Genomic DNA, 115,008 nt, shown 5'->3' on the forward strand with positions numbered 1-115,008 from the left:
GCAGTGGGACATGAGCGCGATCATCTGCTCGGCATCCAGACGGTGATGTTGCCGGCATCCCGACAACCGGGTGTCCCGCTCCCGGTTGACAACATTCAGCTCCATGTCAGGGTGGGACTGGCGCAGCCTGCTCACCAGCCCGGGAGTCAGATCGCGCACGTCGGTTCCCCCCATGATGATCAAGATGCGTTCGACACGGTCGGCAAACCTGGTTCGGGTGGGGACCGACCAAAATGGGGGGCGCAAAGGTTGCCAGCCCGGCCCCCACCGCCAGATGGCGGCGCCGGACTTGTCACCATGGGGACCGGGGCTGGCATGGACCACCATCCCCTGTGGATAGTCCAGACGTTCGGTGTCATCGAGGTACATCACTCGCACAAATCCCGCTGCCATGCTCTGCAGCGTCTCCAGACTGGCCGAGTAGGAGTCGACGATGGCGACCGCCTGTTGCGGGGGGATGGATTGCTGCTGCCAGCGACCCCAGCTGACGGACTCCCCTTCGAGCAGGGTGCTGGCAAGCGCATCACCGTCCACCACCCAGTGGACGACGCCTCCCTGTTGTCGCCAGGCCTGCGCATAGGCGCTGCAACGGCTGAGGTGCCCCAGGCCCCGGACCCTGTCCCCTTCACTGAAGATCCAGAGTGGCAGCACTCAACGCACCTTGAACACCGGCTGGATGGGTTCGCCATCCAGGGCCTGATGAATGGCCTTGTCCGCATCCAGCCGGATAAGCGCCGGCAGGATATCGGCATAGACGGCCAGCAGGGTTTGGACGTCCTCTTCGCTGTGGGCAAGGTTCAGGTTGTGGCTGCCGAGACTGAGGATGCCCCGTTTGCACAGCTCCTGGATGAAGTAGCTCTTGAGCAGCCAGCTGGAATGGTTGGGGGAGTCGCCGATAAGCAGGAAGCTCCAGCTCGGATGACCCGCGCTTTGCAGCCAGCGTGGGGCGTTCACTTGTTCCAGCAGTGCGTTGAGCCCATCCAGCAGTTGTTGGCCTCGCTCGGCCAGCCTAGCTGGTACGTCGAGCCGACGCATCTTGCCGATCACGGCGTTCGCCGCCGCCAGGGCGATGGCATCGCCGCCGAAGGTACCGGAGAAGAAGATGTCCTCCATGCGGCGCATGTACTGGCGGCGCCCCACCACGGCGGAGATGGGAAAACCGTTTGCCATGCCCTTGCCGAAAGCGGCCAGATCCGGGGTGACGCCAAACAGGGTCTGCGCACCGCCGAGGTGGAAACGAAAGCCGGTGATAGTCTCATCAAAGACCAGCAGGGCGCCGTGTTCATCGCACAGCTGGCGCAGACCGGGCAGAAAGTCCGGGGCGGGCCAGGCGACGTTCATGGGCTCCAGGATCACGGCGGCAAACTCACCGGGGTGGGCTTCCAGCTGGGCCTTGAGGGAGTCCAGATCGTTGTAGTCGAAGCGGTGGGTGAGCTCGCGCACGCACTCCGGGACCCCCAGGTGGCGGGTGGTGGAGCCGATGTACCAGTCCTGCCAGCCGTGATAGCCGCAGACCGCGACACGCTCTCGCCCTGTGACGGCGCGGGAGAGGCGGATGCAGGCGGAGGTGGCGTCGGTGCCGTTCTTGCCAAAGCGAACCATCTCGGCGCAAGGGATGAGCGCGATCAGCTGTTCGGCGACCTCGGTCTCAAGGCGGTGGGGCAGGGAGAAGATGGAGCCCAGGTTGAGTTGCTCCATCACGGTCTGGTTCACATCCGGATCGCAATAGCCCAGGCTGATGGCGAGCAGGCCGCTGGCAAAATCCAGGTACTCGTTGCCATCCACGTCCCACACCCTGGCGCCCTGGCCGCGCTCGATAAAGAGCGGGGCTGCGCCATAGGGAAAGCAGAGCCGGCTCTTGGAGAAGGTCTGGGACCCTAAGGGAATGCTCTGCTCGGCCCGGGCCGACAAGGTCAGTGAATGCTGGTAACGTGAACTCATGAGTGGTTCTCCTTGGCCAGCGAGCTTGCCAGCCCCTCATTGCGTTGATGTTGAGTGTTCAGGGTTGCCAACTGCGGCTCACGAGCCAGCAGGGCGAGAATGTCGTCGGTGGCAAAGGCTGGGTTTGACGGGTAGAGACGCTGATATATCTGCTCGATCAGGGCGAAGTCGGCGGGTTCGTCCACCGTCCAGCGCAGGTGGGCGAGGCTGGGGGTGCGACTCAATGTGCCAATCTTGAACGCATCCGCATGCTGGCGGATGTAGTAGGTCACATGCTCACGCTCGGTCAGGGTGTGCGCACGTTCGGCGAGCAAATCGAGGGTGGCGGCACTCAAGATCTCGGCATCCAGCCCATCCGGGTAGCTGGGCTCCCAACAGTTGCAGCTGTAGTCGTAGCCACCGTCCAGATGAAGCGCGATAAGCTCGTCGATAAGGGCCGGATCCGCGAGGGGGCAATCCCCGGTGAGCCTGACAATCTGGCTGGGCCCAAAGGGCTGGGCCGCGAGATGAAAACGCAGCAGCACATCGTCCAATGGGCCACGGAAACAGGGCACGTCCAGCTTGGCGCAAAGCGCCGCGATGGTCTCATCCTCGCGCTGATCGCTGGTGGCGACCACCAGTTGATCCAGCCTGGCGGAACGTTTGAGCCGCTCTATCTGGCGGGCGAGCATGGGCTCGCCGAGCAGAGGCTTGAGCACCTTGCCAGGCAGTCGGCTGGAGTTGGCTCTGGCCTGCAGGATCCCGAGGATCATGATGTTCTCCACATGGCAGGGTTGATGAGGGCCGGCTCGTCGCAGGCGAGGGTTGCCAGTTCGGCGTCCTGAGCAGGATGCAGATGGGCATAGGCAGATGCAATCGCTGCCAGCTCGTGTGCGTGGCAGACGCCGACCACGAAGCGGCTCACCTGGGGCAGGGCCGGGATCAGGGCAAGTGCCTTGTGGAGGAGGGAGAGGTGGGGCTGCCACCCATCCAGTCGCGAGAGCGGTTCGCTGAAGGCGTCGAAATAAGGGGGACGAAGGGTTGGCTGCATCAATAACAGGCCTTGCAGGAAGAGGGAGCGCACATGGATTTCACACCCCATGGCCTGCAACCGATCGAACCAGCCTGCGCGCAAAAAACGCTGATCGAGCAGATTGGCGGGGAGCTGTACCAGCTCCAGGGGATAACCCTGCTCGAGCCAACGCGTCAGCTCCTCGGGGGTGTAGACAGAGACGCCCACCTTGCCCACCTTGCCCTGATGCTGAAGGTCTGCCAGCCGCTCGAACAGGGCCGGGCTGGCGTCCTGGCTGCGGTGCAGCAGCAAGCCCTCGACACGGGGACGAGCCAGTCGTTGCAGGCTGGCCTCCAAAGAGGGGGTCAGCTCCGCGGCATCGATATTGGGTGAGAGCTTGGTGATGACCTGAAAGTCGGCGGTGTTGTACATCCCGAGCCTCGCCTCGGCCTTGCCGTAGGCCTGGGCCGTGTCCAGGGTATCCACCCCCAGCTTGCGGGCCAGGGCCAGAATGGCGTCGAGCTCCTGATCCTGCACTTCGCCTGTGCGGTTGCTGATGCCGTAATCGAGCCCGAACTGGACCGTACCCAGTGCTAGGCGCATAGCACCGACTCCAGGGTCTGAACGACCTGATCCTGCTCGGCCAGGGAGAGGCCGGGGAACAGGGGGAGGCTGATGGCTTGTCGATAATAGGCCTGGGCACCGGGATAGTTGGCGGGGTCGTGGCCGAGCTCACGGTAATAGGGTTGGGCCGGAATGGGCATGTAGTGCACGTTGACGCCGATACCGGCGTCTCTCAGGCGGGCAAACACCTCATCCCGGTCTTGCACCCGGATCACATAGAGGTGGTAGCCACTGAGTCTGTCATGCCCCTGGTGCAAGGGCTCGACCGGCAGTCGGGTCAGTAGCTCGTCGTAGCGGGCAGCCAACAACCGGCGCCTGTCAATGAACTGCGGCAGGCGGGCGAGCTGGCTGCTTCCCAGCGCCGCCTGGATGTCGGTCAGGCGATAGTTGAAGCCGAGTACCTGCTGCTCGTAGTACCAGCCCCCCGGAGTGTCGACGGTCAACTGCGCCGGATCCCGGGTGATGCCATGGCTGCGATAGAGACGAAGCCTCGCGGCCAGCTCGGCACTGCGAGTCGTGACGGCGCCCCCTTCCCCGGTCGTGATGGGCTTGACCGGATGGAAGCTGAAGACGGTCATGTCGCTGTGGGCACAACTGCCGATGGGCTCTCCCTGATAACGGGCTCCCAGGGCATGGCAGGCATCTTCGATGAGGGACACGCCATATTCTCGGCACAGGGCGCCTATCTCGGCGAGATCGCAGGGCTGGCCCGCGAGATGCACGGCGACCAGGGCCTTCGGCTGACGAGCGCTGCCCTGAACCCGTTGCAGCTTCTCGCGCAGCGCCGTCACGCAGAGGTTGCCGGTTGCGGAGTCCACGTCGACGAAATCCACCTGGGCGCCGCAATAGCGGGCACAGTTGGCGGAGGCGACGAAACTGATGGCGGATACCCAGACCCAATCCTGTTCGCCAAGCGCCAGCGCGGCGCAGGCAAGGTGCAGGGCCGTGGTGCCGTTGCTGCAGGCGATCACGTGGGGAGCCTGGCAGTAGTCGGCCAATCCCTGTTCGAAGGCGGGGACCGCCTCACCCTGGGTGAGGTAGTCCGACTTCAGCACGGCGACGACGGCTTCGATATCTTCATCTGTGATGGATTGGCGTCCATAGGGGATCATTCGGCGAGCACCTGCTGATTCATGAATTTCAATTCCTCTATCGACAGGAAGTGGCGATTATTGAGGGAATTGTATTCAAAGCCGTGCTCGACCCGCACCGCGGTGTCACCCAGGGCATTGACGGCGAAGTCATTATTTCGACTGGTGAAGGTGATGCTGGGAGCGATGACGTAATAGTCGTCAAATTCATAGGTGTGGTAGGAGTCGTCAGCCGGACACATCACCTCGTGCAACTTCTCGCCCGGACGGATACCGATGATCTCTTGGGGCAAGTCCGGCGCCATGGCGCTGGCGAGATCCGTGATGCGTACCGACGGGATCTTCGGAACGAACACTTCCCCCCCTTTCATGCGGGCAAAGTTGGTCAGCACGAACTCGACCCCCTGTTGCAGGGTGAGCCAGAAACGGGTCATCTCGGCATGGGTAATGGGGAGGCTGCTGGCCCCTTCCTTGATCAGGCGATCGAAGAAGGGCACCACAGAGCCCCGGGAGCCGACCACGTTGCCATAACGTACCACGGAAAAAATGGTGGGGTGCTTGCCCGCCATATTATTGGCGGCGACGAACAGCTTGTCGGAGCAGAGTTTGGTGGCGCCATACAGGTTGACCGGATTGGCCGCCTTGTCGGTGGAGAGGGCGATCACCTTTTCGACCCCGTTGTTGAGGGCCGCCTTGATGACGTTTTCCGCACCATGGATGTTGGTCTTGATGCACTCCATGGGGTTGTATTCGGCGGCAGGCACCTGCTTGAGGGCGGCGGCATGCACCACGAAGTCCACGCCGTGCATGGCCATGTCCAGGCGCTCGGCATCCCGTACGTCACCGATGAAATAGCGCATGCAGGGGTGATTGAAACGCTGCTGCATCTCGAACTGCTTGAGTTCATCACGGGAGTAGACGATCAACCGGCTTGGCGTGTAGAGGGAGAGGACAGCCTCGATGAACTTCTTGCCAAAGGAGCCGGTTCCCCCGGTGATCAGGATCGTTTTGCCGTTGAACATGTCATGGTCCCGTTATGAAGTGAGTGTCTGTTAGATTCAAAAGCATATTTTATGCCATAACCCACGATATGGGAGAGAGCATCGCCGTGACGCAGGCGCCATCAAGGAGTTGGCGTGCTAGTCCCGGCGATCGCCTCGCATATCTGCTCCACCGCGTTGAGGGCGCGGGGGGTGAAGCGGTGCAGTTCATCGGCGTTGATGAGGGCGAGCCGCTGGTGTTTGACGGCGTCCAGCATGGGCCACTGCCGCCAGTGATCCAGCACGGAAGGATCCCGGCCGCCAGCCAGGATGAGCCCGGGATTGGCCTTGATCACCTGCTCCAGCCCGACCTGGGGGTAGGCTGCTCCCGTCGTCGCCATGATGTTGCGTCCGCCGCAGAGGGTGATGGCCTGCCCCGGCCAGGTCGAATTATTGACGCTGGTGAGCGGCGGGTACCAGAGCTGATAGAAGACAGACAGGGGCTTGGGCTCGCCGTAGCGCGCAGCCAGGGCGTCGAGCCGGGTCAGATAGGCGCGGGCTTGCTCGTCGGCCCTGGACGTGAGCCCGAGAAGGTGCCCCAGGCTGCGCATCTCGGTAGCCAGGGAGGCAAAGTCGGTGGGCTCCGAGTAGAAGACGGGAATTCCGAGGCGCTCGACCGGGCCCAGCATGCGGGCCTGGGCGGAGCGCCAGGCCACTACCAGATCCGGCTTCTGGGCCAGCAGCGCCTCGAGGTTGATGCTGCGATAGTTGGCCACCCTGGGGAGGTTGGCCACGTCGACGGGGTAATCGGAGGCATCGTCGGTGGCGACCACGCGATCCCCGGCGCCGATATCGAACAGCAGTTCCGTCAGATGGGGAGTGAGGCTCACGATGCGCTGCGGCGGGGTGGCCATGGCGCACAGTGAGGTGCCCAGCAGGCAGACAAACAGGCCCAGGGCACGAAGGGAAACGCGATCAGCCATGATTGAGCTCCATCCATGTCAGGAGTAGCGAGAGCCCGAGCCAGCCCCAGCCGGTCAGTTGCAGACGCTGCAGCAGGCGCAGGGGCAGGTTGGCATCGGGTTCGCTCCCCTCATCAAATACCGGAAAGCGCACCAGCTGGCCCTGATAGTAGCGGGGGCCGCCGAGTCGGCTGCCTGTCGCCCGGGCCAGCAGCGCGAGCAGGACCCCCATGGCGGGATGGGGCCAATGCAACGCAGGTCGCACTCTGTTGCCCAGCCCGCGCACCTGGGTCAGGCACAGGGGGAGCGCCAGCAGCAGGATGGCAGGGGCGCAGAAACCCTGATAGAGCGCCGCAGCAGGGCGGCCGAAGTGGACGAACGCGTTCTGCTTGGGGTTCCACGCCAGATGGGTCAACTGGGCGAGCCGCACCAGCAGGGCACCCTGTACCCCGGCCAGGGCGAAGCCCAGCAGGGGGGCGGCCCACTGGCCGACGAGGCGCAGTACGCAGGTCTCGCTCACCGCCTTGTTCAACCCCATCACCGAGAGCTTGCCGGTTTCCCGCTTGAGCCAGGGGGCGACCTGCAGCCTCGCCACGACCAGCGTCTCCTGGGTCGCCAGGGCGCAGCTACCTCGGGCGAGTTCCCGCAAGGGGCGGGATTCGAGCATCAGCAGCAGGAACAGGAGGTCGAACAGGGGCTCGGACAGGGAGAGATTGCGCACCGCCCAGAGACCGGCAGCGCAGGGCACCCAGACCACCAGCAGGGCAAGGAGCCCGGCCTGGCTCTGCTGGCGCGGTGTGCCGTCGGGGCGATAGACCTTCTGGCCGAGGCGGGTGAGCAGAGGCACGGCTGCGCCGGGTCGAAAGCGTACGGGCCAGGGCAGCAGGGCCTCCAGCAGGGCGGCCCCCACCATGATGCCCGCCGTCGTGGAGGCGAGGGCGGTCATCAGGACATCCCAGGAGGGGGCGTCGATCACAGCTTGCCGAGCAGCGCGATGATCACTTCGGCGGAGTGTTGACCCGCCACCTCGATGAAGGCATCGAAGGATTCCACCTGCTCCTTGCCGGCGATGTCCGACATGGCCCGTACCACCAGATAGGGCACCTTGAACATGTGGCACACCTGGCCGATGGCGGCCCCTTCCATCTCCACCGCCAGCATCTGCGGGAAGTCGGCACGGGCTTTCGCGATGGCGTCCGGCTTGCACATGAACTGATCGCCGGTGCAGATGAGCCCGACCTTGGTCTGGTGCTTGCCTTGCTCGGCAATGCAGGCCTGTGCCAGGGCGATGAGTTTTTCGTCGCAGGGGAAGGCGGCGGGCTGCTGGGCCATCTGGCCCATTTCGTAACCGAAGGCGGTCACGTCCACGTCGTGGAAGCGCATCTCGCTCGCGATGACCACGTCACCGATGTGCAGATCCTGGGCGAAGCCGCCGGCAGAACCGGTGTTGATGACGCAATCGGGAGCGAACTTCTCCAGCAGCAGGCTGGTGGCGACGCTGGCGGCGACCTTGCCGATGCCGGAGCGGGTCAGGATCACCTCTTTACCGGCCAGCTTGCCCTGATAGAACTCGCAGCCGCCCAGTTGCAGGGTGGTGGGCTCGCTCAGCTGGCTGCGCAGGAGGGCTACTTCCTGCTCCATGGCGCCGATAATACCTACTTTCATCATCTACCTCGTCTCGATGGCCGCTGGGCCGAAAAAGTTGGCGTGGATGATAGCAAAACTTGGCGGTGGCGCCGAGCATTGCGATGGCGCGGATGGGGGGTCAGGGGTAGCGTCTGGCCAGGGCGGCCAGTTCACCACTGTCTGCGAGCCGTTGCAGGGTGTTGGCGAACAGGGTCAGGCGCTCGGGGGCACTGTGGCGATGGAACAGGATGTAGAAGGGAGTCTCTTCCATCACGGTGGGGAGGATGCGGATCTTGTCGGCCAGCCCCTGTTCGCGCAAGTCGGACTCAAACCCCGGGGAGCGGTAGTAGACGAAACGGCCGCGCTTCATCAACAACTTCTCGTAGTTGGCCTAGTTGCTGATCCCGCCGCTGTCGATGATGAGGCCGCCGATGTCCTGGAGCCGGGCGATAGCACCGCTGCCATGGTTGATGAGGATGATGCCCCCCTGGCCGAGGGCCCTGACATCCTGCCAGCTGCGTATCTCGACGGGATCGTCACGGCGCACCGCCAGGTGGTAGCGCACCGTGAAGATGGCGGGGGTCAGGACGATGAAGTGATCCCGCCTGGCCGGGTTCTCCCCCACGCCGCAGATGAAGTCCAGCTGGCCGTGCTGCACCTTTTTTTCCAGCCGTCGCAGCGGCAGGAAGCGCTGATCTCCCTCAATGCGAAGGGCAGGCTCCCTCGCTTCCATGAGCCGGAAGAGATCGACGCAGATCCCGCCGACATGCCCGTCGGGGAGCGTCACGTACTTGGGGGACGACGCCTGTTGTGCGGCCGTATGAAAGACCTCGGTGGCGCCAATGGCCCTGGCGGTGAGGACAAGCAGACACAGCAGCAGGATTATCCTGAGGGTCATCCGGGCAGGCTTCCGATGGGATTCAGGCGCCGTACATCAACCAGTCAAAGGGCGCCGGGGGCTCAACATTAGGCGATTTCCCCCTCTTATTTCAAGGGGTTCGCGCTGTCGTCACCGGGCGTACGGGGCTTGAGGGGGGTGATCAGCCGAGCGCGGTGTCGAGGGTCATCATCAGGGCAAAGCCGACCATGAGGCCCAGGGTGGCGTGGGTCTGGTGGCCGTTGCGGTGGGTCTCGGGGATCACCTCGTGGGAGACCACGAACAGCATGGCGCCGGCCGCGAGCCCCAGACCAATGGGGTAGGCGATGGCCATGCCGCTGGCAAGCCCCACCCCGAGCAGGGCCCCGAGCGGTTCCAGCAGGCCGCTGGCGATGGCCACCAGCACGGCCAGCGGGGGACGAAAACCGGCGGCGCACATGGCGAGCGCCACCGCCAGCCCCTCGGGAATGTCCTGCAGGGCAATGGCGGTCGTGAGCGGCAGACCGACGGCCATGTCACCCTGGGAGAAGCTGACCCCGATGGCCATGCCCTCCGGCAGGTTGTGCAGGGCGATGGCGAACACGAACAGCCAGACCCGGGAGCAGCTCTCGTGGCCGGGACCGCAGGGCCCCGTCTTGTCGTGCTCATGGGGGGTGAACTGATCCAGCCCCAGCATCAGCAGGACGCCGAGAGCCATGCCCGTCACCACCACGGCGGCGGCGAGGAAGCCGTCGCCTGTGATCCCCTCCGCGGCCTCGAGGCCCGGCAGCAACAGGGAGAAGGCGCTGGCGGCCAGCATCATGCCGGCGGCAAAACCCAGCATGGCGTCTTCCACCCGTTGGGGAACGGCGCGCAGGAACAGGGCCGGCAGGGCGCCGAGCGCCGTGGCGGCAAAGCCGGCGGCACCGCCGATGAGGCCATAGCGCATGCCGGCGGTGATGTCACCGGCCGCCAGCACGACCAGACTCTGCACCAGGAGCAGCAGCACGGCGACCAGGGCGAGCAGCAGCCCCAGGGCGATGAGGGGGCGATCTGCTATCTGCTCGCGCAGTTGGACAGACCAGGAAGGGGAGAGGGTCGATACGTTGTCCATGGGGCCTCTGAAGACAGGAATGGGGAGAGACGAACGGCCATTACATAACCTGGCCCCTGCTTTGTCCATGACGACGGACCGATTGTGGCAATCGGCTCAAGTTTTGCGTCGAGCTGGTCGCTACTGTGCTGGCAGCCTCGTGGCTGGCACAAGGCCCGGCGTGGGGCGAGCGGGAAGCAAGGGATCCCCTCTCTTTGCTCCCATCGTCATTTCCCGTCAGGAGTCTCGGGTCACCGCTTACACGGATGTGATCATTGTGTCACTGCACATCTGCAGTCGAGGATCACCAGCCAACATGTCTTACAAGCATCTCTCCATCGGCAAGAAGATTGCCGCCGTCTTTGCGGTCATTGCTGTCATCAACGCCGTCTTCGGCCTGTTTCTCGCCACCGAACTGCGGGACATTCGGGATCGGGTATTGAACTTCACCGACTCCACCCTGCCAAGCGTGCTCTCGGTTGACAACCTGCTCTACGACGTCTCCTATGTGCGCCGTGCCCAGTTTGCCCTGCTGATGGTGGAAGATGCCGTCGACAGGCAGGTTCGCCGCGCCCGCATCCAGGAGAGCCTGGGCAAGGTGCAGCAGGTCATGGATGCCTACGAGGCAACCGTGGGGGCCGAGCATGAACGCCAGGCCTTCAACCGCGTCAAGCTGCAGTGGCTGCAATATCTGGGGGCCGTCAACCAGGTGGATACCCTGTTGTTCCAGGGCAGCAGGGATGAGGCCAGGGAGGCGCTGTTTCGCTCGAACGGGCTCTACACCGAGCTGGAGCTGGCGGTGCGTGCCCTGGTGAAGGTGAATCTTGGCTTTGTGGAAGAGAACCGTGGCAGCCTGCTTGGCAGCGTCACCATGGTGATGACCTTTGCCGTGGTGAGCATCGCGACCCTGCTGATCTTCATGGGGGTCATGACCTGGTTCCTCACCCGCCAGATCTGCCTGCCCCTGCAAGCCGTGGTGGCCCAGGCCAATGCCATCGCCCTGGGAGATCTGACCCATCGGCTGGATCGCCAGCACATCGGGCAGGACGAACTGGGGATGCTGGCCAGCGCCTCCCTCAAGATGCAGGACAACCTGCGTGGGCTCATCGAGGAGGTGGCCGCCGCCGTGACCCAGCTGGGGGCCGCCATCGAGGAGGTGAGCGCGGTCTCCGAGCAATCATCCCAGGGGATCCAGATCCAGCAGCAGGAGATAGCCCAGGTCGCCACCGCCATGGCCCAGATGAAGGCGACGGTAGCGGATGTGGCGGGCAACACCGAGGTGGCCTCGGAGTCGGCAAGCTCTGCCAATGCCCTGGCTCGTCGCGGCAGTCAGGATGTGCAGGGGGCCCTGGATGCCATCACCCGGGTGGCTGGTGAGATGGAGCAGGCGGGCAACCTGGTGAGTGAACTGGAGAAAGAGTCCGCCCAGATCAACCTGGTGGTGGATGTCATTCGCGGCATTGCCGACCAGACCAACCTGTTGGCACTCAATGCCGCCATCGAGGCGGCCCGTGCCGGTGAGCAGGGGCGCGGCTTTGCGGTAGTGGCCGACGAGGTGCGCACCCTGGCGGGGCGTACCCAGGCCTCCACCGGCGAAATCGTCGCCATCATCGAGACCCTGCAGGCCCGTGCCAACCGGGCGAAGTCGGTGACCGGCCAGAGTTGCGAGATGATCCGCCAGTGCGTGAGCCAGAGCGAACGCACCAGCGCGGGCATTCGTCAGATTGAAGAGGCGGTGGCCCAGATAGCCGACATGGCGATCCAGATTGCCAGTGCCTGTGGCGAGCAGGATGCGGTCTCCGATGAGCTGGGCCGCAACGTGGCGCGCATCAACGACTCCTCCAACGAGGTCGCGACCGGCGCGGATCACACCGCCAAAGCCTGTCTGGAGCTGAGCCAGCTGGCGGCGGGTCTGCGCCAGAGCATGGGGCGCTTCCGCCTGGCCTGACGGTGGCCGCAGCCAATGAAAACGGGGCCCTGGGCCCTAATGCCGATCAGTTAAGGATCCATTGACCGATCCTCAGGCTGTGTAAGAATCCGAAACTCCTTGTTGGGTTTCGGATTTTTTTATGCGTATCGACCAAGCTCTCGACTTCATTCACGCCTGTCCTCCCGGAAAGTTTGAGTCCCTGTCTGACCTGCTGTCACCTGAACTGGTGCAGGCTTGCTTGGCCGAGACGGGCTCCGTCTCCTTGCGCCGACGGCGCATGCCCATGGAGCGGGTGCTATGGGCCATTATCGGGATGTCCTTGTTTCGTCATGTCCCTATGGCCCAGCTGGCCAACCAGCTCGATATCCTGTTACCCGGCGACCGGCCGTTTGTCGTCCCCAGCGCCTTCATCCAGGCGCGCCAAAAACTGGCTGACCAAGCCGTTCGACAGGTGTTCCAGCAGACCGCCACACTCTGGCATCAGCTGTGTCAGCACCCCACCTGGGCCGGCTTGCAGCTGCTGGCCGTGGACGGGGTGGTCTGGCGCACGCCCGATACTCCGGACAATGCCGGCGCCTTTGCCAAGTCGAAAACCGTCCAGGGGGAGACGCAATATCCCCAGGTCCGCATGTTGTGTCAGATGGAGCTGACCAGTCATCTGCTGACCCAGACAGTGATGGACTCCTGTGCGGTAAACGAGATGGTGTTGGCAGAGCAACTGATTGAAAAAACACCCGATAATAGCCTGACCCTGTTCGATAAGGGCTTCTACTCACTGGGGTTACTCCATGCCTGGCAACGCCAGGGCGTAGCGCGTCACTGGCTTATTCCGCTGAAAAAGGGGGCTCAATACGAGGTCATCCGCAAGCTGGGGCGGCAGGATGTGCTGGTACGCCTCAGAGCCAGTCCGCAGGCCAAGAAGAAGTGGAGCGAGTTGCCGGAGCAGTTCGAAGCCCGGCTGCTGACCCGGACGGTAAACGGCAAGGAGCGGCAGGTGCTGACCTCGCTCACCGACCCGCTGCGCTTCCCGGCCAGCGAGTTGATGGAGCTATACCAGAATCGCTGGGAAATCGAGCTGGGCTATCGGGAGATGAAACATAGCCTGCAACAGCACCGGCTGACGCTGCGCAGCAAGAAACCCGATGGAGTAAGGCAGGAGCTATGGGGCTTGGTATTGGCCTATAACCTACTGAGATATCAGATGGTTAGGATGGCGGCGAGCTTAAAGGGCTATACGGCCAGCCAGTTGAGCTTTCACATGGCATCGGTGTATCTGCTGCATGAACTCAGTTGCCTGCCGTTTGTGTCACCGGGCATGGTTCCAGGGCGTGTCGCTGAGTTGGACAAACAGGCAGAGCAGTTCAAGTTACCCGCCCGCCGAGAACGAAGTTACCCAAGGTGCATCAAAGCCAAACCACAGAAGTATGCGACGAGAAAACCTAGTAAAAACAATGCCAGTCAGGCTTAACTGACTGGCATTAGGCCCTGGGCCCCGTTGTTTTTCTCACCGCCAGGCGGCGTGGGCTCAGGCGCCCAGGCCGGTACCGGCGTCTTTCTTGGCAATCAGCTCAATCTTGTAGCCGTCCGGGTCTTCCACGAAGGCGATGACGGTGGTGCCGCCCTTCACAGGGCCCGGTTCGCGGGTGATCTTGGCGCCGGCGGCGCGCAGCGCCTCGCAGGTGGCATAGATGTCGTCCGCTTCCAGGGCGATGTGACCATAGGCGGAACCGAGCTCGTATTCGCTCACGCCCCAGTTGTAGGTGAGCTCGATGACGGCTTCATCCTTCTCGTCGCCGTAGCCGACGAAGGCCAGGGTGTACTTGTATTCGCTGTTTTCGCTCTTGCGCAGCAGTGTCATGCCCAGCACTCGGGTGTAGAAGTCGATGGAACGTTGCAGATCGCCGACGCGCAACATGGTATGCAGAATTCTCATTGCTCAATTCTCCGGGTTGGTGGATTGGTACTGCCTTGAATCCATGGCCCGAGACCGGATCCGCAGAGGCCTGCAGATCAACTCTCGGGATAGACCTTCTCTTTGTATTCGCACAAATCTTCGATGATGCAGGAGCCGCAGCGGGGCTTGCGGGCGAGACAGGTGTAACGCCCGTGCAGGATGAGCCAGTGATGCACGTCCAGCTTGAACTCGGCGGGGACCACCTTGAGCAGCTTCTCCTCCACCTGATCGACGTTCTTGCCCACTGCAAAGCCGGTGCGGTTGGAGACCCGGAAGATATGGGTGTCGACGGCGATGGTGGGCCAGCCGAAGGCGGTGTTGAGCACCACGTTGGCCGTCTTGCGGCCGACGCCGGGCAGGGCCTCGAGGGCCTCGCGATTCTCCGGCACCTCGCCGCCGTGGCGCTCCAGCAGAATGGCGCAGGTCTTGATGACGTTCTCGGCCTTGGTGTTGAAGAGGCCAATGGTCTTGATGTACTCCTTGACCCCATCCACCCCCAGATCCAGCATGGCCTGGGGGGTGTTGGCCACCGGATAGAGATTGTCGGTGGCCTTGTTGACGCTCACGTCGGTGGCCTGGGCCGAAAGCAGCACGGCGATGAGCAGCTCGAAGGGCGTGGTGAAGTTGAGCTCTGTGGTGGGATGGGGGTTGTCATCGCGCAACCGCTCCAGGATCAGCCTGCGTTTCTGGTTGTTCATGGCTCTCTCTTGTCTCAGAGCTGGGTAGTGCGGGCGCCCGCCGCCGGCACGGTGCAGTGGGCCTTCTCGGCACTCTGCTTGCGGCCCATCCAGTCGTTGATGGCGTTTTTGCCGGCGATCATCAAACCGAGGCCGATGAAGCCGCCGGGGGGCAGGATCGCCAGCAGCAGGCTGGCGTCGGCGTGGAACAGCTCGACGCGCAATGACTTGGCCCAGTCACCCAGCAGCAGCTCGGCACCGTCAAACAGGGTGCCCATGCCGATGATCTCGCGAAGGCCCCCCAGTACCAGCAGCACCAGGGTAAAGCCCAGCCCCATCATGAAGCCGTCGAGGGCGGCAAGCAGGGGCGGGTTCTTGGAGGCATAGGCTTCGGCGCGGCCGATGATGACGCAGTTGGTGACGATGAGGGCGATGAAGATGCCGAGCGCTTGATAGAGGCCGTAGGTGTAGGCGTTCATCAACAGTTGCACGCTGGTCACCAGGGCCGCGATAATCATCACGTAGACCGGGATGCGGATATCCTTGGGCACCCAGTTGCGCACTAGGGAGACGGCGAGGTTGGAGCAGACCAGTACCACCATGGTGGCAAGGCCGAGCCCCAACGCATTGGTAAAGGTGGAGGAGACCGCCAGGGTGGGGCAGAGTCCCAGCACCTGCACCAGGGAGGGGTTGTTCTTCCACAGTCCCTGCAGCATCAGCTCCTTGAGCTCTTCGCGGCGGCCACTTTCCCCGGCGGGTTGGCTGGCCGTGTCAATCACGTCGACTTGTTCCATAGCGTGTGCTCCGGCGTTAGGGGTTGGTATGGCAGGAGGGGGCATCGTGCAGCAGTTCGGGGTGCTCCTGTTGCAGCCTCAGCAAATTTTTCACCGCCTTGACCACGGCCCGCGGGGTGATGGTTGCCCCGGTGAAGGCGTCGAATTCGCCGCCATCCTTCTTCACCGCCCAGGTGGTGTCGTTGTCGGCCGTGAGGGACTTGCCGGTGAAGCTGTCGATCCAGCTGGATTTCTTCAGTTCTATCTTGTCACCAAGCCCCGGGGTTTCCTTGTGGGCCAGCACCCTGACCGCACTGACGGCCCCCTTGGCATCGGTGCCGACCACCATGCGAATGGCTCCACTGTAACCATCGGGGGCCACGGTTTCCAGCGCGTAGCCGGTATGCACCCCCTTGAGGGTGGCGGTATAGAGGGGCATGGGCTCATCGCTGCCCAGGTATTCCCGGCTGCTGACCAGCTTGCAACTGGCCACCAGATCGTTGTCATAACTCCCCTCGGGCAGCAGGGCCTGCAGGGTGCGCAGCTTCTCCAGCTCTTGCTGGTGGGCGATGCGATCCCGGGTCAGTTCGTTGGTCAGCACCACCATGGCGGTGCAGCCGAGGGCAAAGAGGGCCAGGGTCAGGCCATTCTTGCGCATGCTTTTCAACATGGGAGGCTCCCTGTCTCGCGTCTGCGGCAATTCAGATGTGGGTTCATTTGCGACGGGCTCCATAGACCTTGGGGCGGGTCAGACTGTCAATCAGGGGAACGCACAGGTTGGCCAGCAACACGGCGAAGGCGAAGGCATCCGGATAGCCGCCAAAACGGCGGATGACATAGACCAGCACGCCGATGAGCACACCGTAGACGAGGCGCCCCTTTGCGGTGGTGCTGGCACTCACCGGATCGGTGGCGATGAAGAAGGCCCCGAGCATGGTGGCACCGCTGAACAGGTGCAGCATGGGGGTGGCGGTGGCATCCGGGGTGGCCAGATAGCCCAGGGTGGCAGCGAGCAGCAATGCGCCCAGCACGGCAGTCGGAATGCGCCAGTTGATCACTTTCTGCTGGAGCAGGAAGAGGCCTCCCAGCAGGTAGCCGAGGTTGACCCAGCTCCAGCCGATACCACCCCAGCCCTCGAAGACCTTGTGGGTCATCACTTCGGTGGCGGTCAGTCCCTGGGTCAGTCCGGTCTTTAAGGTATCCAGCGGCGTGGCCATGGTCAGGCCATCCACCCCCTGCTTGAGCTGCAGCATGCTGTAGCCGTCGAGGCTGAAGCCGGTGAAGATCACCGAGGCCGCATCGGCGAAGCCGATGTCGTAGGCGGCGATGCTGGAGGGGGGCAGCCAGCTGGTCATCTGGACCGGGAAGGAGACCAGCAGCAGCACATAGGCCACCATGGCAGGATTGAACAGGTTCTGACCGAGCCCGCCATAGAGATGCTTGGCGATGATGATGGCGAACGCCGTGCCCAGCACCAGCATCCACCAGGGCAGCAGGGGGGGCAGGGAGAGACCGATGAGCACGGCGGTGAGCGCCGCGCTGCCATCCAGCAGGGCCGGTTTGACGGGGCGGCCGCGCAGGCGAAGGACCAGGGCCTCCGAACCCAGGGCCGTGACCAGCGCCAGCAGGATCTGGATCAGGGTCCCCCAGCCGAAGAACCAGGTCTGCGCCAGGAAGCCGGGCAGGCAGGCCAGGATCACCAGCACCATCAGGGTCTGGGTCTGTTTGCGGTTGTGGGCAAAGGGCGCACTCGCGATATTGAACATGGATCAGTGGCTCTTGTCGGTCGAAGGGGAGGAGGCAGCCTCGGCCGCCAGCTTCTTGGCTTTGGCCCGGGCGATGGCGGCGGCGATGGCCGCCTTCTTGGGGTCCACTTCGGCAGCGGGCTCGGATGCGGCGGCCGGGGCCTCAACGGCGTTATCGGTTGTGTTCACGGATGTCTCACCCGCGACCACAGGCCCATCCCCTTGCGCCTGGGCGGCCTTCTTGGCCTTGGCCCGGGCGATGGCGGCGGCAATGGCCGCCTTCTTGGGGTCCACCTCGGCGGCGGGCTCGGATGCGGCGGCCGGGGCCTCAACGGCGTTATCGGTTGTGTTCACGGATGTCTCACCCGCGACCACAGGCCCGTCACCTTGCGCCTGGGCGGCTTTCTTGGCCTTGGCCCGGGCGATGGCGGCGGCAATGGCCGCCTTCTTGGGATCCACCTCGGCGGCGGGCTCGGATGCGGCGGCCGGGGCCTCAACGGCGTGTTCGGTTGTGTTCACGGATGTCTCACCCGCGACCACCGGCCCATCACCTTGCGCCTGAGCAGCCTTCTTGGCCTTGGCCCGGGCGATGGCGGCGGCAATGGCCGCCTTCTTGGGGTCCACCTCGGCGGCGGGCTCGGATGCGGCAGCCGGGGCCTCAATGGCGTTATCGCTTGTGTTCACGGATGTCTTATCCGCGTCCAGCGGTGCGTCACCTTGCGCCAGGGCGGCTTTCTTGGCCTTGGCCCGGGCGATGGCGGCGGCAATGGCCGCCTTCTTGGGGTCCACTTCTGCGGCGGGTTCGGATACGGCGGCCGAGGCCTCAACGGCGTGTTCGGTTGTATTCACGGATGTCTTATCCGCGACCACCGGCCCGTCACCTTGCGCTTGAGCAGCCTTCTTGGCCTTGGCCCGTGCCAGGGCGGCGGCGATGGCGGCTTTCTTGGGATCCAGCTCTGCCTTGGGATGTTGCTCCCCAGGTGCCGGGGTGTCAGCCAGCTCATTGTCCTCGCCATTGACCGCCTTGGCGGCACGACGGGCGATGGCCTCCTGCTTGCGCGCCTCACGGGCGGCAATCATGGCCTCGTTGTCCGGTGCGGGTGTGCTCACGCCCACCTGGGTCGTCTCCTGTTTGGCCTTGATGCGGGCCAGGGCGGCGGCGACCGGATCTTCGCCCCCGGCCGTCGTCATGGCCTGGCGACGCTGGGCTGCGGCTTCGGCGTGGCGGGCTTCGCGGGCCGCCTTCTCACGCTCGAAGCGAGCCTGCTTGGCCTCGAAGCGCTGCTTGGCACGTTCGGCCTTCTCGGCCTCGGCACGGGCCTCGCGGATGTCATCCTTGGCGATCTTGTAGTACTGCACCAGGGGGATTTCGCTCGGGCAGACCCAGGCACAGGCGCCGCACTCGATACAGTCAAAGAGGTTGAGCTTCTCGGCCTTGTCGTACTCCTTGACCCGGCTGTACCAGTAAAGCTCCTGGGGCAGCAGGGTGGCGGGGCAGGCATCGGCGCAGGCACTGCAACGGATGCAGGCCTGTTCCGGGCCGGGGGGCGGCAGCTCGGCGCGGGTGGGGGAGAGCAGGCAGTTGGTGGCCTTGACCACGGGGACCATGGCGTGGGGCAGGGTGAAGCCCATCATGGGGCCCCCCATGATGACCCGCTGATCCGCCTCCGGTTGCAGCTCGAAACGCTGGAGCAGCCAGCGTACCGGCGTGCCCAGACGCACCCAGGCATTGCCGGGTTTCTTGAAGGCGTCGCCGGTGAGGGTGACGATGCGCTCGATGAGCGGCTCCCCATCGATGATGGCGCGCTTGATGGCAAAGACGGTGGCGACGTTGAGCACCATGATGCCCATGTCGACCGCCCGGCCTCCTTTGGGCACCTGGCGTCCGGTGAGCAGCTCTATGGTCTGTTTGGCGCCGCCGGAGGGGTACTTGGTCGGTACCGACTTGACCAGCACGTCGGCGTCGCTGGCATGGCGGGTCAGGGCCTCGATGGCCGCCGGTTTGTTGTCTTCCACCCCGATCAGGGTGAGCTTGGGCTTGAGCAGGTGCTTGAGTACCCGGATGCCGTCTATGATCTCGTCGGCGTATTCCTGCATCAGACGGTCATCTGTGGTGATGTAGGGTTCGCACTCCAGCCCGTTGATGATGAGAATTTCGGTGAGCTGGCCACGGCCGTCGAGCTTGCTGTGGGTCGGGAAGACGGCGCCGCCGAGCCCGGCGATGCCGGCCTGCTGGATGCGCTCGAGCAACGCCCCCCGCTCCAGGTTCCAGTAGTCAGGCTGGGGTGTGCGCTCGCCCCAGGCATCGTCTCCGTCCGGGGTGAGGAGGATGCAGAGATCGTCAAGACCGGAGGGGTGCGCCACCGTGTGCTGCTCGATGGCGGTGATGGTGCCCGAGGTGGAAGCGTGCACCGGCACGATGCGTCCCTTGTCAAAACGGGTGAGGGGTTGCCCCTTCTTGACCTTGTCCCCCACCCGCACCAGCAGTTCGCCGGCCGGACCCGCGTGCTGGCGCACCGGAATGATGAGCTGTGGGGGAAGGCCCGCGTCAACGACGGGGGTCAGGCTGGACTGGTGCTTGTTCTCGGGGGGATGGATGCCGCCGTGAAAATCCCACAGAGTGCCGGCTTTGATGCGTTCGAGCAGATGCTGCATGGTTACTCCGCTGTTTATTCCACTATCTTGACCGGAATGGCGACCTTGGCCAGATCCCATTTCCAGTTGTCGACCGTGGTCGGCACCGGGATCATTTCGATACAGTCGGTCGGGCAGGGGTCGACGCAGAGGTCGCACCCAGTGCACTCGGCGGCGATGACGGTGTGCATCGCCTTGGTGGCACCCAGGATGGCGTCGACCGGACAGGCCTGGATGCACTTGGTGCAACCGATACACATGTCTTCGTGAATGAAGGCCACCTTCTTGACGGGGATTGCCGCGTCTTCACCGCCGTCCAGAGACTGGGGCTCGACCCCCATCAGGTCGGCAATCTTGCGCATGGTGGCGTCGCCACCGGGCACGCACTTGTTGATCTTGTCGCCATTGGCCAGGGCGTCGGCGTAGGGTTTGCAGCCCGGGTAACCGCACTGGCCGCACTGGGTCTGGGGCAACAGGGCATCGAGCTGATCGACGATGGGATCGGCCTGCACATGAAACTTGACGGCGGCAAAGCCGAGAATGATGCCGAAGGCCAGGGCAAGCAGGGCCAGCACCAGAATGGCAAAGAGTATGTGAATCATAGCGTTATATCTTGATGAGGCCGGTAAAACCCATGAAGGCCAGCGACATCAGGCCAGCGGTGACCATGGCGATGGAGACGCCACGAAACGGTGCCGGCACGTCGGCGGCCACCAGCCGCTCACGCATGGCGGCAAACAGGATCAGCACCAGAGAGAAGCCGACGGCGGCCCCGAAGCCGTAGATGATGCTCTGGATGAAGTTGTGGCGCTCGTTGATGCTGAGCAGCGCCACGCCGAGCACGGCACAGTTGGTGGTGATGAGCGGCAGGAAGATGCCGAGCAGGCGATAGAGGGTCGGGCTGCTCTTGCGGATCACCATCTCGGTGAACTGGACCACCACGGCGATCACCAGAATGAAGCCCAGGGTGCGCAGGTAGGCGATCTCCAGAGGGATCAGGATATAGTGCTCCATCAGATAGGAGCAGGCGCTGGCCAGCGTCATGACGAAGGTGGTGGCCAGACCCATGCCGATGGCGGTTTCCAGCTTGCCGGAGACACCCATGAAGGGGCAAAGGCCGAGGAACTTCACCAGCACGAAGTTGTTGATCAGCACGGTGCCGACCAGTAAAAGCAGGTACTCAGTCATTGAAGATGGGTTATCCGGTATGAAGGCGGCCGTATTATCTGATGTTAGGTGCCTTTAGACAACCGCAAGGCCGTATGGTTATTATTCGAATGCCCAATTCTTGACATCCTCCCCCACCTTAGCGCTTCGCGTCACAGGAGGGGGATTCCCATTACTGGGTGATAGCTGCTCGCGCAGTACCGGGTTCCTGCTTCATCGGGCGGCCTGATTGCACCACGCCTCCACAGGCTAAAACGGCGTGTCCCGCCGCTAAAATATTGCGAGCGCCGTTCACATCGGCGTTCGCCTCATAACCACACGCAGCGCATTTAAACTGGCTTTGCGTCTGGCGGTTATCCTTCGCAGTATGCCCACAACAGGCGCACTGCTGGCTGGTGTAGGCCGGGTTTATCGCCAACACCTGACCGCCTCGCCATGCCTGCTTATATTCGAGCTGGCGGCGCAGCTCAAACCAGCCCTGATCTAATATCGAACGATTCAGCCCTGATTTTGCCCGGACGTTGCGCCCCGGCTGGCTGATCGTGCCCGCTGCTGATTTTGACATGCTGGCAACCTTCAAATCCTCAATGACGATCATCGCGTGGTTTTTGCTGATAGTCGTTGTGACCTTGTGAAGGTAATCGCGGCGGGTATTGGCGATATGTGAGTGCAGCCGCTGGATCTTGGCTTTTTGTTTCTTCCAGTTGCTGCTGAACTTTACCTTTTTGCTCAACTGGCGTTGGAGCCTTGCCAGCTTGGTCTGATTGGTTTTGAAGCTGTTGACGGGCTCAAACACCGTGCCGTCTGACAGGGTTGCGAGCTTGGCGATCCCCGCATCTAGCCCGACCATTGAGCCGGAGGGGTGAATTGGCTCAAGCGTCTCCTGCTCGACCTGAAAGGAGATATACCAGTGCCCGGCTGCTTGGCTGACGGTCGCGTTTTTAATTTTCCCTTCAACTGGCTGGGACTGACGGAACTTGACCCACGCCAGCCCGGCAGGCAGCTTCACGCGACCCTTTTCAAGGCGGCAATACTTGTCGAAGTTGACGAACCGGATAGCGTCGCGGTTGTCGCTTTTTTTCTTGAATACGGGTGCCTTGGCGGCGAGTTTCTTATCAAAGCAGCGCATCCACGCGCCATGCAAATCCTTGAGCTTCTGCTGGAGGTTGTCGGTATATGCCTCGGCCAGAAAGGCCATTTCTGGGTCTTTCTTCCAACTGGTGAGCATCCTGTTCAGCTCAAAGGCAGAAGGCAGTTTTTCGCCAGCATCCAGAATGCGTTTGGTTTCTGCCAGCCCGTGATTCCAGACATAACGAGCACAACCGCCCAACTGGCGCAGGCGTTGCGTTTGTTGTTCGGTCGGTTCGAGTCGGAATTTGTAGGCTTTCAGAATTTGCATTTAGCGCTCAGTGTGTAGCATTATTGCCATATCTATTAAGCCCGATTGAGTGACAGAATGCAATTCACTAAAATTAATAAATCACGCCATTCGGCCTACGTTTTGCACGTACATTTGGTGTTTATCACCAAGTATCGAAAGCCGATATTGGGGGATCTTCATCACGCCTCCTTCAGTCAGTGTGCGGCAGAGGTTTGCAGAGATTTTGGTGCGGAACTGAAAGAGTGTGACGGAGAGGCTGATCATGTTCACATGCTGATAGAGTACGCGCCAACGGTGCAGCTATCGGTACTGGTGAACTCGTTAAAGGCGGTCACATCAAGGCGACTGCGTAATGAATTTCTGGACTTGAGAGGTGCTTACAGCAAACCCGTACTCTGGTCACGCTCTTACTTTGCGGGCTCTTGCGGCGGAGCACCGTTGGAGGTGATCAAGCAATACATTCAAAACCAGCGGGGCTGACGCCCCGGCGAAATTCCCCTCCCACCTACGTCGGAGGGAGTCCCCTTTCGCATTTAAGATGGAGGCATTGTGCGCCCTTTACCCGTCCTGACGCTGACCCTGGCCATGCTGCTCTGGTCCAGCTCCTTCATCGCCCTCAAACATGTGCTGGAAATCTGGTCCTTCGGTCAGGTGCTCTTCATGCGGATGGGGGTGGCGTCCTGTTGCTGGCTGCTCTGCTACCGCCAGCTTGGCCGCGTCACTTACCAGAAGGGGGATTGGCGCTGGTTGGCCCTGATGGGGGCGCTTGAGCCCTGCCTCTACTTTCTTCTTGAAGTCAACGCCCTGCGTTACACCAGTGCCGGCCAGGCCGGTATGGTCTGTGCCCTGCTTCCCCTGATGGTGGCTCTGGTGGCCTTCGTGCTGCTTGGAGAGCGGGTGAGTCGCCGCCAGCTGCTGGGCTTTGCCATCGCCATCGTTGGCATCGCCCTGCTGGGGTTGGGGGAGGGCGCAGACGAGTTCGCCCCCAACGCCCTGCTCGGCAACAGCCTGGAGATGGGCGCCATGCTCTGCGCCGCCACCTATTCCGTGGTATTCAAGAAGCTCTCCAGCCGCTACGGCGTGATGACACTGACAGCGTTGCAGGCCTTCGTCGGCATGCTCTTCTTCGCGCCCTTTGCCTTCAGTGCGCCCTGGCCCGCGAGCTGGGCCTGGCAGGACATGGGGGTCATCCTCTTCCTCGGCGCCTTCGTGACACTTGGTGCCTACCTGCTCTACAACTGGTCGGTGACCCAGGTGAAGGTGACCCTGGCGGCTGCCTATGTGAACCTCATACCGGTCTTTACCCTGCTGCTCGCCTATCTGCTGCTGGGAGAGACGCTCACTGCCCTGCAATGGGTGGCCTGTGCCGCCGTGCTGGCCGGCATCGGGGTGGGCCAACTGCCGTCCGGCAGGAAGCGTGCGCAGGCAGTCGCCACCGGGGGATGAGTCGCCGTCATTGGGCTACAGTCTGGGCAGGGAAACACGCTGTCTAAGAAGGAGCCGACCGATGAGCGACATGCACTTGCTGGCCGCGGCCAAAAGCCTGTTGAGCCATCCCCCCTTTACCCTGGCCGATGCCAGAGCCCTGGAGGCGCTGGAAGAGGAAGCTGTGGGGGAGGAGGGGCTCTGCATCGCCGCGCTATGGGACATCGCCCTCGCGCTGGCGGACGAGGAAGCCAGACACTATCTCCTGGGGGATGGCTGAGCGGGTGTCGGGTGGGCGGACAGCAATGACAACGGGGGGCCTGGGCCCCCCGTTGTCATTGGCAGCTGTCGCTCAGATGGAGAGGCTCTTGACGGTGTCCGACACCGAGTTGGCGTCCTCGATGATCTCCTTGATGACGTCGGCGATGATGGTGGCCTGCTCCTGACCTGCCACCGCCTTGTCGGAGACGACGGAGACGGTCTGGGTGATCTGGGAGGTGATCTCCGAGTTGTGCTTGATGACGGTGACGATCTCGCTGGTGGAGCTGGAAGTGCGCGCCGCCAGTTGCCTCACCTCGTCGGCCACGACCGCGAATCCCCGTCCCTGTTCCCCGGCGCGGGCCGCCTCGATGGCCGCGTTGAGGGCCAGCAGATTGGTCTGATCCGCGATGCCGCTGATGGTGGAGATGATGGATTCGATGCTCCTGGATTGCTGGTTGAGCTGCTCTATCTGTTTGCTGACCGCATTGACCGAGGTGTTGATGTGAGAGGAGGTGTCGAGCACCCTGTCGATGACCTCCCGCCCCCTGGCGGCGCTCGCGACGGTTTCGCTGGCGATGGCACACGCCTTCTGGGCCGCTTCCCGGGTGGAGATGGATTTCTCCACCCGCTCGGTGATGTCGCTCGCCAGCTTGATGATTTTGACCACCTTGCCCTCGTGGTTGAAGATGGGGTTGTAGGTGGCCTCCAGCCATATCTTCTCCCCCCGGTGACCCAGACGCATGAAAAGCCCGGACTTGATGTCACCCGAGCCGAGATCCTGCCAGAAATGGGGGTTGTTCTGGTAGAACTCGGTGTCACAGAAGAGACGATGATGCTTGCCGACCACCTCTTCCAGCCGGTAACCAAAGCAGTTGAGGAAATTCTGGTTGGCGGTGATGACGGTGCCATCGGGTTGGAAATCGATGACCGCCAGGGACTTGTCCAGGGCTGCCAGCAGGGCCTGGGTGCGCTCCAGGGTGGATTGCTGCTGGGTCACGTCGGAGGCGACCTTGGCGATCCGCACCACCTTGACGTCGATCACGATGGGGAAATAGGTCGCCTCCAGCCACACGGCCTTGCCGGATTTCGACTGGCGAATGAAGCGGCCGCTGCGGGAGACGCCGTGGCGCAGATCCTGCCACAAGGTCTCGTAATCCCGGGTATTGACGTCGTCGGGGAAGCAGAGGGTGCTGTGATGCTTGCCGATCACCTCGTCACGTTCAAATCCCACGATCTTGAGAAACAGCGCGTTGGCGAAGGTGACCACTCCCGCCGGGGTGAACTGGACGAAGGGGACCTGCAACTGGATAGCCTGTTCAAATGCCCCCAGCTCCACCACCCTTGCCGCTTGCTCACTGGCTTCCTTGCTTGCTTTTTGATTCCAGAACATGACAGCGCTCCTCCATGAGACCCTTGAATGGGATAACGACCAAATATGAGTAAATTAACAATAGCATTGCGTCCTGATGAGTCGTCATCGTACTCAAATTAACTTTTTATTTTTCAATGTTGATAAATAGCTTCTTAATTGTAGGGTCTCGTACCAAGGTTATTTATCTCGTGGACCGCTTTGGGCCCCAGGGAATATTGGCATGAAGGCGCCTCTTTTGGCACTGACAATTGTCACGATGCCCCTATATATCGCCCTCGTATGAACCCTGTGGCACGTCAGGGATCTCGGTGGGGATAAAGTTGAGTCTTCTGGAACGCGGTGAAATTAGGTGGCTACGGGGATCGGGAAAAAGCCGCTATCTGACTCTCTGGTGTGAGAAATAAACGGCCAAGGGTGTGAGTTTTTGGATATCCGGCATGTGTGAACCCGTGACGACATTGCCGCTTCGGTATATTTTCTGTCCCGAAACAGGGAGTGTTTATTTTGCCTGCAAGGTAGAGAGTTTCTGGTTCAGGGACTCAATCTCTTTCTGATATCGGGTAGTGACCGACTGCATCTCTGCCGAGACATTGCGGGATCTTGCCTTGTTCTCCGTGATCTGGGTCATCTCGTTGTTCATCTTCTGCTTTTTGGCCTCGATCTCGGTGCGCAGAGCCTCGGCCTGGCGTTGTTTCTGGCCGTTCGCCAGGCTCTGCTCTATCTCCCGGGTCTGGTTGGCCGCCTGCTCCACCGCCTCGGGGGAGGGGGTATAGACATTGAGTACCATGGGTTTGGCGTCGCTGCTGCAGGGGATGTCGCTGAAGGTGATCTGCCCATCGCGGGCGCATTGATAGACAGCCGCCTGGACAACGGGGACGTTGGCAAGCCCCAGGCAGGCGAGAGAGATGACCAGCATGCGTGACATAGACTCCTCCTTGAATCCTCTTCCTTGCACACTAGTACATGGCGCAAGGTCAGACAACGGCCTCGTTCCGGGTGTGACATTCCGGTCCTCACGTCGCCTCTCTCTGGTCCATGGCGGGGAGATCTCCTGCGCAATGGGTGTGCCATGGCGGCACAAAGCGACGGATCCCTGCCTGTTTCCCCGCAGTTCAACACATCAGAGCACCATAACGGGCCGCAATGAGGTATCTTATGCCCCGATTTCATCCATCAAACGGATAAGAGACAACACATGATCATCAAACCCAAGGTTCGCGGCTTTATCTGCACCACCACCCACCCGGTTGGTTGTGAAGCCAATGTTCGTCGCCAGATCGCTTACACCCAAGCCAAGGGCGCCATCGAGAATGGCCCCAAGAAGGTGCTGGTGATCGGCGCTTCCACCGGCTATGGTCTGGCCTCCCGCATTGCCGCAGCCTTCGGCAGCGGAGCTGCCACCATCGGTGTCTTCTTCGAAAAGCCGAGCTCCGAGACCAAGACGGGCTCCGCCGGCTGGTACAACTCCGCCGCCTTCGACAAGGCCGCCAAAGAGGCCGGCCTCTACGCCAAGAGCATCAATGGCGATGCCTTCTCCCACGAGTGCCGTGCCAAGGTGATCGAGCTCATCAAGCAGGATCTGGGTCAAATCGATCTGGTGGTCTACTCCCTGGCCTCTCCGGTGCGCAAGCTGCCGGACACCGGCGAAGTGGTGCGCTCCGCCCTCAAACCCATCGGCGAGGTCTACACCTCCACCGCCATCGACACCAACAAGGATCAGATCATCACCGCCACCGTCGAGCCGGCGAATGAGGAAGAGATCCAGAGCACCATCACCGTCATGGGCGGCCAGGACTGGGAACTGTGGATGGCGGCTCTGCGCGATGCGGGTGTGCTGGCTGACGGTGCCAAGTCCGTGGCCTACTCCTACATCGGTACCGACCTGACCTGGCCAATCTACTGGCATGGTACCCTGGGCCGAGCCAAGGAAGATCTGGACCGTGCCGCCACCGCGATCCGTGGCGATCTGGCCGCCAAGGGGGGGACCGCCCACGTGGCCGTGCTCAAATCCGTGGTGACCCAGGCCTCCTCTGCCATTCCCGTGATGCCGCTCTACATCTCCATGGCCTTCAAGATCATGAAGGAGAAGGGCATCCACGAGGGTTGCATGGAGCAGGTGGACCGCATGATGCGCACCCGCCTGTACGGCGCCGACATGGCGCTGGACGAGCAGGCACGCATCCGCATGGATGACTGGGAACTGCGTGAAGACGTGCAGCAGACCTGCCGTGATCTCTGGCCCTCCATCACCACCGAGAACCTCAGTGAACTGACCGACTACACCGGCTACAAGCAGGAGTTCCTGCGCCTGTTCGGTTTCGGTCTGGACGAGGTGGACTACGATGCGGACGTGAATCCGGACGTGCAATTCGACGTGGTCGAGCTGTAAGTCGGTCACCAGCACAGACAGGGCCCTGCGGGGCCCTGTTTTTTTGCAGCAGACTCAACCTGTTGCCTCAGGTTTATTATCCGCGATCACCTTTTTCCCCGAACAAACCCGCTAGGCTTGCGCTGTCCGGATCACAGACGGCACCGCCGAGGTACGAAAGTCATGACCACATCCCATGAGGCGCCCAAGAAGCGCCAGCTCCCGACGGTTTATACCCTGCTTTTCATCATCATCGCCCTGATGGCGGCCCTCACCTGGGTGCTGCCGGCGGGCAAATACAACTATGTGACGGCCAAGACCCAGCAGCCGGTGGCGGCAGCGGCCGTGGCCGACTACAGCGGTGACGAGCGACTGCTGCCGGTACCCGGCAGTTACACCGAGCTCCCTTCCCAACCCCAGGGGGTATTCGATGTGCTCAAGGCGCCCATCCAGGGCTTTCACAAGGCGGCGGACGTAGCACTGTTCGTACTCATCATCGGCGGCTTTCTGGCGGTGACCATGCAGAGCGGTGCGCTGGATGCCGGGGTCGGGGCCATAGTGCGTACCTTCGCCGGGCGCGAGCGGCTGCTCATCCCGGTGCTGATCGCCCTGTTCGCCCTGGGTGGCTCCACCTTCGGCATGGCGGAGGAGACGGTGGCCTTCTGGGCACTCATCGTGCCGGTGATGATGGCGGCGGGCTTCGATCGCATTGTGGCGGCCGGGATCATCCTGCTCGGCTCCGGGGTCGGGGTGCTCGCCTCCACCGTCAATCCGTTTGCCACCGGCATCGCCTCCGGTTTCGCGGGTATCCCCATCGGTGAGGGGATAGGGCTACGGTCATCCAGTGGCTGCTGCTGGTGATCTTCGCCTCCTGGTTCGTGATGCGCTACGCCAGGCAGGTGCAGCAGGACAAGTCCCGCTCCGTGCTGGCTGATATCGTTTATGACGACGAGTTCTCCCAGATGAAGAGCGGCAACCTCGCCTTCAGCGGCAAGCAGAAGCTCACCATGCTGGTCTTCTTCGGCACCTTCCTGCTGATGATCTATGCGGTGGTGCCCTGGTCGGATCTGGGCATCGATCTGTTGCCCACCCTGGGCTGGTGGTTTGACGAGCTCTCCACCCTCTTCTTCAGCGCCTCCATCCTGATTGCCCTCATCAACCGGATGCCGGAGTCCAACTACGTGGCGACCTTCCTCAACGGGGCGCGGGATCTCATCGGGGTTGCCCTGGTGGTGGCGGTGGCGCACGGCATCTATGTGGTGATGGAGCACGGCGTCATCATCGACACCATACTGCACTGGGCCGAGGGACTGGTGAGCGGGCTGTCGTCGTCGGTCTTCATCCTGATGGCCTATCTGGTGCACATCATCCTGAGCTTCTTCATTCCCTCCACCTCGGGGCTTGCGACCGTCTCCATGCCGTTGATGGGGCCGCTGGCGGACTTCTCCGGCATCTCGCGGGATCTGGTGATCACCGCCTATCAGTCCGCCTCCGGCTGGATCAACCTGTTCGCCCCCACCGCCGCTCACCTGGTGGCGGGGCTGGCGCTCGCCAGGATCCCCTACGATCGCTTCGTGCGCTGGGTGCTGCCCTTCATCATCGGGGCGGCTCTCATCACCATGGTGGTACTGGTGGCCGGGGCTCTGCTGCACGGCTGATGGCGCGGATAGAAAACGACAGACAACAAAAAGGCTCCCGCGGGAGCCTTTTTCATGAGCCTTGCTTACTGCTTGTAGCCCTTGAGGAAGCGGGCGAGACGGCCGATAGCCTCTTCCAGCTCCTCTTCCCGGGGCAGGAACACCAGGCGGAAGTGATCCGGTGCAGGCCAGTTGAAGCCGGTACCTTGCACCAGCAGGAGCTTCTCCTGCTGCAGCAGATCGAACACCATCTTCTGGTCATCGCGGATGTCGTACACCTTGGGGTCGAGGCGCGGGAACATGTAGAGCGCCCCCTTGGGCTTGACGCAGGAGACACCGGGGATCTCATTCAAAAGCTCCCAGGCTTTGTCCCGCTGGCGACGCAGGCGGCCCCCCGGCAGGATCAGCTCGTTGATGCTCTGGTAGCCCCCAAGGGCGGTCTGGATGGCGTGCTGCATGGGCACGTTGGCACACAGCCGCATGGAGGCCAGCATCTCCAGCCCCTCGATGTAGCCCTTGGCGCGACCCTTGGGACCGGTGATGACCATCCAGCCCTGGCGGAAGCCACAGGCGCGGTAGGCCTTGGAGAGGCCGTTGAAGGTCACCACCATGACATCGTCGCACAGGGTGCAGACGCTGGTGTGGGAGATGTCGTCGTAGAGGATCTTGTCGTAAATTTCGTCGGCGAAAATGATGAGGTTGTGCTGGCGGGCGATCTCGATCACCTCCAGCAGGAACTCGCTGCCGTAGACGGCGCCGGTCGGGTTGTTGGGGTTGATCAGCACCAGGCCGCGGGTGCGCGGGGTGATGCGGGCGCGGATGTCGTCGAGATCCGGATACCAGTCAGCCCCTTCGTCGCAACGGTAGTGCACCGCATGGCCACCGGAGAGGGTGACGGCCGCGGTCCAGAGCGGGTAGTCGGGGGAGGGCACCAGCATCTCGTCGCCGTTGTTGAGCAGCGCCTGCATCGCCATCACGATGAGCTCGCTCGCACCATTGCCGATGTAGATGTCGTCGATGTCGACCTTGCGCATCCCTTTTTGCTGGTAGTACTGCATCACCGCCTTGCGGGCGGAGAAGAGCCCCTTGGAGTCGCAGTAGCCCTGGCTCTGGGGCATGTTGAGGATCACATCCTTGATGATCTCCTCCGGTGCTTCGAAGCCAAACGGGGCCGGATTGCCGATGTTGAGCTTGATGATGCGGTGACCTTCGTCTTCGAGACGGCGAGCTTCTTTGTGCACCGGGCCGCGGATGTCATAGCAGACATCGTCGAGCTTGTGCGACTTGTCGATAGTGAACATGGTGAGCGTGATTCCTTCCCCGTGGGGCGCGTTGGCAGAAAAGCTGTTTTTAGTATCAAATTTCTCTGCCCCTATTCTTCACAGAATTGAATGCTAGAACAATCTAATTTATGGAATAAATCCCTGATATTTACCCCTGAAACAGGGTTGTTGAAATGTTAAATTCAGCATGATCGTTTGCCTCTCTTTGGTAGATCAGTGAAAGATGAGGGGCAGATTCATAAAGCAACATGAGTGTATTGAAATATCTCCCCCATCTGGCACGATTGGCTGGGGTAAAAAAGGCCCCGACCCGTCGGTCTGCCAGGGGAGCACGCAGGCACAGGGGCTCATCTTCCCGCTCTCGAGGTTCACTCATGCAGGCACCCGCCACCGGTCGCTACCGCCATTTCAAGGGGGGCTATTACCAGGTTCTTGCCCTGGCCTTGCACACCGAAACCCAGGAGCAGCTGGTGATCTATCAATCCGAACAGGATGGTCAGGTCTATGCCCGCCCCGTCGCCATGTTCATGGAGTGGATTGAACATCAGGGACAGGTGGTGAGCCGCTTCACGCCGGTGGCCTGAGGCAGGCTTGGCGACATGAAAAAAGGCGCCAGAGGCGCCTTTTTTCATGGTGTCGGGGCTTACAGACCCAGATTGGCTCTGGCATAGGCCTCAAAATCGGTGCAGCCGCCGATGTGCTGCTCATCCAGGAAGATCTGCGGCACAGTGGTGACCGGCTTGCCCGCCTTGGCGGCGAGATCGTCCTTGGTCAGCCCGGCCACGTTGATATCCACGTAGCGGAACTCGAAGTCATCGCGCTCCTCGGTCAGTTGCTCGGCAATCTGCTTGGCACGCACGCAATAGGGGCAACCGGGACGACCAAAAATCTCTACAAACATCTTTTCTCTCCATTAAACAAGCCGTTGAAGAAGGCCATTGAGATGAGGCTGGGCACAGCATAGCCCCGCCGCCGTGCCAGTCAAAGCCGAAAATAGCGATGCGTCCGTTCGCCACCCCCGATTGCGCCCATTGCTGATGAAGGCTCCAGAGCCCCTGTCTCGCGCCAAGGTCGGGGAATGGGGGCCGCCTTGCTGGCAAGGCCACCTATATCGTTCATCACTGCTCGGCGATCTGGATGGGCTGCTGCTGGTAGATGCTCTCCAGCACGCCTTTTTCGAAGACGGTCCAGGGCCAGGGGGCCTTGCTGGCGCGATAGCGCTCGTGGGTGGCGGGGTCTTGCGACAGGCCGCGCTGGAACATCACGAAGGCCTTGCGCTGGCCACTTGCGGTGTCGATGAAGCCGGCGAGGTTCGAGGTGCCGGTGATGGTGCCCGTCTTGGCGTGCACCTTGTTCTTCATCATGGGGGCGGTGACGCTGCGGCGCCAGGCCAGGGTGCCGTCCACCTGGGAGCTTGGCAGCAGCTTGATGAAGTCGAGCTCGGCATCGTTCTTCTGGATGAAGTTAAGCACCGACAACATCTGGCGCGCGCTGATGAGATTGTGGGCGGAGAGGCCGGAGCCGTCGGCCAGGGTGGCGTTGCCAAGGTCAATGCCGTGCTTGGTCAGGATGGCGCGCACCGCCATGGTGCCGCTGCGATAGCTGCCCGGCTTGTTGTAGTAGTGACGCCCCACGGTTTTGAGGAAGGTATCGGCGTAGAGGTTGTCGGACTTTTTCAACATCTTGGCGAGCATCACCGGCAGGGAGACAGAGTAGTGGGTCGCCAGGGTCTGGGCACCGACAGGGGCCTGATGGGTGACCCGCAGCAGGCCGTCGTGGCTGATCCCGGCGCGGTTCATGGCCCAGCGGATGTTGTCCCAGCCCCAGGCCTCCACGTCATGGATGGCAAAGCGCAGCCCTTGTGGCTCCTTGTTCGGGGTGATGCAGCCCTTGAGCTCGTAGAAGTTGCCCTTGGCCATGTCTACTTCCAGAGCACAGAACTGACGCGCCATGTCGCCATAGCTCATCACCTCCACGTTGTCGGCGCCGATGCCGATGGGCACGCCGGTGGCCACGTTGCCCACCGCAGGCTTGCCAATCTGGGTGGCGGTGATGGTGCCGTAGGCGCAGTTCTTGTCGATGATGACCGAGGAGACGGGAGCGGCGAAACAGAGGGTCTGATCCCCCCAGGACCAGCCGTTGCCACGCTCATAGCCGTTGTAGGCACCGGTGTTGACATAGACGTTGCCCTGAATGCGGGTGACGCCCAACTGTTTGAACAGGGCAACCAGATCCATGCGCGACAGGGTCGGGTCGCCGACGAAGTTGATCCAGATGTCGCCGTTGATGGTAGTGCCCTGTTTGGCGCCGGGCTGGGCCTGGATGTCGGTGGCGAAGCGGAAGTCGGCACCGAGTTCGAGGCGGGCGGCGAGCGCGGTGAGCACCTTCATGGTGGAGGCGGGGGCTATCATGTCATCGGCGTGACGGGCAAATTCCACCCCGTTGTTACCCTGTACGATGACGGCGTACTGGCCCCCCTTGGGCGGGGTCAGCGGGGCGGCCTGGACCGCCAGAGAAAAGAGAGCACAAAAACCAATCAACAGCCGCTGCATAGGATCCTCTAACTGAACGAAAGGGCGGCATCAGAAACCGCCCCGATAATCAAACCGGGTGACTGCCGGGTATCGCCTGCCATGGGGTCAGGCCGGGGCGTTGGCAGTCCGGTAACGCCCCTCGTAATCGAATATTTTTTCCTTCACCTGCCAGAAGCGTCCCGACTTGCGGGCGATGACGAAATCCGGGTGACGGAACTGGTCTGCCGCGAGCATCACGCTCGCCAGGGTAGTGAATTCGGGCTCCAGGCCCGGGGCGGGCCAATGATGACGCACAAAGCGTTGTTGAAACAAGCGCTGTGCACCCCGGGAGTGAAAGGGGAAGTACTCCGTCAGGGTCAGGCCATCCTCGTCGTGGTAGGTCACCTCCAGCCGCTCCCCCTGCTTGCCGCGCCCAGGGCTCAGGGTCAAACCGGCGCAGCGGATCACCATGCAGTCCTTGAGATTGAGGGCCTCCTTGAGCTTGTCGTCAGGGTCCACCAGCAGCTGGTCACAGCTTTGGCAGCGGCGGGCGGCGATGTCGTTTTCAGCACCGCAACCTGGGCAGATCTTGGCGCGAAAGCGGTAGTCGCACTCCTCGCGGTTGCCCTCGTCATCTTCAAACAGTCCCTGACAGCGGCGGCCGTAGTGTTCGACCACCTTGCCATCCTCGTCGGTCTTGCCCCAGAAAGTGTTGGCAAAGCCGCAGGCGGGGCAGGGCACCTGAACCGGCTCGGTGCCGGCGTGGGGCCTGGGTTCCCCCACTTCGGGGGCAAACAGGTTGAAGTTGTTGCCTGCGTAGTCGAGCACCAGGCAATCGCTCTTGCCGGGTGAGAGGCGCAGGCCCCGTCCCACAATCTGCTGATAGAGCGACACCGATTCGGTGGGGCGCAGCATCACGATGAGGTCGACGTGGGGGGCATCGAAGCCGGTGGTGAGCACTGCCACGTTGACCAGAAACTTGAGCTCGCGCGCCTTGAAGGCACTGATTAGAGCGTCGCGCTCCGGTCCCGGCGTCTCGCCGGTGACGAGGGCGGCCTGCTGGTCTCTGGCACCGAGCAGGTCATGAATTTCCCGGGCATGCTCGACGGTGGCGGCGAAGATCATCACCCCCTGCCGGTCGGCCGCATACTCCAGCACCTGGCTCAGGATATGGGGGGTGACCCGCTCCTGTCGCTTGATCTCGCCGTTGAGCTGCGCCTCGCTGAACAGGCCGTTTTCCCGCGGCACCAGCTTGCTGAAGTCGTAGTGGACGATGGGGGCGTCCACCAGGCGCGGCGGGGTCAGGTAGCCGTTTTTCACCATGAAGCGCAGGGGCAGTTCGAACACGCAGTCACCGAACAGCCGCTCGCCGTGGCTCTTGACCATGCCGTGGTAGTGGCGCCGGTAGATCCAGCCCAGCCCCAGCCGATAGGGGGTGGCGGTGAGCCCGAGGATCTTGAGGGCCGGATTGGCGGCCTTGAGATGCTCGATCACCTGATGGTATTGGCTGTCGTCATCGAGCGAGACCCGGTGGCACTCGTCGATGATGAGCAGCGAAAAAGCCCCGTCGAAGGCATCCAGATTGCGCGCCACCGACTGCACCGAGCCAAACACCACCTGGGCGCTCGCCTCCTTCCGATCCAGCCCGGCGGCGAAGATGTCGGCCCGGAGTCCCCAGGCCTCGTACTTGGCGTGGTTCTGTTCCACCAGCTCCTTGACGTGAGCTAGCACCAGCACCCGGCCACGGGCCTTGCGGGCCAGCTCGGCGATCACCAGGCTCTTGCCGGCCCCGGTGGGCAGCACCACCACGGCGGGATCCGGGTGTTTGCGAAAGTGGCTGATGACGGCGTTGACCGCGTCGGTTTGATAGGGTCTGAGAACGAACATGGGGAACGGTTGTGGCGCAAGGTGGCGCCATTATAGGGATCTTGCAGGGAAAATGCAGTGAGGGGGGCGTGCTGACAGGAAGCGGGCCGGCAAGATGCCGGCCCGTGCAGGTCAGGGACCTCAGTGGAAGGGGAACAGGTAGTTGAGCCAGCTACCCATGCGCATCAGGATCTTGCGCATGATGGCCACGTGGTGGAAGTGCTCGGTATAGATGGCGGCCTGACCGCTGGAGCCCGCGATCACCTGGTAGTTTGCCCACTCGGGATCGGTGATCTCGAGCACGATGGGCAGGCGACCCGGTACCTGAGCCGAAGTCTGATCGATAAGACCTGCCTGTGCCTGGATGTTGCCCGGTGCCATGGCCGGGATAACGGACTGCACCTTGGCCTTGAAGATGCGACCCGGGATGCCGTCGAGCACGACTTCGGCCTCGTCACCCGCCTTGAGCCGCTGCATGCTGTTCTGCCAGAACCAGCCGACATAGGCATTGGCATCTTCATGAATGAAGGTCATCACGGGGCGGAACATGAAGGGGGCGGCAATCATGCCCGGGCGCAATGCCAGTTGCACGACATGACCGTCACTCGGGGCGTAGACCACGGTCTGCTCCAGATCGTACTTGGCGATGTTGAGCTGGGCACTCAGGTCATTGAGGGTCGCTTTTTGCTGATCTATCTGGGCGACGATGTCATCCACGTTGGCCTGGGTGACGTCGAGGTCGCGCTGTTTGCCGATGCCCCGTCGCATCAGCTCCTGGGCGCGATCCCTGTCCAGGCTGGCGGAGCGCAGGCGGGCGTCCAGAGCCTTCAGAAAATCGGTGTTGGAGGCGAGGCGCGCCGTCAGGCTGGCGACCTTCTCCTGGAAGGGCTCAGCGTCGATGCGAAACAGCACATCCCCTTTCTTGACCGGTTGGTTGGGCTTGACCGGGACGTCGGTGACTCGTCCCTTGACCAGGGGCACGACCGGGGTGGAGACATAATAGTTGCGAGCCAGCTCGGAATAGGGGTGGTTGTAGTTCATCAGCATGATGAGTGTGCCGATGATGATGACGCCACCCAGCACGGCGGTCGGCACGGTCCACTTGTTGAGCGGGATCTTGAAGATCTTGAAAATACCTATGCAGAGGGCCGTATAGGTGAGAATAAGTAGCAGGTCCATGGGGCGTTACCTATTTGTCGGTCTGTTCGAGCGTGGCCATGCGAGCCTGCAGTGCGGCCAGCTCCTCTTTGAGTGCGCTGATCTCTGTTTCGTCATGTTGTAGGCGTTGCGAGAAGCCCCAGCCGCGATCGGGGCGATAAATCGTGGCCCAGATCCAGAGGAAGGGCCAGAGCACGTGCAGGGTGAACAGGCTGACCCAGCCTGCCACGTGAATGGCGTCCTGGTGGGGGTGATTACGGTGCTTGGCAATTTCATATGGAATATCGTGAATGACGATAATGCCATAGAACATGACCAAGACGACAAACACCAGGATCCCCAGGGCAATGTAGTCAAGTACCATCGATTTCTCCCGTCTGAGTCGCTAACAATGCTTCGATTGTCGAGTCGAGGCTTCGGCAATAATGACAGCATATGCCGTCGGTGCAAGTCTGCAATCGGAGAGTTGGTGTGGCGGTACAGGCATGGTTCATCGGTTGCTCATTTAACACACAAAATTGATTTGGTTAGATAAAATCAAACAGCAATGGATGCCCGGGCAAGGTGAGAGGTGAACCTGATGAACGAATGGTGCAGTGGCAAAGGATGGCGGCTTGGCCTGTTGCTGATCTGCCTGTTGTGGTCCCGCCTCGGCTGGACCGCCGAACCCAGAATGGAGCCCAATGAGCAGGAGCGGGCGCAGACCCTGGTCCTGCTTCATGAACCCATCGTTATGCTGACGGCTAAATATGGCAACATGGATGGGGCGGCCAGGGTACGGCTGGCCCATGAGCGAGTTCAGCGGATGGAGCCAAGCGACCTCATGACGCCTGTGGCCGTGACGAAAGGCAGCCGACACGGCCAGGAGAGCCGGGAGTTTCTGGTCAATGGCAAGCGCATTCTGGTGCTGCTGGAAGGGGACCTTGATGAATTCGACGAGCTGACCCTGGATCAGGCGGCCGAACGTGTCCTGCATCGGCTCGACGGCGTGCGCATCAAGTATCTCGAGCTGCACTCGACCCCCTATTTGCTCAGAGCCGTCGGCTTGGCGGTGGTGGTCAGCCTGATCTTCTTCGGCCTCATCTGGCTGTTGCAGCGGGGGCATCGGCGAGTCAGAAAGTGGCTGGCCAACCGCCTGTTGCTGCAGAAGGGGCTGGTCCCCCACTCCTGGCGCCAGGTCACCGGGAATGTCGAGGTCCGCTTGCTCGGCCTCATCACTCTGCTGCTCATCTTCATGCTCACCTATGGCTGGCTGACCTATGTGCTCGGCCTGTTCCCCCAGACCCGGGCCTGGAGCTATCAGCTTGGGGAATCCCTGTTTGCCCTGTGTGGCGACATGCTGGAGGGCATGATTGCCGCCATGCCCGGTCTGGTAACCGTGCTGCTTATCGTGGTCATCACCCGTTTCTTCATCAAGATGCTGGCCATCCTCTTCGACCGCATCGAGCGTGGCCAGTTTCGGGTGCAGGGTTTGCACGCCGAGACCATAGGCGCCACCCGGCGACTGCTGTCAGTGGTGATCTGGCTGTTTGCCCTGACCGTGGCCTACCCCTATCTGCCGGGGGCGGATTCCGATGCCTTCAAGGGGATCAGCGTCTTCTTCGGTCTGATGGTGACACTGGGATCGGCCGGTATCATGAACCATGCCATGAGCGGACTGGTGCTCATCTACTCCCGCGCACTGCGGCCAGGGGATCTGGTGCAGATCGGCGAGGTGGAGGGGATGGTGAGCGAGCTCAATGCCCTCTCGACCAAGCTGGTGACGCGCCAGGATCACGAGGTCACGCTGCCCAATGCGGTGGTGGTGGGGGGCAAGGTGGTGAACCTGACACGGCTGGCGGGCGAGAAGGGGGTGGCCCTGCTGACCAAGGTGACCATCGGTTATGACACCCCCTGGCGTCAGGTACATGCCATGTTGGAGCTGGCCGCGCGGCGCTGCACCCGGCTCAATCAGGATGAAGCTCCCCTGGTGCGGCAGCTGAATCTGCAGGATTGGTATGTGGAGTACGAGTTGCAGGTGAGGATGAAGGCAAGCGAACTCCCTGCAGTGGTCAAGACGGAGCTCCATGGCCATATTCAGGATGTCTTCAACGAGTTCGGGGTGCAGATCATGTCCCCCAACTTCATTGCCCAGCCGGAGCAGGCTGTGCTGGTGGCCAGGGAGCAGTGGTATCAGGCACCGGCCCGGGCGCCCGATTCCGACGAGCCCCCCGCCAGGGAGTGACCACAAAAAGCAGAGGCCCGGCAGCAATGCCGGGCCTCTTGTCATGAAGAGAAGCTGACGCCTCAGCTCTCCTTGGCCTCTCTCAGTTGGGAGGGCCTGAATTTCACCAGGAAGGCGAGGGTGATGAGGGCAGTGCTCACCAGACCGATGATGGTGGAAACATTCATCTCGAGGCCGAAACCGATGGGGGCGTTGGCCAGGTAGGTGATGACCACTGCGGTCATGAAGATGGCGGGAATGGTGCATACCCAGTGCAGCTTGCCTTCCTTGATGAGGTAGGCGGCCGCAGCCCACAGCATGATGACGGCGGTGGTCTGGTTGGCCCAGCCGAAATAGCGCCAGATCACCCCGAACTCGGCTTTGGAGATGATGAAGCCAAGGATGAACATGGGGATGGCGATGAGCAGACGCTTCGCCATGGGCTTCTGGGTCAGGTTCAGGAAGTCCGCCACGATGAGGCGGGCACTGCGAAACGCGGTGTCACCGGAGGTGATGGGCAGGATCACCACGCCGAGGATCGCCAGGATGCCGCCCACGGTACCGAGCAGGCTGGTGGAGACTTCGTGCACCACGGCAGAGGGGCCGCCGCTGGCCAGGGTGGCGTTGAGTGCCTCGGTGCTGTCGTAGAAGGAGAGACCCAGGGTGCACCAGATGAGGGCGATGATCCCTTCCCCTATCATGGCGCCGTAGAAGATGAAGCGACCGGAGCTCTCGTTCTGCATGCAGCGCGCCATCAGCGGGGACTGGGTGGCGTGGAAACCGGAGACCGCACCACAGGCGATGGTGATGAACAGCAGCGGCCAGAGCGGCAGATCCGTCGGGTGCAGGTTGGAGAAGTCCATCCCGGTGTTGTAGAAGCCCTTGCCGGAGACGATGAGGCCGATGATGAGGCCGACCGACATGAAGACCAGCAGCGCACCGAAGATGGGGTAGAAGCGGCCGATGATCTTGTCGATGGGAACGATGGTCGCGAGGATGTAGTAGGCGAAGATGGCCGCAATCCAGTAGACCAGATCGGTGGAGGTGAGGTTGGCGAGCAGGCCCGCCGGGCTCAGGACGAAGACCACGCCCACCAGCATCAGGAGCACCACGGCAAAGAGGTTCATGAAGTGCTTGGCGGCGGTGCCCAGGTGCTCACCGACTACGGTCGGCACCGAGGCGCCCCTGGCGCGTACCGACAGCATGCCGGAGAAATAGTCGTGGACCGCACCGGCGAAGATGCAGCCAAAGACGATCCAGAGCATGGCGACCGGACCATAGAGGGCACCCAGGATGGGGCCGAAGATGGGGCCGACGCCGGCGATGTTGAGCAGTTGAACCAGGTAGACCTTCTTGTCCGACATGGGGACATAGTCCACCCCGTCCGCCATGGTGATGGCGGGGGTCTTCAACTCGGGTTTGGGCCCGAATATCCGTTCGATGAATTTGCCGTATATGAAGTAGCCGGCTATCAACAAGCCGACACAGAGGAAGAACCAGATCATTGCTACGCTCCTGCTTTGTTATTTTTTGGTGTGCGCAGCCAGTGTAGGTGGGGACTTCTGTTAACGGCAGGTGAAAGGGGGTGAGCGGCGACATGGCGACCCGAGTGGTTGCCCGCTGTGATCCGGCGCACATCGCGCCCCGCTTTATTCCAGTCCCAGCTCGTCTTTTAGCTCCTTGAGGTAGCGGCGGCTGACCGGTACCCGGGCCCCGCTCGGGGTCACGATCTCCGCCAGTTGATTCTCCAGCAAACGGATTTCGAAGATGGCGGCCGGGGCCACCAGATACTGGCGGTGACAGCGCAGCAGCGGGGTCTTCTCCTCGAGGGACTTGAGGGTGAGCTGGGTGTGAAACAGCTCTCCCTGGCAGGCGACATGGACGCCGCCGAGATCGGAGAAGGCGTACTCCACCTGGGAGGTTGGGAGCAGCCGCACCCGGTTGTGCAGGTATCCGGGGATATGGTGGATGGTCGGGGCCAGGGTCCCGACCGGTTGCGGGGTGATGTCCTGCCTGAGCCGCGCCAGGGTCTTGGCGAGGCGCGCCGGCTCCACCGGCTTGAGCAGGTAGTCGAAGGCGTTCTCCTCGAAGGCCTGGATGGCGTAGTCGTCGAACGCGGTGACAAAGACGATGCGGGGCAGGGGATCGAGCATGGCCACCAGCTCCATGCCGCTGAGCTTGGGCATCTGGATATCGAGAAACACCACATCCGGCTTGAGTTGCTGGATGAGGCCGAGCGCCTCGATGGCGTTGCCCGCCATGCCCAGGATCTCGATGTCGGGATCGCTGGCCAGCAGCTCTGCCAGCTCCTCGCGGGCATAGGGCTCGTCATCGACGATCAGGGTGCGGATCATGTCATCTCCTTGGCGGTGGTGCGGGGTTGTCGTGGGAGCGTCAGGGAGACCTGGGTCCATTGCTCCGGCTCCCACTGGACGTCAATGCCATAGCGCTCGCCAAAGGCACTCTTGAGGCGCTTGTCCACCAGGCTCATCCCCAGACCATCCCCCTGGCCGGATGGTTGCCAGGCCCCGGCGTTGTCTTCGACGCAAAGGGTGATCGCCTCGGGGGTCTCCCTCGCGAAGAGGCGAAGTCGCCCCTCTCCCAGCAGGGAGCAGATGCCGTGCTTGATGGCATTCTCGATGAGGGGCTGCAGGGTGAAGCTCGGCAGTTGCACCTCGGCAAGGTGGAGCGGGATCTCGTTGATGACGGTGAGCCGCTCGCCAAAGCGGGCCTGCTCTATCTCCAGGTAGGAGAGGCAGTGCTCCTGCTCCTCACGCAGCGTGGTCAGGCCGCTCTGGCGCTTGAGGTTGTTGCGAAAGAAGCGGGAGAGGTGCAGCAGCAGCTCCCGTGCCCGTCCCGGATCGCGGCGGGTAATGGCGCTGATGGTGTTGAGGGTGTTGAACAGGAAGTGGGGGTTTATCTGTGCCTGCACCAGCTTGAGCTCGGATTGCACCAGCAGGCGCTGCTGCTGCTCCAGGCGGCCTGCCAGCAGCTGCTGGGACAACAGGTTGGCGATCCCTTCTCCCAGGGTGTGATTGATCTTGAGGAAGAGCCGCTTCTTGGGCTCATACAGTTTGATGGTGCCGATCACCCCCTCGTCACCCTGCAGGGGGATCACCAGCACGGAGCCGAGCTGGCACTGGGGGGAGATGCTGCAACGATAGGGCTGGCTGTTGCCATCGGCGAACAGCACCTTGTTCTGGGCGATGGCTTGCAGGGTGATCGCCGAGGTGATGGGAGTGCCCGGCTTGTGGTGATCTTCTCCTGTGCCGATGAAGGCGAGGATTTTATCGGTGTCCGTGATGGCGACGGCGCCGACGCCGGTCTCTTCCTGAACGATATGGGCTATCTTGCCGCTGGCCTCCGGAGTGAACCCCTGGCTCATGATGCCGACGGTGCGGTTGGCGATGGTGAGCGCCTTGGCGGAGAAGACCCGGGAGAACTTTTCGTACATCCGCTGCTGGTCGCGGATCATGCTGATGAAGAGCGCCGCCCCGCAGGAGTTGGCGAGGATCATGGGGGTGGCGATGGTGCGCACCAGCAGCAGGGACTTGTCGAAGGGGGTGGCGACCAGCAGGATGATCACCATCTGCATGATCTCGGCCACGAAGGTGGTAAAGAAGGCGACCCTGGGTGCAAAGAGGTCATTGACCCTGCCTGCCCGCATCAGCCGCCAGTGAACCAGCCCCCCCAACAAGCCTTCGCAGGTGGTGGAGATGGCGCAGGCGAGATCGGTGAACCCCCCCAGGGTATAGCGGTGCAGGCCGCCGGTCAGCCCCACCAGGCATCCCACCAGGGGGCCGCCCAGCAGTCCCCCCAGTACGGCACCGACCGCCCGGGTGTTGGCGATGGCGTCATCGATGTCGAGGCCCACATAGGTTCCCAGGATGCAAAAGCAGGAGAAGATGACATAGATGAGCACCTTGTGGGGCAGCCTGACGGAGTAGTTGGCCAAGGGACGCAGCAGGGGACTCTTGGAAAAAAGGTAGGCGATGACCAGACTGACGCTCATCTGCTGGAGCAGAGAGAGGACTAGTTGCATAAAAAAGCTTCCTCAAACACCACGCCGGAGCCGGGCGTTGTCATGACGCAGGGTGAGCCTGAGCCCGTCTTGATGCGGGCTGCGGGCTGAACGCTGCGGCAGTTTGCCAGAATGGAAAAATAAAACCATATAAAATCAGCACGTTAAATTGATATTTGTGTAATCGATGCCCGCTTGATATTGCTGATGCGAGCATGAAGGTATCCACCGGATACGCCACACGGAGGTGGCATGCTCCGCCCGGCCATCGGCTGGGCGTTTTTTATCCAGCTCCAATGGTGGACGATTTCGAGGGGACCTGAGCAATTATTCAGGTTTGTCCAATGAGTTATCCCCAGCTTCTGGGGATAACTCAGAAGGCGAAATAGTAACAGACCCGCCGACCCAGACCGAAAAAGGCGCGCTGCGCGTCGTCCAGCTCTTCCTGTCTGAGGGGGGCGACGATGCTTCGCGCATCTTCCCGCAGATCGATCATGGCCACCCCTTCCGGCCGCTGCCCCTTGAGGTAGGGCAGCACCTTGGGTCTGAGGGGCATGCTGGGCTCGGTGGAGAGCACCAGGGCCAGGGCATCGTCATCCAGGCGCACCAGGGAACCCGGTGGATAGACCCCCAGCACCTTTATCAGCAACCTGACCTGGGTTTGCTCGAACTTCTTCTGGGAGAGCTTGTAGAGCTGGCCGATCACCTGGCTGGGTCCCGGCGGGTTGAGGCCGCTGCGCGGGTGAAGCAGCTCGTCATAGTGGTCCACCAGCCCGATGAGGCGGGCGAGGGGGGGGATCTTGTCGCCCTTGATCCCGAGGGGAAAACCGCTGCCATCGAGGCGTTCGTGATGCAGGTAGGCGACCTCGCGGATTCTGGGTTCGAAAGCCTGCAACTGGTTGAGCATCTCCAGTCCGTACTGGGGGTGCATGTTGAGGAAATTCTGCTCCGCCTTGCTGAGCTCCCCCCGCTTCTGGATGATCTGGCTCGGGATCCTGAGCTCGCCGATGTCGTGGATCAGGCCCGCCAGACCGGTCTCCTCGATCTCGACGGGATTCATGCCAAGCTCCCGTGCCATCAGCATGGCGATGAAGGCCACGCTCAGGCTGTGTTGCAGCAGGGTATCCGTGTTCTGGCTGCGGATGAGGTGCAGACCGAGCGGCCCCTGGTGTTCTGCCAGACGGGCGGCGGTGCTGCGCACTATCTGTGCGGTATTGGCCAGGCCTTCGTCCGGTTTGAGGTTGAGGGCGCCAAGGGCGTCGCGAAGATCTGACAGGGATTGACCGAACGCCTTGTCCGCGATGCGAAGGGAGCGCCTGAACGCCTTTTCGTCGAAGGTGGGGCCCTCAGAAGAGGAGGTGGTATCCCCGGTGTCGCTCATCTCAAGCGAGGGGACGGGTTCGGCCCGCAGCAAGGGCTCGACCGGCAGATCGCTCTTGTCGGGATCCACCATCAGCAGGGTCAGGTCGAGGTGGCGGATGATGTCGAGCTGTTGCTGGTCCTTGATTTTGAAGGCGTTGAACATGAAAGGGTGGCTTGTCCATCCCGTGGGAAGATGGATGTAGTGGCCGACTCTCAACTGCTCGATGGAGGCCTGTATCAGCGCCATGGACTAGCTCTTCTGTCGAATTTGCCTATCAACAAGCTAGCAAAATTAAACAGATAGACAAACAAAAAAGCCCGCGCATGTGCGCGGGCTCTTGTCATCCGTGGCGTTTATCAGGCCTTGGATTTTTTCTTGTTGTCCACCTTGGCGTCGACCTTGGCTGCAACCGGGGCAGCAGCAGGGGCTTCCTCGATGAAGGGACGGCCGTAGTAGGTGTCCATCAGGATGGCTTTCAGCTCGGTGATCAGCGGGTAGCGCGGGTTGGCGCCGGTGCACTGGTCATCGAAGGCTTCCAGGGCCAGCTGGTCTACCTTGGCCAGGAAGTCCGCTTCGTTCACGCCGGCTTCGCGGATGGAGGCCGGGATCCCCAGGGTGGCCTTCAGCTCGTCCAGCCAGGTCAGCAGCTTCTCGATCTTGGCGGCGGTACGGTCACCGGCAGCGGTCAGGCCCAGGTGGTCAGCCACTTCGGCGTAGCGACGGCGAGCCTGCGGACGGTCGTACTGGGAGAACGCGGTCTGCTTGGTCGGGTTGTCGTTCGCGTTGTAGCGGATGACGTTGCTGATCAGCAGGGCGTTGGCCAGACCGTGGGGGATGTGGAACTCCGCACCCAGTTTGTGGGCCATGGAGTGGCACACACCCAGAAATGCGTTGGCAAACGCGATACCGGCGATGGTGGCCGCGTTGTGCACCTTCTCGCGGGCAACCGGGTCGTTGGCGCCGTTGATGTAGCTGGAGGGCAGGTACTCTTTGAGCAGTTTCAGGGCTTGTAGCGCCTGACCGTCGGAGTATTCGTTGGCCAGCACGGAGACATAGGCTTCCATGGCGTGGGTCACGGCGTCGATACCACCGAAGGCACACAGGGATTTGGGCATGCCCATTACCAGGTTGGCATCCACGATGGCCATGTTCGGGGTCAGCTCGTAGTCGGCCAGCGGGTACTTCATGCCGGTGGCGTCGTCGGTCACGACCGCAAACGGGGTCACTTCAGAACCGGTACCGGACGTGGTGGTGATACAGACCAGTTCGGCCTTCACGCCCATTTTCGGGAACTTGTAGATACGCTTGCGGATGTCCATGAAGCGCATGGCCAGGTCTTCGAACGCGGTGTCCGGGTGCTCGTACATGACCCACATGATCTTGGCGGCATCCATGGGTGAACCACCACCCAGGGCGACGATCACGTCCGGCTTGAAGGAGTTGGCCATCTCGGCGCCCTTGCGGACCACGGACAGGGTGGGGTCGGCTTCCACTTCGTAGAAGATCTCCACTTCCATGTTCAGCTTCTTGAGCAGGCGAACCACTTCATCGGCATAGCCGTTGTTGAACAGGAAGCGGTCGGTCACCACCATGGCGCGCTTCTTGCCTTCCAGGTCGCCCAGGGCGATCGGCAGGGAACCACGACGGAAGTAGATGGATTTCGGAAGTTTGTGCCACAGCATATTTTCTGCCCGTTTTGCGACTGTCTTCTTGTTGATCAAGTGCTTGGGACCGACGTTCTCGGAGATGGAGTTACCACTCCAGGAGCCGCAACCCAGGGTCAGGGACGGGGCCAGCGCGAAGTTGTACAGGTCACCGATACCACCCTGGGTGGAGGGGGTGTTGATGAGGATACGGGCGGTCTTCATCTTGTCGCCGAAGTACTTGATGCGGTCGGCATTGCGATCCTGGTCGGTATAGAGACCGGAGGTGTGGCCGATACCACCGATGTTGACCATGTCGCAGGCCATTTCGACGGCTTCTTCGAAGTTCTTGGCACGGAACATACCCAGCGTCGGGGAGAGTTTCTCGTGAGCGAACTCGTCTTCTGCGCAGAGTTCCAGACCTTCACCGATGAGGATCTTGGTGGTGGCAGGCACGGTCACGCCGGCCATGGCGGCGATCTTGGTAGCAGGCTGGCCCACGATGTCGGCGTTCAGGGCGCCGTTGATCAGCAGCACTTTACGCACCTTGTCCGCTTCGTCCTTGGAGAGGATGTAGCCGGCGTGGGTCGCGAAACGCTCCTTGACCTGGTTGTAGATGGAGTCGACCACGATGACAGCCTGCTCGGAGGCACAGACCACGCCGTTGTCGAAGGTCTTGGACATCAGGATGGAGGCGACGGCACGCTTCACGTCGGCGGTTTCGTCGATGACGATGGGCACGTTGCCCGCACCCACGCCGATGGCGGGTTTGCCGGAGGAGTAGGCGGCCTTCACCATGCCCGGGCCACCGGTGGCCAGGATCAGGTTGATGTCGTCGTGACGCATCAGGGCATTGGAGAGTTCGACGGAGGGTTGATCAATCCAGCCGATGATGTCTTTCGGCGCACCGGCAGCCACGGCAGCATCCAGTACCAGCTTGGCAGCGGTATTGGTGGAGTTCTTGGCGCGGGGGTGCGGGGAGAAGATGATGGCGTTGCGGGTCTTCAGGGAGATGAGGGCCTTGAAGATCGCGGTGGAAGTCGGGTTGGTGGTCGGTACGATACCGCAGATGATGCCTACCGGCTCGGCGATGGTGATGGTGCCCATCTCGTCATCTTCACTGAGGATGCCGCAGGTCTTCTCATCTTTATAGGCGTTGTAGATGTATTCGGAGGCGAAGTGGTTCTTAATAACCTTGTCTTCGATGATACCCATGCCGGATTCGGCAACGGCCATCTGGGCCAGGGGGATACGGGCGTTGCTGGCGGCCAGAGCGGCGGCGCGGAAGACCTTGTCTACCTGCTCTTGCGAGAAGCTGGCGAATTGACGCTGTGCTTCTTTGACGCGGGCAACCAGTGCATCCAGTTCAGCCAAATTGGTTACTGCCATGTTTATCTCCTGATGATTTGAAAACTGTTTAGTAAGACCTTGGCAATGCCCGGCAATTATAGCCACCTTGTCAAGGCGAGAATCACCATAACGGGGTATTTACATGCCTTAGTAAACTGTTTTCTGACTCGATTATAGGGTCGGGATGTGTCAGAAAAGATTGATCTGGATCATATGTAACAAAAGAACAAAAGAAATTTTGTTTCACCCCTTATCGCACCACTATGTTACGGGAGTGTGTCATCCTTTCTTGGCATCACGAGCTGCTGTCACGCGCCCTTGAAATATCAGCTCAGGGAAGGGGATCCGATGAATTCTCGCCTTGACCGGGATGGGGGAAGGTGGCATTGCCATGATGGCGGCAGAACGCCTAGCCCCCTGACGTTTCATTTATGTTGAGAAAGGGGTTGTTGTTTTCATCCAGTCGCCCTGGCGAAACAGCACATCTGGCGGTGGCAGGGAGCTTGTCACCTCTGCACAGCCGGCCCCACTGGCACCGCACCAGGGTGAGAAAGGCCAAAATCGGGGTCACAGGAGCGGGTGGGGGCGGCAAGCAGGTGTGGTGAGAAGCAAGGGTGCCATTTGCCGAAAATATCGTTTCTTGGCTGAGGGTTGATATAACGCGCTGTCATGGCACCCGGCGATGTTAATGGTGGCCACTCTCCCTTAACAACCCGATATGTTGAATTTTGTCGATACATTAGCGGAACTAACTAAAAAGCCCCGGTAAGGGTGAGATTATTTGATTGGAGAAGGGAAAAGCCATGGTGTAAATTTACGCTCAGTTTGGGGGCTGGCCCCTTGTGGCTCGTATTGGTTCTGGATGGCGCCTATGGCAGCAATAGACTTCTCTTTATACCTGAAATTTTTCGTCGGCCTGTTTGCGATCATCAACCCGCTGGGTCTGTTGCCGGTCTTTGTGAGCCTGACGGGCCACATGTCGCCGGAGGAGCGACGCAAGACCAACACCACCGCCCACATTGCCGTGATGATCATCCTGATGGTCTCCATGTGCATGGGACAGCTCATCCTCGACAGTTTCGGCATCTCCCTGGCGTCGTTTCGCATTGCCGGTGGCTCTCTCATCACCCTGATCGCCTGGTCCATGCTGCAGGGCAAGCTGGGGGAGGTGAAGCACAACAAGCAGGAGAAGGGTGAACTGGCTGCGCGTGAATCTATTGCCGTGGTGCCCCTGGCTCTGCCGCTGATGGCCGGACCCGGTGCCATCTCCTCTTCCATCGTCTATGCCAGCCAGAAGACCCTGCCCCAGATGGCCGGCATGTTCGTGGTGGTGGTGGCGTTTGCCTGCTGCTCCTGGCTCATCTTCCGTGCCGCTCCCCTGCTGTTCAAGCTGATGGGCAACACCGGCATCAACGTGGTGACCCGTATCATGGGTCTCATCATGATGTCCCTTGGCATCGAGATCATCGTGGCGGGCATCAAGGGAGTCTTCCCCGGTCTGGTGTGAGCCAGGTCCGTTTTTGTCGGAGCCGGTCCTTGTGACCGGCTTTTTATTGTTTCTTTTTTGTTGGTCATTTCCTAGAATCGAGCGGCCTTGTACGAAAAATGACCGCTGCGGGATATTTAAATGCTGAATAAATGGTTTTAAGTTGTTTTTTTGACCATGAAAGCGGCCTGTTCCTGATGATATCTATTGCATTATCAGAATTGTCAGGGAATTATGCGGGCAGCGAGGTGTTTGTCTCGTGGATAACAAATGCATGGAATGTTCTTGTTGGAGTATGGAAATGACTCATAGAAAAACAATTATTAATACCCTTTTATTGACTGCACTTTTCGGTGGCGCCACCCTGGCTCACGCCGCCGATGTCCCCGCCGGTACCAAGCTTGCTCCCGAGCAAACCCTGGTGAAAGGCAATGGTTCCGAACCCGCCACCCTGGATCCCCAGAAAGTGGAAGGTACCCCCGAATCCAACGTATTGCGTGACCTGTTCGAAGGTCTCGTCTCCTCCGGCCCCAAGGGTGAGACCCTGCCCGGCGTCGCCGAGTCCTGGGAAACCAAGGACAACAAACATTACGTGTTCCACCTGCGCAAGGATGCCAAGTGGTCCAACGGGGATCCCGTCACCGCTCATGACTTCGTCTTTGCCTTCCAGCGCGCGGTGGATCCCAAGACGGCCTCTCCCTACTCCTGGTACATGGAGATCCCGACCATCATCAATGCCTCCGACATCATCGCGGGCAAGAAGCCGGCCGACACTCTGGGTGTGAAGGCGGTGGACGATCATACCTTCGAGGTGCAGCTGGAGAAGGCGGTGCCTTACTTCGTCAGCATGCTCTCCCACACCACCACCTATCCGGTCCCGAAGAAGGTGATCGAGAAGTTCGGTGACAAGTGGACCCAGCCCGGCAACATGGTATCCAACGGCGCCTACGTGCTGAAGGACTGGGTGGTCAACGAGCGCGTCGACGTCGAGCGCAACCCCAACTACTGGAACAACGGCAAGACCGTCATCAACAAGGTGACCTACCTGCCCATCCAGTCCACCAACGCCGAGCTGAACCGCTATCTGGCTGGCGAAGTGGATCTGACCTACAACATGCCCATCGAACGCTTCAAGCAGATGAAGAAAGAGCTGCCGGACGAAGTAAAGGTCAGCGGCTATGTGGGCACCTACTACTACCAGTACAACTTCAAGCACAAGCCGTTTGACGACGTGCGGGTGCGTACCGCCCTATCCTATGCCATCGATCGCAACGTGATCGCCGACAAGGTGATGGGCAAGGGCGAAACCCCGGGCTACACGCTCGTGCCTGACTTTGTAGATGGCTTCAAGCCGGTGGCGCCGGCCTGGTCCAAGCTGACCCAGGCAGAGCGCGATGCCAAGGCGAAAGAGCTGCTGACCGAAGCCGGTTACGGCCCGGGCAAGCCGCTCAAGTTCGAGCTGCTTTACAACACCGACGACAACCACAAAAAGGTGGCCGTGGCCGTCGCCTCCATGTGGAAGAAGCTCGGCGTGCAGGTGAGCCTGGTGAACCAGGAGTGGAAGACCTACCTGGAGACCAAGAAGCAGGGTAACTTCGACGTGGGCCGCGCCGGCTGGATTGCGGACTACAACGAAGCCTCCTCCATGCTGGATCTGATGCAGACCACCCACGGCAACAACGACGGCAAATACTCCAACCCGACGTTCGACAAGCTGATGAGCGAGTCCCGCAACCAGGTGGATGCCGAGGCGCGCAACAAGCTCTATGTCCAGGCCGAAGAGATCCTGGCCAAGGACATGCCGATCGCCCCCATCTATCAGTACGTGACCTCCCGCATGGTCAAGCCCTACGTGGGCGGCTACCCGACCAACCCGCTGGACAACATCTACAGCAAAGACATGTACATCGTTGCTCACTGAGTAAAGAAACAAGTCGCATAACAAGCAGGGCCCGCCAGACGGCGGGCCTTTATTACAACCGCGACCCTTTGGAAGCAGTACAGGACAGGAAATGTCTATGTTGAAATTCATCCTTAAACGTCTACTGGAAGCGATCCCGACTCTGCTGGTCTTGATCACCGTCTCCTTCTTCATGATGCGCTTCGCCCCGGGTAACCCCTTCACCAGCGAACGCGCCCTGCCGCCGGAAGTCCTGGCCAACATCGAAGCCAAATATGGCCTGGACAAGCCCATCGGCATGCAATACCTCACTTACCTCGGCAACCTGGTCCAGGGGGATCTGGGGCCCTCCTTCAAATACAAGGACTTCACCGTCAATGATCTGGTGAGCCAGGCCCTGCCTGTCTCCGCCAAGATAGGCTCGGTCGCCTTCCTGCTGGCAGTGACCCTGGGGGTCACCTTCGGCACCATTGCGGCCCTGAAACAGAACACCCTCATCGACTACCTGTTGATGTCGTCGGCCATGGCCGGGGTGGTGATACCCGGCTTCGTGCTGGCACCGCTGCTGGTGCTCTTCTTCAGTATCTATCTGGGCTGGTTCCCGGCGGGAGGCTGGCAGGGGGGCGGCGCCCAGTTCATGGTACTGCCGGTGTTCGGCATGATGATGTACTACATCTCCGCCATCTCCCGCATCATGCGCGGCAGCATGATCGAGACCATGAACTCCAACTTCATCCGTACCGCCCGCGCCAAGGGGCTGCCCCTGCGTCACATCATCCTCAAGCACGCGCTGCGCCCGGCCATGCTGCCGGTGGTCTCCTACCTGGGACCGGCGTTCGTCGGCATCATCACCGGCTCCGTGGTCATCGAGACCATCTTCGGCCTGCCGGGGATCGGCCAGCTGTTCGTGAACGGTGCGCTGAACCGTGATTACTCCATGGTGCTCGGCCTGACCATTCTGGTCGGGGCGCTGACCATCACCTTTAACGCCGTGGTCGATATTCTCTATGCCGTCATCGATCCCAAGATCCGTTACTAAGCCGGGAGTTCATCATGGTAGTCACAACTGAAAAGCGCGAAGCCGTCGAGGCGTTCGCCCAGAAAGTGGAAGTGGTGGAAGGACGCTCCCTGTGGAAGGATGCCCGTCGCCGTTTCCTGCGCAACAAGGCGGCCCTGACCAGCCTCATCATCCTGACCATCATCGGTCTGGCGGTGATCGTGGGGCCCCACCTGTCCCAGTACACGTTCGATGACCCGGACTGGGGGGCCATGCAGAGTGCCCCGGACATGGAGACCGGCCACTGGTTCGGCACCGACAGCCTGGGGCGCGACCTGTTCGTGCGTACCCTGCTCGGCGGACGCATCTCCCTGATGGTCGGCATCATGGGGGCCCTGGTGGCCGTCATCATCGGCACCCTCTACGGCGCCGCGTCCGGCTTCATCGGCGGCCGGGTCGATAGCCTGATGATGCGGGTGCTTGAGATCCTCAACGCCTTCCCCTTCATGTTCTTCGTGATCATGCTGGTGACCTTCTTCGGTCGCAACCTGGCCCTCATCTTCCTCGCCATCGGGGCGGTGAGCTGGCTCGACATGGCGCGGATCGTGCGCGGCCAGACCCTGAGTCTCAAGAGCAAGGAGTTCATCGAGGCGGCCCACGTCTGCGGCGTCTCCAAGTGGAAGATCATCACCCGTCATATCGTGCCCAACGTGCTCGGCATAGTGGCGGTTTACGCCACCCTGCTGGTGCCGGGGATGATCATGTTCGAATCCTTCCTGAGCTTCCTGGGTCTGGGCGTGCAAGAGCCCATGACCAGCTGGGGCGCCCTGCTGGATGAAGGCTCCAAGTCGATGGAAGTGGCCATCTGGCAACTCCTGTTCCCCGCCGGTTTCATGGTGGTGACCCTGTTCTGCTTCAACTTCCTCGGGGATGGTCTGCGTGATGCCCTGGATCCCAAGGATCGCTGATACCCAGGGACCGGCAAGACGCCAAGGGGCCATCAGACCCGTTCAGGGAACGCACCGCGTTCACCACGGGCAGGCCCCCATCACGACAGCGCGATAAGGAGTACTGAGATGAAATTACTGGATGTGAAAGATCTGCGGGTCGAGTTCAAGACCCCGGACGGCAATGTGGTGGCCGTCAACGACCTCAACTTTTCTCTTTCTGCCGGCGAAACCCTGGGGATCGTCGGGGAGTCAGGCTCAGGCAAGTCCCAGACTGCCTTTGCCATCATGGGGCTGCTCGCCAAGAACGGTGTCATCACCGGCTCGGCCAAATTTCAGGGGGACGAGATCCTGAATCTGCCGGAGCACAAGCTCAACAAGATCCGCTCCGAGAAGATCGCCATGATCTTCCAGGACCCCATGACCTCCCTGAACCCCTACATGAAGGTGAAGGATCAGCTGATGGAAGTGCTGATGCTGCACAAGGGGATGACCAAGGCTGCCGCCTTCGAGGAGTCGGTGCGCATGCTGGACGCGGTGAAGATCCCCGAGTCGCGCAAGCGGATGAACATGTACCCCCACGAGTTCTCCGGCGGCATGCGTCAGCGGGTGATGATCGCCATGGCGCTCCTGTGCCGGCCGCAGCTGCTCATCGCCGACGAGCCGACCACGGCGCTGGACGTGACGGTACAGGCCCAGATCATGACCCTGATGAACGAGCTCAAGCGCGAGTTCAACACCGCCATCATCATGATCACCCACGATCTTGGCGTCGTGGCCGGCATCTGCGACAAGGTGCTGGTGATGTACGCAGGCCGGACCATGGAGTACGGCCGGGTCAACGATATCTTCTATCGCCCTAGCCACCCCTATACCGAAGGCTTGCTGCGCGCCATTCCCCGCCTCGACACCGAAGGGGAAGAGCTGCCCACCATTCCGGGCAATCCGCCCAACCTGCTGCGTTTGCCCACCGGCTGCCCCTTCCAGGAGCGTTGCCACCGGGTGAGCGAGATTTGTGGCCAGCAGTCTCCGATCCTGACACCGTTCAACGACGGCCGGGAGCGGGCGTGCCACTGGGTATCGGATGCCATGATCAAGGGAGTGAACTAAATGGGTACTGACAAGAAACTGCTGCTGGAAGTGTCCGACCTCAAGGTTCACTTCCATATCAAGAGTGACAAGGCCTGGCCCTGGGCCAAGCCCTCCGCCCTGAAGGCGGTGGACGGGGTGACCCTGCGCCTCTACGAAGGGGAGACCCTGGGCGTCGTGGGGGAGTCCGGTTGCGGCAAATCCACTTTCGCCCGTGCCCTCATCGGCCTGGTACCGGCCACCGACGGCAAGGTTGTGTGGCTTGGGCAGGACTTGACCAAGCTCGAGCAGAACGCCCTGCGGGAGAAGCGCAAGGAGATCCAGATGATCTTCCAGGACCCGCTGGCCTCCCTGAACCCCCGCATGACCATAGGGGACATCATCGCCGAGCCCCTCATCACCTTCTACCCGACCCAGCCAAGGGAAGAGGTGAAGGAGAAGGTGCGCGCCATGATGACCAAGGTGGGTCTGTTGCCGAACCTGGTGAACCGCTACCCCCACGAGTTCTCCGGTGGTCAGTGCCAGCGCATCGGCATCGCCCGGGCGCTCATCCTCGAGCCCAAGATGATCATCTGTGACGAGCCGGTCTCGGCGCTGGATGTCTCCATCCAGGCCCAGGTGGTGAACCTGCTGAAATCCCTGCAAAAGGAGATGGGGCTCTCCCTCATCTTCATCGCCCACGACCTCTCCGTGGTGAAGCACATCTCGGATCGGGTGCTGGTGATGTACCTGGGCAACGCGGTGGAACTCGGCACCGGCAAGGAGATCTTCGCGAACCCCTTGCACCCCTATACCAAGGCGCTGATGTCGGCAGTGCCCATCCCGGATCCGGACGTGGAGCGCAGCAAGGTCATTCAGATCCTGGAAGGGGACTTGCCATCCCCCATGAATCCGCCCTCCGGCTGCGTGTTCCGCACCCGCTGCCCGGTGGCAGGCCCGGAGTGCGCCAAGACCCGGCCACAGCTCGAGGGCAACTTCGACCACGCGGTCTCCTGTCTCAAGGTGGATCCGCTCTGAGAACCTGTTAACGATCTTGCTGCGAGGCCGTGATCAAGGCTCATGCGCTGTTCGGAATCCTCATGTATTCATATACATTCCGGTTCCTGCGCTGCTCTTTACCTTGTTGACGACCTCTCGCGACAGCTCGTAAACAGGTTTTAAGGAGAACCGTATCGAGAAGGGCGCGTGCTGGCGCCCTTTTTATTGCATGGGGGATAAGATGCCTCTTGGCGCCAGCGGTTGTCGCTGCTACTATCCGCCGCACAAGGGGAGTAACTTCTCGCCGGTTTGTCGTCATTACGGTGCACCCATATCCTGCAGTGCACCCGGCAGCCGGGCAGTTGACGCAAGTCGGCTGTAAGTGAGACCTTGCCGAGAGGCAAGGTGTATCTGCTCCAAACGCGAACCCACTGCCTCCCGGCCGTGGGTTTTGTCGTTTTGGGAGAAGTGAAAATGGGTGAATGGTGGATGTGGACCGGTTTCTTTAGCATAGTGCTGGTCCTGTTGTGGATTGATATCCGCTTTGTCGGTGGCGGCAAGGCGCACAAGGTGTCGCTGAAAGAGGCGGGCATCTGGTCTCTCATCTGGGTCAGCGTGGCGCTCCTGTTCAACCTGGCCATCTGGCTCTGGCTGGATCACAGTGCCGGGCGCGAAATCGCGAACCAGAAGGGGCTGGAGTTTCTCACCGGCTACCTCATCGAAAAGGCACTGGCGGTGGACAACGTCTTCGTCTGGCTGATGCTGTTCGGCTACTTCGCCATCCCGGCGGAGCTGCAGCGCCGGGTCCTGCTCTACGGGGTGCTGGGGGCCATCGTGATGCGCGCCGGCATGGTGTTCGCGGGCAGCTGGCTCATCGAGCAGTTCCACTGGATCCTCTACCTGTTCGGGGCCTTCTTGCTGCTGACCGGTGCCAAGATGCTGTGGGCGGCCGACAAGGAGCCGGATCTCGAGAACAATGCCCTGCTCGGCTGGATGCGTCGTCGCTTCAAGGTGACCGAGACGCTGGAGGGGGAGAAGTTCTTCGTCTGGCGTGACGGTGTGCGCTACGCGACCCCGCTGCTGCTCATCCTGGTGCTGGTGGAGGTGAGCGACCTCATCTTCGCGGTGGACAGTATCCCGGCCATCTTCGCGGTGACCACGGATCCCTTCATCGTGCTCACCTCCAACATCTTCGCCATCATGGGGCTGCGCGCCATGTACTTCCTGCTGGCCGGGGTGGCCGATCGTTTCGCCCTGCTCAAATACGGCCTGGCGCTGATCCTGATGTTCATCGGGGTCAAGATGTTGCTGCTCGATATCTTCAAGATACCGACCGGCATCGCCCTTGGCGTGGTGGCGCTGATCCTGCTGGCCTCCATGGGGCTGAGTCTGCTGATGACCCGCAAAAAGGCGGCGTGAACGGTGCAGTAAAAAGGGCTCCCTCGGGAGCCCTTTTTCATGTCAGTAATTTGCTTAGCGCTTGATCTTCTTGGGGTTGGTGTAGCCCCAGACGGTGTACATGTCCGCCAAGAGGGCACCGTTGTACTCCTCCAGATCAGATTGTTTCACCTCGGCATCACCCTGGCGTCCGAACAGGACCACCTCGTCACCGGGTTTGATCCCCTTGATGTCGGTGACGTCCACCATGGTGGTGTTCATGGAAGTCTTGCCCACGACGGGGGCCTTCTGGCCATGGATCAGCACATAGGCCTTGTTGCTCATGGCGCGGCGGTAGCCGTCGGAGTAGCCCATCGGCAGGTTGGCCAGCAGGGAGTCGCGCTTGAGGGTGAAGGTGCGGTCATAGCCGACGGTGTTGCCCGCCGGGTAGTGGTTGACGGAGGCGACCTGGGTCTTGAACGCCATCACCTTCTTGTACTCGGTGTAGGAGGGAATGGTGTCGCCATAGATGATGCCGCCCGGGCGCACCATGTCAAAGTAGGCTTCCGGCACTTCCAGGGTGGCGAAGGAGTTGGCGGCGTGGATGGTGAGCTTGCTGCGATCCAGCTTGCCGGCGTCGATGAGCCACTGGTAGTCCAGCTTGAACTGGGCCAGCCCCAGCTTGACGTCCTCTTTCTCCTCTACCGGGAAGTGGGTCATGATGCCGACCGGGGTGATCCCCTTGAGCTTGAGCATGGCCAGGGCATCGGCCTTGGCATCGTCCTGGCGCAGATCGATGCCGTTGCGGCTCATGCCGGCGGAGTTCAGGCCGATGTGCACCGGGATGTTGGTGTGATGGCGCTGGGCGATGTCGGCGATCCCCTTGGCGCTCTCCAGGCTGCCGATGAGCTCCTCCAGCTTGTAGGGCAGGGCCTGCTCCACTTCATCCGGGGTGGCGGCCCGCACCCGCATCAGGCGACCTTCGAAGCCCTTCTCGCGAGCAACACGTGCTTCTTCGTTGCTGGCGATGCCGATGCAAGGGATGCCTGCCTTGACCACGGAAGGGACCAGCAGGTCGATGCCGTGACCGTAGGCGTCCGCCTTCATGATGGCGCAGATCTGCGGGCCCTTGTCACCGAGGCGATTCTTCAGGGTCTGGATGTTGTGCTCGAAGGCACCGAGATCCACTTCCAGCCAGGCGTTGGCGGCGGTCTGTTCCTGACCGTTGCGGTGGTCGTCGGCGAGCGGCAGATAGGGGGCGGCGACCGCCTGGCCGGCCAGCAGGCCAAAAATCAGGGTCGCGAGCAGTGTTTTCTTGTGCATGGGGCAAGTCCTTTCTTATTGTCTTGAGTTGAGGCTGGGCTCATCGCTGAGGCGAGCTGCGGCAGGGCTGGTCATAGCATGTTGCTATGCTAATGATATGTTTCACTTTTTACCCAGATGCCGACGCTGCGAGTGTATCGCAATGGCGTCAATCGTGGCACGTGTTGCAGGAAGAAAATATGAAGCTGACGTTGCGGATTCCACCGCTGCTGCTGTTCGTCGTCATCGTGCTCGCCATGTGGCTGGGGCGGGGCGATGGGAGGGCAGCGCCCCTGTGGCTGGTGCTGGTCGCCACGCTGTGGCTGGCGGGAGCCCTGCTGGGAGGCGGTGCGCTTCTGCATTTCTGGCAGCAGCGCACCACCGTGCACCCCCAGCGGCTGGAGAGCAGCCGGGTGCTGGTGACTCGGGGCGTCTATCGCATCAGCCGCAATCCCATGTACCTGGGGCTGCTCTGCTGGACCCTGGCGCTGGCGTGCTATCTGGGAGGCATGGCAGTGTGGCTCGGGCCGCTGCTGCTCTGGGGCTGGCTTACCCGCTTCCAGATCCTGGCAGAGGAGCAGGCGCTGCGGCGGCAATTCGGCGATGCCTATGACGACTATTGCCGGCAGGTCAGGCGCTGGTGTTGAGGCGCGGCGTGCCCATCAGGCATATGACAACGGCCCGCATAGGCGGGCCGTTGTCATGGGGGTCAGGGGATCACGCCTTGGCGGTGTCCACCTCGCCGAGGGGAGCGGTCTCCCCCAGGCTGTCTTCGCTCTTGGCTACCACGCTCGCGGCGATGGCGTTGCCCAGCACGTTGGTGGCGGAGCGCCCCATGTCGAGGAAGTGGTCGATACCGAGCAGCAGCAGGATGCCCGCTTCCGGGATGTGGAACTGGTTGAGGGTGGCGGCAATCACCACCAGGGAGGCGCGGGGCACCCCAGCCATTCCCTTGGAAGTAACCATCAGCAGCAGCAGCATGGTGATCTGCTGGGCCGTGGAGAGCTCGATGCCATAGGCCTGGGCGATGAACATCACCGCGAAGGTGCAGTACATCATGGAGCCGTCCAGGTTGAAGGAGTAGCCCATGGGGAGCACGAAGCTGGCGATGCGCTTGTCACAGCCAAATTTCTCCAGCCTGTCCAGGGTCTTGGGGTAGGCGGCCTCGGAGCTGGCGGTGGAGAAGGCCAGCAGGATGGGTTCGCGGATGAGGGCGAGCAGGGTCAGGATGCGGCGGCGGATGAAGAGGCTGCCCATGGCGATGAGCAGCAGCCAGAGGCAGCCGAGCGCCAGATAGAACTGGGCCATGAAGGTGCCATAGGTGGCGAGGATGCCGAGCCCCTCCTTGGCGACCATGGCGGCGATGGCGCCAAACACCGCGAACGGGGCGAAGTTCATCACGTAGCCGGTCACCTTGAGCATGATCTCGGCGCCGCTGGCCATCAGCTTGACCACGGGCTTGGCGTCGTCCCCCAGGGCGGCGGCGGCCAGCCCGAAGAAGAGGGAGAAGACCACGATCTGCAGGATCTCGTTGGTGGCCATCGCCTCGACCACGCTTTTCGGGATGGCGTGGGTCACGAAATCCTTGAGGGAGATGGCGGTGGCAACCACGCCTGAGCTGGTGCCGTCATCGGGCAGGGAGAGGGAGAGCCCCACCCCAGGTTGCATCAGGTGGACCATGACCAGCCCCAGGGTCAGGGACATCAGGGAGGCGAGCATGAACCAGCCCAGGGTCTTGACGCCGATGCGGCCCACGGTGCGGGTGTCGCCCATCTTAGCGATACCGACCACGAGCGTGGTGAACACCAGGGGGGCGATGATCATCTTGATGAGGCGCAGGAAGATGTCGGTCAGCAGGGTGATGTCATCGGCAAAGCCTGCGGCCTGTGCGGGCGCGAGCAGGCGATAACCCTGCCCGGTCACGATGCCAAGCAACATCGCAATGAGGATGGCAACGGTCAACTTGTTCATTTTCATGGGGGAGTTCCGGTTTCGATAGGTGCAATGCCTGTGCAGGCGGCGAGGGACCGCCTCAGTCCTTTTTTGTGATCCGGGCGGTGGAATCCAGACAGCCGGTGTGCTGGAGCATGCCTAATCGCGAAGGGGAAATCCAGTGACTTGTTTCGGAGTTTTGTGTTGTTGTTAGCTGCATTTGATATGTATCTTGTGATTTATTTGTATTAATCGCTGTTTATTTTAATTTTTGCGAGATAAACGGCTTCCATGCTCTGCGCGTCCCGGGGGCTGGCCTCCAGGGTGAAGACGAGCAGGGCCGAGGTGCGGTGTTCCACCTGCATGTCGTCCATGAAGGTGTCTGGCTCGTACTCGTCGAACCCGAATTGGGGGCGGGTCGGGGTGACCCTGACGGCATCCCGCGACAGGGTCAGCGTCTCGACCTGAATCCAGGGGTATCCCTTTGCCTGTGCCACCTCACCGGCCCGCTTGAGCACGTATTTGCGCGCCGTTTCCCTGTCCACCAGATCGTTGCCCACAAACTCCAGTTGCCAGCGGGCCGGGCCAAGCTGGGTCTGTGAAAAACCGGTCTGGCCATTCCAGAACGATTTTTCACTGTCATAGGCGGTGGCGCAGCCCGCGAGCTGGCCGACCAGCAGGGCGCTGAGGGCAAGGGTGCAGAAAGTACGAAGGGAAGACAACATGATGCGGGCCGCTTGGCAAAGGGGGTTTTACTACAGCACAAAGGGATCGGAGAGACAATCGCGGTGGAAGACCATAAAAGAAAAGGCCTTGTCGTCTGACAAGGCCTTTCTCGGGGAATTTGGTCGGTGTGAGAGGATTCGAACCTCCGACCCTCTACACCCCATGCAGATGCGCTACCTGGCTGCGCTACACACCGACGGAGTCAGCTCGGCTGACGGGGAGGGAGTTTATGGAGATGCCCCGACCCTGTCAACAGGGGAAATTCAGGTTCGAGATCGTTTGCCTGCTTTGCGAGCAACTTCGGATCAAAGTGCGACCAGTGGTGCATTTTGTCGGCACCTCACCGCTGTCTTGCAGGAAAAACGGCCACCCGGAGGTGGCCGTTTGGCGTGATGCTCTCAAGCCGAGATCAGCGGTTGAAGGTGAGACGCTTGCCCAATACCTTGTCGGTGACTTGGCCGTTCTGCCAGGCTATTTGCCCGTTGACCAGGGTCATCTCAAGCAGGGCGCGCTGGAAGCGGTCATCATCCAGATCAGCGGTTGAAGGTGAGTCGCTTGCCCAATACCTTGTCGGTGACTTGGCCGTTCTGCCAGGCTATTTGTCCGTTCACCAGGGTCATCTCGATGGTGCTCTGGAAGCGGTAGCCGTTGAACGGGGACCAGCCGCACAGGTAGAGCAGGTTGCTGTCGGTGACCACGTAGGGCTTGCCGAGATCCAGCAGCACCAGGTCGGCGAAGTAACCTTCCCGGATGTAGCCGCGATCCTGCACCTGGAAGCGCTCGGCCACCGCGTGGGAGGTCTTCTTGACGATGGTTTCCAGCGAGAAGACGCCGTTGTGGTAGAGCTCCAGCAGCGCCTGCAGGGAGTGCTGCACCAGGGGCACGCCGGAGGGCGCCTTGAAGTAGCTGTTCTGCTTCTCTTCCCAGGTGTGGGGAGCGTGGTCGGTGGCGATGATGTCGAGCACGTCGTTGCGTACCGCATCCAGCAGGGCGTGCTGGTCGGCAGCGCTCTTCACCGCCGGGTTGCACTTGATCTGGCTGCCCAGGGTGTCGTAGTCCGCCTCGTTGAAGAAGAGGTGGTGGACGCACACTTCGGCGGTGATGTTCTTGTCCTTGAGATCCTTCAGATCCGGGGTGGCGGTAAAGAGTGAGAGCTCTTTCGCCGTGGTCAGGTGCAGCACGTGCAGCTTGGCGCCGTACTGCTTGGCCAGGGAGACCGCCATGCTGGAGGATTTGTAGCAGGCGTCCGCGCTGCGGATGCGGCCGTGCTCGCGCATGGGCACGTCTTCGCCCCACTTGGCGCGAGCTTCGTCTTCCAGCACCTTGATGGACGGGGTGTCCTCGCAGTGGGTGACGATCATCACCGGGCTCTCGCGGAAGATGGCTGCCAGGGTCTCCTGGTTGTCCACCAGCATGTTGCCGGTGGAGGCCCCCATGAAGATCTTGATGCCGCAGGACTGCTTGGGATCGAGCTTCTTGATCTCTTCCAGGTTGTCGTTGGTGGCACCCAGGTAGAAGCTGTAGTTGGCGGCGGCGGAGTTGGCGGCGATCTGGTATTTGGCTTCGAGGGCTTCGATGGTGGTGGTCTGGGGATTGACGTTGGGCATTTCCATGAAGCTGGTGGTGCCACCGGCCACGGCGGCCCGGGATTCACTGGCGATGGTTCCCTTGTGGGTCAGGCCGGGTTCCCGGAAGTGGACCTGATCATCGATCATCCCGGGGATGAGATGACGGCCCGTTGCATCGATCACCACGGCATCGGGGGCACTGATGTCCGGGGCGACGCGGGCGATCCGCTCACCCTCGATCAGGACGTCGGAGGCATAGATGCGGCCTTCGTTGACCAGGGTGGCATTCTTGATAAGCAATTTGTTCATGGGGGAGTCCGGTTCCTTTGTCAGTGATCGCGGGTCATAATAGCGCAAACCGCCCTTTCTCTGTAGCAAGGCCTGAGTAATGAAGTTATTTGTTAGAGATTTGACTGTGATCGATTCCAGCTATTTATGCGAGCGCCGCGGCATGGTGGGCGAGAGCTGGCTGGTGGACATCGAGATGAGCGGCGAGCTCAACGAGATGAGCATGTTGCTGGACTTCGGTCGGGTGAAGAAGCTCATCAAGTCGATCATCGATGAAGAGGTGGATCACAAGCTGCTGGTGCCGACGGAATGTCCCCTGGTCCATGTCCACGCGCTGGACAACGACGAGAGTACCGTGGATCTGCTGCGTCCGGGTCGCGCCATCCACCTGCGCTGCCCGACCCAAGGGTTTGCCTTCATTCCCGCCCCCCAGGTGGATAAAGAGTCGGTGACCCGCTATCTGCTGGGGGTACTGGCCAAGCGTCTGCCCGGCAACATCAAGGATCTCTCCCTGACGTTGCGTTCGGAGCGCATCGAGGGCGCCTTCTACCACTACAGCCACGGCCTCAAGAAGCACGACGGCAACTGCCAGCGCATCGCCCACGGCCACCGCTCTCCCGTCGAGATCCTGGTGGATGGAGAGCGTGACGAGGAGCTGGAGTTCAACTGGGCCGAGCGCTGGGCCGACATCTACCTGGGCACCGAAGAGGACAGAGTGGCCCTTGGCGAACTCGCCCTGAGCAAGCGGGCCGAGGCGTCACTGAAAGAAGGGGACGCTCACTACATCGGCTTCAAGTACGTGGCGCCCCAGGGGCTGTTCCAGCTCGCCATGCCGGCGGTGGAGGTGGAGATGATCGACACCGACACTACCATCGAGCTGCTGGCCCACTACATCGCCCGCGAGGTGAAGAAGCAGGTAGGGGACAAGTTCGTCAAGATTGTCGCCTATGAAGGGGTCGGCAAGGGCGCCATCGCCTACGCCTGAGCCAGGTTCTTCGCTGCCATGAAAAGGCCCCGCCAATGCGGGGCCTTGTCGTATCGGGTCGTGGCCATCAGGCACTGAGGCGGAAGCGCTGGACCAGCCCCTCCTGCTGCTCGGCAAGGGAGTCGAGCTGCTTGCTGGTCTCGGCGACCCGCTCTATGCCCTGATAGTTGAGATCCGAGATGTCGGAGATGCGGTTGAGGTTGGTGGCGATGTCGGCGCTGGTGGCCTGCTGCTGCTCGGCGGCGGAGGCTATCTGGCTGGACATGTCGCTGATGAGCACCACGATGCCCTGTACCTCTTCCATGGCGTTGTTGGCCTGGGAGCTCTGATCCACGCAACTGTCCATCTCGCGGGAGCACTCCTGCATCACGTTGACTGCCCGGGCGACGCCTTGCTGCAGGTTCTCGATCATGGTCTGGATTTCGCTGGTGGACTGGGCGGTGCGGCCAGCCAGGTTGCGCACCTCGTCGGCCACCACCGCAAACCCGCGTCCCTGCTCGCCGGCGCGGGCCGCCTCGATGGCGGCGTTGAGGGCCAGCAGGTTGGTCTGCTCGGCGATGCCGCGGATGACGTCGAGGATGTTGCCAATCTGGCCGCTCATGGCGCTCACGTCGCCAATCACCTTGCCGGTCTGCTGCAGCTTGCCCGCGAGCTGGTGGGTGGTGGTGATGTTGCCTGCCATCACTTTGCGCCCCATCTCGGAGGCTTTCTCCACATCCTGCACCCGCTCCAGGGTCTGGTTGGCGGCCTGGGCCACCTCCCGCACCGAGGCCTCCATCTGGGTCATGGCGGCGGCGACCGAGGCGGTCTCCTGACGCTGTTTCTCCAGATCCGCCCGCACCGATTCGGTGGTGTGGCGGTTGTCGTGGGCGGCGCTGTTGAGCTGGGTCGACGCCTGGGAGAGCTGCTTGAGCACATCCCCCATCTGGTGGATCAGCAGGTTGATCTGGCTGGCGAGCTGGCCGAATTCGTTCTGGCTCTTGAAGCCGACGCGCTGGGTCATGTCACCCTGGGTCACCTCGGTCAGCACCCGCAGCAGCTCTTTCAGGGGGCGGCGGATGGCCTTGCCCAGGGTGAAGGCCACCAGGATGGCGACGAAGATGGCGATGGCGATGCTGATCCCCTGGGTCAGGGTACTCTGGGTCTGCACCCGATCGGAGGCCTGGATGCTGGCGTTCATCAGCTGCTGGCTCTGGGCGGTGATCCCCTCCAGCTTGTTCTGGATGCTGAGGATGAGCTGGCTAGCCTGCTTGCTCTGCTCGCGCATGGCCTGCTGCTGCTTCATCAGGGCCAGGTATTGGGAGAGCACGCCGTCATTGCCCGTGGTGTCGCGCACGAAGCCATGGACGTAGTGGCCCATGTTGTTGTCGAAGTCCTTGAGCTCCCCCTGGAGATCCTTGATGGTGCTGTTGAAGCCCTCGATCTGCATCTTGTTGCGCTTGAGCGCCGCCTCGATGGGGGCGGGGATGCTCTGGTTGAGGGCATCCATGGTGGAGAGCTCGATGGCGGATAGCTTGGTGGTCAGGGTCTCGGAGAGCATCTTGATGAAGCTGTCGTCGATGGTGACCATCATGTCCCCCAGGTTCTTCTTGAACTGGGGCAGGCTGACCTGGAACTGGCCCTTGGCCTGATTGACCTTGTGCAGCCGGGTGAGCAGGGCCTCGTGTTCGCCGGGCAGGGTCTGGGTCAGTTGCAGGTAGTCATCCACCAGCTTGACGAGGACTGTCATGTCCGCCTGCAATTGGGGATGCACCGCCACCTGCTGCTTGAGGCTGGCGACCATCTTGTCGACCTGGCCCTTGGCCTGTTGCAACTCGGCCACTTCCGCCGGCAGTTGCTTGAGATCCTGCTCGGTCAGCACGTCGGTGAGCCATTTGTTGGCGCTGAGCAGGCTTATCTGGGTCTGGCTGCTGGCGAGTACCAGCGGCATGGACTCCTGGGTCACCTGATCCAGGGCGCCGCTGAGTTCGCTCTGGCCGCGAAAGGTCAGTACCGCACTGGCGACCATGACGGCGACCAGGATGGCAAAGCCCAGATAGACTCTCTGTAGGATCGAGAGGTCTGACATTGTTTGTTTCATTATTGTCCCGCTGTCTGTGCAAAAGTCCCTTGCCTGAGTACCCCGTCCCTTTGATACCCTGCATGCCCCGAAGGGGATGCCGTTGTGGTTCGCGGGACGTCTCCTCGCTATCGGTATTCTTCACAATAACTGAAGCGATTGGGACAACGGCTGTGCCAAATGTCGGCTTGTGTCACACTTGGCGCGTTGCGGCGGCCTGTTTGGGAGCCGCTTGAGCTTTGTATTGAATTTTCTTTTTCCTATAAAGGAGTTACCCATGGCGCAAGAAACCATTTTCAGCAAAATCATCCGCAAGGAGATCCCCGCCGACATCCTTTATCAAGACGATCTGGTGACCGCGTTTCGCGACATCCAGCCCAAGGCTAAGACCCATATCCTGATCATTCCCAACGTGCTCATCCCCACCGTCAACGATGTGGAGCCGGATCACGAGCTGGCGCTGGGCCGGATGTTCACCGTGGCCCGCAAGCTCGCCAGCGACGCGGGCATCGCCGAGGACGGCTACCGCCTCATCATGAACTGCAACCGCCACGGCGGGCAGGAGGTCTATCACATCCACCTGCACCTGGTCGGTGGCGAGCCCCTGGGACCCCTGCTGAGCCTGTGATGCGCCTCGTCCCGTCGACCGGCCTGCTGTTGGCCGGTCTGCTGCTGGGAGGCTGTGCCTCCCAGTGGAAAGACATGTTCGTCTCCTACTCGGATCAGATGGTGCCTCTGCGCAACCAGCTGCTGCTGGGCCATGCCGCCGAAGCCCTGCCCGAGGTGCGCGAATCGACCCCGGGGGACGACACCTTCGTGCTCGACCAGCTGGAGAAGGGGCGCATCGCCTGGCTGGCGGGTCAGGACGGCCCCAGCAAGCAGGCCTTTGCCACCGCCGACAGCCGGCTTGCGTGGGAAGACAATCAGGCCGAGTACCGCCTGAGCCAGGGACTGGCCCAGGCGGGCAGCCTGCTCACCAACGATCAGACCCTGGCTTACCAGGCGCCCGATTACGAGCGCACCATGCTGCACCACTATCTGGCGCTCAACTACTTGCAGCGCGGGGATGCCGACGGCGCCCTGGTAGAGGTGCGCCGTGCCAACCAGGTGCAGGAGCAGGCCCTTAAACGGCGGGCCGACGAGGTGCGCAAGGCCGCGCAGGAGGGGGAGCAGGAGGACGAAGCCGGGGAGATGCGCCAGCTGATGTCGCGCGGCGCCCCCGAGCTCGATCGCCTGATAGGCCAGGTGAAAAACGGTTTCCAGAACGCCTACACCTTCTATTTCTCCGGCGTGCTCTACGAGGCGGCCGGGGATCTCAACGATGCCTGGGTCGATTACCAGCGCGGCTACCAGATAGCGCCGGACAACCAGAGCCTGCAGGATGCCTTGCTGCGCCTGGCCCGGCTTCGCGGCTCTCCCGAGGAGCTCAAGGAGACCGAGCAACGGATGGGCCGCAAGGCGCCGCCCTTGGCCAAGGATCAGGGCCAGCTGGTGGTGCTGTTTGAAGATGGCCTCATCCCGGCGCGCCGTGAGCTCTTCCTACCGCTGCCCATCTCCACCTCCAGCGGCGATTTTCGTACCTTTACCGTGGCGGTGCCCTATTACGACAATCGGGCCAGCGACGGCGCCCCGCTCACCCTGTCGGTGGGCAAGGGGGTGGCGCAGACCAGCGAGCTGGTGAGGCTGGAGGCGTTGGCGGCCAAGGATCTGCAGGAGCGGCTGCCTGGCATGCTGACCCGGCAGGCCCTGCGGCTGGTGGCCAAGGAGCAGGTGCGGCGCACCGCCGCCAAGGAGGGGGGGGATGTGGGCAACATCCTGGTGGGGATCTTCAACACCCTCTCGGAGCGGGCGGATACCCGCAGCTGGCTGACGCTGCCCGCCAAGGCCTCGAGCTGGCAGGGGATGGTCCCGGCCGGGAACGTCACCCTGACCCTGGGGGCGGGCAGCGCCATGCGTACCCTGCCACTCAGCGTCCACGCCGGGCGCACCACCCTGGTGTGGGTACAGCGCCTGGGGAGCGGGCTCACGACCCGGGTGATGCCCCTCTAGGGGGAACCGGATATGGCAACTCAGATGAATGACCGGTCGGGCCGACGGCCACCGGCAAGGAGAGCAAGATGAAAGCACAAGGGTTGGCCCTGGGCCTGGTTCTGCTGCTGGCGGGCTGTGCCACCAATACTTCCGGCGTGGCGCTCTATGGCGCGGCCGGTGCGGCGGCGGTGGCCGAGCAGCATCAAAACGTCAACGTCACCCTGACCGAACTCAGCCGGCGCCAGCAGAACGGCCTGTTGCAGGTCAACGTGGCGGCGGCCAGCACCCAGCGTGGTGACAACAGGCTGCAATATCTCTTCTACTGGTATGACGACGCGGGGCAGGAGGTGGCCAGCGATGGCCGCGGCTGGACCCCCCTCAAGTTGCATGGCTACCAGACCCGCACCCTGTCCGCCCTGGCGCCGAGCCCGGCCGCCCGGGGTTACCGGATTTACGTTCGCGAAGTGATGGAGGAATCCTACTGATGAAAATGAATCATGCCCTGCTGATCCTGACCGGCGCCCTGCTGCTGGGCGGCTGCTCCAGCACCACCGTCAGCTATGGCGATCCCACCGAGACCGAGACGGTGACCGTCGATTACGGCTCCTCCGACTTGCAGGCCATCGCCGACAAGATGGCGGATTCCATGCTGGCGTCCCCGGCCACCAGCGAGATCACCGCCGGGGGCCGCCCGGTGATGTTCATGGACTCCATCCGCAACAAGACCTCGGAGCACATCGACACCGAGGCCATCACCGACACTATCCGCACCAAGCTGCTGCGCTCGGGCAAGTTCCGCTTCGTGGACATGAGCAAGGTGGCGGCGGTCAAGCAGCAGCTCGAATACCAGCAGGGCAGCGGCATGGTGGATCCCGCCACCATGGTGCGGCTCGGCAAGCAGACCGGTGCCCGCTACATGGTCTATGGCAACCTCGCCAGCATCGTCAAGGACAACGGCAAGGTGAAGGACGTCTACTACCAGATGACCATGAACCTGATGGATGTGGAGAACGGCGAACTGCTGTGGGCCGATCAGAAAGAGATCCGCAAACAGGCCAAGAAGTCCACCTTTGGCTGGTGAGGACCCGCGGGGGCAGGGGGATCTGGCGGAGCTGGCGCTCCTCGCCAGCCTGCCGGCGCCCTGGGATCAGGGGCGCCTTGAGCCGCTGGGCCAGGGCCTGACCAACGGCAACTACCGGCTCTGTCTCCCCACTGGCGAGCAGGCCTTCCTGCGCCGCGGTCATCCGGATCCGGTGCGCCTTGGCATCGACCGGGCCACCGAGTGGCAGCTCTACCAGGGGGCGGTGGGGCAGGGGCTGGCGTTGCCCTGTCATCACGGCGATCCCGCCACCGGCCTGATGCTGCTGGCGTGGTGCGACGAACCCAACTGGGCCGAGCAGGCGCCGCCTCTCGCCGCGCAGCCCCGCCTGATGGCGGATGTGCTGGTGCGGCTGCACCGCCTGCCGGTGCCGACCGTGGTGATGGCGGTGCGGGCCCACAGCGGCGGGTATCGGCAGCGTCTGGCCCATATCCCTCCCTGGCTGCCCGCCCTGGAGCGGGCCCTGCTCGCGAGCCGGGAGCCGGACGACTGCTGGCTCCCTTGCCATCACGATCTCAATCCGGCTAACTTGTTGGGGGCGCGGCCCTGGGTCATCGACTGGGAGTACGGCGCCGCCGGTCATCCTGGGTTCGAGGTCGCCAGCATTCAGCGCACCCACGGCTGGAGCGAAGAGCAGCGGTGCCAGTTGGAGAGCTGCTATCTTGAAGCCATGGACGGGGCAGCGACGGGGCTGGGGCCCCGGGGATTCCAGGCCGATGCCTTCCTGCCCTGGGTCGATTACATCGGCCTGCTGTGGGCGCTGCTGATGGCCGAACAGCAACCCGGGCCCGAGTATCAGGCCCTGATCGACATCAACCGCCAGCGCCTGGAGTGATGCCCGGCAACGGCCCGCGCGACGCGTGTATTCAATGAATGGGAGGCATGCATGGTGACCACATTCTCATGGCGTCAACCGCGTAGCTGGAGCCTGCTGCTGCTCTGCCTGCTGCTGACGGGTTGCGCCACCCGGGTGATCTACTACTGGCTCGACTCGGCCATCGTCTGGCAACTGGACGACTACTTCTCCCTGGACCGCAGCCAGAAGAAGCTGCTGGACCAGGAGGTGAAGGGGCTGATGGCCTGGCACCGGCAGCATGAGCTGCCCATCTATGCCCGGGATCTCGACGCCCTGGCCAAGGCGGTGGCCAGCCCCATGAGCCCTGCCCAGGTGACCCTGCATCTGGACAGAACCCAGGCGAGCCTGACCCGTACCCTGGAGAACGCCATTCCCCGCACGGTGCGCCTCGCCAAGACCCTGACCGACGAGCAGGTGGCTCGCTTCATGGCCGATCGGGTGACGCGCCAGCAGGAGCGTCAGCACGATTTTGCCACCCAGTCGAAGGCCGAGATGATCAAGGGCTTTCGGGAGAAGATGAACGAGCGCCTGGTGTTCTGGATTGGCAAGGTGAAGCCGGCCCAGGAGCCCCTCATCACGCAGTGGGCCGAGTGGCAATACGAGATGATGGCCCCCTGGCTCGACTTTCAGGAGGCCTGGACCAAGGAGCTGGATCGGCTGATGAAACAGCGCCAGAGCCCGGATTTCGGCCAGGAGCTGACCCGCTTGCTCCAGCAGGGGGACGGCCTGATGGATGGCCGCTTCACCGGCTACACGGACCAGTCCCGCCAGCGCACCATCCAGTGGCTGAGTGATCTCAGCCACTCCATGGATCTCTCCCAGCGGGCCCACCTCTACACCCTGCTCAAGGACTATGCCGAGGACTTCGAGGGCATGACCCGCAGCCGCTGAGGACGCGATGAGACAACACAAGGGCGGCGGGCCCCGGGCCTGCCGCCCTTGTTCTTGTGGGGCAGGCTGTGGTAGCTTGCCCTTTCTATTGTGTGGGAATTAACTTTTGAACCTGACCGACAACGTGAAACTGGCGGCGATGACCCTGCTCATCACCCTCGCACTGTTGTTCTCTACCCTCTCGGTGGAGGGGGTCAAGGTACCCGCGTTCCAGCCCTCGGCCCAGCAGGCCCACTCGCTGGCGGAGGGGGCGGCGCCTGCCGACGCAAGCCCGGCGGCCCACGGCGTCAGCGGCAGTGACGATGGCATCGTCAAGTTCGTCGGCTCCCACCAGAATCACCTGCTGCGCCTCGAGCACTCCCTGAGCCGCGATCATCAGCCCGGCAGCGTGGTCTACGAGCTGGTGATGAGCTGGTCCCAGCAGGCGATCCTGCTGCTGCTGTGCGGCCTGCTGTTCTATGCCGCCCTCTTCTACCCGGGGACGAGCTTTCGCGATCACTTCGCCGGCATTCACAGGCGCCGCCTGCAGCGCCGGCATCTGCAGTACCGCTTCGCCCAGAGCTTCCTCGCCTGACCCCGATGGGGTCAGCTTGCCACCTGTTGCCTCATCTTCTCTCTGTTGCTGTTCACTTTTAGTGAACGGCTAGGCTGTCTTGTTTCATTTTTTTGCACGGCGCGACCCCGGTGTCGCCCCTTGCCATCGCCTGACAGAGGCCGATTTCATGAGAAAAAAGAGTCATACCGTGTTGAACCGCATGAGCCTGTGGCAGTACGCCCTGTTGCTGCTGATGCTGGTCACGTTCGCGTTCTATTCCCTGCCCACCTTCTTCGGTGAGCAGCCCTCCCTCGGTCTGCACGGCCAGTCGCGCCTGAGCGACGCGCAGCGCACCCTGCTGGCCGAGAACCACATCGACCCCCTCAAGCAGATCGCCCAGGGTGGCCGGATAGCGCTGGTGTTCGCCAGCCAGGGGGAGCAGCAACTGGCCAAGCAGTTGCTGGAGCAGCAGGGGCTGGACAGCGCCGCCCTGACCCTGGAGTTCTACTCCAACGCCCCGGCCTGGATCAGCCGGCTCGGCGCCGATCCCATCAAGCTCGGGCTGGACCTGCGCGGTGGCTCCCAGCTGCTGATCGGGGTGGACGTGGATTTTGTCATCGACAACCAGACCAAGAACCTGGTGGATACCCTGCGCACCCGTTTTCGCGAGGCCAACCTGCGCGGCGCCAGCGTGATGCGCACCGCCCAGGGGAGCGTGGCCGTCACCCTGCCCGACGTGACGGGGCAGGAGGCCTGGCTCTCCATCATCAAGGAGAGTGCCGGTACCCGCCAGGATCAGTGGACACTGAGCCGTTCCGGCAATGCACTGACCCTGGTGCTGAGCGACGCCGAGCGCACCCTGCTGGTGAACAACGCCGTGACCCAGAACCTGTCGATCCTGAAAAAGCGGATCAACGAGCTCGGCATCGTCGAGGCCTCGGTGGTGCGTCAGGGGCAGGACGGCATCCGCATCGAGCTGCCGGGGGTGCACAACCCCAAGCAGGCGAAAGAGGTGATCGGCGCCACCGCGTCCCTGGCCTTCTATGAAGCCAAGGCCGACAGCCGCTTCTTCATGGCGGATCGCAGCGGCCAGGCAGTGGGGCTGGCCCGCCAGCCGGTGCTGAGCGGCGAGCACATCGTCGATGCCCGCGCCAACATGGGGGAGATGGGGCAGCCCCAGGTCAACATCGTGCTCGACACCCTGGGGGGGAGCAAGATGAACCAGTTCAGCCGCCAGCACGTGGGCAAGCCCATGGCCACCGTCTTCACCGAGTACAAGACCAACGCCGAAGGCAAGCTGCGCGCCCGAAGCGAGGTGATCAACGTCGCCACCATCCAGACCGCCCTTGGCAACCAGTTCCGCATCACCGGGATTGGCAGCCTGCCCGAGGCCCAGGAGCTTGCCATGCTGCTGCGGGCCGGGGCCCTCACCGCGCCGCTGAAGATCCTGGAGGAGCGCAGCATAGGCCCGACCCTGGGTCTGCAGAACATCGAGGCGGGCTTCACCGCCCTGGCGTTCGGCATGGCGGGCATGATGCTGTTCATGATGGCCTGGTATCGCAAGTTCGGCTGGGTCGCCATCACGGCGCTGGTTGCCAACCTGCTGATGCAGGTGGGCATGCTGGCGGTATTGCCGGGGGCCGTGCTGACCCTGCCGGGGATCGCCGGTCTGGTGCTCACCGTCGGCATGGCGGTGGATACCCATGTGCTGATTTTTGAGCGGATCAAGGACCGGCTGCGGGAAGGGGGGTCTTTGGCCAACGCCATCGACTTTGGTTATCGCTCGGCGTTTCGCACCATCTTCGATGCCAACATCACCACCCTCATCTGCGCCGTGGTGCTCTATGCCATCGGCTCCGGGCCGCTGCAGGGCTTCTCCATCACCCTGATCCTGGGGCTCATCTCCAGCATGGTGACCGGCATCTGGGGCACCCGCGCCATCATCAACCCCCTGTGGGGCAACAGCCGCGCCAAGCTGCTGAGGGTATGACCATGAACCGACTTCATCACCATGACGCCGCACCCGTGAGTCTGTATGACCTGCGCACCGACCGCTTCCTGCCGGGAAGTCTGAACCACCTGACGTCGAGGGAAGAACAATGCTGAGAATGATCCTGGCCATGGGGCTGACCCGCTGGCGCTATATCGGGCTGTGGGCCTCCGTGCTGCTGACCCTGGCCTGCGTGGCCGTCCTTGCGACAAAAGGGCTCGCCCTCGGGCTCGATTTCACCGGCGGGATCCTGCTGGAGTTTCGCATCCAGACCCTGAAGGAGGCCCATGAGCTCAACGCCCTGCTGACGGCGCCCCTGGCGGGGGTGGTGGAGCTGCACGGCGCCGGTGTGCCCGGCGAGTGGCTCATCAAGCTGCCCCCCCACGCGCTGCCCTGGGCGGCGGAGGATCTGGCGACCATGCTGGGGCAGCAACTCGCCCTGCCGGTGGAGCTCTTGCGCACCACCATCGTCGGGCCCCAGGTGGGCGCGGAGCTGTTCCAGCAGGGGATGCTGGCGGTGCTGGTGGCCTCGCTCGCCATCTCCGCCTACCTGGCGGTGCGCTTCGAGTGGCGCCAGGCCATCGGCATCCTGGTGTCGGTGTTGCACGATGGTCTGGTGGCCATCGGGCTGCTCGCGCTCTTTGACATCGAGTTCGACCTCAACGTCATCGCGGGCCTGATGGCGGTGATAGGCTACTCCCTCAACGACAGCATCGTCATCTCGGACCGGTTGCGGGACTTGCTGGGGTCTCGTACCCGCATGGGGATCCACGAGTGCTCGGACGTGGCCATCAAGGCCACCTTCAGCCGCACCATGATCACCTCGGGCACCACCCTCTTCACCGTGGGGGCCCTGCTCCTGTTCGGCGGCGACGCCCTCTACGGCTTCTCCTTCACCCTGTTCGCCGGCATCCTGGTGGGGACGCTCTCCTCCATCACGGTGGCCTCCACCGTGCAGGAGCTGCTGGGGCTCTCCCCCCAGGCCTACCAGAAAAAAGAGGAGGAGCTGGCCGAGGCGGCGTGACCGGCGAGCGCCCTGTCACGGGGCTCATGGGCGGCCAGTGCGGCCGCCCCGGGCAAAAAAGGAAGGCGAATGCCTTCCTTTTTCCATTCTGCCAGAGGGGGGCGGCGGTCCCGAAGGCCGGGTTGGGGCGGCGGGTGTGACGCGGCCGAGCAGAAGTTGAAAAGTGTAATGAAATGCATGTTTTAGGCGCTATTTTCGGGGCCCGCATCGGCTACCCTGGCAGGGAGTCTATGGATGGAGTAAGCACTCATGAATATCGCTCGTCGGCTTCAACTCATTGCCCTGCTGGTCATGCTGGCCCTGGGGTGTCTCAGCTGGTTCAGTATCAGCAGACTCTCCTCCGCCAATGCGGATCTCAGCTATGTAACAGACAACACAGTCCCCAGCATTTCCACGATCAAGGAGATACAAACAGACTTCTACGCCCTGCATTCATTGATCCAGGCGCACGTGCTCAACACCGACGACGGCAAGATGAGTCAGATAGAGCAGAGCATTGCATCCCTTCACACCAAGATGGACGCCCTGCTGAGCCAGTATGAAAGCGGGATGATCTCCAATGAGGAGGACAGGCAGCTCGTCGCCGATGATCGGCGCCTGGTTGCCCAGTACGGCAAGGCCTCTGAAGACGTCCTGCGCCTGTCCCGCGAGAACAAGAATGTGGAGGCCAGAGAGGCGATCGACAAGGAGCTTGCCCCCTTGTTTGAGCAGCTTTCCCAGGCCATCGACAAGCACGTCCACTTCAACATCCAGCAAGGTGACGCCGTCAAGCTGCGAGGCGAGCAGAATGCCGATAGCAGCATGCAGGCCCTGTTGTTCATCTCGGTGGGCGCGGGTGCCCTCACGCTGGTGCTCTTTCTCTGGCTGTTCAGGCAGGTCGCCAATCCCCTCCGTCTGGCCATGGCGACCCTGTCCGAGATCCAGCGCGACCTGAACTTCACCCTGCGGGCCAATGTGAGCCAGCAGGACGAGATCGGCCAGACGCTGACGGCGGTCAACCGCCTGCTGGACACCTTGCAGCAGACCTTCACCGAGTTCTCAGTGGGCAGCCTGCAGATCAAGAGCACGGCAGAGTCCCTCTCCCAGGCGGCCCAGCACATGGCGGAGTCGGCGAGTCAGGCCAATGACGCCACCAGCCTTATCGCCGCCGGGGTGGAGGAGATGAGCGTGAGCATCACGGACATCTCCCAGCGCACCCAGGAGACCAGCCGCATCACCAATGAATCCGGCAAGCTCGCCAGTGACGGCGGGGCCACCATAGAGCGCACTGTGCTCGCCATCAACGACATCGCCGACGCCATTCGTCAGGCCTCCCGCGATGTGACGGCGTTGGGGGAGGGGATCTCCCGCATCGGTGGGGTGGTGAACGTCATCAACGATGTGGCGGGGCAGACCAACCTGCTGGCGCTCAACGCCGCCATCGAGGCGGCGCGGGCCGGTGAGCAGGGACGCGGCTTTGCGGTGGTCGCCGACGAGGTGCGCAAGCTGGCGGAGCGGACGGCCCAGTCGACCCAGGAGATCTCAAGGACGGTGGAGGCTATCCAGCAAGGGTCCGAGGCCACGGTGGCCAGAATGGTCCTGGTGGAGGAGAAGGTGGCGCAAGGGGTGGCCATGGCGACGGAAAGCGGGGCCATCATCACCCAGATCCGCCAGGCCTCCCATCGCGTCATGGATCAGGTCGGCGAGATCACCCTGGCCATCCGCGAGCAGACCTCGGCGGCGGAATCCATCGCCCTCCAGGTCGAGCAGATAGCCCAGGTGGTGCAGCAGACCAGCAGCACGGCGGAGGAGACCTCCGCCGCCGCAGAGGAGCTGAACGTGACCACGGAGAATATCCACCAGCAGATCTCCCGCTATCGCATCCAGTGAGGTGCGGATCGGTTGTTCTCTCCCCGCCATGCCCATGGCGGGGATTTTTTTATGTCAGAACCCCGAACCGGGCTGTTGCAGGAAGGCGGCCTCTTCCTCCGTGCTCGCCCTGCCCAGGATGGCGTTGCGGTGGGGGAAGCGGCCAAAGCGATCGACGATCACCTGGTGGCGGCGGGCAAAGTCGGCAAAGCCTTCGAAGGTGGTCCGGGCCGGGTCTGTGGCCTGCTCGTCGGCCAGGGCCTCGAACAGGGCGACGCTTCTGGCCTGCTGCTCTTTGGACTCCGCGTGCTCGAGGGGCAGATAGAAGAAGACCCGGGCCAGCGGCGAGAGCCCCTTGTCGACCCCGAGGGTGAGCCCCTTGAGGCACAGCGCCCTGGCCTTGTCGTCCTGGGCGAAGGCGGCGGGGGTGTGGCGGTGAAGGTTTCGCGGCAGCTGGTCCAGCAGCAGGATGAGGGCCAGGCGCCCTGCGGGATCGTCCTCCCAACGGGCGAGCTCGCCCGCTGCGGCACGGGCCGCCAGTTCGCCGAAGCGTGAGGCCAGCAGGGCATCGGTCTCGCTGCTCTTGCCCCACCAGAGGGGGGCCTGACGGGCGGCACGGGGAGCGTCGTCTGCGTCATCGCCAAACCAGAAATCGAGCAGAGGTTGCCAGGGTTGCATGGGAACTCCTTGGGCCGGTGGCCGTGAGGTGAAAACGGAGCAGGGGATCTGCCATGGGGGGCTGCCGCCGTGGCGGCTTCCCGTTACACTGTGCCATCTTTTGCCCCAAAGGGTGATCCCCGGATGGGCCCGTGGTCCCCTGACCCCCTCATCACCCTGACCGGGGCAGCCCGGATGTGTCCCACTCAATAGAAGGAATGCCAGATATGGCCGGAGCCAGTTTGTTGACCCTGCTCGATGATATTGCCAGCGTGCTCGATGATGTCGCCCTGATGACCAAGGTGGCGGCGAAGAAGACGGCCGGGGTGCTGGGGGACGATCTCGCCCTCAATGCAGAGCAAGTCTCCGGGGTGCGGGCCGAGCGTGAGCTGCCGGTGGTGTGGGCGGTGGCCAAGGGGTCGTTTCGCAACAAGCTCATCCTGGTGCCTGCCGCCATCGCCATCAGTGCTCTTATCCCCTGGCTCATCACCCCGCTCCTGATGCTGGGGGGGGCCTACCTCTGTTTCGAGGGGGCGGAGAAGCTGGTCCACAAGTTCCTGCCCCACGAGGAAGAGGCGCATCAGGCGGCGCCGGTGCCCGAGGATCTGGCGGCCTATGAGCGCCAGAAGGTAAAGGGGGCCATTCGCACCGATTTCATCCTCTCGGCGGAGATCATCGTCATCGCCCTCGGCACCGTGCAGGGGTCGAGCCTGGGCCTGCAGATCGCCGTGGTGGCGGGCATCGCCCTGCTGATGACCGTCGGGGTCTATGGCCTGGTGGGGCTCATCGTCAAGCTCGACGACATCGGTCTGCACCTGCTGCAAAAGCCCGATGGCGGCGCCGTGCGCCGGGCGGTGGGGCAGGGGCTGCTGGTGACGGCGCCCCGTCTGATGCACCTGCTTGCCCTGGTGGGCACCATCGCCATGTTCATGGTCGGCGGCGGCATTCTGGTCCATGGCTGGCCCTTCCTCCATCATCTCATCGAAGGGACGGCGGACACGGTGGCCGCTCTGCCCGGGGTCGGCGGGGTACTGGCCGTGGTGACGCCCACCCTGCTGAGCGCCTTGGCCGGCGTGGTGGCAGGGCTGGTGCTGGTGGTGGCCATGACCCTGGTGAGCAAGCTTCAGCCCGCCAAATAGGTCGCTTGTCGGGGGAGGGCCGACAGGGGCCGTCGCACCCGGGGGCGCTCTTCTGCCGGTTGCCTCGAATGGGGGCTAGGCAAGTGCCTGGCCCCCTTCGTACTATCCGGTTTCACCCGCCCGCAGAGGCGGGGTGACCCGATATGGACGCAAACAGACAAGGACAACCATGAAACCACCCGTTTGGCGAGATGATCACATCTATGCCGCCCCCGACGATCCTGCCATCGAGGCCGCCTTCCAGGAGGCTGCCCGCGCCCTCACCCGGCTTGACGCCCTCCTGGCGGACCTGCCGGATCCCGCCCATCCCGTTGCGGATGCCAATGCCCTGCGCCACCTGCTGCGGGCCATCCGCCGCGAGGCCAACGGGGTGAAGAGCCTGGCCTGGAACAGTCAGGTCTATGGTTACAACCGGCTGAGCCAGAACGGGCGCGACGAGGAGGCCCGGGTACTGCTCTCCCGGGGCCAGCAGCTGGAGGCGACCCTGGCCCAGCGCAGCAAGCCGGTGGACCTGTTCTGGGTTCGCGCCCCCAAGTCACTGGTGCGCACCCTGCTGCAAGATCCCGAACTCTTCGAGCTGGCCTACCACATCCATCACGACAGAGCGCAGCAGGATCAGTGGCTTTCGCTCGAGAGCGAGCAGCTCATCGAGGGGTTGGCGGTAGACGGCCTGCAGGGGTGGGGGGATCTCTATGACAACCTGGTGGGGCGGCTGCTGCCGGTGGTGGAGGGGGTGCCCATGGGGCTTGCCCAGGCGGACAACCTGCTCGCCCACCCGGACAGGGCGCGGCGCGCCAGTGCCTGGCACGCCATCCAGGGTGCCTGGGAGGCGGAGCAGGAGACGGTGACCGCCATTCTCAACGCCATCAACGGCTGGCGCAACGAGCTCGGCCGCCAGCGTGGCAAGGGGCGCAGGCTGGATGCCCTCGAGGTCACCTGCCATCAGGAGCACATCACGGGCGCGACCCTGGAGACCCTGATGGCGGCGGCCGGGGAGCACAGGGAGCTCGGGCGCCGCGCCTTGAGGGCCATGGCCTGTGCCCAGCAGATCACCGACTTCGCCCCCTGGGATCTCTTTGCCCCGGCGCCCCAGGCCGTGCACGGCAAGTTCGGCTTCGAGCAGGCGCTGAATCTGGTGATGGAGGCCTTTGCCGCCTTCGATCCCGAGATGGGGGCGTTTGTCCGCATGATGGCCGACAAGGGGTGGATTGATGCCGCCCCGAGCGAGCACAGGCGAAGTGGCGCCTATTGCACCGAGTATGCCGATCCGCCCGAGCCAAGGGTCTTCCTCACCTTCGAGGGGACCATGGACAACGTCATCACCCTGGCCCATGAGCTCGGCCACGCCTGGCACAGCTGGTTGCTGCGGGATCTTCCCTTCGAACAGCGGGGCTACCCCAAGACGCTGGCGGAGACCGCCTCCCTCTTTGCCGAGATCCTGGTGCGCGATGCCCTGCTGGCCGCCACCGACAAGGTGGAGCAGCGCCGGGCCATCGCCTGGCTGGACGGGGAGCGGGCCGCGAGCCTGCTTCTCGACATCCCCGCCCGCTTTGCCTTCGAGCGCGCCCTGGTGACGGCGCGGGAGGCGGGTTACGTGGGGGCGAGCCAGATGCGGGAGATGATGAAATCGGCGCAGCAGCAGTGCTATGGTGACGCCCTCAGCCAGTATGACGAGCTGTTCTGGGCCAGCAAGGGTCACTTCTCCATCGCCGAGTCCGGGTTCTACAACTACCCCTATCTGTTTGGCTATCTCTTCAGCCTGGGGCTCTATGCCCAGCATGCGCGGGCCGGGGGCGAGTTTGTGCCCGCCTATCGCGCCCTGCTGCGAGATACCGGCCGCATGAGCGCCGAGGCGCTGGTGGAGAAGCACCTGGGGGTCGACATCCGCGAACCCGGGTTCTGGCAGGAGAGCCTGCGCTATGTGGAAGAGGCGGTGGTGCGCCTCGAGCGGCTGGTGTGATGCCTGCACGCGAAGGTGGTGGCTCTGGCCACCTGGATTTCACGACGGGCCAGGCCCGTCCCTGACGATGAGCGTTCGATGCAACAACGAGTCTATCCACAGCAGTGGCAAAATGATCACATCTACCCCTCCCTCGACAGCTGTGTCCTCGAGGCGGACATGAGCCTGGCCCGCGCCAGCCTGGCCGAGCTGAGCGGTTTTATCGAGGGACTGGCCCAGGTGCCTCGCACCCCAGGCGCCTTGCAGGACTTCCTCAGGGAGGTACGCCTGCGGGCCCGCCGCATTCGCGACATCGGCTGGAACATCGCCGTGCTGGCGGCCTGCAAGGGGAGCCAGGACGCCCGGGATCCCCTCGCCAAGCAGGTTGCCTCCCGGGCCCGTGCCCTCAATGCGGATCTGTTCAAGACGCTTGCCCCCATCGAAGATCTGATGCTGGGGCTGCCTGCGCCCGAGTTTGAGCAACTGATGGCCGACCCCCTGCTCGGGGAGGAGGGGTACCGGCTGCGCCACGAGCGTCGCCTGCAGGATCAGCGGTTGCCGGTGGAGGCGGAGCAGCTGGTCATCGGCCTTGGCACCGACGGCCTGCACGCCTGGGGCAACCTCTACAACGATCTGGTGGGCAAGATAAGGCTGGTGATCGCGGGTCGCGAGATGGGGCTGGCGGAGGCGAGCAACCTGCTCTCCAGCCCGGATCGGGCCCTGCGCAAAGAGGCCTTCGATGCCATCAGCGCCGGCTGGGAAGGGGAGCAGGAGACGGTGGCGGCCATCCTCAACGCCCTCAACGGCTGGCGCCTGGAGCTCTCGCGCCAGCGCGGCAAACACCGGCGCCTCGATGCCCTGGACGTTTCCTGCCACCAGAGCCACATCGAGCGGGCGACCCTGGATACCCTGATGGCGGAGACCTGGCAGGCCCGTCATCTGGGCCAGCGGGCCCTGGGGCTGATGGCCGGTCACCTCGGCCTCGAGGTGCTGGGGCCGGAGGATCTCTTTGTGCCGCCCCCTGCCGCCAGCCGCCGGGAGATCCCCTTCGAGGAGGCGGTCGACATCATCGCCCTGGCTTTCGCGCGCTTTGACCCCGAGATGGGGGACTTTGCCCGCATGATGGCCGAGCGCGGCTGGATTGATGCCGCCCCCACCCCCAACCGGCGCACCGGGGCCTATTGCACCAAGTTTGCCGAGCCGGTGGAGCCGCGGGTCTTCATCACCTATGCGGGCACCATGGACAACGTCATCACGCTGGCCCACGAGCTCGGTCACGCCTGGCACAACTGGCTCATCCGCGACTTGCCCATGAGCCAGCGCAGCTACCCCATGACCCTGGCGGAAACCGCCTCCATCTTCGCCGAGACCCTGGTGCGCAGCGCCCTCTACGAGCAGGCCCGAAGCGCCGAGGAGCGTCTGGCCATTGCCTGGGCGGATGCCGATGGCGCCGCCACCTTCCTGGTCAACATCCCGGCCCGCTTCGACTTCGAGCGGGCCCTGGTGGCCGAGCGCGAGCAGGGCTATGTGTCGTCGGCCCGGCTCAAGGGGCTCACCGACGAGGCCTGGGGGCGCTGGTACGAGCAGAGCCTTGACCGCTATCACCCCCTGTTCTGGGCCGCCAAGGCGCACTTCTCCATCGCGGGCTTCGGTTTTTACAACTACCCCTACCTCTTTGGCTATCTGTTCAGCCTCGGGGTCTATCAGCAGCTGATGAGCCGCCAGGCCGCAGGGGAGGAGGGGGTGGCGAAGGCCTACCGCGCTCTGCTGCGAGACACAGGTCGCATGAGTGCCGAAGAGCTGGTCGAACGGCATTTGGGGCAGGACATTCGCGAGCCCGCCTTCTGGCAGGGGAGCTTGGCCCTGGTGGAAGCGGCGGTGGCGCGCTTCGCCCAGTGCGGCAGTTAACCTCGCCAGACCCGGTTTGCGCCATGTCCCGCCGGGGCATGGCGCTGCCACAGCCGCCCCGACGCGCGGTTTGGTGGCCCGAAGGGGCGTGATCCAAAGCAAGAAAGTGGGATGTTTTGGTGGCGCAAGGCCCTGTCGCTGGGGTAGTTTCGATAGAACCGACACAGTTTTTGAGGTCTTGTCCATGATCATCTATCTGCATGGCTTTGATGCCACCAGCCCCGGCAATCATGAAAAAGTGCTGCAGTTGCAGTTTATCGATGATGATGTGCGTTTCGTGCACTACAGCACGGTTCACCCCCGCCACGACATGAGCCACCTGCTCAAGGAAGTGAAGAAGCAGCTCGACATGAGCACCGATCCCAAACCCCTCATCTGCGGCGTGGGCCTGGGTGGCTACTGGAGCGAGCGGATCGGGTTTCTGTGCGGCATCAAGCAGGTGGTCTTCAACCCCAACCTGCACCCGGAAGAGAACATGCAGGGCAAGATCGACAGGCCGGAAGAGTACGAGGACATCGGCACCAAGTGTGTAACCGAATTTCGTAATAAAAATTCAGGAAACTGCCTGTGCATCCTTTCCGTTCAGGATGAAATCCGCGATAATCGGGACACTGAACGTGAATTGAAGAACTATTACGACATCGTATGGGATGAGCGCGAGACCCATAAGTTCAAGAACATCTCGCACCATCTGCAACGGATGAAGGCCTTCAAAGAAGCCTGAGCCATCACGTCAACCGATTTCGTTTTAGGGAGCCAATGGCTCCCTTTCGTTTTGAGGAACCAAGGAAAATCATCATGATGAATATTGTCGTTGTAGGCGGTGGCGCCGGTGGTCTCGAGCTTGCGACCAGCCTGGGCCGCAAGCTGGGCAAGAAGAACAAGGCCAGGATCACCCTGGTGGATCGCAATCGCACCCACCTGTGGAAACCCCTGCTGCACGAAGTGGCCACCGGCTCCATGGATGCGGGCATCGATGCCCTGAGCTACCAGTCCCACGCCAAGAACCACGGCTTCGAATTCCAGCTCGGCAGCTTGACCGACATCAAGCGCGACGAGAAACGCATCGTGCTGGCCCCCATCCACGACGAGAGCGGCGCCCTGGTGGTCAACGAGCGGGAAGTGGCTTACGACATCCTGGTGATGGCCATCGGCTCGGTCTCCAACGACTTCAACACCAAGGGCATCAAGGATCACTGCATTTTCCTGGACAGCCCCTCCCAGGCGCACCGCTTCTACAACAGCATGATGAACCGCTTCCTGCAGTTCGCCACCGAATACCAGCCCGGTGACAAGGTGAAGATCGCCATCGTCGGCGGCGGCGCCACCGGCGTCGAGCTCTCCGCCGAGCTCTACAACGCGGTGGAGCAGCTCTACGCCTACGGCTTCAAGAACCTCACCACAGACAGCCTGAAGGTGACCCTGGTGGAAGCGGGCCCTCGCATCCTGCCGGCCCTGCCGGAGCGCATCAGCGGCTCCGCCCATCAGGAGCTGGTGAAGCTGGGCGTGGACGTGCGCACCGCCACCATGATCACCGAGGCGACCGCCGAGGGCCTGCACACCAAGGATGGGGAGCTGATTGAAGCAGACCTCATGGTGTGGGCCGCGGGCATCAAGGCGCCGGACTTCATGAAGGAGATCGCGGGCCTGGAAACCAACCGCATCAACCAGCTGGTGGTCCACGAGACCCTGCAGACCACCCGGGACGAGAACATCTTCGTCATCGGCGACTGCGCCGCCTGCCCGCAGCCGGACGGCAAGTTCGTGCCGCCCCGCGCCCAGTCCGCCCACCAGATGGCGACCCAGGCGTTCAAGAACATCCTGGCCAAGATGAACGGCGGCGAGATGAAGCCCTACCGCTATCACGATCACGGCTCCCTGGTCTCCTTGAGCCGCTTCTCCACCGTGGGCAGCCTGATGGGTAACCTGATGCGCGGCTCCATGATGGTAGAAGGCTACATCGCGCGCATCGTCTACATCTCCCTCTACCGGATGCACCAGGTCGCCCTGCACGGCTACATCAAGACCGGCCTCATCATGCTGGTGGGCCGCATCAACCGGGTGCTGCGCCCGAGCATGAAGCTGCACTGAGTGCATGGCGGCTGCCGCTGCGAACATCAGAAAGGAGAGGCTTGCCTCTCCTTTTTTTATGGCCGACGCGGGGCGCTCCTGGCAGCGCCTGCCGCCGTTCAGGGCGAAGACGCAGAGGGCCGGTGCAGCTGCCGTCGTGTCTGCATCATCAAGGCCCCGCTTTCATCGTGGCCCGGAAGCCCTCTCCCCAGCACCGGAGCCCAAGGTCGCTGTGCGGGGGAAAGTGGCACGACACAGGCCCTATGGATGGCTCCTTGATGAACCTGGCGGACGCTGTGCTTGAAGCCCCTGACCACGCCGGGCTTATGCTTTGGCCAGCGCCTTGCTACCATGACGGCAACGGTGCTTCGCGCACCCAGCCCAACTCACAGGAGACCTCATGATCCTCTCAACCACCCCCACCCTGGAAGGCAAGACCATTCGCGAGTACCGCGGCATCGTCGTGGGCGAAGCCATCCTCGGCGCCAACATCTTCAAGGATCTGTTTGCCGGCATCCGCGACATCATCGGCGGTCGCTCCGGCGCCTACGAAAAAGAGCTGGCCCGGGCCCGGGAGATCGCCTTCGAGGAGCTCAAGGAGCGTGCCCAGGCGCTGGGGGCCAACGCCGTGGTGGGCATCGACATCGACTACGAGGTGGTGGGCCAGAATGGCAGCATGCTGATGGTCAGCATCAGCGGCACCGCCGTGGTGATCTAGCCCGCCAGTGCCCGGCCCTGCATGGCCAAACGCCCCGTCACAAGCCGACCTCGAGGTCGGCTTTTTGTCGGGTGTGGCGCGCAAAGGTGGGTGCAAGTGAGTGGGGCTCAAGGCCTGAACGTATCGAATGCCCCGATGGTTCTGGGCTGGTCGGGAATGAGAGAAAAAGCGGCCCGGCCCGGAGAAGGTGCGGGAACATGGGGGGGCACAGGGCCTGAAGGTCGGCAAAGTTGTTCAATTTTACTATTCGATAATGAGTTATCGTTTGATATATCTAAACAAAAAATGACCTGTCAGGGGTCGTAGAGCCCAGGTCGGGACGAACATGGCGAGGTGCAGGCGGCACTGTACTCGCATCCCGCCCATAAAAAGAGGTCGCCCGGGCGACCTCTTTGTCGTCTGCTAGTTCGCTGCGGCTCAGGGCAGGGCATCGGGCCGGAAGGTGTTGCAAGGATCTGTGTCCCTCGTGTCTCAATCGATCAGGGCAATGCATCGGGCCGGAAGCTGGCGCGGATCTGCGGCACCAGGGGGGAGGGGTCGAAGCCTTTCTCCTCCCCGAGCACCGGGTGGAGCAGGGGTTGGTCACGGATGGGGGTGAGGTCCCCCGCCAGCAGCTGCCTTGTGGCCTGCCCCATCTGGTAGAGCTGGCGCACCGGGTCGAATTGGCGGGCGAGATCCAGCCCGTCCCCGGCCCGGGTGAAGGCCATCATGGGGATCTGGTAGCTGGCATCCCGTGGCGGTTTGGCGCCGTGGATGCCCTTGCCGGCCGACATCAGGAAGGGCTGGTGGTCCCCGAAGGCCACCACCAGGTAGCGCTTGCCGGAGCTGTCCAGGGTCTTGAGCAGCCGCTCCAGGGAGGCCATGGCATCCACCACCCCGGTGTAGTAGGTGTTGAGCAACTGGGTATCCGCCGGGCTCTGATCCGGGCAGGCGCCGCTGCGCTGCTGGGCCCGGTAGCGATCCCCGTCGAAGGGGCCGTGCCCCTGCATGGTGACCGCGTAGGCGAACAGGGGCTGATCGTCCTGGTTGCTGCGTTTGAGCAGGTGATCGATGAGGGCATCGTCGGAGATGTAGAGCCCCTTGTGCTCGAGGGCGGTGAAGCGGGTATCGAACCAGCGCTCCTGGTAGCCGAGGGCCGGGATCGCCTTGGCGCGGCCCCAGAACTTCTCCACATAGGGGTGGGCGAACAGGGTCTGGTAGCCGCTCTGGGCTGCGCTGCGCGCAAGGCCGGGCACCTTGTCCGAGAGGTAGTAGTAGGGCACCACCCCCTGTTTGAGCAGGCCCACCGGCAGGCCGGTGTTCATCTCGAACTCCGCCAGTACCGTCATGCCCCCCGTGGTGGGGGAGTGGATGGTCTTGCGCCATTGGGCCACGCTGGCGGGCAGGCTCAAGGTGGGGGCGGGGGCGCAGAGACGGCCCTGCCAGTCAAGCCAGAGTGACTCGTATTGCAGCACGATCACCAGATCGAAGCGGGGAGCCCTGGGCTGGGCGGGCAGGCTCAGCTCCGGGGTGCGCTCGTTGATCTGCAAGGGGTAGCGAAACACGTTGCCGCTTTGCAGCATCTCGTCCACCAGGTTGAACAGGTAGAGGCCGGGGCCGGCGCGGATGATGTCCCTGTGGTAGTTCACCGCCCTGTCCACGTAGCGGATGTTGGCCCCGAGCAGCTTGTTGCCGGTCTGGGTGGCGAACACGCAGAGGGCGAAGAAGGCGGCGGTGGCGGCGGCGGTGCGCAGCAAGCCCCGCAGGATCCAGCGAGAGAGGGCGAAGCGCCACACCAGAAAGAGGAGCCCCAGCACGACGAGCACCGGCACCACAGGGTGCTGATCGAGCAGGATGTGCAGCAGGGCCAGCAGGTTGCCCAGATCGTCCCCCCCCAGCGGCACCCCGTAGATGGCGATCTTCATGAAGTTGGCGAGTAGCCCGATGCCCGAGAGGGCGGTGAAGAGCAGCCCCATATAGAGGCTGAAGCCCGCGAGGGCGCAGAGGCTCCAGCCCAGCACCATGCTGCCCCAGGCGAGGTAGTAGTGCTCTGGCCGAAAGCCCGACCAGAACAGGAATTCCCCCAGCTTGAACACCACGAAGCCGTGAAGCAGCACGAAGGTGAGGTTGCCGAGCAGCAGGCTGCCTGCCACCCGGGCGCGGTAGCTTCGGCGCAGCCGCGGCAGCAGGGCCTTGAGCACGGCGGCGCTCACCAGCAGCACCAGCAGCAGGCTGGTCATCAGGTAGAGGAGGTTGAAACCGCGCTCCGGCAGGGTCTGGAGGATCTGGCTGTATTCGACGCTCTCCGGCCTGTCTGCCAGCAGCAGCCCGATGCGCAGCTGGTAGCGGCTGTCCAGGGCGTCGTCGGGGGCGCGCAGGGCGCTGTTGAGGCTCAGGGTGCAGCGCTCCTTGCGGCACTTCTGGCGCTTGTCCACCGCCTGGCTCAGCTGATCGATGCGTACCCCTTTGTCGTTGAGCAGCTCCACCCGTACCTTGTCCCCCTCCTGCAGGGGTTTGAGCAGTTGCCACTGGCTGCGCACCACCAGATAGAAGCCCCGGTTGTCACTTTTGTAGAGCAGGCTGTAGCGATTGAGGGTCGCGATGGGCTGATCCGCCGGGCCCAGAATGAGGGGGGCGGCACGCCCGAGCCAGCTGACGGGGTTGAGCAGCGGCAGGGCGAGGGTCAGCAGCAGCAGGGCGGTCAGCAGACCCAGCAACAGCCCGGCCAGGGGCTGGGAGGCGGGGCGGTGGCCGGTGACGGGGGCATTCATAAGGGCTCATCCTTGGAGCGGTCATGGCAGCGACGACTGCCTCTATTTTGACCCGATGGTGCGTGGCTTGTTCCTTGATGTCAATTTAATGACAACAAGATGAATATTCCGTGATGAGCACAGTGAAGCAATTTGTGATCCCGATCCGCCAGGGGCACTCATTCTGTGATGAAAGCGTCATCATGAGCCTTTGCTGCTGGTCTGGGAGGGGGGCGCTGTTTAGTCTCTCAGTAACGGTTGGAGGTACATGTATGAATCCCAAAGTTGCGGCGCGTCAGGCCAGATTGCTCCAGATGCTGGAGAGCAAAGAAGAGATCCGGATCGGGCGGGAGCGGGACTGCCCCCTGCCGCTGCCCCAGCTCGTCCGGCTGACCGAGGATCACCCGGACGTCGTCAAGGTCTACGGTCACGGGCTCACCGCCGAGGTGTTCCATCTCAAGGTGGAGGGGCACCACTGGTGCCTGAAACGCTGCCGCCAGGACTCTCTGGTGGCCAATGTGGACGGCAAGACCGCCTTTCTCACCGAGCTGGAGCGGCGTCGGGAGATAGAGAGCCTGCGGGAGCTGCACCCCACCATCCTCTCCAACGTGGTCTGCACCAGTTTCGGCTCCGCCCGGGCCGGGGTGCTGGTCTCCCCCTGGCTGCGGGGGGAGCCGGTGCGCACGCTCTGCGAGCGCAACCTGGCGCAGATGCTGGCGGTGGAGGCGGAGCTGGCCCGCTGGGGCTGGTTTGACTGGGATCCGAGCCCGGGCAACCTGCTGGATGACGGCCAGCATATCTCGGTGTTCGATTTTGGCTACATGTGGCCCTTCGATCCCCTGCACGAGTTCAATTCCAACGGCCTCACCGATCCCGACTTCCACGTGCCTGAGCGGCTGGAAACCCGCACCCTCTCCGGGCTCTGGCTGGACGAGGCGGATCCCTTGCCGCTGTTTCGCCGCTGGCGCGAGCTCTGCCTCGCCTGGGCCAGGGGAGAGCTGCAATACCTGTCGCGGGAGGGGGCGAGCGCCCCCGTGCTGGCGCGGATGCAGGGACTGGTGGGGGAGTGGAGTGCGGCGCTGGCAAGCGACGAGGCGCTGGCGGCCAACTGGTGGCGCGACATGTACCGCAGCCATCGGCTCGACATCCTGGACGACCTCAGCGGCAAGAGCTGCGGCCCGCTCACCCTGCGCCGCCTCGACTGGCTGGAGCAGGCGGTACAGGAGCACTTCCCGGCCCTGGTGGACAATCTGGCCCCTGACGAAGCGGGGCTCGGTCAGGCCGGGTTGCTGCAACGGCTGGGAGGGCTGCGCGAGCAGATCCGGGCCAATCTGCTGCCCACCCGGGCTACCCTGGTCACCAGCTGATGGTGGAAGAAGAGTGACAAGAGGGGCGCCGCGGCGCCCCTCTTTGCTGAGTGGGGAAGGCCGCCCCGGGTGTGATGGGGCGGAGGAGGCTCGTTGTGTGCCAGCGCTGGGGCGACTCAGTCGAGCAGTTCCCGGTGCAGGCAGTTGACGATGTGGCCCGCCTCGTCCTCTTTGACCAGGAAGCAGAGGTTGTGGGCGCTGGCGCCGTAGCAGATCATCCGGATGTTGTGCTCGCGGATGGCGTCGAACACCTGGCTGCCCACCCCGGCCGCCTCGCTCATGCGGTTGCCGATGAGCGCCACCAGGGCGAAGCCGGTCTCCACTTCCACCTTGCACAGCTGGCCGAGCTCCGCCAGCACCTTGTCGTTCAGGATGGGTTCGCCGTTGCTCTGGCTGCCGGTGTGATCCAGGGTCAGGGAGACGCTCACCTCGGAGGTGGTGATGAGATCCACCGAGATGCGGTGACGGGCCAGGATGCCGAACACCTCGGCCAGGAAGCCGTAGGCGTGGAACATGTTGAGGCTGTGCAGGGTCACCAGCACCTGCTGGCGGCGCAGGGCCACGGCCCGGAACAGCGGGTTGCTGCGGGTGGTGGCGCGGATCCAGGTGCCACCGGCGGCGGGGTCCTTGGCGGAGCCCACGAACACCGGGATGTCCTGGCGCAGCGCGGGTTGCAGGGTGGCCGGGTGCAGCACCTTGGCGCCGAAGGTGGCCATCTCCGCCGCCTCCACGAAGCTGATTTCGGGGATGGGGCGGGCGCGGGTAACCAGGCGGGGATCCGTGGTGTAGATGCCGGGCACGTCGGTCCAGATCTCGATACTGCCTGCGTCCAGTGCCTCGGCCAGGAGGGCCGCGCTGTAGTCGGAGCCGCCACGGCCGAGGGTGGTGGTGCGACCATCGCCGTCGGCACCGATGAAGCCCTGAGTGATGACCAGGCTGTCACCCAGCAACGGGCCCACCGCCTGCTGGCAGAGGGCGCGGGTCGCCGCGAGATCCACGGTGGCCTTGCCAAAGCGGCTGTCGGTGCGCAGCAGTTGGCGCGCATCCTGCCACTGGGCCTTGACCCCGCGCTGGTGCAGGAGTTCGGTGAAGAGACGGGTGGACATCAGCTCGCCGCAGGCGATGAGGCGATCGGCGAGTTCGGCGTCGGTGTGCTGACTGGCCTGACGGGCCATGGTGCGAATGTCGCCGAGCTGGGCATGGATGAGGGCGCTCACGTCGCTCGGGTTGCCAAGGGCGGCCAGAATGGCCAGCTGGATGTCGGCAAGCCTGGCAAGCTGGGCATCCTGTCCGGCTTCGTCCAGTTCACCCTGAGCCAGGCTCACCAGCAGGTTGGTGACGCCGGCGCTGGCGCTCAGCACCACCACCCGGGTCGCCGGATTGGCCAGCACCACGTCGGCGCAGTGGTTCATGGCCGCGGCATTGGCGACGCTGGTTCCGCCAAACTTGGCGACATTGATCGGGTTCATTGCATACTCCTGTCTCAAGGTGAAAATCCGGTTTCATCGGGCAAATAGAGAGGAGGAGGCAAAAAATGGCAGGAAAACGCGAGGATCCCGGCCAGAAGCACTCCACCTGCAGAGCCCATCCCGTACCCGCCCTAAGTGGGGCGCGGTGTGGGATGACCACTACCGATGACAACCCGGGGGATTCAGCCCCCGCAGCCGACGTGGCGGTGTCCAGTCACTCGCCTCGTCTCGGCGCTGCTCCCCCTGACCCAAGTTCACCGGACACTGGTGTCCTCCCCTGGGCTGCCTGGGCAGCGCTCCTCTTCTGGTGCCACCTGTGACAGGTGGCGTGCATGTACAAATACCTTGGTCTGGATTGCACTGTCAATCGAGTTCGTAAAAAAGAACAAAATTGACGGTAACCAGGCACAAGATCAATCAGTTACGAAATGGTCTTGGACAAAACCTTGGAGCGACGCTGCCAGTTGTAGAAGCGCTGGCGCTCCACCGGCAGATCTTCGACTTCCAGGGGATCGAAGCCCCGCTCCCGGAACCAGTGGATGGAGCGGGTGGTGAGCACGAACAGGCGACGGATGCCGAGCCGCCTGGCCCGTTCGGCCACCTTGGCGATCAGGGTGTCTCCCCGGTTGGAGTTGCGATACTCCGGGTGGATGGCGACGCAGGCCATCTCGGCCATGGCTTCTTCCATGAAGCAATAGAGCGCGGCGCAGCCGATGATGAGGCCGTCCCGCTCGATGATGGTGAACTTGTCTATCTCCATCTCCAGCTGCTCCCGGGAGCGGCGCACCAGGATCCCTTCCTCTTCCAGCGGACGGATGAGATCCAGGATGCCGCCGATGTCCTCAATGGTGGCGGCCCGGGCCCGCTCGGCGCTTTCGCGCACGATCTGGGTACCCAGCCCCTCGCGGCTGAACAGCTCCTGCAGCATGGCGCCGTCGTCCTGATAGCTCACCAGGTGGGAGCGGGGTACGCCACCCCGGCAGGAGGCGATGGCCGCGCGCAGGTAGCGGGCGGTGCCTGACATCTCTTCCCCCGCCTGCTCCAGCGCCACCAGCAGCTCTTCGGCCTGCTCGGGGAAGAGCTCGGAGATGGCCTCCCCGTGCCTGTCCATGACCCCCTGGGTGCTGCTGAAGCAGATGAGCTTGTCGGCTTTGAGATCCACCGCCACCCGGCGGGCTACCTCTTCCGAGCTCAGGTTGAAGCTCTCGCCGGTGACCGAGCAGCCAATGGGGGAGATGAGCACCAGGCCGTGCTGATCCAGCTGGCGGGTGATCCCCTCCACATCGATGCGACGCACCCGGCCGCTGTGGCAGAAGTCGATGCCGTCATCCACACCCAGCGGCTGGGCGGTGACGAAGTTGCCGCTCACCACGCTGATGCGGGCCCCCTGCATGGGTGTGTTGGCGAGCCCCATGGAGAGCTGGGCGGTGATGTCGTATTGCAGACCGCCGCACACCTGCTTGATGATGGCGAAACTGGCATCGTCGGTGACCCGGATCCGCTTGTGATACTGGGCCTGGATGCCGGCGCGGGCCAGGGCCTCGTCATTTTGCGGACGCGAACCAAACACCAGTACCAGGCGGATCCCCAAGGTCTGCAGCAGGGCGATGTCGCTGACGATGTTGGCGAAATTGGGGTGACAAATGGCTTCCCCGCCGATCATCAGGACGAAGGTGGCACCCCGGTGCACATTGACATAAGGGGTGGATTGCCGAAAGGCATGGACCAGGCTGGGTTCGCGTTCACGCACGTGTTTCATTCCATAAAAAAGCAGCAATTTGCCCAATATATGAAAATAAATTCACAAATCAAGACTAAATATCGACTTGGTGTTTTTTTGTCGCCATTTTGACCAGTGCGGGCGGGGAGGGGAAGACGCAGGCGAGGGCGGGAGGGTCGCCCCGGGGGCCGCTCCCTGGTTGATCCGGGCTTATAACCTGATATCTTCGGTGTTCCTTTTCGTCAGCCGCATTGCGCGGGGTTTTATACAAGGACAGGGCATATGGAGCAGATTATTTCACCGGCAGAGGCGCTGCCGGGACGGCGGGAAGCACTGGAGATTGGCCAGGTGCACGCGGTAAACGGTCACCCGACCCAGGGGCCCTGGCCCGAGGGGATGGAGCTTGCCTGGTTCGGCATGGGCTGTTTCTGGGGTGTGGAGCGTCTGTTCTGGCAGCAGCCCGGGGTCTATTCCACCGCCGCCGGGTATCAGGGGGGGCTGACCCCCAATCCCACCTACAAGGAGGTGTGCAGCGGCCTGACCGGCCACGCCGAGACGGTGCAGGTGGTGTTCGATCCCAAGGTCATCAGCTATGGGGATCTCGTCAAGCTGTTCTGGGAACACCATGATCCGGCCCAGGGGATGCGCCAGGGTGGCGACATCGGCACCCAGTATCGCTCCGTCATCTTCGTCGGGGACGACACCCAGGAGGCGATTGCCCAGCAGAGCCTGGCCGCCTACCAGCAGGCCATGACGGCGAGCGGTGACGGGCGCACCATCACCACCCGCATCCTGCCGCTGGCCCCCTTCTATTACGCCGAGGATTATCACCAGCAATATCTGGAGAAGAATCCCGAGGGGTATTGCGGCCTGGGGGGCATCGGCGTCTGCCTGCCTCCCAGCCTGAATCGCTGAGGCGTCATTGCATACCACGGGGGCCATCAGGCCCCCGTGTCATTGTGATGAAAAATAATTGAAAAAAATGCGTCAGGTGGGGAACTAAACTGAACCCTGGCTGACCAACAGGGTAGCGACCACGGATGGTTGCCAAGACCAGACACATTTTTTTGCCCCGATATTCATTACTCTGACAAGCGCGATGAATTGACAATGCTAGCAAGCAGGGCTGCCCGATGAGGCGGCCCTTTTCATTGGGCGTCCCGCCTCACTCCTCGCCTCATTGCATCTCGTCCCCTTGCCGTCACGGCAGGGATGGGGTCAGCCGATGGTGCTGTCGAACAGGTTCTTGATGAGGTCGATGAACTCGATGAGGAAGGCTTGCTGGGCTTCGCTGGGGGCGGACAACCAGACGGCGGAGAGCACCTCTTCCAGGTCGGCGACCACGGCATCGGCCTCCTGCATGATCAGGAAGCGCACCTTGGGGTCGAGCTGGGGGTTCTGCTCGCAGATGGCCATCAGGTTGTCGGCCACCCGGCTGCTCACCAGATCCTCGATGGTCTGGGCGCCGCCGCCTTGTTGCTGGCTCTCGAACAGACCCAGACTCTCTACCAGATACTCGATCAGCGCAATGTAACCGTCGCTCTCTACCACCATGATGGCTGCCCTTTCTTCATTGCCTTGGGGAAATGGTGCGTATTTTAGTGGCTGAACCCGTCATGGCAAGCGACAGTGGAGCCGATGGCGGATAAATTGGACACCGCCGCGCTCCACCGTCTCCAATCCGGTCAGCAGGAAGCCGTGACGCAGGAAGAGGGCGAGGCTGAAGGCGCTCGCCTCCGTGGTGAGGCTGCCAAGCCCCATCTGGCTGGCGGCTGCCAGCACCCGCTCCAGCAGCAGGGTGCCGAGCCCCTGGCGCGGATGATCCGCGCTCACGTAGAGCAGGCTGAGATGACCGTCATCGCTCAGGGTGGCAAAGCCAAGGGGCACATCGTCTTGCTCGATGACCCAGCCATGGTGCTCGCGCAACTGGCTGGCAAGCCCCGGGTGATGGGCGCCCCTGGCCCACTGCTCCACCTGCTCCGGGCTGTAGTGTGCAGGCCCCAGGCGGCGTACCGACTGCTCGAACAGATCCAGCAGCCTTGGTATGTGCGCCTCCTCGAGGGGGACGATGCGAGGAGAAGAAGGAGACGGCATGGGTCAACCCTCCCTGATGGTCGCGCGGGGGGCCTGGGGCCGCTTCGCCCTGGGCAGACCCGCCACCACCCGCTCATAGGAGTGGACTACCCAGCCCTGCCAGAGATCGTCAGACAGGCCTTCACTCAGGGTCACCGTGTTCCAGTGCTGCTTGTTCATGTGCCAGCCCGGTTTCACCTCGGGGTGGATCTCCCGCAGCAGCAGGGCGAGTTCGGGTTCGCACTTCAGGTTGATGGAGAGGGGCTCCGCCTGCCAGTCCACCAGGGCAAACATCTTGCCGGCGATGCGATAGACCAGGATCTCCGGGCCGAAGGGGGTGTCCTCGGTGGCGCCGGGCTGGCTGAGCAAAAATTCACGCAATTGAACGAGGGTCATGGGGACTCCAGGCTGGTCCGATCATGGTGGAAGCATGTTCACCGGGGTGAGCCTTCTGTTAATATGCGCGCCGAGTATACCCCCCATCACCTCGGGAGCCCATGAGATGTTGTACCACAAGACCTTTGAACTGGGTCCCGATCGGGATTGGGTGGTGTTCGTGCACGGTGCGGGCGGCAGCTCCTCCATCTGGTTCAAGCAGTTGCGGGCCTACCGGGAGCACTTCAACGTGCTGCTGCTGGACCTTCGTGGTCACGGCCAGTCCAACCAGCTGCAGCAGGTGGTAAAGGGGCACTACAGCTTTCGGGCCGTGACCGAGGACATCCTGCGCCTGCTGGATCACCTGCGCATCCCCCACGCCCATTTTGTCGGCATCTCCCTTGGCACCATCCTCATCCGCCACCTGGCGGAGCTTCGCCCCGAGCGGGTCAAGAGCATGGTGCTCGGCGGTGCCATCCTGCGTCTCGACATCCGCTCCCGGGTGCTGGTACAGCTTGGCCGCCTCGGCCAGCACTTCCTGCCCTACATGTGGCTCTACCGCCTGTTCGCCTTCATCATCATGCCGCGCCAGCACCATCAGGAGTCCCGCAACCTTTTCGTGCGCGAGGCTCGCAAGCTCTGCCAGAAGGAGTTCAAGCGCTGGTTCCGTCTCGCCACCGAGGTGAACCCCCTGATGCGCTACTTTCGCGAGCGGGCCCTGCCCATTCCCACCCTCTACGTGATGGGGGAGGAGGATCACATGTTCCTCGCCCCGGTGCGCGAGCAGGTGGCCCGCGACCCTTACAGTTGCCTCGAAATCATCGAAAAGTGCGGCCACGTCTGCAACGTGGAGCAGCCGGATCACTTCAACCGCCAGTCCCTGGCGTTTCTCTCCCGTCAGGCGGCGTCATCCGCCCTCTGAGGCCCGACAAGGGCCTCAGATGAAGTAGTGGCCAATCTCCAGATAGCGCTGGCGGATGTGCTCGATGAGCAGCCTTATCTTGCGCGGCGGCTGGCGGGTGAAGGGGTAGACGGCGTAGATGCCGAGCTTCTTGCCCACCTGATCGGGGAAGAGATCCACCAGCTCGCCGTTCATCAGATCGTGATAGACCAGACAGCGTGGCACATAGACGATGCCGCGCCCCCCCAGCGCCGCCTTGCGAAGGGCTCCGGCGTTGTCGGTTGAAAAGCTCCCCGACACCGACACCAGATAGTTGCCCTCTTCCCCCTTGAAGGCCCACTCCGAGGCCCCCGTGCTCTGGTAGGCGTAGCGCAGGCAGTTGTGGGTGAGCAAATCCGACGGCTCCCGCGGCGCCCCGAAGCGGCGCACATAGGCGGGGGCGGCGCAGATGACCCACTGGGAGTCGAGAATGTGGCGGGCAATCAGGCTGGAGTCATCCAGATAGCCGGTGCGAATGACCAGATCGAACCCCTCTTCCACCAGGTTGACGAAGCGGTTGTCCAGCGACATCTCCACCGTGAGCCCCGGGTGCTGCTGGCAAAAATCGGCCACTGCATCGGCGAGCAAGAGCTCGCCGGAGATGGTGGGCACCGACATCCGCACATGACCGCTCACCTTTTCACCAAATCCCGCCACCGCGTCGAAGGCGTCCAGTGCGGCGGCCTTCACATTTTTGGCACCTTGATAGAGCGCCTTGCCCGCCTCGCTCAGGGTGAGCCGGCGGGTGGTGCGATAGAGGAGCTGGACCCCGAGCTCCTCTTCAAGACGCCCGATCCGCTTGCTAACCACTGAATTTGTCAGGGAATTTTGTTCCGCTACCTTGCTGAAGGATCCGGCCTCCACCACCTGGGCGAAGAGGATGAGGTCGTCGGTACTGGCCATATTGATCAACTTTTGGAACGAATGTTGTTCATTATTTCCATATATCGCGAAAAAGGAACAGGGTAAGGTCACGTCCGCTTAACAAAACAACAACAAGGTGCGCCTCTGCACCCCTCTGGACAAGGACGCAATGATGACAGACACCCTGCTGGCCCTGGTGGCCTTCTCGCCGATCCTGGTGGCCGCCGTGCTGCTGGTCGGCCTCAACTGGCCCGCCAAGCGCGCCATGCCCGTCGCCTTCCTGTTGACCGTGTTCATCGCCCTCTGGGGCTGGCAGATGAGCCCGACCCGGGTCTTCGCCTCCACCCTGCAGGGGTTGGTGATCACGGTGACCGTGCTCTGGATCGTGTTCGGCGCCATCCTGATGCTCAACACCCTCAAACACACCGGTGCCATCACCGCCATTCGCGGCGGTTTTACCAACATCTCGCCGGACAGGCGCATCCAGGCCATCATCATCGCCTGGTGCTTCGGCGCCTTTATCGAAGGGGCCTCGGGCTTTGGCACCCCGGCCGCCATCGCCGCGCCGCTGCTGGTGGCCATCGGCTTCCCGGCGCTCGCCGCCGTGCTGCTCGGCATGATGATCCAGTCCACCCCGGTGTCGTTCGGCGCGGTGGGCACCCCCATCCTGGTGGGCATCAACAAGGGGCTGGATAACCAGGCCATCGGCCAGACCCTGAGCGCCGGTGGCAGCAGCTGGGACATCTACCTGCAACAGGTGACCACCAACGTAGCCCTCATTCACGCCACCGTCGGCACCCTGATGCCGGTGCTGATGGTGATGATGCTGACCCGCTTCTTCGGCCGCAACCGCAGCTGGACCGAGGGGCTCTCCATCCTGCCGTTTGCGATTTTCGCCGGGCTCGCCTTCACCGTCCCCTATGCCCTCACCGGCATGCTGCTCGGCCCCGAGTTCCCGTCCCTCATCGGCGGTCTGGTGGGGCTGGCCCTGGTGGTGACGGCGGCGCGAGCCGGTTTTCTGGTGCCCAAGAACTCCTGGGATTTCGCCCCCGAGAACGAGTGGCCCGCCGAGTGGCTGGGTTCCCTCAAGCTCGATCTCAAAGAGGCCGCCGGTCGCCCCATGTCGCTCATGCTGGCCTGGCTCCCCTATGTGGCGCTGGCGCTCCTGCTGGTGGCGAGCCGGGTGAGCCCGGAGTTCAAGGCGAGCCTCCTGTCGGTGAGCCTCGCCTTCACGGATCTGCTGGGGGAGACGGGGGTCAGCGCGTCGATTGAGCCGCTCTACCTGCCGGGGGGCCTGCTGGTGCTCTGCGCCCTGCTCGCCACCTGGCTGCAGTCGCGCTCCCTCGTCCCCTTCGGGCGGGCGCTGGGGGAGTCCAGCCGCACCCTGATCGGCGCCGGCTTCGTGCTGATTTTCACCGTGCCCATGGTGCGCATCTTCATCAACTCCGGCGTCAACGGGGCGGATCTCGCCAGCATGCCGGTGACCACCGCGAATTTTGCCGCCGGGCTGGTGGGGGAGTTCTTCCCGGCCCTCAGCGCCACCATCGGGGCGCTGGGGGCCTTTATCGCCGGATCCAACACGGTATCGAACATGATGTTCAGCCAGTTCCAGTTTGAAGTGGCCCAGACCCTGGGGGTCTCCACCGCCGCCATGCTGGCGCTGCAGGCGGTGGGGGCAGCGGCCGGCAACATGATCGCCATTCACAACGTGGTGGCGGCCTCGGCCACCGTGGGGCTGCTCGGCCGTGAGGGGGCGACGCTGCGCAAGACGGCGCTGCCGACCCTCTACTACCTGCTGGTCACCGGCCTTATCGGGCTGGCGCTCATGTACAGCTTCCACATCTCGGACGCACTGCTGCAGCTCAAGTAAGGAGAGCAAGTGATGAAGGTAATGCGGGTCTACCCGGCCAAGCCGGCCGATGTCTATCTCTACGCCACCTGTCTGGTGGACCTGTTCGACCCGGTGGCGGGGCTCGATGCCATCGCCCTGATCGAGCGGGAAGGGATAAGGGTGCACTTTGTCGAGAAACAGACCTGCTGCGGGCAGCCGGCCTACACCTCGGGTCACGAGGAGGAGGCGCGCAAGGTGGCGCAAAGCCAGATGGCGCTCTTCCCCGAGCCCTGGCCGGTGGTGGTGCTGTCGGGCTCCTGCGGCGGCATGATGCACCACCACTACCGCCGCCTCTTCCCCGAGAGCCCCGAGGTGGCGGATTTTTGCGATCGGGTGTTCGAGCTCACCGAGTTTCTGGCCCGGATCTGCCGGGTGCGCTGGCACGGGGTGGGGGAGGCGAGCATCGTCATGCACACCTCCTGCTCGGCCCGGCGCGAGATGCAGGTACACACCACGGCCCGCAGCCTGCTGGGGCAGCTCGATGGCGTCACCTTGCATGAACAGGCCTACGAGAGCGAGTGCTGCGGCTTTGGCGGCACCTTCTCGGTGCGCCATCCCCACATCAGCCAGGCCATGGTGGAGGACAAGACCCGCCACCTGCTGGCCACCGGCGCCGACACCCTGGTGAGCGCCGACTGGGGGTGCCTCTTGAACATCAAGGGATCCTTGGCCTATCAGGGCAGGATCTTGCCTGCCACCCACCTGGCGAGCTTCCTGCTCGCCCACAGCCGCCCCGACAGTGACGAAATAGCTCATAACGGCGCCGCTGTTAGCGATTTGGCTCATACCAAAGAGGCCCAGCCCCATGTCTGATCACGCCAAGTATTCGCCGCGCCGCTTCCATCCCCAGGCCGAGGCGGCCCTGGCCGACCCGGTGCTGCGCCAGAATTTTCGCGGCGCCATGGATTACCTGCGCGCCAAGCGCCGCGATGCCTTCGCCGACCCCGCCGAAGAAGCGGCGGTGCGCGATGCGGCGGAGCAAATCCGCCAGCGCTGTCTCTCGCGTCTGCCGGACCTGCTGGAGCAGCTCGAAGCCAACTGCGAGCGCAACGGCATCCGGGTGCACTGGGCCCAGACGCCGGCCGAGGCCAACGCCATCATCCTTCGCATCGCCCAGCAGCACGGGGTGAGCTCCATCGTCAAAGGCAAGTCCATGGTGAGCGAGGAGGTGGGGTTCAACCACGAGATGGCGCGCCACGGCATCCGCTGCCTTGAGAGCGACATGGGGGAGTTTATCGTCCAGCTCGACGGCGACACCCCGTCCCACATCATCATGCCCGCCATCCACAAGAACAAGCAGGAGGTGAGCGACACCTTCGCAAGCAACCTGGAAGGCTTCACCCCCACCACGGACGTGGACGCCCTGATCCAGACCGGGCGGCGAGCCCTGCGCGAAGAGTTTCGCCGCGCCGGCATGGGGCTCTCCGGCGTCAACTTCGCGGTGGCGGAGACCGGCAGCCTCTGTCTGGTGGAAAACGAGGGCAACGGGCGCATGTGCACCACGGTGCCGAAAGTGCACGTGGCCATCACCGGCATCGAGAAGGTGGTGGAGTGCCTATCCGACGTGCCGCCCCTTTACAGCGCCCTGACCCGCTCGGCCACCGGTCAGGCCATCACCACCTACTTCAACGTCATCAGCGGCCCGCGCCGGGCAGGGGAGCTGGACGGCCCGGACGAGGTGCACCTGGTGCTGCTCGACAACGGCCGCAGCCAGGCTTACCGGGACGAGGAGCTGCGCAAGACCTTGCAGTGCATCCGCTGCGGCGCCTGCATGAACCACTGCCCGGTCTACACCCGCATCGGCGGCCACGCCTATGGCACCATCTACCCGGGGCCCATCGGCAAAATCATCTCCCCCCATCTGCTGGGGCTGGAGAGCACGAGCGATCTGGTGACGGCATCGAGCCTGTGCGGTGCCTGCGGCGAGGTGTGCCCGGTGCGCATCCCCATTCCCGATATGTTGCAGCGCCTGCGTCGGGAGGCCAAGCACGACGCACAGCCCGGCCACGAACCGCTGGCGGGGCAGGGGGCGGCCAGGAGCCGGCTCGAGACCCTCGCCATGCAGGGCTTTGCCTTTGCCGCCACCCACCCGCGCCTCTATCACGCCGCAACCGGGGTGGCCGGTCGCCTGCGGGGGCTGATGCCCAAACACCTGGGCCCCTGGACCCAGTGCCGCGAAGCCCCCAAACCCGCCCCCCAGAGCCTGCACGCCCTGCTGCGCCAGAAGAAGAAGGAGTCCTGAGATGTCGAGCAAAGAGGCCATATTAAGCCGCCTGCGCGGCGCCGCCACCCCCATGGCACATGCCCCCCATGGCTGGCAGCCCTGGCGCGGAGAGGATGAACAGGCGCGGCGCGAGCGCTTTGTTGCCGGGATCAGCGCCAGCCACGCCGAGATCCTGACCGTCAAGGAAGCAACCCTTGCCCGGGATCTGGCCGCCTGGCTGGATGAAGAGGGCGTGACGAGTCTGGCCTGTGGCCAGGGCGGCCGCTGGCAGGAGGCGGTCGCGGCCGCCTGCGCCGGGCGATCTGTGCTGACCCCCGCAGGCAAGTTCGCGAGCTGGAAGGACGATCTGTTCGACGTCTGTCAGGCGGGTATTACCCACTGCGCGGGCGCCATCGCCGATACCGGGACGCTCGTATTGCTGCCCGATGGCGGCGAGCCGCGCACCTTGTCCCTGGTGCCCCCCTGCCATATCGCCCTGCTGGCGGCTTCCACCATAACCGACAACCTGGCGGGGCTGGTGGCGGCCGGGCGCTGGCAGCAGGCCATGCCCACCAATCTGTTGCTGGTCTCCGGCCCCTCCAAGACCGCCGACATCCAGCAGACCCTGGCCTACGGCGCCCACGGCCCGAGCCGCCTCTTGGTGGTGCTGGTGGAGGATTGCTGATGCGCTGGAATGAATTTGACGCCGCCGTGCTCTCGCGCATCCCGCCGGAGCGGCTGGTGAGCGACCCGGACTTGCGATTGGCCCACGGCACGGACGCGAGCTTCTACCGCCTGGTGCCTGAGCGCATCGTGCGCCTCGACTCCCTCGAGGAGGTGCGCTTCGTGCTCGGAGTGTGCCGCGAATTGGGCCTGCCGTGCACCTTTCGCGCCGCCGGCACCAGCCTCTCGGGCCAGGCCCTGAGTGATTCGGTGCTCATCACCCTGACCGACAGCTGGCGCGGCCACCGCATTCTGGACGAGGGGGCGCGCATCGCCCTGCAACCCGGGGTGATCGGCGCCGATGCCAACCGCTATCTGGCACCCCTGGGGCGCAAGATTGGGCCGGATCCCGCCTCCATCAACGCCTGCAAGCTGGGTGGCATCGCCGCCAACAACGCGAGCGGCATGTGCTGTGGCACCGCCCACAACAGCTATCACACCTTGCACGCCATGACGTTGCTGCTGGCCGATGGCACCGTGCTGGAGAGCGGCGATCCCCAGAGCCGCGCCGCCTTGGCGGCCAGGCGCCCGGAGCTGCTCACGGGGCTTGCCGCCCTGCGTGCCGAAGTGCTGGCGAATGCCGAACTTGCCGCCAAGATCCGCCACAAGTACCGGCTCAAGAACACCACCGGCTACGCCATCAACGCCCTGCTCGACCATGAGGACCCTGTCGATATCCTCACCCACCTGATGATTGGCTCGGAGGGGACCCTCGGCTTTATCGCCGAGGTGGTGCTCGACACCGTGCCCGAATACCCCCACAAGGCCTCGGCCCTGCTGGTGTTTCGGGACGCCGAGCAGGCCTGTCTGGCCACCTCGCGCCTGAAAAGTGCGCCGGTGGCGGCGGTGGAGCTGATGGATGGGCGCTCCCTGCGCTCGGTGGCGGGCAAGCCCGGTCTGCCGGACTTTATCAAGACGCTGGATCTGGCTGCCTGCGCCCTGCTTGTGGAGGTGCATGGGGAATCGAAAGAGGCGCTGGTGGCTCGCTGCGAGCAGGTGACGGCCATGGCCGCCGAGTTCGTCCAGGTCGCCTCTGTGCCTTTTACTATCGACAGCGCCGACCTCTGGGCCATTCGCAAGGGGCTCTTCCCGGCGGTGGGGGCGGTGCGTACCACAGGCACCACCGTCATCATTGAAGATGTCGCCTTTCCCATCGAGCGCTTGGCCGAAGGGGTGGCGGGGCTGCAAGCCCTGTTCGATCGCTTCGAATACGGTGAAGCGATCATCTTCGGCCACGCGCTGGAGGGGAACCTGCACTTCGTCTTTACCCAGGGCTTTGACGATCCGGCCCAGGTGGCCCGCTACGGCGCCTTTATGGATGCGGTGGCGGAGCTCGTCGCCGTGCGCTTTGGCGGGTCGCTCAAGGCCGAGCACGGCACCGGCCGCAACATGGCCCCCTATGTGGAGCTGGAATGGGGGTCGGAGGGGATGGCGCTGATGCGGCGCATCAAGGCGCTGCTGGACCCGGACGGCCTGCTCAATCCTGGCGTCATCATCAACGATGACCCCAAGGCCCACCTGGCCCACCTCAAGCCCATGCCGGCGAGCGATGCCATCGTGGATCCGTGCATCGAGTGCGGCTTTTGCGAGGCGGTCTGCCCCTCGCGCACCCTGTCGCTGTCGCCGCGCCAGCGCATCGTGCTTTACCGCGAACTGGCCCGCCGCAATCGTGCCGATGAGCCCTCCAACCAGCTGGCCCAGCTATTTGACTATCAGGGCATCGATACCTGCGCCGCCACCGGGCTGTGCGCCGATCGCTGCCCGGTGGGCATCAACACTGGCAGCCTGATCAAGAAGCTGCGTAGCGAAAAGTACCAGCGCTTTGTGCCCATCGCCCGCTGGAGCGCCGATCACTTCGCCGGCGTTACCCGCGCGGCCCGTGGGTCTCTCGGCCTCAAAGCCATTGCCGGCAAGCTGCTGGGAGACAAGGCGCTGGCAGGATTGGTGGGGGGCGTGCGCAAGCTCAGCGGCCAGCGCACCCCCGCCTGGTTGCCCACCCTGCCGGGGCCGAGCCGCTACCAATGGCTGCAAGGGGAGGGGAGCCATGACGGATCCAGCGAGCGCGCTGTGGTCTATCTGCCGTCGTGTGCCAGCCGGGTATTCGGCCAGCAGGAGGAGGCCCCGTCACTGCCGGACGTGGTGCAATCCTTGCTCAATAAAGCGGGCTGCCGGGTCATAGTGCCGCAAGGTATCGAGGGGCTCTGCTGCGGCATGCCCTATGACAGCAAGGGGATGAGCGAGGTAGCGGAAGCCAAGCGCAGTGAGCTGGCCGATGCATTGTGGCAGGCAAGCGAACAGGGGCGCTGGCCCGTGCTGCTCGATACCAGCCCCTGCGTGCAGCGACTGCTCTCGGGGGCGTTCGGCAAGGGTCTTCGGGTGTTCGAGCCCTCCGCCTTTGTGCTGGAACATCTGCTGCCCCACCTTGAGCTGACCCCCATCGATGAGACCGTGATGCTTCATATCACCTGCAGCAGCCGGCGCATGGGGCTCGGCGATAAGATGCTGGCGGTGGCCCGCGCCTGTGCCCGCGAGGTGATCGTGCCAGAGCATATCCAGTGCTGCGGCTTTGCCGGTGACAAGGGGTTGATGACCCCGGAGCTCAACGCCGCGGCACTTGCCAGCCTGGCAGCTCAAGTGCCCAGGGATTGCCGTCAGGGATTCAGCAATAGCCGCACCTGTGAAATGGGGCTCAGCCAGCACGCTGGCATTCCCTATCACAGCATCCTCTATCTGGTGGATCAGGCGGCGAGATAGAAAAATAAAAACGGCAGGATAAATATCCTGCCGTTTTCAATAGGGTTACTAAGGTAACTTATTAGGGAAAGTGCGAACAAGTATCCCACGAACAAAAAATGAAAATTTTAGTCATTTAATATCAATGGGTTACCAGTAAATGCTCTCGTGCCATATGACTTATTCGCACCTTCCCTACCGCACGGATTTCAGCTTCCGTTGTGCTGCCTTCAAGCTGAATAAAATAGGATTGAACATTGCCACTCTCTGGATGCCTCTGGGGCTATAAGGGCCGGATGAGTAGTAGCCTATCAAAGGCCGACCGCTCCTGTTGAGTAAAAACACAGCCGTTCCGTGGGATTTGAATGAAATCTTGATGGTGGTCAGATTTTTACAGGGAAAGGTCAAGAGAAACGGGGGGAGGGGAGATGGCTTCTCTTCATTGCCACACCGCCCGGCCAACCAAGTCATGTGTTATCTCTTGCTCATCAATGCCTTGTAACAGCTGGTTACAGATCTTGCGTCGACCGGCGAACCCTTCCTCCAGTAAATTCAGCGGCGATTGAATGCACCACTAAGCCATGCTGGCCATCGCCTGCACCGCCGCCCTGTCCGCCTGTGACAGCGAGAAGGCGGCCAACAGCATCGCCAAACGCGCACCGATGCTGACATCCATGAGTCGAACCTGCTCATCCGCGATGGCGAACGGGGTAAGACTCAGTAGCCCGTCATCTCCAGATAACCGACGCCTTTTGCATCCCCCGAGACGGATACCGCCCCCTCCCAGTAGTCAAAGCGTCCCGTCATGGCCTGATCGGGCAGGCGCGCCTGGATGGTGAGCCTCATATCGCCGGCTGCCAGCTGCCACTCGATGGGGTAGGCTTGCCCCTTGGGGCCGCGCCAGGTCTTGCCGGGGGTGAGGCGGATCTGCGCAGGATTCAGCACCCGGCTGCTGCCGTCTCGTTCAATCAGGATGCCGTAGCGGTTCTCCGGCTCAGAGCGTCCCGATTTGGTGCGCAGGCGAAACAGCATCAACTCGCGGCCATCTTCAAACTGCAGCGAAAACCAGTCCCAGCCCGATTGCCACTGGGCCAATACCGAGCTGCTCCACTCGTGATCAAACCAGCCCTCACCGCTGACGTTACGGGTCTCCCCATCCAAGATCAGGGTGCCGCTGATGGTCAGGCGCGGGTAGGAGTAGTAGAAGGAGGCGTTGCCCGGGCTCTTCTCGCTGAAACCCGCTTTACCTTGCAGTACCGCGGGCTTGGCGGCGCTCACCTTCACATCAAGATCCCCCGCCTTGCTCCGCACCTTGAGGGTGGCGGGAAAGAGCGATTCCCCTTGAGAGGTAAGCACCCACTCTTTCAGCCAATACTCACCGCCGCTGGCACCGGCGAGCCCTGGCCCCTGGCGGCTGGTGCGCTCGTCCTGCTGGTGGCTGCCTTTGCTCACATCCGTGATGGCAAACTGGGCCAACCAGAGTTGAGGGGTGAGCCAGGGGTTCTCCGAGGTGATCTCCTGTTCAATGCCTTGGCGAAACAGGGTCCATTGCATGCCGTAGCCGCGTCCCTGCTCGTCTTTCAGGTTGCCGGTGAGATACCACCATTCGGAGCGGTAGTCGGGGTGGGCACCGTGATCGGCGGGCAGGTTGATGGACTGACCCGGCAGGGCCTTTTTGAAGTGATCGTTGCCGTCACCCAGGATGCTCCCCAGATCGCTGGCCTGCGCGTGGCCGCTTATGGCAACAAGCGGGATCAAGAGGGCTGCAAGCCAAGAGGACAAGATTCCCCTCACCCTGGCCCTCTCCCGAAGGGAGAGGGGATGGTTCGCGGCAGCTCTGTGCGCTTCTCTGCGCTGAATCAGGGGCGGTGATAGAGATCTGGTCAATGGGAACGTCAAGCCATGGCTGAGCCAGTGCGCCAACCAATCTTTCATACCACTCTCCTTGCGGCATACCAGGAGGCGAGCGCGCCACAGACGGGGGCGAGCAGGAGCGCCGTGACGGCGTGCAGGGGGGCGGCCTCGAAGGCCAGCCGCCAGCCAAAGGCGCGGGGGTTGACCACCTCAATCAGCACCCAGGCAAGGCCATAGCCCACCGGCAGGGCCAACAATGCGGTGAGCAGCCCGAGGCCTGCCCCTTGCCACACCAGCAGCCGGCGGCAGTGGCGCGGGCTCAGGCCAAGGCTTTGCAGGGTCTGCAACTCGCCGCGCCGGGCCAGCCCCAGCACCATAAAGGCCGAGCCGATGCCGACGAAGGCGATCCCCAGGATCAGCAACTTCAATAGTTCGGTCACCACGAAGGTCTGATCGAACACCCTGAGGGCGGCGGCGTGGATGGCGGGGGCGGGCAACAGGTTCACCTGCTCGCCAAACTGGCTCCTGAGCCTGTCACCAAGGTGCTCGGGGTCCGGGCTGAAGAGGGCAAGGGATTGCACCTTGCCCCCTTCGAAGGCATGCAGTATCTGCCCCTTGTCGCTGCCGTAATCCTGATAGACGCCGGTGACGGTGAAAGCCCTCGGCCCCCCCTCGCTGGTTACCTCGAGGCGCTGGCCCACCCTGACCCCGAGGCGTACCGTCAGCGGTTCGCTCGCCAGCACCTCGTCGGGAGCGGCGGGCCAGCGCCCGGCGAGCAAGGGATAGGCGGCTTTGAGCTCGGGGATAAAGTCCATCTGCGCCCACTCGATGGGCTGCCCCTGCCAGCGGGCGGGGTGCACCGAACGGCGGGAGGCGGCGCGCACGTCCGGCGAGGCGAGGATGGTGTTGAGGGTCTGCTCGCCGAGGGCGCCCCTGCTGCCCGCCACCCCCTTGGGAGCGGTGACGTAGAGATCGGCGGCCAGGCGCTGGCCGAGCCAGATCTCCACGCTCGAGCGAAAGCTCGACACCATGACCCCGATGCCGATGGCTGCGGCGATGGCCAGTTGCAGCGCCATCACCGCGATGGCGGTGCGATCCAGGTGATAGAGGGTTTCGGCCACCCCGAGCCGGGCGGTGAGGGGGCCGCGTGCACGCAGCCGCCCCAGCAAGGAGCGAAGGGCATCGGGCAGCAGGAGGGCCATGGCGAGCAGCCAGCCTCCGGCCACGAAGAGGGCGCCGCCAAGGCCGGTTTCTGGCCGCCACAGACACAGGGCGCACAGCAGCAGAATGGCGATGGCAAGCCCCCGGCGTTGCCAGGGGTGAGCCGGTGGGCGACTGTTGCCCTCTCGCAGCGCAAGGGGGGATTGGCGCAGCAGTTGCCACCAGCCGGGCAGGTTGGCGGCGAGCGTGCCCAGCAGGCCAATGACCAGCGCCTTGCCAAGGCTCGCGGGGGAGAGGCGCAGCAGATCGATGGGGTTGGGGCCATAGAGATCGGCCAGCGCCTGGGTGAGCTGCCCCATCAGGGAGAGGGCCAAGAGGATCCCCAGTAGCAGCCCGAGCAGAGTGCCGAGGGTGGCGAGGATCACAAGCTCCAGCATGAGCCAGCCAAGCACCCGGCGCGGCGGCATCCCGAGGATGATGAGCTGGGCGAGCAGGGGGCGGCGCACGCTCTGCACGAAGCGCTGGGCGTTGAACACCAAGAACAATCCCACCGCCATGGCGAGCAGGGAGAGGGCGGTAAGGTTCAGGGCCAGCGCATCCCCGAGCTGGCTGGCATCGAGCGCTGGGCTGATGGGCTCAAGCCAGAGGGGCTGATGGGGGGCATAGGATTGCAGGGCCGCCTGCAAGGCTCTTTGCAAGGTATTGGCCTCTTGCTCACTGAGTTTGAAGACGATGCGATCCAGTCTGCCAGCCTTGCCAAGCAGGGGCTGGGCGAGGCCGATGTCGGTCACCAGCAGCCGCTCCATGGGGACGGCGCCGGGCTCGAAGGTGCCGGCCAGGGTAAGGGTCAGGGGGCGTTGTCCCTCATCCCCCAGCACAAAGGTTCGCGACTGGCCCGGTTGCCAGTCAAGGCGCCTCGCCTCGGGGGCGGCCAGCCAGACGCTGTCGGCGCGATTCAACGAGACATCGGGTTGGCTGTCTGGCGCATCGCCAAAGAGGCGGCGCAGGGGGCCGGGGTTGAAGAGATCCATCCCCAGCAACTGGAAGCTGCGCCCCTGCTCGTCCTTGAGCCAGGCGTGAAGCTCTGGCATGGCGTCAAGGTTCGGCTGGCTTCGCACCAGCCTCACGTAGACTTGTTCATCCAGGTCACCCTGGGGGGCCAGGCGGTAGTTGGCCTCCCCGGCGAGCTGGCTGCGGGCGGCGACGAAGTTGGTGCGGGCGCTGTGGTTCAAGAGCTCGATGGCCACCACCAGGGTGACCCCGAGGGTGAGCCCGGCCAGGCTCATCAAGAGCAGCCAGGGGTGAGCGCGATAGAGGCGCAGCAGTGCCTTGAGCGGCAACATCAGCAGGCCCCCCGGCAGACGTCAGCCATGGCGGCGCCCCTTGAGCTCGACCAGCTGTCCCCCTTCAAGGCGCAGCACCCGATCCGCCAGGTCGCCATAGCCCGGGTTGTGGCTCACCAGCAAGAGACCGGCGCCGGTATCGCGCACCGCGCTCATCATCAGGGCCATCACCTGCTCGGCGTTGTGCTCGTCGAGACTCCCGGTGGGTTCGTCGGCGAGCAGCCAACGAGGCTGATGAATGAGGGCACGGGCCAGCGCCACCCGCTGGCGCTGGCCGCCGGAGAGCTGCTCCGGCCAGGCGTGGCGTTTGTGGCTCATGCCAAGGCGCGTGAGCAGGGCATCGAGGCGCCCATCGTCCTGGGGCAGGTTGTTTATCTGAAGGGGCAGGGCGAGGTTCTCGGCCACGGTCAGGGTCGGCAGCAGGTTGAAATCCTGATAGACGATGCCGAAATGGCGCCCGCGAAGCCGGGCACGCTCGTCTGTCGGCAGGGTGTCGAGGCGGGTCTCTTCCAGCCAGATCTCCCCCTCGTCCGGGGCGATGAGACCGGCGATGAGGTTGAGCAGGGTGGACTTGCCACAGCCGCTTTGCCCCAGCAGCAGGCAGGTTTCCCCCGGGGTGAGGGCGAGATCCAGCCCCTCAAACAGGGGGAGCGTCTCGCCGCCGTTGGCGAAGCGTTTACTGAGGTTGCGCAGGCTAAGCATGGTATAACCGTTTGATGGTCAATGGCTTTCACAATGTCCGTCACTATGCCAGTTAGTGATCGCGCCTGCAAAAGGGATGGGGATCCTCGCTGGATCCCGCTCGCCTGAGGTGGTTAGAATAGGGCCTTCCATGGGTCACAGGATGAGCAAGGATGTTACACAAGCAAGTCAGTTTTATCGTCGACAGCAAGGGCGTCAAGCAGGCTGCCGTGGTCCCCATCGATATCTACAACGAGCTGATGACCCTGCAAAAGGCCCTCTCCGACAACAAGCCGGGGGAGCGCGAGCTCTACCACTTCAACGGCAAGGGGGCAGAGGCCCATGGTTATCCGGTGGGCAAGCGGCAGAACCCCGGTTTCATGGTCCAGGCGGGCTCCACCGCCAACGGCGAGGATGCGGCCTCCCTGCGCGAGGCGGTGATCGAGCTGCGCCAGGAGCTGCTGGGCAAGGGGGTGCTCGTTCCCCACCCCGAAGGGGGCTTCATCTTTACCGCTGATCAGCTGTTCAACAGCCCGAGCCTGGCCGCGAGCCTGGTGGCGGGCAACAACCGAAGCGGGCTGGATGCCTGGCAAAACAGCGCAGGCTACACCCTCAAGCAATCGGGTTTTGGCAAGAAGACCTCCTGATGACGGGGCCTGGCAACGGGCCTCGCTCATGTTTGCCTGAGTGCCCGCGGCGGGCCGCTCATCAGGATGACAAGGAGGGCGGCTTCCCTTTGGGCTGCTAGCCTCAATGCCAGACGCCTGCCAGGAGATGCCGCCATGTCTGGACTCCTTCGCCTCGTGCCCGGGGCGGCCCTGCTCAGTGCCCCCGCCGCTGCGGGCAACGGCCCCCTCGATCTGACCCACAGCGGGGTCGGGCTCTTCGCCCTCGCCATCTTCGCCCTGGCTTATGCCCTGGTGATGGCCGAGGAGTACCTGAAGCTGCGCAAGTCCAAGCCGGTGCTGGTGGCCGCCGGCATCATCTGGATAGCCATCGGCCTGGTCTATACGGGGCAGGGGCACAGCGAGCTGGTTCAGGCTGGTTTTCGCCACAACCTGCTGGAGTATGCCGAGCTGATGCTCTTCTTGCTGGTGGCCATGACCTATGTGAACGCCATGGAGGACAGACTGCTGTTCGCCGTGCTGCGGGTACGCCTGGTGCAAGCGGGCTTCAGCCTGCGTACGCTCTTCTGGCTCACCGGTTTTCTCGCCTTTTTCATCTCCCCCGTGGTGGACAACCTCACCACGGCGCTGCTGATGTGTTCAGTGGTGCTCAACGTGGCCAACGGGGAGCGCCGCTTCATCAACCTGGCCTGCATCAACATCGTCGTGGCGGCCAATGCGGGCGGCGCCTTCAGCCCCTTTGGCGACATCACCACCCTGATGGTGTGGCAGGCGGGCAAGGTGCCGTTCCAGCAGTTCTTGCTGCTCTTCATCCCCGCCCTGCTCAACTTCCTGGTGCCGGCCACCCTGATGAGCCTGATGGTGCCCCGTCTGGTGCCCGCCATGCCGGGCGAGATGGTGGTGCCAAGGCGCGGCGCCGTTGTCATCGTGCTGCTCTTTGTGCTCACCATAGTGACCGCCGTCGCCTGCCATCATTTCCTGGGGCTGCCCCCCGTGCTCGGCATGATGATGGGGCTGGGCTACCTGCAATTTTTCAGTTTCTATCTGCGAAAGACCCAGCCCGTTACCTTGGCCCGGGCACGGGCGCTGTATGAGCGCACCGGGGACGAGGCCAGGCTGCTGCGTCAGGGCTCGGTGGTGCCGTTCGATGTGTTCAACAAGATTGCCAAGGCGGAGTGGGACACCCTGCTCTTCTTCTACGGGGTGGTGATGTGCGTCGGCGGCCTCGGGTTTATGGGGTATCTGGCGCTTGCATCCCATTTCCTCTATGACGGTGGCGATCCGACCCTGGCCAACGTCACCATCGGCCTGCTCTCCGCCCTGATCGACAACATTCCGGTGATGTTCGCCGTGCTCTCCATGGAGCCGCAGATGAGCACGGGGCAGTGGCTGCTGGTGACATTGACCACCGGGGTGGGGGGCAGTCTGCTTTCGGTCGGCTCCGCCGCCGGGGTGGCCCTGATGGGCCAGGCCAGGGGCATGTATACCTTCGTCGGGCACCTCAAGTGGTTGCCTGCCATTTTGCTTGGTTATATGGTCGGCATAGGGGCGCACCTGTGGCTCAACAGCGCCCTGTTTTAGGCAACCCGGTGCCAGGCACCAGGGAGAGGCAGGATGGGACAACTGTTCGAGGCGCTTTTGCCGCGCCATGTCACCTTTATCGAGGGGCAGAAGATCTTCTTCGTCGGTACGGCGGCCGCGAAGGGATCGGTCAATCTCTCCCCCAAGGGCGGGGATTCGCTGCGCGTCCTCGATGCCCACACCCTGGCCTGGCTCAACCTGACCGGCAGCGGCAACGAGTCCGCAGCCCAGGTGCTGCAACAGCCGCGCATGACGGTGATGTTCTGCGCCTTCGAGGGGGCGCCGCTTATTCTGCGGGCCTATGGCCAGGCACGGGTGCTGCACCGCACTGATCCGCAGTGGCCGTCGTTGCTGGCGCTGTTCCCCCCAAGCGTCGCGGCTCGCCAGATCTTCCTGCTGGACATTGAACGGGTCCAGACGTCGTGCGGCATGTCGGTGCCTCTGTATGAGTACCAGGGGGACAGGGAGGATCTTGCCAACTGGTCGGCCCGTCAGGGCCGGGAGGGGATTGAGGCCTACTGGCGCAAGAAGAACCAGCTAAGCCTGGATGGGCTGGAGAGCGAGATCCTGGCGCGCAGCGGGTTGCAGGCCGATGACTGAGGCCTGCGCCCCGATGCAAAAAGCCCTGTCCATGGACAGGGCTTTTTCATTGCAAGGCATCAGGGGACGCGCTTGCCGCTCAGCAGCCAGTAACTGAGGGCCGACCCCAGGCCGCAACCGGCGATGGCGATGGCCATGGGGAGCGGCGATTCAGGGGGATTGAGGTTGACCAGTACCCCCACCAGGGCCCCAAGGCCAAAGCGCAGGGTGCCCGCCAGCGCCGAGGCGGTGCCTGCGGACTGGGGGAAGTGGCCCATCAGGCCGGTCATGGCGTTGGCCCCCACCAGGCTGATGTGGCCGACGAAGAGCACGACGGGGATGACGATGCCCCACAGGCCCCCGGTCTGGCTCCAGGCGTTGTAGATGAGCAGGGCCCCGGCGAGCGGCAGCACGGTCAGGCCGTATCGCAGCATGCGCTCGGCACCCACCCCTTTCACCAGCCGGCTGTTGGCGAAGGTGACCACCATCATCAGCAGGATATTGAGGCCAAAGAGCCAGCCGTAGTGCTCGGTCGGCACCTTGAAATACTCGATGTAGACATAGGGGGAGGCGCTCAGGAAGGCGAACATGCCGGAGCTCGACAGGGCGCCGCACAGCACATAGCCCATGGCACCACGGTGGGAGAGCACCCCCCAGTAGTTGCGAAGCACCTGCCCGAGTCGCAGGGGTTGCTTGTGCTCGGGTTTGAGGGTTTCCTCAATTTTCCACTGCATCACCAGGCAGATGAGCAGGCTGATGGCCACCAGCAGCCAGAAGATGACCCGCCAGTCACTGTGAGCACTGATGTACCCCCCCACCACGGGGGCCACCAGGGGGGCGAGGGTCATCACCAGGATGACGAAGGACATGGCGCGGGAAAACGCATCCTTCTCGAACAGGTCGCGCAGCAGGGCGTTGACCACCACGGAACCCGCGGCGCCCCCTGCGGCCTGCAACATGCGCCAGGCGAGGAGCTCAGGCAGGGAGTCCGCCATGGCGCAGCCCACGGAGGCCACGGCAAACATCGTCAGGCCCGCCAGGATCACCGGCTTTCTGCCGAAGCTGTCGGCGAGCGGCCCGTAAAAGAGCTGGCCGATGGCAAAGCCCCCCAGGAAGGCGCTGATGGTGAGCTGGGCGCCGTCGATGCTGGTAGCCAGATCCCGGGCGATGGCGGGAATGGCGGGCAGATACATGTCCACCGCGAGGGGAGTCAGGCCCGCCAGGGCACCGAGCAGGATGAAGAGGAAACGGGGGGAGAGGGAGCTGGCTTGGGGCATAGGGTATCCGAGTCGTGGGCTGGGCCGGGTTAAGAGGCAGGTGTTGAGTCTATCAGTTTTGGCGGGCGCGATCAGGTGCATCCTGCCCGATGCCCTTTTGTCTGGTGTGGCGCCAGAGCAGCCAGAGCCAGGCAAGCCATCCGAGCAGGGAGAGGGCATTGCCGGTGCGCTCCGGCCAGCGTGCCGCCAGGGTCAGGGTGAGGCTGTGGTGGCCCGCCGGAACCCAGAGTTGCATCAACCCCTGGCGATTGGCGCTCACCGTCAGCGCCAGGTGTCCGTCGAGGCGGGCCTCCCAGCCGGGGTAATGGTATTGGTGCAGGACCAGCCGAGTCGGCACCCGGGCCTTGATCTCCAGCGCCAGGGCGCGGGGTTGCCAGCGGGTCAGGGTCCAGCTTGCGTCTGGCGGTTCGGCGCTGACAGGCGGCTGGAACTCCTCCTTCCAGGCGAGCAGGGTCGGGGCGAACATGCCCCCCGGCACCTGCCTTGGCCTGTATTCCCGGGCACTGCGCTTGCTGTCGAACTCGAATGCCATGGCCTCCCGTTCGGGGGCCTGGGTGAGGGGGGCGTGACGCACATAGGCCAGGGTGGAGAGGAGGGTCAGCAGAAATACTCCCCACCAGAGCCCCTGCCAGAGACGATGGGGCTGGGTGCCGAGCGCCACCACGGCGACCGTGGCAAGGGCGAGCACCAGGTTGAGCCGCCAGGGAAACTGCACCCGCTGCAAGGGGGGAAGCAGGCTCCAGAGAGGCTGGCTCGGGGGCAGCATCATCAGGAAGGCGACGACGCCGATCGCCCCCCAGCACAGCAGCTCGGGGTGGCGCGGCTCCCGGGCGGCGGCCCAGGCGATGAGCAGCAGGACCAGGGTCAGCATGCTCTGCCACGCCAGGTGACCGCGAAAACGCCAGTCCTCCCAGGCGCTGGGCAGGCGGTCGAGAAAGTTGCGCCTGTAGTCGAACATGCCGCCACGCATCAGCTCCATGGAGATGGCCCCCTGATCCGCCAGGGCGGGCAGCAGCAGGGCGGCTGCCATGCAAAGCCCCACCCCCTGGGCGCCGAGGGCTTGCCAGCAGGGCGTCAGAGTGCGGGTGCGTCTGGCGAACCAGAAGGCGCGCAAGGTGACCAGCCCCATCATGAGCAAGAGGCTGGGGAGGTGGGAGAAGGCCAGCAGCGCCAGCCCTAGGATCAGCAGGGGCAACCCCTGAGGTCGTCCGCGGTGGGCGAGATCCTGCCCCAGCAGGATAAGGGGAGCCCAGGCGAAGGCCCAGAACTCCGCCAGGGCGAAGCGGGCATAGAGATCCATGGCGACATGATAGGGCCGCGCCAGATAGAGCAGGCTGGCGGCCAGGGCCCGGCCAGGGGGCGTGGTGGCACGCAGCCACAGATAGGCAAACACCCCGGAGAGCAGCAGGGCCAGGGTGGCGCTGCCAAGCAAAGGGTAGATGGCCTGCTGGGGGTGGGCACCGGGCCCGGCAAAGAGGGCGCTGACGTAGTAGGGGAGCGGGGGATAGAAGAAGAAGGTGGGGCTGCCGAAGCCGCCGTTCATGGCCATCAGCCAGCGGGGATAGAGTTCCCCCTGCCAGAGCTGACGGGCAAAGTAGTGGCCGGATAGCAGGTGATGAAACAGATCGTGTCCCTGGCTGCCCCCCTGCCACCAGAGCGGCAGCATCAGCAGGGCGCAGGCCAGCAACAGGGCCAGCGCGACCCGGATCCCCTCCCCGGTTCCGCTCGTGTTTCTTTCCATTGCACTGGTTCCTGACAGACCCGGCTGTGAGTGTAGACGAGTCGTGCGATGCCCTCGCAAGTGCCCGGTTTAGCGAGGCAGGGCGAGCCAGAGGCCGGGTTCGGCGTGAAAGCGGGGGGCAAACCAGAGGGTGTCATAAGGGCCTGGTAGCGCCTCTGCCCCCAGGGGGCGGCGGCTGAGGCGGCAGGCCCCCTGGGTGAGCGCAAGGGCGGCATCCCCCCGGTACCAGCCGTCGGTGACGGGCAGGGTTGTGGTTTCCCTAAGCAGCCTCACTCCCCACTGGGTCACCAGCGCCGGGCAGTTTTTTTCGGCGACTCTGGCCGCCTGCACCATGGCGGATGGGCGGGGTGGGGTGAAGGTCACCGCGAGCAGCAGCAATCCGGCCAACGCGACCAGTCCAACTCCTCGGCGTGGCAGCCAGCCTGCCAGCAGCACGAGGCCGAGCAGGGTGATGGGCGCCAGATGACGGGGATTGTCCGGATTCTGGCCAACCAGGGTCCAGAGCAGCAGGGCGAGCCAGTAGAGCGTCCAGAGCACGGAGGGGGTCGCATTGTGATCTTTTGACCGTTGCCAGAGCGGCAGTACCAGCAAGGCTCCCATCAACAGGGGCCAGAGCGGGGTGAGCTGATCGTTGAAGGTATTCGCCCAGCTCAGCAGTCGATCCCCGTGGGCTGCCGCCGTGTTGCCCCACAGGGTAAAGTGGCCGTCGGTAAAGCGCCGCCCCTCGCTGAAATAGGCCCAGCCATCGGCCTGCCAGACAAACAGCAGGCAGGCTAGCCCCACCAGCGCGATGGGGAGCACAAACCTGACGCGCGTGCCCTGCTGCGCCATCCCCAGCCAAAGGGGCAGCAGGGCCAGCACGAAGTAGGAGGGACGCAGGGCCAGCATGAGGCCCAACAGCAGACCCGCCAGCGCTATCTTGCGCTGTTGCAAAGCCAGGAGCGCGCCCAGCCAGGCGGCCAGCGCCGGCCCGTCGGACAGGCCGGAGAGGGCGAGCGTCGGGGTGAGCGGCAGGGCTAGTACCAGCAGCCAGACCGGCGCCAGCAGGCTGGGCCGCTGCCACAATCTGACCGCGAGGGAGGCGGCGAGTGGCGCCAGCAAACTGCTCCCCAAGAGGCTGGCCCACTGCACCGCGCGGGCCGGATCGTCCACCGCCAGATTGATCAGCCGCGCCAGCCAGATAAAGGCGGGGTAGCCCGGAAAGTGGGGGGAGAACTCCAGTACGCTGAAGCGCACCACCCCGTGGGCGATGTTCAGGGCATCGTCGGAATCGAGCGCCACGGGGAAGGTCAGCAGCCAGCCAAGCCAGGCCAGTTGCAGCAGGGCAAGCAAGTAGGGTCGATTAGCGAAGCGTAATCGGCCGTGGCGACGCCCCCCTTCTCCCCTTGCGGGAGAAGGGGTGGGGATGAGGGGGGCCGTCGTCATCGATGAGAGGTCATCAAAGCGGCGCCAGCACGGTCATCAGCGCTTTTTCGGCATCGCCAAAGGCAGCGGCATCGGCAGGTTTGGCACCCACGCCGAACACTCCCGGGTTGCCGATGGCATCGAGCACCTTGGCCAGCGCCTGTTCGGCGGCCTTGCGATCTCCTTCATTGAGGGAGGGGAGGATCAAATCCAAGAAGCGCTTGCTCTTGACCACCAGCACCTTGGCGGTCTGGTAGTCGCCAAGGTTCTGGCTGGCCCCTTCGAGGCGGCGCTCGATCTCCGCCTTGTAGGCCCGGTTGAGCAGGGCCGCGGTAGCCACGGCGTCTTTGGCCTTGATGGCGGCGGCCAGCGGTGCTTGCAGCTCGACCTGGTGGTGCTCTTCCAGATAGGTCAGCTCCTCGGCAATCTCGCTCAAGGTGGCGCTGG

Annotated in this window: 97 protein-coding genes, 1 tRNA gene, 3 pseudogenes and 1 riboswitch (2 of these 102 running past the window's edge); of the genes and pseudogenes, 46 read left to right on the plus strand and 55 right to left on the minus strand. The window is 63.1% G+C overall.

Going from position 1 to position 115,008, the window contains the following annotated elements:
* From C2U37_RS16840 to C2U37_RS16890, 11 genes and pseudogenes are all read right to left on the minus strand, one after another.
* Positions 1-651: the 5' portion of a hypothetical protein gene (locus C2U37_RS16840; protein ID WP_104452757.1), read on the minus strand. 294 nt of this gene lie to the left of the window's left edge; only the first 651 of its 945 coding nucleotides appear in the window; its start codon is at positions 649-651; its stop codon lies off the left edge, out of view.
* Positions 652-1,941: an aminotransferase class III-fold pyridoxal phosphate-dependent enzyme gene (locus C2U37_RS16845; RefSeq protein ID WP_104452758.1), complete on the minus strand. Its 1,290-nt coding sequence runs from the start codon at positions 1,939-1,941 to the stop codon at positions 652-654.
* Positions 1,938-2,693: a cytidylyltransferase domain-containing protein gene (locus C2U37_RS16850; protein WP_104452759.1), complete on the minus strand. Its 756-nt coding sequence runs from the start codon at positions 2,691-2,693 to the stop codon at positions 1,938-1,940. Before C2U37_RS16850 ends, C2U37_RS16845 begins: the two co-directional genes overlap by 4 nt.
* Positions 2,690-3,535, minus strand: a complete 846-nt coding sequence (locus C2U37_RS16855) for an aldo/keto reductase (protein WP_104452760.1) — start codon at positions 3,533-3,535, stop codon at positions 2,690-2,692. Before C2U37_RS16855 ends, C2U37_RS16850 begins: the two co-directional genes overlap by 4 nt.
* Positions 3,526-4,668, minus strand: coding sequence for a UDP-4-amino-4,6-dideoxy-N-acetyl-beta-L-altrosamine transaminase (gene pseC, locus C2U37_RS16860; protein ID WP_049636137.1), 1,143 nt, complete (start codon positions 4,666-4,668; stop codon positions 3,526-3,528). The genes C2U37_RS16855 and pseC overlap by 10 nt, the downstream gene beginning before the upstream one ends.
* On the minus strand, positions 4,665-5,669 hold the full coding sequence (gene pseB / locus C2U37_RS16865) for a UDP-N-acetylglucosamine 4,6-dehydratase (inverting) (protein ID WP_104452761.1): 1,005 nt from the start codon (positions 5,667-5,669) through the stop codon (positions 4,665-4,667). Before pseB ends, pseC begins: the two co-directional genes overlap by 4 nt.
* 101 nt (positions 5,670-5,770) lie before the next feature.
* Entirely contained in the window at positions 5,771-6,610 is an 840-nt protein-coding gene (locus C2U37_RS16870) for a cobalamin-binding protein (protein WP_104452762.1), read from the minus strand.
* On the minus strand, positions 6,603-7,535 hold the full coding sequence (locus tag C2U37_RS16875; RefSeq protein ID WP_104453268.1) for a cobalamin biosynthesis protein CobD/CbiB: 933 nt from the start codon (positions 7,533-7,535) through the stop codon (positions 6,603-6,605). Before C2U37_RS16875 ends, C2U37_RS16870 begins: the two co-directional genes overlap by 8 nt.
* Positions 7,536-7,561: 26 nt before the next feature.
* Positions 7,562-8,254, minus strand: coding sequence for a 5'-methylthioadenosine/S-adenosylhomocysteine nucleosidase (mtnN, locus tag C2U37_RS16880; protein ID WP_010674306.1), 693 nt, complete (start codon positions 8,252-8,254; stop codon positions 7,562-7,564).
* A 100-nt stretch (positions 8,255-8,354) separates the two neighbouring features.
* A pseudogene (locus C2U37_RS16885) lies at positions 8,355-9,113 on the minus strand (substrate-binding periplasmic protein).
* Between the two features lie 142 nt (positions 9,114-9,255).
* A complete protein-coding gene (locus C2U37_RS16890) occupies positions 9,256-10,185 on the minus strand; it encodes a ZIP family metal transporter (RefSeq protein ID WP_043156379.1) in 930 nt (309 codons plus the stop codon).
* 295 nt (positions 10,186-10,480) lie between these two features.
* Here C2U37_RS16890 and C2U37_RS16895 point away from each other — a divergent pair, with 295 nt between their 5' ends.
* Positions 10,481-12,112, plus strand: a complete 1,632-nt coding sequence (locus C2U37_RS16895) for a methyl-accepting chemotaxis protein (protein ID WP_053288529.1) — start codon at positions 10,481-10,483, stop codon at positions 12,110-12,112.
* A 121-nt stretch (positions 12,113-12,233) separates the two neighbouring features.
* Positions 12,234-13,562 carry an IS4 family transposase gene (locus C2U37_RS16900; protein ID WP_010676218.1) on the plus strand — a complete coding sequence of 443 codons (1,329 nt, stop codon included), beginning with the start codon at positions 12,234-12,236 and terminating at the stop codon, positions 13,560-13,562.
* A 57-nt stretch (positions 13,563-13,619) separates the two neighbouring features.
* Here the strand turns inward: C2U37_RS16900 and gloA are convergent, their stop codons facing one another.
* The 9 genes from gloA to C2U37_RS16945 form a co-directional block, all read right to left on the minus strand.
* Complete coding sequence (gene gloA / locus C2U37_RS16905) at positions 13,620-14,027, minus strand: lactoylglutathione lyase (protein ID WP_010674310.1); 408 nt, start codon at positions 14,025-14,027, stop codon at positions 13,620-13,622.
* A 77-nt stretch (positions 14,028-14,104) separates the two neighbouring features.
* Positions 14,105-14,746, minus strand: coding sequence for an endonuclease III (gene nth, locus C2U37_RS16910; protein ID WP_053288528.1), 642 nt, complete (start codon positions 14,744-14,746; stop codon positions 14,105-14,107).
* Between the two features lie 14 nt (positions 14,747-14,760).
* Positions 14,761-15,519: an electron transport complex subunit E gene (locus tag C2U37_RS16915; protein WP_010674312.1), complete on the minus strand. Its 759-nt coding sequence runs from the start codon at positions 15,517-15,519 to the stop codon at positions 14,761-14,763.
* A 16-nt stretch (positions 15,520-15,535) separates the two neighbouring features.
* Entirely contained in the window at positions 15,536-16,168 is a 633-nt protein-coding gene (rsxG, locus tag C2U37_RS16920; protein ID WP_043156385.1) for an electron transport complex subunit RsxG, read from the minus strand.
* Between the two features lie 43 nt (positions 16,169-16,211).
* Positions 16,212-17,264: an electron transport complex subunit RsxD gene (gene rsxD / locus C2U37_RS16925; RefSeq protein ID WP_010674314.1), complete on the minus strand. Its 1,053-nt coding sequence runs from the start codon at positions 17,262-17,264 to the stop codon at positions 16,212-16,214.
* A gap of 3 nt (positions 17,265-17,267) precedes the next feature.
* Entirely contained in the window at positions 17,268-19,898 is a 2,631-nt protein-coding gene (gene rsxC / locus C2U37_RS16930) for an electron transport complex subunit RsxC (RefSeq protein WP_043156388.1), read from the minus strand.
* Positions 19,899-19,912: 14 nt separating this feature from the next.
* Positions 19,913-20,479, minus strand: coding sequence for an electron transport complex subunit RsxB (gene rsxB / locus C2U37_RS16935; RefSeq protein WP_043156390.1), 567 nt, complete (start codon positions 20,477-20,479; stop codon positions 19,913-19,915).
* A 4-nt stretch (positions 20,480-20,483) separates the two neighbouring features.
* Complete coding sequence (gene rsxA, locus C2U37_RS16940) at positions 20,484-21,065, minus strand: electron transport complex subunit RsxA (RefSeq protein WP_039038677.1); 582 nt, start codon at positions 21,063-21,065, stop codon at positions 20,484-20,486.
* Between the two features lie 151 nt (positions 21,066-21,216).
* The gene (locus C2U37_RS16945) at positions 21,217-22,443 is read right to left on the minus strand and encodes an RNA-guided endonuclease InsQ/TnpB family protein (protein ID WP_104452763.1); all 1,227 of its coding nucleotides are present in this window, start codon (positions 22,441-22,443) and stop codon (positions 21,217-21,219) included.
* 57 nt (positions 22,444-22,500) lie between these two features.
* Here C2U37_RS16945 and tnpA point away from each other — a divergent pair, with 57 nt between their 5' ends.
* The 3 genes from tnpA (at position 22,501) to C2U37_RS16960 (ending at position 24,130) form a co-directional block, all read left to right on the plus strand.
* Positions 22,501-22,905 carry an IS200/IS605 family transposase gene (gene tnpA / locus C2U37_RS16950; protein WP_104452764.1) on the plus strand — a complete coding sequence of 135 codons (405 nt, stop codon included), beginning with the start codon at positions 22,501-22,503 and terminating at the stop codon, positions 22,903-22,905.
* A gap of 69 nt (positions 22,906-22,974) precedes the next feature.
* Positions 22,975-23,871, plus strand: a complete 897-nt coding sequence (locus C2U37_RS16955) for a DMT family transporter (RefSeq protein WP_041212829.1) — start codon at positions 22,975-22,977, stop codon at positions 23,869-23,871.
* Between the two features lie 61 nt (positions 23,872-23,932).
* A complete protein-coding gene (locus C2U37_RS16960; protein WP_039038678.1) occupies positions 23,933-24,130 on the plus strand; it encodes a hypothetical protein in 198 nt (65 codons plus the stop codon).
* A 72-nt stretch (positions 24,131-24,202) separates the two neighbouring features.
* Here the strand turns inward: C2U37_RS16960 and C2U37_RS25375 are convergent, their stop codons facing one another.
* The 3 genes and pseudogenes from C2U37_RS25375 to C2U37_RS16970 all read right to left on the minus strand — a co-directional run bounded on the left by C2U37_RS25375 (position 24,203) and on the right by C2U37_RS16970 (position 26,408).
* Positions 24,203-24,778 (minus strand): methyl-accepting chemotaxis protein, encoded by a 576-nt coding sequence (locus C2U37_RS25375; RefSeq protein WP_408745691.1) that lies wholly within the window; start codon positions 24,776-24,778, stop codon positions 24,203-24,205.
* A 12-nt stretch (positions 24,779-24,790) separates the two neighbouring features.
* A pseudogene (locus C2U37_RS25380) lies at positions 24,791-25,501 on the minus strand (PAS domain-containing protein); the annotation flags it as partial.
* A gap of 481 nt (positions 25,502-25,982) precedes the next feature.
* Complete coding sequence (locus C2U37_RS16970; RefSeq protein ID WP_043156375.1) at positions 25,983-26,408, minus strand: DUF4124 domain-containing protein; 426 nt, start codon at positions 26,406-26,408, stop codon at positions 25,983-25,985.
* A gap of 270 nt (positions 26,409-26,678) precedes the next feature.
* Between C2U37_RS16970 and fabV the strand changes: the two genes are divergently transcribed.
* Positions 26,679-27,872 (plus strand): enoyl-ACP reductase FabV, encoded by a 1,194-nt coding sequence (gene fabV / locus C2U37_RS16975; RefSeq protein ID WP_041212832.1) that lies wholly within the window; start codon positions 26,679-26,681, stop codon positions 27,870-27,872.
* Between the two features lie 162 nt (positions 27,873-28,034).
* Positions 28,035-29,509: pseudogene (locus tag C2U37_RS16980) on the plus strand (YfcC family protein).
* A 65-nt stretch (positions 29,510-29,574) separates the two neighbouring features.
* Here C2U37_RS16980 and C2U37_RS16985 read toward each other — a convergent pair.
* The gene (locus C2U37_RS16985) at positions 29,575-30,789 is read right to left on the minus strand and encodes a pyridoxal phosphate-dependent aminotransferase (RefSeq protein WP_005302243.1); all 1,215 of its coding nucleotides are present in this window, start codon (positions 30,787-30,789) and stop codon (positions 29,575-29,577) included.
* 356 nt (positions 30,790-31,145) lie between these two features.
* On the opposite strand from C2U37_RS16985, the gene C2U37_RS16990 reads away from it, so the two are divergent.
* Complete coding sequence (locus tag C2U37_RS16990; RefSeq protein WP_010674028.1) at positions 31,146-31,355, plus strand: DUF1653 domain-containing protein; 210 nt, start codon at positions 31,146-31,148, stop codon at positions 31,353-31,355.
* Positions 31,356-31,414: 59 nt separating this feature from the next.
* On the opposite strand, the gene C2U37_RS16995 is transcribed toward C2U37_RS16990, so the two are convergent.
* The 5 genes from C2U37_RS16995 to C2U37_RS17015 form a co-directional block, all read right to left on the minus strand.
* Positions 31,415-31,672 carry a GrxA family glutaredoxin gene (locus C2U37_RS16995; RefSeq protein ID WP_010674029.1) on the minus strand — a complete coding sequence of 86 codons (258 nt, stop codon included), beginning with the start codon at positions 31,670-31,672 and terminating at the stop codon, positions 31,415-31,417.
* Between the two features lie 217 nt (positions 31,673-31,889).
* Positions 31,890-33,323, minus strand: coding sequence for a D-alanyl-D-alanine carboxypeptidase/D-alanyl-D-alanine endopeptidase (gene dacB, locus C2U37_RS17000; protein ID WP_043156376.1), 1,434 nt, complete (start codon positions 33,321-33,323; stop codon positions 31,890-31,892).
* An 87-nt stretch (positions 33,324-33,410) separates the two neighbouring features.
* Entirely contained in the window at positions 33,411-35,171 is a 1,761-nt protein-coding gene (locus C2U37_RS17005) for a DEAD/DEAH box helicase (RefSeq protein WP_049636406.1), read from the minus strand.
* Positions 35,172-35,291: 120 nt separating this feature from the next.
* Entirely contained in the window at positions 35,292-36,329 is a 1,038-nt protein-coding gene (locus C2U37_RS17010; RefSeq protein WP_039038992.1) for an HlyD family secretion protein, read from the minus strand.
* Positions 36,330-36,339: 10 nt separating this feature from the next.
* The gene (locus C2U37_RS17015) at positions 36,340-36,672 is read right to left on the minus strand and encodes a DUF3302 domain-containing protein (RefSeq protein ID WP_104452765.1); all 333 of its coding nucleotides are present in this window, start codon (positions 36,670-36,672) and stop codon (positions 36,340-36,342) included.
* 216 nt (positions 36,673-36,888) lie between these two features.
* Between C2U37_RS17015 and C2U37_RS17020 the strand changes: the two genes are divergently transcribed.
* Positions 36,889-38,532 carry a mechanosensitive ion channel family protein gene (locus C2U37_RS17020; RefSeq protein WP_104452766.1) on the plus strand — a complete coding sequence of 548 codons (1,644 nt, stop codon included), beginning with the start codon at positions 36,889-36,891 and terminating at the stop codon, positions 38,530-38,532.
* A gap of 62 nt (positions 38,533-38,594) precedes the next feature.
* On the opposite strand, the gene C2U37_RS17025 is transcribed toward C2U37_RS17020, so the two are convergent.
* From C2U37_RS17025 to adhE, 5 genes are all read right to left on the minus strand, one after another.
* Entirely contained in the window at positions 38,595-40,016 is a 1,422-nt protein-coding gene (locus C2U37_RS17025; protein ID WP_010674323.1) for a carbon starvation CstA family protein, read from the minus strand.
* A 144-nt stretch (positions 40,017-40,160) separates the two neighbouring features.
* Complete coding sequence (gene btsR, locus C2U37_RS17030) at positions 40,161-40,865, minus strand: two-component system response regulator BtsR (RefSeq protein WP_010674324.1); 705 nt, start codon at positions 40,863-40,865, stop codon at positions 40,161-40,163.
* Positions 40,862-42,553, minus strand: a complete 1,692-nt coding sequence (locus C2U37_RS17035; RefSeq protein ID WP_104452767.1) for a sensor histidine kinase — start codon at positions 42,551-42,553, stop codon at positions 40,862-40,864. The genes btsR and C2U37_RS17035 overlap by 4 nt, the downstream gene beginning before the upstream one ends.
* 352 nt (positions 42,554-42,905) lie before the next feature.
* Positions 42,906-44,141, minus strand: a complete 1,236-nt coding sequence (locus C2U37_RS17040) for an HD-GYP domain-containing protein (RefSeq protein WP_104452768.1) — start codon at positions 44,139-44,141, stop codon at positions 42,906-42,908.
* 110 nt (positions 44,142-44,251) lie between these two features.
* Positions 44,252-46,927: a bifunctional acetaldehyde-CoA/alcohol dehydrogenase gene (adhE, locus tag C2U37_RS17045; protein WP_103858529.1), complete on the minus strand. Its 2,676-nt coding sequence runs from the start codon at positions 46,925-46,927 to the stop codon at positions 44,252-44,254.
* 832 nt (positions 46,928-47,759) lie between these two features.
* Between adhE and C2U37_RS17050 the strand changes: the two genes are divergently transcribed.
* The 7 genes from C2U37_RS17050 to C2U37_RS17080 all read left to right on the plus strand — a co-directional run bounded on the left by C2U37_RS17050 (position 47,760) and on the right by C2U37_RS17080 (position 55,704).
* Complete coding sequence (locus tag C2U37_RS17050; protein WP_010674328.1) at positions 47,760-48,395, plus strand: YchE family NAAT transporter; 636 nt, start codon at positions 47,760-47,762, stop codon at positions 48,393-48,395.
* 280 nt (positions 48,396-48,675) lie between these two features.
* On the plus strand, positions 48,676-50,295 hold the full coding sequence (locus C2U37_RS17055; RefSeq protein ID WP_104452769.1) for an ABC transporter substrate-binding protein: 1,620 nt from the start codon (positions 48,676-48,678) through the stop codon (positions 50,293-50,295).
* A gap of 97 nt (positions 50,296-50,392) precedes the next feature.
* Entirely contained in the window at positions 50,393-51,313 is a 921-nt protein-coding gene (gene oppB, locus C2U37_RS17060) for an oligopeptide ABC transporter permease OppB (protein ID WP_010674330.1), read from the plus strand.
* A 14-nt stretch (positions 51,314-51,327) separates the two neighbouring features.
* On the plus strand, positions 51,328-52,239 hold the full coding sequence (gene oppC / locus C2U37_RS17065) for an oligopeptide ABC transporter permease OppC (protein ID WP_010674331.1): 912 nt from the start codon (positions 51,328-51,330) through the stop codon (positions 52,237-52,239).
* Positions 52,240-52,347: 108 nt separating this feature from the next.
* Positions 52,348-53,328, plus strand: a complete 981-nt coding sequence (locus tag C2U37_RS17070) for an ABC transporter ATP-binding protein (protein ID WP_039038983.1) — start codon at positions 52,348-52,350, stop codon at positions 53,326-53,328.
* Positions 53,329-54,324, plus strand: coding sequence for a murein tripeptide/oligopeptide ABC transporter ATP binding protein OppF (gene oppF / locus C2U37_RS17075; protein WP_104452770.1), 996 nt, complete (start codon positions 53,329-53,331; stop codon positions 54,322-54,324).
* 435 nt (positions 54,325-54,759) lie between these two features.
* Positions 54,760-55,704 (plus strand): TerC family protein, encoded by a 945-nt coding sequence (locus C2U37_RS17080; protein WP_029314355.1) that lies wholly within the window; start codon positions 54,760-54,762, stop codon positions 55,702-55,704.
* Between the two features lie 54 nt (positions 55,705-55,758).
* Here the strand turns inward: C2U37_RS17080 and alr are convergent, their stop codons facing one another.
* Positions 55,759-56,985 (minus strand): alanine racemase, encoded by a 1,227-nt coding sequence (gene alr, locus C2U37_RS17085; protein ID WP_039038980.1) that lies wholly within the window; start codon positions 56,983-56,985, stop codon positions 55,759-55,761.
* A 179-nt stretch (positions 56,986-57,164) separates the two neighbouring features.
* Here alr and C2U37_RS17090 point away from each other — a divergent pair, with 179 nt between their 5' ends.
* Positions 57,165-57,611, plus strand: coding sequence for a methyltransferase family protein (locus C2U37_RS17090; RefSeq protein WP_048207414.1), 447 nt, complete (start codon positions 57,165-57,167; stop codon positions 57,609-57,611).
* A gap of 70 nt (positions 57,612-57,681) precedes the next feature.
* Here the strand turns inward: C2U37_RS17090 and C2U37_RS17095 are convergent, their stop codons facing one another.
* The 3 genes from C2U37_RS17095 to C2U37_RS17105 form a co-directional block, all read right to left on the minus strand.
* Positions 57,682-58,941, minus strand: coding sequence for a dicarboxylate/amino acid:cation symporter (locus C2U37_RS17095; protein ID WP_045525467.1), 1,260 nt, complete (start codon positions 58,939-58,941; stop codon positions 57,682-57,684).
* Between the two features lie 203 nt (positions 58,942-59,144).
* Positions 59,145-59,621, minus strand: a complete 477-nt coding sequence (locus C2U37_RS17100) for a CC0125/CC1285 family lipoprotein (RefSeq protein ID WP_042883138.1) — start codon at positions 59,619-59,621, stop codon at positions 59,145-59,147.
* Between the two features lie 120 nt (positions 59,622-59,741).
* A tRNA-Pro gene (locus C2U37_RS17105) sits at positions 59,742-59,818 on the minus strand.
* Between the two features lie 33 nt (positions 59,819-59,851).
* Here C2U37_RS17105 and C2U37_RS17110 point away from each other — a divergent pair.
* Positions 59,852-60,166, plus strand: coding sequence for a hypothetical protein (locus tag C2U37_RS17110; RefSeq protein WP_041212845.1), 315 nt, complete (start codon positions 59,852-59,854; stop codon positions 60,164-60,166).
* On the opposite strand, the gene C2U37_RS17115 is transcribed toward C2U37_RS17110, so the two are convergent.
* A complete protein-coding gene (locus C2U37_RS17115; protein WP_041212846.1) occupies positions 60,156-61,499 on the minus strand; it encodes a dihydroorotase in 1,344 nt (447 codons plus the stop codon). The genes C2U37_RS17110 and C2U37_RS17115 overlap by 11 nt on opposite strands.
* A 79-nt stretch (positions 61,500-61,578) precedes the next feature.
* On the opposite strand from C2U37_RS17115, the gene C2U37_RS17120 reads away from it, so the two are divergent.
* Positions 61,579-62,463, plus strand: coding sequence for a 6-carboxytetrahydropterin synthase (locus tag C2U37_RS17120; protein ID WP_161648123.1), 885 nt, complete (start codon positions 61,579-61,581; stop codon positions 62,461-62,463).
* 67 nt (positions 62,464-62,530) lie between these two features.
* On the opposite strand, the gene C2U37_RS17125 is transcribed toward C2U37_RS17120, so the two are convergent.
* Positions 62,531-64,543, minus strand: coding sequence for a methyl-accepting chemotaxis protein (locus C2U37_RS17125; RefSeq protein WP_041212848.1), 2,013 nt, complete (start codon positions 64,541-64,543; stop codon positions 62,531-62,533).
* A 256-nt stretch (positions 64,544-64,799) separates the two neighbouring features.
* Between C2U37_RS17125 and hinT the strand changes: the two genes are divergently transcribed.
* The 10 genes from hinT (at position 64,800) to C2U37_RS17175 (ending at position 74,817) form a co-directional block, all read left to right on the plus strand.
* Positions 64,800-65,150, plus strand: coding sequence for a purine nucleoside phosphoramidase (hinT, locus tag C2U37_RS17130; RefSeq protein ID WP_010674343.1), 351 nt, complete (start codon positions 64,800-64,802; stop codon positions 65,148-65,150).
* Positions 65,150-66,571 (plus strand): COG3014 family protein, encoded by a 1,422-nt coding sequence (locus C2U37_RS17135; RefSeq protein WP_041212849.1) that lies wholly within the window; start codon positions 65,150-65,152, stop codon positions 66,569-66,571. Before hinT ends, C2U37_RS17135 begins: the two co-directional genes overlap by 1 nt.
* Positions 66,572-66,639: 68 nt before the next feature.
* On the plus strand, positions 66,640-67,038 hold the full coding sequence (locus C2U37_RS17140; RefSeq protein WP_041212850.1) for a YcfL family protein: 399 nt from the start codon (positions 66,640-66,642) through the stop codon (positions 67,036-67,038).
* Positions 67,038-67,634 carry a penicillin-binding protein activator LpoB gene (lpoB, locus tag C2U37_RS17145; RefSeq protein WP_010674346.1) on the plus strand — a complete coding sequence of 199 codons (597 nt, stop codon included), beginning with the start codon at positions 67,038-67,040 and terminating at the stop codon, positions 67,632-67,634. Before C2U37_RS17140 ends, lpoB begins: the two co-directional genes overlap by 1 nt.
* Positions 67,624-68,487, plus strand: coding sequence for a phosphotransferase (locus C2U37_RS17150; RefSeq protein ID WP_041212851.1), 864 nt, complete (start codon positions 67,624-67,626; stop codon positions 68,485-68,487). The genes lpoB and C2U37_RS17150 overlap by 11 nt, the downstream gene beginning before the upstream one ends.
* A 51-nt stretch (positions 68,488-68,538) precedes the next feature.
* Positions 68,539-69,399: a DUF6279 family lipoprotein gene (locus C2U37_RS17155; RefSeq protein WP_039038970.1), complete on the plus strand. Its 861-nt coding sequence runs from the start codon at positions 68,539-68,541 to the stop codon at positions 69,397-69,399.
* A gap of 106 nt (positions 69,400-69,505) precedes the next feature.
* On the plus strand, positions 69,506-69,973 hold the full coding sequence (locus C2U37_RS17160; protein WP_041212852.1) for a hypothetical protein: 468 nt from the start codon (positions 69,506-69,508) through the stop codon (positions 69,971-69,973).
* Positions 69,974-70,121: 148 nt separating this feature from the next.
* Positions 70,122-71,924, plus strand: coding sequence for a protein translocase subunit SecD (gene secD / locus C2U37_RS17165; protein ID WP_041212853.1), 1,803 nt, complete (start codon positions 70,122-70,124; stop codon positions 71,922-71,924).
* A gap of 109 nt (positions 71,925-72,033) precedes the next feature.
* Positions 72,034-72,948, plus strand: a complete 915-nt coding sequence (gene secF, locus C2U37_RS17170) for a protein translocase subunit SecF (protein ID WP_029314368.1) — start codon at positions 72,034-72,036, stop codon at positions 72,946-72,948.
* Between the two features lie 249 nt (positions 72,949-73,197).
* Complete coding sequence (locus C2U37_RS17175; protein WP_103858521.1) at positions 73,198-74,817, plus strand: methyl-accepting chemotaxis protein; 1,620 nt, start codon at positions 73,198-73,200, stop codon at positions 74,815-74,817.
* A 54-nt stretch (positions 74,818-74,871) separates the two neighbouring features.
* On the opposite strand, the gene C2U37_RS17180 is transcribed toward C2U37_RS17175, so the two are convergent.
* Complete coding sequence (locus tag C2U37_RS17180; RefSeq protein WP_053288514.1) at positions 74,872-75,474, minus strand: DUF924 family protein; 603 nt, start codon at positions 75,472-75,474, stop codon at positions 74,872-74,874.
* A 206-nt stretch (positions 75,475-75,680) separates the two neighbouring features.
* Between C2U37_RS17180 and C2U37_RS17185 the strand changes: the two genes are divergently transcribed.
* The 6 genes from C2U37_RS17185 (at position 75,681) to C2U37_RS17210 (ending at position 83,227) form a co-directional block, all read left to right on the plus strand.
* On the plus strand, positions 75,681-76,592 hold the full coding sequence (locus C2U37_RS17185) for a DUF808 domain-containing protein (protein WP_041212856.1): 912 nt from the start codon (positions 75,681-75,683) through the stop codon (positions 76,590-76,592).
* Between the two features lie 169 nt (positions 76,593-76,761).
* The gene (locus tag C2U37_RS17190) at positions 76,762-78,552 is read left to right on the plus strand and encodes a M3 family oligoendopeptidase (protein ID WP_041212857.1); all 1,791 of its coding nucleotides are present in this window, start codon (positions 76,762-76,764) and stop codon (positions 78,550-78,552) included.
* A gap of 78 nt (positions 78,553-78,630) precedes the next feature.
* Entirely contained in the window at positions 78,631-80,439 is a 1,809-nt protein-coding gene (locus tag C2U37_RS17195) for a M3 family oligoendopeptidase (RefSeq protein ID WP_104452771.1), read from the plus strand.
* 184 nt (positions 80,440-80,623) lie between these two features.
* Entirely contained in the window at positions 80,624-81,163 is a 540-nt protein-coding gene (gene ycfP, locus C2U37_RS17200) for an alpha/beta hydrolase YcfP (protein ID WP_005331594.1), read from the plus strand.
* 74 nt (positions 81,164-81,237) lie between these two features.
* Positions 81,238-82,530: an NAD(P)/FAD-dependent oxidoreductase gene (locus tag C2U37_RS17205; protein WP_041212859.1), complete on the plus strand. Its 1,293-nt coding sequence runs from the start codon at positions 81,238-81,240 to the stop codon at positions 82,528-82,530.
* Positions 82,531-82,909: 379 nt separating this feature from the next.
* Positions 82,910-83,227 (plus strand): heavy metal-binding domain-containing protein, encoded by a 318-nt coding sequence (locus tag C2U37_RS17210; protein WP_010674360.1) that lies wholly within the window; start codon positions 82,910-82,912, stop codon positions 83,225-83,227.
* A 479-nt stretch (positions 83,228-83,706) separates the two neighbouring features.
* Here C2U37_RS17210 and C2U37_RS17215 read toward each other — a convergent pair whose 3' ends face one another.
* Positions 83,707-85,977, minus strand: a complete 2,271-nt coding sequence (locus C2U37_RS17215; protein WP_104452772.1) for an LTA synthase family protein — start codon at positions 85,975-85,977, stop codon at positions 83,707-83,709.
* 251 nt (positions 85,978-86,228) lie between these two features.
* On the opposite strand from C2U37_RS17215, the gene C2U37_RS17220 reads away from it, so the two are divergent.
* Positions 86,229-87,323 (plus strand): hypothetical protein, encoded by a 1,095-nt coding sequence (locus C2U37_RS17220; protein WP_041212861.1) that lies wholly within the window; start codon positions 86,229-86,231, stop codon positions 87,321-87,323.
* Positions 87,324-87,439: 116 nt separating this feature from the next.
* Here C2U37_RS17220 and lysC read toward each other — a convergent pair whose 3' ends face one another.
* Both lysC and argA read right to left on the minus strand, forming a co-directional pair.
* On the minus strand, positions 87,440-88,792 hold the full coding sequence (gene lysC, locus C2U37_RS17225; RefSeq protein WP_010674363.1) for a lysine-sensitive aspartokinase 3: 1,353 nt from the start codon (positions 88,790-88,792) through the stop codon (positions 87,440-87,442).
* Between the two features lie 87 nt (positions 88,793-88,879).
* Positions 88,880-89,104, minus strand: a riboswitch (Lysine riboswitch).
* Between the two features lie 109 nt (positions 89,105-89,213).
* On the minus strand, positions 89,214-90,542 hold the full coding sequence (gene argA, locus C2U37_RS17230; RefSeq protein WP_010674364.1) for an amino-acid N-acetyltransferase: 1,329 nt from the start codon (positions 90,540-90,542) through the stop codon (positions 89,214-89,216).
* A gap of 252 nt (positions 90,543-90,794) precedes the next feature.
* On the opposite strand from argA, the gene msrA reads away from it, so the two are divergent.
* Positions 90,795-91,427, plus strand: a complete 633-nt coding sequence (gene msrA, locus C2U37_RS17235; protein WP_010674365.1) for a peptide-methionine (S)-S-oxide reductase MsrA — start codon at positions 90,795-90,797, stop codon at positions 91,425-91,427.
* Positions 91,428-91,730: 303 nt separating this feature from the next.
* Here the strand turns inward: msrA and C2U37_RS17240 are convergent, their stop codons facing one another.
* Genes C2U37_RS17240 through C2U37_RS17250 form a run of 3 tightly spaced genes read right to left on the minus strand, consistent with a single transcriptional unit; the run spans position 91,731 to position 92,981 of the window.
* Positions 91,731-92,066, minus strand: coding sequence for a DUF3802 family protein (locus C2U37_RS17240; RefSeq protein ID WP_041215402.1), 336 nt, complete (start codon positions 92,064-92,066; stop codon positions 91,731-91,733).
* A gap of 60 nt (positions 92,067-92,126) precedes the next feature.
* Positions 92,127-92,606 (minus strand): GNAT family N-acetyltransferase, encoded by a 480-nt coding sequence (locus C2U37_RS17245; protein WP_041215401.1) that lies wholly within the window; start codon positions 92,604-92,606, stop codon positions 92,127-92,129.
* A gap of 3 nt (positions 92,607-92,609) precedes the next feature.
* Positions 92,610-92,981 (minus strand): MmcQ/YjbR family DNA-binding protein, encoded by a 372-nt coding sequence (locus C2U37_RS17250; protein WP_042883097.1) that lies wholly within the window; start codon positions 92,979-92,981, stop codon positions 92,610-92,612.
* Between the two features lie 106 nt (positions 92,982-93,087).
* Here C2U37_RS17250 and C2U37_RS17255 point away from each other — a divergent pair, with 106 nt between their 5' ends.
* Positions 93,088-93,882 (plus strand): alpha/beta fold hydrolase, encoded by a 795-nt coding sequence (locus C2U37_RS17255; RefSeq protein WP_104452773.1) that lies wholly within the window; start codon positions 93,088-93,090, stop codon positions 93,880-93,882.
* Between the two features lie 15 nt (positions 93,883-93,897).
* Here C2U37_RS17255 and C2U37_RS17260 read toward each other — a convergent pair whose 3' ends face one another.
* Positions 93,898-94,875 carry a LysR family transcriptional regulator gene (locus C2U37_RS17260; RefSeq protein WP_080767962.1) on the minus strand — a complete coding sequence of 326 codons (978 nt, stop codon included), beginning with the start codon at positions 94,873-94,875 and terminating at the stop codon, positions 93,898-93,900.
* Between the two features lie 61 nt (positions 94,876-94,936).
* Between C2U37_RS17260 and C2U37_RS17265 the strand changes: the two genes are divergently transcribed.
* From C2U37_RS17265 to C2U37_RS17285, 5 genes are read left to right on the plus strand one after another with little or no spacing between them, the layout of a single operon-like run.
* Positions 94,937-96,634, plus strand: coding sequence for an L-lactate permease (locus C2U37_RS17265; RefSeq protein ID WP_104452774.1), 1,698 nt, complete (start codon positions 94,937-94,939; stop codon positions 96,632-96,634).
* A 12-nt stretch (positions 96,635-96,646) separates the two neighbouring features.
* On the plus strand, positions 96,647-97,468 hold the full coding sequence (locus C2U37_RS17270; RefSeq protein ID WP_010674372.1) for a (Fe-S)-binding protein: 822 nt from the start codon (positions 96,647-96,649) through the stop codon (positions 97,466-97,468).
* Positions 97,461-98,897 (plus strand): LutB/LldF family L-lactate oxidation iron-sulfur protein, encoded by a 1,437-nt coding sequence (locus tag C2U37_RS17275; RefSeq protein WP_043155594.1) that lies wholly within the window; start codon positions 97,461-97,463, stop codon positions 98,895-98,897. The genes C2U37_RS17270 and C2U37_RS17275 overlap by 8 nt, the downstream gene beginning before the upstream one ends.
* 1 nt (position 98,898) lies before the next feature.
* Positions 98,899-99,543 carry a LutC/YkgG family protein gene (locus tag C2U37_RS17280; protein WP_043155596.1) on the plus strand — a complete coding sequence of 215 codons (645 nt, stop codon included), beginning with the start codon at positions 98,899-98,901 and terminating at the stop codon, positions 99,541-99,543.
* Positions 99,543-102,335: an FAD-binding and (Fe-S)-binding domain-containing protein gene (locus tag C2U37_RS17285; RefSeq protein ID WP_043155597.1), complete on the plus strand. Its 2,793-nt coding sequence runs from the start codon at positions 99,543-99,545 to the stop codon at positions 102,333-102,335. Before C2U37_RS17280 ends, C2U37_RS17285 begins: the two co-directional genes overlap by 1 nt.
* Positions 102,336-103,031: 696 nt before the next feature.
* On the opposite strand, the gene C2U37_RS17290 is transcribed toward C2U37_RS17285, so the two are convergent.
* From C2U37_RS17290 to C2U37_RS17300, 3 genes are all read right to left on the minus strand, one after another.
* On the minus strand, positions 103,032-104,072 hold the full coding sequence (locus tag C2U37_RS17290; RefSeq protein WP_053288508.1) for a lipocalin-like domain-containing protein: 1,041 nt from the start codon (positions 104,070-104,072) through the stop codon (positions 103,032-103,034).
* Between the two features lie 173 nt (positions 104,073-104,245).
* Positions 104,246-106,672: an FtsX-like permease family protein gene (locus C2U37_RS17295; RefSeq protein ID WP_053288507.1), complete on the minus strand. Its 2,427-nt coding sequence runs from the start codon at positions 106,670-106,672 to the stop codon at positions 104,246-104,248.
* 21 nt (positions 106,673-106,693) lie between these two features.
* Positions 106,694-107,374, minus strand: a complete 681-nt coding sequence (locus tag C2U37_RS17300) for an ABC transporter ATP-binding protein (RefSeq protein WP_043155604.1) — start codon at positions 107,372-107,374, stop codon at positions 106,694-106,696.
* 152 nt (positions 107,375-107,526) lie between these two features.
* Here C2U37_RS17300 and C2U37_RS17305 point away from each other — a divergent pair, with 152 nt between their 5' ends.
* The 3 genes from C2U37_RS17305 to C2U37_RS17315 all read left to right on the plus strand — a co-directional run bounded on the left by C2U37_RS17305 (position 107,527) and on the right by C2U37_RS17315 (position 110,160).
* Positions 107,527-108,000 carry a DUF4357 domain-containing protein gene (locus C2U37_RS17305; RefSeq protein ID WP_010674381.1) on the plus strand — a complete coding sequence of 158 codons (474 nt, stop codon included), beginning with the start codon at positions 107,527-107,529 and terminating at the stop codon, positions 107,998-108,000.
* A gap of 135 nt (positions 108,001-108,135) precedes the next feature.
* Positions 108,136-109,560 carry a sodium:proton antiporter NhaD gene (gene nhaD / locus C2U37_RS17310; RefSeq protein WP_043155607.1) on the plus strand — a complete coding sequence of 475 codons (1,425 nt, stop codon included), beginning with the start codon at positions 108,136-108,138 and terminating at the stop codon, positions 109,558-109,560.
* Between the two features lie 33 nt (positions 109,561-109,593).
* Positions 109,594-110,160, plus strand: a complete 567-nt coding sequence (locus C2U37_RS17315) for a pyridoxamine 5'-phosphate oxidase family protein (RefSeq protein ID WP_043155609.1) — start codon at positions 109,594-109,596, stop codon at positions 110,158-110,160.
* A 59-nt stretch (positions 110,161-110,219) separates the two neighbouring features.
* Here C2U37_RS17315 and C2U37_RS17320 read toward each other — a convergent pair whose 3' ends face one another.
* The 4 genes from C2U37_RS17320 to C2U37_RS17335 form a co-directional block, all read right to left on the minus strand.
* Positions 110,220-111,416, minus strand: a complete 1,197-nt coding sequence (locus C2U37_RS17320; RefSeq protein WP_010674385.1) for a Bcr/CflA family multidrug efflux MFS transporter — start codon at positions 111,414-111,416, stop codon at positions 110,220-110,222.
* A 52-nt stretch (positions 111,417-111,468) separates the two neighbouring features.
* A complete protein-coding gene (locus tag C2U37_RS17325; protein ID WP_043155610.1) occupies positions 111,469-113,157 on the minus strand; it encodes a hypothetical protein in 1,689 nt (562 codons plus the stop codon).
* 69 nt (positions 113,158-113,226) lie between these two features.
* Entirely contained in the window at positions 113,227-114,489 is a 1,263-nt protein-coding gene (locus C2U37_RS17330; protein WP_104452775.1) for a hypothetical protein, read from the minus strand.
* Positions 114,490-114,595: 106 nt separating this feature from the next.
* On the minus strand, positions 114,596-115,008 hold the 3' portion of the coding sequence (locus tag C2U37_RS17335; RefSeq protein WP_052814856.1) for a hypothetical protein. The gene runs 148 nt beyond the window's last position; only the last 413 of its 561 coding nucleotides appear in the window; its start codon lies beyond the right edge, outside the window — the gene reads right to left on this strand; it ends in the stop codon at positions 114,596-114,598.

The sequence above is a fragment of the Aeromonas sp. ASNIH1 genome, assembly GCF_002934285.1.
GTDB lineage: Bacteria > Pseudomonadota > Gammaproteobacteria > Enterobacterales > Aeromonadaceae > Aeromonas > Aeromonas caviae.

Bases quoted from the DNA above. Each gene is read 5' to 3' on its own strand.
- C2U37_RS16845 (WP_104452758.1), bottom strand. From the start codon at position 1,941: ATGAGTTCACGTTACCAGCATTCACTGACCTTGTCGGCCCGGGCCGAG.
- C2U37_RS16850 (WP_104452759.1), bottom strand. From the start codon at position 2,693: ATGATCCTCGGGATCCTGCAGGCCAGAGCCAACTCCAGCCGACTGCCT.
- C2U37_RS16855 (WP_104452760.1), bottom strand. From the start codon at position 3,535: ATGCGCCTAGCACTGGGTACGGTCCAGTTCGGGCTCGATTACGGCATC.
- pseC (WP_049636137.1), bottom strand. From the start codon at position 4,668: ATGATCCCCTATGGACGCCAATCCATCACAGATGAAGATATCGAAGCC.
- pseB (WP_104452761.1), bottom strand. From the start codon at position 5,669: ATGTTCAACGGCAAAACGATCCTGATCACCGGGGGAACCGGCTCCTTT.
- C2U37_RS16870 (WP_104452762.1), bottom strand. From the start codon at position 6,610: ATGGCTGATCGCGTTTCCCTTCGTGCCCTGGGCCTGTTTGTCTGCCTG.
- C2U37_RS16875 (WP_104453268.1), bottom strand. From the start codon at position 7,535: ATGACCGCCCTCGCCTCCACGACGGCGGGCATCATGGTGGGGGCCGCC.
- mtnN (WP_010674306.1), bottom strand. From the start codon at position 8,254: ATGAAAGTAGGTATTATCGGCGCCATGGAGCAGGAAGTAGCCCTCCTG.
- C2U37_RS16890 (WP_043156379.1), bottom strand. From the start codon at position 10,185: ATGGACAACGTATCGACCCTCTCCCCTTCCTGGTCTGTCCAACTGCGC.
- C2U37_RS16895 (WP_053288529.1), top strand. From the start codon at position 10,481: ATGTCTTACAAGCATCTCTCCATCGGCAAGAAGATTGCCGCCGTCTTT.
- C2U37_RS16900 (WP_010676218.1), top strand. From the start codon at position 12,234: ATGCGTATCGACCAAGCTCTCGACTTCATTCACGCCTGTCCTCCCGGA.
- gloA (WP_010674310.1), bottom strand. From the start codon at position 14,027: ATGAGAATTCTGCATACCATGTTGCGCGTCGGCGATCTGCAACGTTCC.
- nth (WP_053288528.1), bottom strand. From the start codon at position 14,746: ATGAACAACCAGAAACGCAGGCTGATCCTGGAGCGGTTGCGCGATGAC.
- C2U37_RS16915 (WP_010674312.1), bottom strand. From the start codon at position 15,519: ATGGAACAAGTCGACGTGATTGACACGGCCAGCCAACCCGCCGGGGAA.
- rsxG (WP_043156385.1), bottom strand. From the start codon at position 16,168: ATGTTGAAAAGCATGCGCAAGAATGGCCTGACCCTGGCCCTCTTTGCC.
- rsxD (WP_010674314.1), bottom strand. From the start codon at position 17,264: ATGTTCAATATCGCGAGTGCGCCCTTTGCCCACAACCGCAAACAGACC.
- rsxC (WP_043156388.1), bottom strand. From the start codon at position 19,898: ATGCAGCATCTGCTCGAACGCATCAAAGCCGGCACTCTGTGGGATTTT.
- rsxB (WP_043156390.1), bottom strand. From the start codon at position 20,479: ATGATTCACATACTCTTTGCCATTCTGGTGCTGGCCCTGCTTGCCCTG.
- rsxA (WP_039038677.1), bottom strand. From the start codon at position 21,065: ATGACTGAGTACCTGCTTTTACTGGTCGGCACCGTGCTGATCAACAAC.
- C2U37_RS16945 (WP_104452763.1), bottom strand. From the start codon at position 22,443: ATGCAAATTCTGAAAGCCTACAAATTCCGACTCGAACCGACCGAACAA.
- tnpA (WP_104452764.1), top strand. From the start codon at position 22,501: ATGCAATTCACTAAAATTAATAAATCACGCCATTCGGCCTACGTTTTG.
- C2U37_RS16960 (WP_039038678.1), top strand. From the start codon at position 23,933: ATGAGCGACATGCACTTGCTGGCCGCGGCCAAAAGCCTGTTGAGCCAT.
- C2U37_RS16970 (WP_043156375.1), bottom strand. From the start codon at position 26,408: ATGTCACGCATGCTGGTCATCTCTCTCGCCTGCCTGGGGCTTGCCAAC.
- fabV (WP_041212832.1), top strand. From the start codon at position 26,679: ATGATCATCAAACCCAAGGTTCGCGGCTTTATCTGCACCACCACCCAC.
- C2U37_RS16985 (WP_005302243.1), bottom strand. From the start codon at position 30,789: ATGTTCACTATCGACAAGTCGCACAAGCTCGACGATGTCTGCTATGAC.
- C2U37_RS16990 (WP_010674028.1), top strand. From the start codon at position 31,146: ATGCAGGCACCCGCCACCGGTCGCTACCGCCATTTCAAGGGGGGCTAT.
- C2U37_RS16995 (WP_010674029.1), bottom strand. From the start codon at position 31,672: ATGTTTGTAGAGATTTTTGGTCGTCCCGGTTGCCCCTATTGCGTGCGT.
- dacB (WP_043156376.1), bottom strand. From the start codon at position 33,323: ATGCAGCGGCTGTTGATTGGTTTTTGTGCTCTCTTTTCTCTGGCGGTC.
- C2U37_RS17005 (WP_049636406.1), bottom strand. From the start codon at position 35,171: ATGTTCGTTCTCAGACCCTATCAAACCGACGCGGTCAACGCCGTCATC.
- C2U37_RS17010 (WP_039038992.1), bottom strand. From the start codon at position 36,329: ATGGACCTGCTACTTATTCTCACCTATACGGCCCTCTGCATAGGTATT.
- C2U37_RS17015 (WP_104452765.1), bottom strand. From the start codon at position 36,672: ATGGTACTTGACTACATTGCCCTGGGGATCCTGGTGTTTGTCGTCTTG.
- C2U37_RS17020 (WP_104452766.1), top strand. From the start codon at position 36,889: ATGAACGAATGGTGCAGTGGCAAAGGATGGCGGCTTGGCCTGTTGCTG.
- C2U37_RS17025 (WP_010674323.1), bottom strand. From the start codon at position 40,016: ATGATCTGGTTCTTCCTCTGTGTCGGCTTGTTGATAGCCGGCTACTTC.
- btsR (WP_010674324.1), bottom strand. From the start codon at position 40,865: ATGATCCGCACCCTGATCGTCGATGACGAGCCCTATGCCCGCGAGGAG.
- C2U37_RS17035 (WP_104452767.1), bottom strand. From the start codon at position 42,553: ATGCAACTAGTCCTCTCTCTGCTCCAGCAGATGAGCGTCAGTCTGGTC.
- C2U37_RS17040 (WP_104452768.1), bottom strand. From the start codon at position 44,141: ATGGCGCTGATACAGGCCTCCATCGAGCAGTTGAGAGTCGGCCACTAC.
- adhE (WP_103858529.1), bottom strand. From the start codon at position 46,927: ATGGCAGTAACCAATTTGGCTGAACTGGATGCACTGGTTGCCCGCGTC.
- C2U37_RS17050 (WP_010674328.1), top strand. From the start codon at position 47,760: ATGGCAGCAATAGACTTCTCTTTATACCTGAAATTTTTCGTCGGCCTG.
- C2U37_RS17055 (WP_104452769.1), top strand. From the start codon at position 48,676: ATGACTCATAGAAAAACAATTATTAATACCCTTTTATTGACTGCACTT.
- oppB (WP_010674330.1), top strand. From the start codon at position 50,393: ATGTTGAAATTCATCCTTAAACGTCTACTGGAAGCGATCCCGACTCTG.
- oppC (WP_010674331.1), top strand. From the start codon at position 51,328: ATGGTAGTCACAACTGAAAAGCGCGAAGCCGTCGAGGCGTTCGCCCAG.
- C2U37_RS17070 (WP_039038983.1), top strand. From the start codon at position 52,348: ATGAAATTACTGGATGTGAAAGATCTGCGGGTCGAGTTCAAGACCCCG.
- oppF (WP_104452770.1), top strand. From the start codon at position 53,329: ATGGGTACTGACAAGAAACTGCTGCTGGAAGTGTCCGACCTCAAGGTT.
- C2U37_RS17080 (WP_029314355.1), top strand. From the start codon at position 54,760: ATGGGTGAATGGTGGATGTGGACCGGTTTCTTTAGCATAGTGCTGGTC.
- alr (WP_039038980.1), bottom strand. From the start codon at position 56,985: ATGCACAAGAAAACACTGCTCGCGACCCTGATTTTTGGCCTGCTGGCC.
- C2U37_RS17090 (WP_048207414.1), top strand. From the start codon at position 57,165: ATGAAGCTGACGTTGCGGATTCCACCGCTGCTGCTGTTCGTCGTCATC.
- C2U37_RS17095 (WP_045525467.1), bottom strand. From the start codon at position 58,941: ATGAAAATGAACAAGTTGACCGTTGCCATCCTCATTGCGATGTTGCTT.
- C2U37_RS17100 (WP_042883138.1), bottom strand. From the start codon at position 59,621: ATGTTGTCTTCCCTTCGTACTTTCTGCACCCTTGCCCTCAGCGCCCTG.
- C2U37_RS17110 (WP_041212845.1), top strand. From the start codon at position 59,852: ATGGAGATGCCCCGACCCTGTCAACAGGGGAAATTCAGGTTCGAGATC.
- C2U37_RS17115 (WP_041212846.1), bottom strand. From the start codon at position 61,499: ATGAACAAATTGCTTATCAAGAATGCCACCCTGGTCAACGAAGGCCGC.
- C2U37_RS17120 (WP_161648123.1), top strand. From the start codon at position 61,579: ATGAAGTTATTTGTTAGAGATTTGACTGTGATCGATTCCAGCTATTTA.
- C2U37_RS17125 (WP_041212848.1), bottom strand. From the start codon at position 64,543: ATGAAACAAACAATGTCAGACCTCTCGATCCTACAGAGAGTCTATCTG.
- hinT (WP_010674343.1), top strand. From the start codon at position 64,800: ATGGCGCAAGAAACCATTTTCAGCAAAATCATCCGCAAGGAGATCCCC.
- C2U37_RS17135 (WP_041212849.1), top strand. From the start codon at position 65,150: ATGCGCCTCGTCCCGTCGACCGGCCTGCTGTTGGCCGGTCTGCTGCTG.
- C2U37_RS17140 (WP_041212850.1), top strand. From the start codon at position 66,640: ATGAAAGCACAAGGGTTGGCCCTGGGCCTGGTTCTGCTGCTGGCGGGC.
- lpoB (WP_010674346.1), top strand. From the start codon at position 67,038: ATGAAAATGAATCATGCCCTGCTGATCCTGACCGGCGCCCTGCTGCTG.
- C2U37_RS17155 (WP_039038970.1), top strand. From the start codon at position 68,539: ATGGTGACCACATTCTCATGGCGTCAACCGCGTAGCTGGAGCCTGCTG.
- secD (WP_041212853.1), top strand. From the start codon at position 70,122: ATGAGAAAAAAGAGTCATACCGTGTTGAACCGCATGAGCCTGTGGCAG.
- secF (WP_029314368.1), top strand. From the start codon at position 72,034: ATGCTGAGAATGATCCTGGCCATGGGGCTGACCCGCTGGCGCTATATC.
- C2U37_RS17175 (WP_103858521.1), top strand. From the start codon at position 73,198: ATGAATATCGCTCGTCGGCTTCAACTCATTGCCCTGCTGGTCATGCTG.
- C2U37_RS17180 (WP_053288514.1), bottom strand. From the start codon at position 75,474: ATGCAACCCTGGCAACCTCTGCTCGATTTCTGGTTTGGCGATGACGCA.
- C2U37_RS17185 (WP_041212856.1), top strand. From the start codon at position 75,681: ATGGCCGGAGCCAGTTTGTTGACCCTGCTCGATGATATTGCCAGCGTG.
- C2U37_RS17190 (WP_041212857.1), top strand. From the start codon at position 76,762: ATGAAACCACCCGTTTGGCGAGATGATCACATCTATGCCGCCCCCGAC.
- C2U37_RS17195 (WP_104452771.1), top strand. From the start codon at position 78,631: ATGCAACAACGAGTCTATCCACAGCAGTGGCAAAATGATCACATCTAC.
- ycfP (WP_005331594.1), top strand. From the start codon at position 80,624: ATGATCATCTATCTGCATGGCTTTGATGCCACCAGCCCCGGCAATCAT.
- C2U37_RS17205 (WP_041212859.1), top strand. From the start codon at position 81,238: ATGATGAATATTGTCGTTGTAGGCGGTGGCGCCGGTGGTCTCGAGCTT.
- C2U37_RS17210 (WP_010674360.1), top strand. From the start codon at position 82,910: ATGATCCTCTCAACCACCCCCACCCTGGAAGGCAAGACCATTCGCGAG.
- C2U37_RS17215 (WP_104452772.1), bottom strand. From the start codon at position 85,977: ATGAATGCCCCCGTCACCGGCCACCGCCCCGCCTCCCAGCCCCTGGCC.
- C2U37_RS17220 (WP_041212861.1), top strand. From the start codon at position 86,229: ATGAATCCCAAAGTTGCGGCGCGTCAGGCCAGATTGCTCCAGATGCTG.
- lysC (WP_010674363.1), bottom strand. From the start codon at position 88,792: ATGAACCCGATCAATGTCGCCAAGTTTGGCGGAACCAGCGTCGCCAAT.
- msrA (WP_010674365.1), top strand. From the start codon at position 90,795: ATGGAGCAGATTATTTCACCGGCAGAGGCGCTGCCGGGACGGCGGGAA.
- C2U37_RS17240 (WP_041215402.1), bottom strand. From the start codon at position 92,066: ATGGTGGTAGAGAGCGACGGTTACATTGCGCTGATCGAGTATCTGGTA.
- C2U37_RS17245 (WP_041215401.1), bottom strand. From the start codon at position 92,606: ATGCCGTCTCCTTCTTCTCCTCGCATCGTCCCCCTCGAGGAGGCGCAC.
- C2U37_RS17250 (WP_042883097.1), bottom strand. From the start codon at position 92,981: ATGACCCTCGTTCAATTGCGTGAATTTTTGCTCAGCCAGCCCGGCGCC.
- C2U37_RS17255 (WP_104452773.1), top strand. From the start codon at position 93,088: ATGTTGTACCACAAGACCTTTGAACTGGGTCCCGATCGGGATTGGGTG.
- C2U37_RS17265 (WP_104452774.1), top strand. From the start codon at position 94,937: ATGACAGACACCCTGCTGGCCCTGGTGGCCTTCTCGCCGATCCTGGTG.
- C2U37_RS17270 (WP_010674372.1), top strand. From the start codon at position 96,647: ATGAAGGTAATGCGGGTCTACCCGGCCAAGCCGGCCGATGTCTATCTC.
- C2U37_RS17275 (WP_043155594.1), top strand. From the start codon at position 97,461: ATGTCTGATCACGCCAAGTATTCGCCGCGCCGCTTCCATCCCCAGGCC.
- C2U37_RS17280 (WP_043155596.1), top strand. From the start codon at position 98,899: ATGTCGAGCAAAGAGGCCATATTAAGCCGCCTGCGCGGCGCCGCCACC.
- C2U37_RS17285 (WP_043155597.1), top strand. From the start codon at position 99,543: ATGCGCTGGAATGAATTTGACGCCGCCGTGCTCTCGCGCATCCCGCCG.
- C2U37_RS17295 (WP_053288507.1), bottom strand. From the start codon at position 106,672: ATGTTGCCGCTCAAGGCACTGCTGCGCCTCTATCGCGCTCACCCCTGG.
- C2U37_RS17300 (WP_043155604.1), bottom strand. From the start codon at position 107,374: ATGCTTAGCCTGCGCAACCTCAGTAAACGCTTCGCCAACGGCGGCGAG.
- C2U37_RS17305 (WP_010674381.1), top strand. From the start codon at position 107,527: ATGTTACACAAGCAAGTCAGTTTTATCGTCGACAGCAAGGGCGTCAAG.
- nhaD (WP_043155607.1), top strand. From the start codon at position 108,136: ATGTCTGGACTCCTTCGCCTCGTGCCCGGGGCGGCCCTGCTCAGTGCC.
- C2U37_RS17315 (WP_043155609.1), top strand. From the start codon at position 109,594: ATGGGACAACTGTTCGAGGCGCTTTTGCCGCGCCATGTCACCTTTATC.
- C2U37_RS17320 (WP_010674385.1), bottom strand. From the start codon at position 111,416: ATGCCCCAAGCCAGCTCCCTCTCCCCCCGTTTCCTCTTCATCCTGCTC.
- C2U37_RS17325 (WP_043155610.1), bottom strand. From the start codon at position 113,157: ATGGAAAGAAACACGAGCGGAACCGGGGAGGGGATCCGGGTCGCGCTG.